The 112,866-nt window shown below is 60.2% G+C and carries 107 protein-coding genes, 1 other RNA gene and 1 other annotated feature (2 of these 109 running past the window's edge); of the genes, 68 read left to right on the top strand and 40 right to left on the bottom strand.

Annotated elements, in window-relative coordinates; all coding sequences use genetic code 11:
* Positions 1–241 carry the 3' portion of an rRNA adenine N-6-methyltransferase family protein gene (locus L085_RS23595; RefSeq protein WP_033642027.1) on the top strand. 317 nt of this gene lie to the left of the window's left edge, so 241 of the gene's 558 nt are visible here — the last part of the coding sequence; its start codon lies off the left edge, out of view; its stop codon occupies positions 239–241.
* Here the strand turns inward: L085_RS23595 and L085_RS23590 are convergent, their stop codons facing one another.
* On the bottom strand, positions 242–703 hold the full coding sequence (locus tag L085_RS23590; protein ID WP_044031856.1) for a GNAT family N-acetyltransferase: 462 nt from the start codon (positions 701–703) through the stop codon (positions 242–244). It lies immediately after the preceding gene.
* Positions 704–922: 219 nt separating this feature from the next.
* Here L085_RS23590 and L085_RS23585 point away from each other — a divergent pair, with 219 nt between their 5' ends.
* The 4 genes from L085_RS23585 to aroL all read left to right on the top strand — a co-directional run bounded on the left by L085_RS23585 (position 923) and on the right by aroL (position 5,360).
* Positions 923–2,038, top strand: a complete 1,116-nt coding sequence (locus L085_RS23585) for an ABC transporter substrate-binding protein (RefSeq protein WP_044031855.1) — start codon at positions 923–925, stop codon at positions 2,036–2,038.
* Positions 2,031–4,154 carry a TonB-dependent siderophore receptor gene (locus L085_RS23580; protein WP_044031854.1) on the top strand — a complete coding sequence of 708 codons (2,124 nt, stop codon included), beginning with the start codon at positions 2,031–2,033 and terminating at the stop codon, positions 4,152–4,154. Before L085_RS23585 ends, L085_RS23580 begins: the two co-directional genes overlap by 8 nt.
* Positions 4,155–4,207: 53 nt before the next feature.
* The gene (locus L085_RS23575; protein ID WP_004940503.1) at positions 4,208–4,726 is read left to right on the top strand and encodes a GNAT family N-acetyltransferase; all 519 of its coding nucleotides are present in this window, start codon (positions 4,208–4,210) and stop codon (positions 4,724–4,726) included.
* Positions 4,727–4,835: 109 nt separating this feature from the next.
* Positions 4,836–5,360: a shikimate kinase AroL gene (aroL, locus tag L085_RS23570; RefSeq protein ID WP_004940499.1), complete on the top strand. Its 525-nt coding sequence runs from the start codon at positions 4,836–4,838 to the stop codon at positions 5,358–5,360.
* A gap of 36 nt (positions 5,361–5,396) precedes the next feature.
* Here the strand turns inward: aroL and L085_RS23565 are convergent, their stop codons facing one another.
* A complete protein-coding gene (locus L085_RS23565; protein WP_044031853.1) occupies positions 5,397–6,140 on the bottom strand; it encodes an AraC family transcriptional regulator in 744 nt (247 codons plus the stop codon).
* Positions 6,141–6,236: 96 nt separating this feature from the next.
* On the opposite strand from L085_RS23565, the gene L085_RS23560 reads away from it, so the two are divergent.
* From L085_RS23560 to ppnP, 14 genes are all read left to right on the top strand, one after another.
* Positions 6,237–6,641: a nuclear transport factor 2 family protein gene (locus L085_RS23560; RefSeq protein WP_044031852.1), complete on the top strand. Its 405-nt coding sequence runs from the start codon at positions 6,237–6,239 to the stop codon at positions 6,639–6,641.
* Between the two features lie 47 nt (positions 6,642–6,688).
* Positions 6,689–6,889 (top strand): YaiA family protein, encoded by a 201-nt coding sequence (locus L085_RS23555; protein ID WP_015376810.1) that lies wholly within the window; start codon positions 6,689–6,691, stop codon positions 6,887–6,889.
* 146 nt (positions 6,890–7,035) lie between these two features.
* Complete coding sequence (locus L085_RS23550; protein ID WP_004940490.1) at positions 7,036–7,536, top strand: RNA polymerase sigma factor; 501 nt, start codon at positions 7,036–7,038, stop codon at positions 7,534–7,536.
* Positions 7,537–7,612: 76 nt separating this feature from the next.
* The gene (locus tag L085_RS23545; RefSeq protein WP_044031851.1) at positions 7,613–8,566 is read left to right on the top strand and encodes a FecR domain-containing protein; all 954 of its coding nucleotides are present in this window, start codon (positions 7,613–7,615) and stop codon (positions 8,564–8,566) included.
* A gap of 156 nt (positions 8,567–8,722) precedes the next feature.
* Positions 8,723–11,410 carry a TonB-dependent receptor gene (locus L085_RS23540; protein ID WP_044031850.1) on the top strand — a complete coding sequence of 896 codons (2,688 nt, stop codon included), beginning with the start codon at positions 8,723–8,725 and terminating at the stop codon, positions 11,408–11,410.
* A 78-nt stretch (positions 11,411–11,488) separates the two neighbouring features.
* Complete coding sequence (locus L085_RS23535) at positions 11,489–12,055, top strand: heme acquisition protein HasA (protein ID WP_044031849.1); 567 nt, start codon at positions 11,489–11,491, stop codon at positions 12,053–12,055.
* Between the two features lie 72 nt (positions 12,056–12,127).
* Positions 12,128–13,912 carry a type I secretion system permease/ATPase gene (locus L085_RS23530; protein ID WP_044032134.1) on the top strand — a complete coding sequence of 595 codons (1,785 nt, stop codon included), beginning with the start codon at positions 12,128–12,130 and terminating at the stop codon, positions 13,910–13,912.
* Positions 13,909–15,240: an HlyD family type I secretion periplasmic adaptor subunit gene (locus tag L085_RS23525; protein ID WP_004940475.1), complete on the top strand. Its 1,332-nt coding sequence runs from the start codon at positions 13,909–13,911 to the stop codon at positions 15,238–15,240. Before L085_RS23530 ends, L085_RS23525 begins: the two co-directional genes overlap by 4 nt.
* A gap of 2 nt (positions 15,241–15,242) precedes the next feature.
* Entirely contained in the window at positions 15,243–16,034 is a 792-nt protein-coding gene (locus L085_RS23520; RefSeq protein WP_044031848.1) for an energy transducer TonB, read from the top strand.
* A gap of 253 nt (positions 16,035–16,287) precedes the next feature.
* On the top strand, positions 16,288–17,061 hold the full coding sequence (locus tag L085_RS23515) for an IclR family transcriptional regulator (RefSeq protein WP_044031847.1): 774 nt from the start codon (positions 16,288–16,290) through the stop codon (positions 17,059–17,061).
* Between the two features lie 218 nt (positions 17,062–17,279).
* Positions 17,280–18,836: an OPT/YSL family transporter gene (locus tag L085_RS23510; RefSeq protein ID WP_044031846.1), complete on the top strand. Its 1,557-nt coding sequence runs from the start codon at positions 17,280–17,282 to the stop codon at positions 18,834–18,836.
* A gap of 34 nt (positions 18,837–18,870) precedes the next feature.
* Positions 18,871–19,800, top strand: a complete 930-nt coding sequence (locus L085_RS23505) for a DUF1177 domain-containing protein (protein ID WP_044031845.1) — start codon at positions 18,871–18,873, stop codon at positions 19,798–19,800.
* A 4-nt stretch (positions 19,801–19,804) separates the two neighbouring features.
* Positions 19,805–20,482: an AroM family protein gene (locus L085_RS23500; RefSeq protein WP_044031844.1), complete on the top strand. Its 678-nt coding sequence runs from the start codon at positions 19,805–19,807 to the stop codon at positions 20,480–20,482.
* A 211-nt stretch (positions 20,483–20,693) separates the two neighbouring features.
* Positions 20,694–20,984, top strand: a complete 291-nt coding sequence (gene ppnP / locus L085_RS23495) for a pyrimidine/purine nucleoside phosphorylase (RefSeq protein ID WP_004940463.1) — start codon at positions 20,694–20,696, stop codon at positions 20,982–20,984.
* Positions 20,985–21,049: 65 nt separating this feature from the next.
* Here ppnP and rdgC read toward each other — a convergent pair whose 3' ends face one another.
* Positions 21,050–21,961: a recombination-associated protein RdgC gene (rdgC, locus tag L085_RS23490; RefSeq protein WP_004940461.1), complete on the bottom strand. Its 912-nt coding sequence runs from the start codon at positions 21,959–21,961 to the stop codon at positions 21,050–21,052.
* A 217-nt stretch (positions 21,962–22,178) separates the two neighbouring features.
* On the opposite strand from rdgC, the gene mak reads away from it, so the two are divergent.
* The 3 genes from mak (at position 22,179) to L085_RS23475 (ending at position 23,812) form a co-directional block, all read left to right on the top strand.
* Positions 22,179–23,093 (top strand): fructokinase, encoded by a 915-nt coding sequence (gene mak / locus L085_RS23485; RefSeq protein ID WP_044032133.1) that lies wholly within the window; start codon positions 22,179–22,181, stop codon positions 23,091–23,093.
* 102 nt (positions 23,094–23,195) lie between these two features.
* Positions 23,196–23,429, top strand: a complete 234-nt coding sequence (locus L085_RS23480; RefSeq protein WP_004940455.1) for a type II toxin-antitoxin system prevent-host-death family antitoxin — start codon at positions 23,196–23,198, stop codon at positions 23,427–23,429.
* Entirely contained in the window at positions 23,426–23,812 is a 387-nt protein-coding gene (locus tag L085_RS23475; protein ID WP_015376820.1) for a type II toxin-antitoxin system VapC family toxin, read from the top strand. Before L085_RS23480 ends, L085_RS23475 begins: the two co-directional genes overlap by 4 nt.
* Here L085_RS23475 and L085_RS23470 read toward each other — a convergent pair.
* The 3 genes from L085_RS23470 to sbcD form a co-directional block, all read right to left on the bottom strand.
* On the bottom strand, positions 23,809–24,657 hold the full coding sequence (locus tag L085_RS23470) for a PRD domain-containing protein (RefSeq protein WP_015376821.1): 849 nt from the start codon (positions 24,655–24,657) through the stop codon (positions 23,809–23,811). The two genes, L085_RS23475 and L085_RS23470, sit on opposite strands and share 4 nt — an antisense overlap.
* A 231-nt stretch (positions 24,658–24,888) precedes the next feature.
* Positions 24,889–28,140: an exonuclease subunit SbcC gene (gene sbcC, locus L085_RS23465; RefSeq protein ID WP_044031843.1), complete on the bottom strand. Its 3,252-nt coding sequence runs from the start codon at positions 28,138–28,140 to the stop codon at positions 24,889–24,891.
* Positions 28,137–29,369, bottom strand: a complete 1,233-nt coding sequence (gene sbcD, locus L085_RS23460) for an exonuclease subunit SbcD (protein WP_044031842.1) — start codon at positions 29,367–29,369, stop codon at positions 28,137–28,139. The genes sbcC and sbcD overlap by 4 nt, the downstream gene beginning before the upstream one ends.
* Before the next feature lie 215 nt (positions 29,370–29,584).
* On the opposite strand from sbcD, the gene phoB reads away from it, so the two are divergent.
* From phoB to proY, 5 genes are all read left to right on the top strand, one after another.
* On the top strand, positions 29,585–30,274 hold the full coding sequence (gene phoB, locus L085_RS23455; protein ID WP_004940438.1) for a phosphate response regulator transcription factor PhoB: 690 nt from the start codon (positions 29,585–29,587) through the stop codon (positions 30,272–30,274).
* 24 nt (positions 30,275–30,298) lie between these two features.
* Positions 30,299–31,615, top strand: a complete 1,317-nt coding sequence (phoR, locus tag L085_RS23450; RefSeq protein ID WP_004940434.1) for a phosphate regulon sensor histidine kinase PhoR — start codon at positions 30,299–30,301, stop codon at positions 31,613–31,615.
* A gap of 14 nt (positions 31,616–31,629) precedes the next feature.
* Positions 31,630–32,592: a phosphate ABC transporter substrate-binding protein PstS family protein gene (locus L085_RS23445; RefSeq protein WP_044031841.1), complete on the top strand. Its 963-nt coding sequence runs from the start codon at positions 31,630–31,632 to the stop codon at positions 32,590–32,592.
* Positions 32,593–33,077: 485 nt separating this feature from the next.
* On the top strand, positions 33,078–34,394 hold the full coding sequence (gene brnQ, locus L085_RS23440; RefSeq protein WP_021504688.1) for a branched-chain amino acid transport system II carrier protein: 1,317 nt from the start codon (positions 33,078–33,080) through the stop codon (positions 34,392–34,394).
* Positions 34,395–34,467: 73 nt separating this feature from the next.
* Positions 34,468–35,874, top strand: coding sequence for a proline-specific permease ProY (gene proY, locus L085_RS23435; RefSeq protein ID WP_004940425.1), 1,407 nt, complete (start codon positions 34,468–34,470; stop codon positions 35,872–35,874).
* Between the two features lie 32 nt (positions 35,875–35,906).
* On the opposite strand, the gene L085_RS23430 is transcribed toward proY, so the two are convergent.
* The gene (locus L085_RS23430) at positions 35,907–36,170 is read right to left on the bottom strand and encodes a hypothetical protein (RefSeq protein WP_015376826.1); all 264 of its coding nucleotides are present in this window, start codon (positions 36,168–36,170) and stop codon (positions 35,907–35,909) included.
* A 132-nt stretch (positions 36,171–36,302) separates the two neighbouring features.
* The gene (locus tag L085_RS23425) at positions 36,303–37,559 is read right to left on the bottom strand and encodes a mechanosensitive ion channel domain-containing protein (RefSeq protein ID WP_016928882.1); all 1,257 of its coding nucleotides are present in this window, start codon (positions 37,557–37,559) and stop codon (positions 36,303–36,305) included.
* Between the two features lie 246 nt (positions 37,560–37,805).
* Between L085_RS23425 and malZ the strand changes: the two genes are divergently transcribed.
* A complete protein-coding gene (gene malZ / locus L085_RS23420) occupies positions 37,806–39,629 on the top strand; it encodes a maltodextrin glucosidase (RefSeq protein ID WP_015376828.1) in 1,824 nt (607 codons plus the stop codon).
* A gap of 53 nt (positions 39,630–39,682) precedes the next feature.
* On the opposite strand, the gene ggt is transcribed toward malZ, so the two are convergent.
* The 3 genes from ggt to L085_RS23405 form a co-directional block, all read right to left on the bottom strand.
* Positions 39,683–41,446 (bottom strand): gamma-glutamyltransferase, encoded by a 1,764-nt coding sequence (gene ggt / locus L085_RS23415; protein WP_015376829.1) that lies wholly within the window; start codon positions 41,444–41,446, stop codon positions 39,683–39,685.
* A gap of 233 nt (positions 41,447–41,679) precedes the next feature.
* Positions 41,680–42,282 (bottom strand): peroxiredoxin C, encoded by a 603-nt coding sequence (locus L085_RS23410; RefSeq protein ID WP_004940403.1) that lies wholly within the window; start codon positions 42,280–42,282, stop codon positions 41,680–41,682.
* Between the two features lie 229 nt (positions 42,283–42,511).
* Positions 42,512–43,093, bottom strand: a complete 582-nt coding sequence (locus L085_RS23405; RefSeq protein ID WP_044031840.1) for an ACP phosphodiesterase — start codon at positions 43,091–43,093, stop codon at positions 42,512–42,514.
* A gap of 120 nt (positions 43,094–43,213) precedes the next feature.
* On the opposite strand from L085_RS23405, the gene queA reads away from it, so the two are divergent.
* The 5 genes from queA to secF all read left to right on the top strand — a co-directional run bounded on the left by queA (position 43,214) and on the right by secF (position 48,698).
* Positions 43,214–44,284, top strand: a complete 1,071-nt coding sequence (gene queA / locus L085_RS23400; protein ID WP_004940394.1) for a tRNA preQ1(34) S-adenosylmethionine ribosyltransferase-isomerase QueA — start codon at positions 43,214–43,216, stop codon at positions 44,282–44,284.
* A 72-nt stretch (positions 44,285–44,356) separates the two neighbouring features.
* A complete protein-coding gene (gene tgt, locus L085_RS23395; RefSeq protein ID WP_004940392.1) occupies positions 44,357–45,481 on the top strand; it encodes a tRNA guanosine(34) transglycosylase Tgt in 1,125 nt (374 codons plus the stop codon).
* A 33-nt stretch (positions 45,482–45,514) separates the two neighbouring features.
* Positions 45,515–45,847 carry a preprotein translocase subunit YajC gene (yajC, locus tag L085_RS23390; RefSeq protein ID WP_004940391.1) on the top strand — a complete coding sequence of 111 codons (333 nt, stop codon included), beginning with the start codon at positions 45,515–45,517 and terminating at the stop codon, positions 45,845–45,847.
* Between the two features lie 24 nt (positions 45,848–45,871).
* Positions 45,872–47,719, top strand: coding sequence for a protein translocase subunit SecD (gene secD, locus L085_RS23385; RefSeq protein WP_004940390.1), 1,848 nt, complete (start codon positions 45,872–45,874; stop codon positions 47,717–47,719).
* Positions 47,720–47,729: 10 nt separating this feature from the next.
* The gene (gene secF / locus L085_RS23380; protein WP_004940389.1) at positions 47,730–48,698 is read left to right on the top strand and encodes a protein translocase subunit SecF; all 969 of its coding nucleotides are present in this window, start codon (positions 47,730–47,732) and stop codon (positions 48,696–48,698) included.
* Between the two features lie 65 nt (positions 48,699–48,763).
* Here the strand turns inward: secF and L085_RS23375 are convergent, their stop codons facing one another.
* Positions 48,764–49,324, bottom strand: coding sequence for a DUF3251 domain-containing protein (locus tag L085_RS23375; protein ID WP_044031839.1), 561 nt, complete (start codon positions 49,322–49,324; stop codon positions 48,764–48,766).
* A gap of 174 nt (positions 49,325–49,498) precedes the next feature.
* Here L085_RS23375 and nrdR point away from each other — a divergent pair, with 174 nt between their 5' ends.
* The 6 genes from nrdR (at position 49,499) to pgpA (ending at position 53,614) form a co-directional block, all read left to right on the top strand.
* Positions 49,499–49,948, top strand: a complete 450-nt coding sequence (nrdR, locus tag L085_RS23370; protein ID WP_004940387.1) for a transcriptional regulator NrdR — start codon at positions 49,499–49,501, stop codon at positions 49,946–49,948.
* Positions 49,949–49,958: 10 nt separating this feature from the next.
* Positions 49,959–51,068 carry a bifunctional diaminohydroxyphosphoribosylaminopyrimidine deaminase/5-amino-6-(5-phosphoribosylamino)uracil reductase RibD gene (gene ribD, locus L085_RS23365; RefSeq protein WP_021504683.1) on the top strand — a complete coding sequence of 370 codons (1,110 nt, stop codon included), beginning with the start codon at positions 49,959–49,961 and terminating at the stop codon, positions 51,066–51,068.
* 107 nt (positions 51,069–51,175) lie between these two features.
* Complete coding sequence (gene ribE / locus L085_RS23360; RefSeq protein ID WP_004940385.1) at positions 51,176–51,646, top strand: 6,7-dimethyl-8-ribityllumazine synthase; 471 nt, start codon at positions 51,176–51,178, stop codon at positions 51,644–51,646.
* 20 nt (positions 51,647–51,666) lie between these two features.
* Entirely contained in the window at positions 51,667–52,083 is a 417-nt protein-coding gene (nusB, locus tag L085_RS23355) for a transcription antitermination factor NusB (protein WP_004940384.1), read from the top strand.
* 51 nt (positions 52,084–52,134) lie between these two features.
* On the top strand, positions 52,135–53,127 hold the full coding sequence (gene thiL, locus L085_RS23350; protein ID WP_044031838.1) for a thiamine-phosphate kinase: 993 nt from the start codon (positions 52,135–52,137) through the stop codon (positions 53,125–53,127).
* Positions 53,120–53,614, top strand: a complete 495-nt coding sequence (pgpA, locus tag L085_RS23345) for a phosphatidylglycerophosphatase A (RefSeq protein ID WP_033634010.1) — start codon at positions 53,120–53,122, stop codon at positions 53,612–53,614. The genes thiL and pgpA overlap by 8 nt, the downstream gene beginning before the upstream one ends.
* A gap of 32 nt (positions 53,615–53,646) precedes the next feature.
* Here pgpA and L085_RS23340 read toward each other — a convergent pair whose 3' ends face one another.
* The 4 genes from L085_RS23340 to xseB form a co-directional block, all read right to left on the bottom strand.
* On the bottom strand, positions 53,647–54,621 hold the full coding sequence (locus tag L085_RS23340; RefSeq protein ID WP_044031837.1) for an aldo/keto reductase: 975 nt from the start codon (positions 54,619–54,621) through the stop codon (positions 53,647–53,649).
* A 107-nt stretch (positions 54,622–54,728) separates the two neighbouring features.
* The gene (gene dxs, locus L085_RS23335; RefSeq protein ID WP_033642060.1) at positions 54,729–56,594 is read right to left on the bottom strand and encodes a 1-deoxy-D-xylulose-5-phosphate synthase; all 1,866 of its coding nucleotides are present in this window, start codon (positions 56,592–56,594) and stop codon (positions 54,729–54,731) included.
* A gap of 34 nt (positions 56,595–56,628) precedes the next feature.
* Entirely contained in the window at positions 56,629–57,549 is a 921-nt protein-coding gene (gene ispA / locus L085_RS23330) for a (2E,6E)-farnesyl diphosphate synthase (protein WP_033651083.1), read from the bottom strand.
* A 5-nt stretch (positions 57,550–57,554) separates the two neighbouring features.
* Complete coding sequence (gene xseB, locus L085_RS23325; RefSeq protein WP_033642062.1) at positions 57,555–57,818, bottom strand: exodeoxyribonuclease VII small subunit; 264 nt, start codon at positions 57,816–57,818, stop codon at positions 57,555–57,557.
* A 160-nt stretch (positions 57,819–57,978) separates the two neighbouring features.
* Between xseB and thiI the strand changes: the two genes are divergently transcribed.
* Positions 57,979–59,427, top strand: a complete 1,449-nt coding sequence (thiI, locus tag L085_RS23320; protein WP_033642063.1) for a tRNA uracil 4-sulfurtransferase ThiI — start codon at positions 57,979–57,981, stop codon at positions 59,425–59,427.
* A gap of 66 nt (positions 59,428–59,493) precedes the next feature.
* On the opposite strand, the gene yajL is transcribed toward thiI, so the two are convergent.
* Both yajL and panE read right to left on the bottom strand, forming a co-directional pair.
* On the bottom strand, positions 59,494–60,084 hold the full coding sequence (gene yajL, locus L085_RS23315) for a protein deglycase YajL (RefSeq protein WP_044031836.1): 591 nt from the start codon (positions 60,082–60,084) through the stop codon (positions 59,494–59,496).
* Positions 60,047–60,958 (bottom strand): 2-dehydropantoate 2-reductase, encoded by a 912-nt coding sequence (panE, locus tag L085_RS23310; RefSeq protein WP_044031835.1) that lies wholly within the window; start codon positions 60,956–60,958, stop codon positions 60,047–60,049. Before panE ends, yajL begins: the two co-directional genes overlap by 38 nt.
* Positions 60,959–61,140: 182 nt before the next feature.
* On the opposite strand from panE, the gene L085_RS23305 reads away from it, so the two are divergent.
* Entirely contained in the window at positions 61,141–61,632 is a 492-nt protein-coding gene (locus L085_RS23305) for a YajQ family cyclic di-GMP-binding protein (protein WP_004940373.1), read from the top strand.
* A gap of 34 nt (positions 61,633–61,666) precedes the next feature.
* On the opposite strand, the gene L085_RS23300 is transcribed toward L085_RS23305, so the two are convergent.
* The 8 genes from L085_RS23300 to L085_RS23265 form a co-directional block, all read right to left on the bottom strand.
* The gene (locus tag L085_RS23300) at positions 61,667–63,031 is read right to left on the bottom strand and encodes an MFS transporter (RefSeq protein WP_028128216.1); all 1,365 of its coding nucleotides are present in this window, start codon (positions 63,029–63,031) and stop codon (positions 61,667–61,669) included.
* Positions 63,032–63,230: 199 nt separating this feature from the next.
* A complete protein-coding gene (gene cyoE / locus L085_RS23295) occupies positions 63,231–64,121 on the bottom strand; it encodes a heme o synthase (protein ID WP_015376842.1) in 891 nt (296 codons plus the stop codon).
* A gap of 17 nt (positions 64,122–64,138) precedes the next feature.
* Positions 64,139–64,477, bottom strand: coding sequence for a cytochrome o ubiquinol oxidase subunit IV (locus tag L085_RS23290; RefSeq protein ID WP_004940369.1), 339 nt, complete (start codon positions 64,475–64,477; stop codon positions 64,139–64,141).
* The gene (locus L085_RS23285) at positions 64,477–65,091 is read right to left on the bottom strand and encodes a cytochrome o ubiquinol oxidase subunit III (protein WP_004940367.1); all 615 of its coding nucleotides are present in this window, start codon (positions 65,089–65,091) and stop codon (positions 64,477–64,479) included. The genes L085_RS23290 and L085_RS23285 overlap by 1 nt, the downstream gene beginning before the upstream one ends.
* Positions 65,081–67,072: a cytochrome o ubiquinol oxidase subunit I gene (gene cyoB / locus L085_RS23280; RefSeq protein WP_004940366.1), complete on the bottom strand. Its 1,992-nt coding sequence runs from the start codon at positions 67,070–67,072 to the stop codon at positions 65,081–65,083. Before cyoB ends, L085_RS23285 begins: the two co-directional genes overlap by 11 nt.
* A 3-nt stretch (positions 67,073–67,075) precedes the next feature.
* Positions 67,076–68,026: a cytochrome o ubiquinol oxidase subunit II gene (gene cyoA, locus L085_RS23275; protein WP_004940365.1), complete on the bottom strand. Its 951-nt coding sequence runs from the start codon at positions 68,024–68,026 to the stop codon at positions 67,076–67,078.
* Positions 68,027–68,466: 440 nt separating this feature from the next.
* Entirely contained in the window at positions 68,467–69,945 is a 1,479-nt protein-coding gene (gene ampG, locus L085_RS23270; RefSeq protein WP_044031834.1) for a muropeptide MFS transporter AmpG, read from the bottom strand.
* Between the two features lie 51 nt (positions 69,946–69,996).
* Positions 69,997–70,575 (bottom strand): lipoprotein, encoded by a 579-nt coding sequence (locus L085_RS23265; RefSeq protein ID WP_004940363.1) that lies wholly within the window; start codon positions 70,573–70,575, stop codon positions 69,997–69,999.
* Between the two features lie 314 nt (positions 70,576–70,889).
* On the opposite strand from L085_RS23265, the gene bolA reads away from it, so the two are divergent.
* The 9 genes from bolA (at position 70,890) to L085_RS23220 (ending at position 81,533) form a co-directional block, all read left to right on the top strand.
* Positions 70,890–71,204, top strand: a complete 315-nt coding sequence (gene bolA, locus L085_RS23260) for a transcriptional regulator BolA (RefSeq protein ID WP_004940361.1) — start codon at positions 70,890–70,892, stop codon at positions 71,202–71,204.
* Positions 71,205–71,571: 367 nt separating this feature from the next.
* Entirely contained in the window at positions 71,572–72,876 is a 1,305-nt protein-coding gene (tig, locus tag L085_RS23255; protein WP_031300019.1) for a trigger factor, read from the top strand.
* Positions 72,877–73,314: 438 nt separating this feature from the next.
* On the top strand, positions 73,315–73,938 hold the full coding sequence (gene clpP, locus L085_RS23250; RefSeq protein WP_016928858.1) for an ATP-dependent Clp endopeptidase proteolytic subunit ClpP: 624 nt from the start codon (positions 73,315–73,317) through the stop codon (positions 73,936–73,938).
* A 143-nt stretch (positions 73,939–74,081) separates the two neighbouring features.
* A complete protein-coding gene (clpX, locus tag L085_RS23245) occupies positions 74,082–75,353 on the top strand; it encodes an ATP-dependent protease ATP-binding subunit ClpX (RefSeq protein WP_004940354.1) in 1,272 nt (423 codons plus the stop codon).
* A gap of 194 nt (positions 75,354–75,547) precedes the next feature.
* Positions 75,548–77,902, top strand: a complete 2,355-nt coding sequence (lon, locus tag L085_RS23240; protein ID WP_004940352.1) for an endopeptidase La — start codon at positions 75,548–75,550, stop codon at positions 77,900–77,902.
* Positions 77,903–78,118: 216 nt separating this feature from the next.
* Positions 78,119–78,391, top strand: a complete 273-nt coding sequence (hupB, locus tag L085_RS23235; protein WP_004940351.1) for a nucleoid-associated protein HU-beta — start codon at positions 78,119–78,121, stop codon at positions 78,389–78,391.
* Between the two features lie 177 nt (positions 78,392–78,568).
* Positions 78,569–80,452, top strand: a complete 1,884-nt coding sequence (gene ppiD, locus L085_RS23230) for a peptidylprolyl isomerase (protein ID WP_044031833.1) — start codon at positions 78,569–78,571, stop codon at positions 80,450–80,452.
* Positions 80,453–80,590: 138 nt separating this feature from the next.
* On the top strand, positions 80,591–80,965 hold the full coding sequence (locus L085_RS23225; RefSeq protein WP_004940345.1) for a ComEA family DNA-binding protein: 375 nt from the start codon (positions 80,591–80,593) through the stop codon (positions 80,963–80,965).
* A 154-nt stretch (positions 80,966–81,119) separates the two neighbouring features.
* Positions 81,120–81,533, top strand: a complete 414-nt coding sequence (locus L085_RS23220) for a thioesterase family protein (protein ID WP_004940344.1) — start codon at positions 81,120–81,122, stop codon at positions 81,531–81,533.
* A gap of 36 nt (positions 81,534–81,569) precedes the next feature.
* Here the strand turns inward: L085_RS23220 and queC are convergent, their stop codons facing one another.
* The gene (gene queC / locus L085_RS23215; RefSeq protein WP_015376848.1) at positions 81,570–82,268 is read right to left on the bottom strand and encodes a 7-cyano-7-deazaguanine synthase QueC; all 699 of its coding nucleotides are present in this window, start codon (positions 82,266–82,268) and stop codon (positions 81,570–81,572) included.
* Between the two features lie 115 nt (positions 82,269–82,383).
* The gene (locus L085_RS23210) at positions 82,384–84,099 is read right to left on the bottom strand and encodes an SgrR family transcriptional regulator (RefSeq protein ID WP_021504671.1); all 1,716 of its coding nucleotides are present in this window, start codon (positions 84,097–84,099) and stop codon (positions 82,384–82,386) included.
* A 104-nt stretch (positions 84,100–84,203) separates the two neighbouring features.
* On the opposite strand from L085_RS23210, the gene cof reads away from it, so the two are divergent.
* Positions 84,204–85,028 (top strand): HMP-PP phosphatase, encoded by an 825-nt coding sequence (gene cof, locus L085_RS23205; RefSeq protein ID WP_044031832.1) that lies wholly within the window; start codon positions 84,204–84,206, stop codon positions 85,026–85,028.
* A 60-nt stretch (positions 85,029–85,088) separates the two neighbouring features.
* Here the strand turns inward: cof and L085_RS23200 are convergent, their stop codons facing one another.
* Positions 85,089–86,129, bottom strand: a complete 1,041-nt coding sequence (locus L085_RS23200) for a PLP-dependent cysteine synthase family protein (protein WP_044031831.1) — start codon at positions 86,127–86,129, stop codon at positions 85,089–85,091.
* Between the two features lie 122 nt (positions 86,130–86,251).
* Here L085_RS23200 and L085_RS23195 point away from each other — a divergent pair, with 122 nt between their 5' ends.
* From L085_RS23195 to amtB, 5 genes are all read left to right on the top strand, one after another.
* Positions 86,252–86,713, top strand: coding sequence for an Lrp/AsnC family transcriptional regulator (locus tag L085_RS23195; protein WP_004940330.1), 462 nt, complete (start codon positions 86,252–86,254; stop codon positions 86,711–86,713).
* A 92-nt stretch (positions 86,714–86,805) separates the two neighbouring features.
* On the top strand, positions 86,806–88,581 hold the full coding sequence (gene smdA / locus L085_RS23190) for a multidrug efflux ABC transporter permease/ATP-binding subunit SmdA (protein ID WP_044031830.1): 1,776 nt from the start codon (positions 86,806–86,808) through the stop codon (positions 88,579–88,581).
* Positions 88,574–90,352 (top strand): multidrug efflux ABC transporter permease/ATP-binding subunit SmdB, encoded by a 1,779-nt coding sequence (gene smdB / locus L085_RS23185; protein ID WP_044031829.1) that lies wholly within the window; start codon positions 88,574–88,576, stop codon positions 90,350–90,352. The genes smdA and smdB overlap by 8 nt, the downstream gene beginning before the upstream one ends.
* A gap of 279 nt (positions 90,353–90,631) precedes the next feature.
* The gene (gene glnK / locus L085_RS23180) at positions 90,632–90,970 is read left to right on the top strand and encodes a P-II family nitrogen regulator (protein WP_004940327.1); all 339 of its coding nucleotides are present in this window, start codon (positions 90,632–90,634) and stop codon (positions 90,968–90,970) included.
* Between the two features lie 36 nt (positions 90,971–91,006).
* A complete protein-coding gene (gene amtB / locus L085_RS23175; protein ID WP_004940322.1) occupies positions 91,007–92,293 on the top strand; it encodes an ammonium transporter AmtB in 1,287 nt (428 codons plus the stop codon).
* 90 nt (positions 92,294–92,383) lie between these two features.
* Here amtB and tesB read toward each other — a convergent pair whose 3' ends face one another.
* A complete protein-coding gene (gene tesB / locus L085_RS23170) occupies positions 92,384–93,247 on the bottom strand; it encodes an acyl-CoA thioesterase II (protein WP_015376854.1) in 864 nt (287 codons plus the stop codon).
* A 231-nt stretch (positions 93,248–93,478) separates the two neighbouring features.
* Here tesB and L085_RS23165 point away from each other — a divergent pair, with 231 nt between their 5' ends.
* Entirely contained in the window at positions 93,479–93,970 is a 492-nt protein-coding gene (locus tag L085_RS23165; RefSeq protein WP_015376855.1) for a YbaY family lipoprotein, read from the top strand.
* Between the two features lie 64 nt (positions 93,971–94,034).
* Here L085_RS23165 and L085_RS23160 read toward each other — a convergent pair whose 3' ends face one another.
* Positions 94,035–94,349 carry an MGMT family protein gene (locus tag L085_RS23160; protein ID WP_015376856.1) on the bottom strand — a complete coding sequence of 105 codons (315 nt, stop codon included), beginning with the start codon at positions 94,347–94,349 and terminating at the stop codon, positions 94,035–94,037.
* Between the two features lie 156 nt (positions 94,350–94,505).
* Between L085_RS23160 and ffs the strand changes: the two genes are divergently transcribed.
* Positions 94,506–94,602, top strand: an RNA gene (gene ffs, locus L085_RS24945) — signal recognition particle sRNA small type.
* Between the two features lie 329 nt (positions 94,603–94,931).
* On the opposite strand, the gene L085_RS23155 is transcribed toward ffs, so the two are convergent.
* From L085_RS23155 to L085_RS23145, 3 genes are all read right to left on the bottom strand, one after another.
* Positions 94,932–95,135: an HHA domain-containing protein gene (locus L085_RS23155; protein WP_004940313.1), complete on the bottom strand. Its 204-nt coding sequence runs from the start codon at positions 95,133–95,135 to the stop codon at positions 94,932–94,934.
* Between the two features lie 49 nt (positions 95,136–95,184).
* Positions 95,185–95,553, bottom strand: a complete 369-nt coding sequence (gene tomB / locus L085_RS23150) for an Hha toxicity modulator TomB (protein ID WP_004940312.1) — start codon at positions 95,551–95,553, stop codon at positions 95,185–95,187.
* Positions 95,554–95,711: 158 nt separating this feature from the next.
* Positions 95,712–96,065, bottom strand: coding sequence for a hypothetical protein (locus tag L085_RS23145; protein ID WP_004940311.1), 354 nt, complete (start codon positions 96,063–96,065; stop codon positions 95,712–95,714).
* Positions 96,066–96,467: 402 nt separating this feature from the next.
* On the opposite strand from L085_RS23145, the gene L085_RS23140 reads away from it, so the two are divergent.
* The 3 genes from L085_RS23140 to L085_RS23130 are packed head-to-tail and all read left to right on the top strand — an operon-like array spanning position 96,468 to position 98,939.
* A complete protein-coding gene (locus L085_RS23140; protein WP_044031828.1) occupies positions 96,468–97,181 on the top strand; it encodes an ABC transporter ATP-binding protein in 714 nt (237 codons plus the stop codon).
* Positions 97,178–98,035: a metal ABC transporter permease gene (locus L085_RS23135; RefSeq protein WP_044031827.1), complete on the top strand. Its 858-nt coding sequence runs from the start codon at positions 97,178–97,180 to the stop codon at positions 98,033–98,035. The genes L085_RS23140 and L085_RS23135 overlap by 4 nt, the downstream gene beginning before the upstream one ends.
* Before the next feature lie 25 nt (positions 98,036–98,060).
* A complete protein-coding gene (locus L085_RS23130) occupies positions 98,061–98,939 on the top strand; it encodes a metal ABC transporter substrate-binding protein (protein ID WP_044031826.1) in 879 nt (292 codons plus the stop codon).
* 107 nt (positions 98,940–99,046) lie between these two features.
* Here L085_RS23130 and ykgO read toward each other — a convergent pair whose 3' ends face one another.
* From ykgO to sdeX, 4 genes are all read right to left on the bottom strand, one after another.
* Positions 99,047–99,187, bottom strand: a complete 141-nt coding sequence (gene ykgO / locus L085_RS23125) for a type B 50S ribosomal protein L36 (RefSeq protein ID WP_004940304.1) — start codon at positions 99,185–99,187, stop codon at positions 99,047–99,049.
* Between the two features lie 12 nt (positions 99,188–99,199).
* A complete protein-coding gene (locus L085_RS23120) occupies positions 99,200–99,454 on the bottom strand; it encodes a type B 50S ribosomal protein L31 (protein ID WP_004940303.1) in 255 nt (84 codons plus the stop codon).
* Positions 99,455–99,640: 186 nt separating this feature from the next.
* Positions 99,641–102,787: a multidrug efflux RND transporter permease subunit SdeY gene (gene sdeY, locus L085_RS23115; RefSeq protein WP_015376860.1), complete on the bottom strand. Its 3,147-nt coding sequence runs from the start codon at positions 102,785–102,787 to the stop codon at positions 99,641–99,643.
* Positions 102,788–102,804: 17 nt separating this feature from the next.
* A complete protein-coding gene (gene sdeX, locus L085_RS23110) occupies positions 102,805–103,992 on the bottom strand; it encodes a multidrug efflux RND transporter periplasmic adaptor subunit SdeX (protein WP_015376861.1) in 1,188 nt (395 codons plus the stop codon).
* Positions 103,993–104,134: 142 nt separating this feature from the next.
* On the opposite strand from sdeX, the gene acrR reads away from it, so the two are divergent.
* The 3 genes from acrR (at position 104,135) to mscK (ending at position 108,677) form a co-directional block, all read left to right on the top strand.
* On the top strand, positions 104,135–104,818 hold the full coding sequence (acrR, locus tag L085_RS23105) for a multidrug efflux transporter transcriptional repressor AcrR (protein WP_044031825.1): 684 nt from the start codon (positions 104,135–104,137) through the stop codon (positions 104,816–104,818).
* A gap of 11 nt (positions 104,819–104,829) precedes the next feature.
* Positions 104,830–105,183: a DsrE/DsrF/TusD sulfur relay family protein gene (locus tag L085_RS23100; RefSeq protein ID WP_004940282.1), complete on the top strand. Its 354-nt coding sequence runs from the start codon at positions 104,830–104,832 to the stop codon at positions 105,181–105,183.
* 101 nt (positions 105,184–105,284) lie between these two features.
* Entirely contained in the window at positions 105,285–108,677 is a 3,393-nt protein-coding gene (mscK, locus tag L085_RS23095) for a mechanosensitive channel MscK (protein WP_044031824.1), read from the top strand.
* Positions 108,678–108,708: 31 nt separating this feature from the next.
* Here mscK and rsmS read toward each other — a convergent pair whose 3' ends face one another.
* Both rsmS and L085_RS23085 read right to left on the bottom strand, forming a co-directional pair.
* The gene (gene rsmS / locus L085_RS23090) at positions 108,709–108,888 is read right to left on the bottom strand and encodes a pleiotropic regulatory protein RsmS (RefSeq protein WP_004940278.1); all 180 of its coding nucleotides are present in this window, start codon (positions 108,886–108,888) and stop codon (positions 108,709–108,711) included.
* 106 nt (positions 108,889–108,994) lie between these two features.
* Entirely contained in the window at positions 108,995–109,531 is a 537-nt protein-coding gene (locus L085_RS23085) for a primosomal replication protein (protein ID WP_004940276.1), read from the bottom strand.
* Positions 109,532–109,665: 134 nt separating this feature from the next.
* Between L085_RS23085 and L085_RS23080 the strand changes: the two genes are divergently transcribed.
* From L085_RS23080 to L085_RS23065, 4 genes are all read left to right on the top strand, one after another.
* Complete coding sequence (locus L085_RS23080; RefSeq protein WP_004940275.1) at positions 109,666–110,046, top strand: DUF454 family protein; 381 nt, start codon at positions 109,666–109,668, stop codon at positions 110,044–110,046.
* Between the two features lie 153 nt (positions 110,047–110,199).
* Complete coding sequence (apt, locus tag L085_RS23075) at positions 110,200–110,751, top strand: adenine phosphoribosyltransferase (RefSeq protein WP_015376864.1); 552 nt, start codon at positions 110,200–110,202, stop codon at positions 110,749–110,751.
* Between the two features lie 92 nt (positions 110,752–110,843).
* Complete coding sequence (dnaX, locus tag L085_RS23070; RefSeq protein ID WP_044031823.1) at positions 110,844–112,802, top strand: DNA polymerase III subunit gamma/tau; 1,959 nt, start codon at positions 110,844–110,846, stop codon at positions 112,800–112,802.
* Positions 112,135–112,199 (top strand) — a sequence feature (DnaX frameshifting element). (Overlaps the previous gene by 65 nt.)
* Positions 112,803–112,843: 41 nt before the next feature.
* A protein-coding gene (locus L085_RS23065; protein WP_004940264.1) for a YbaB/EbfC family nucleoid-associated protein crosses the window boundary here: on the top strand, positions 112,844–112,866 show its start. Its footprint extends 307 nt past the window's final position; 23 of the gene's 330 nt are visible here — the first part of the coding sequence; the start codon lies at positions 112,844–112,846; the stop codon falls past the right edge of the window.

Below are 112,866 nucleotides of genomic sequence, written 5' to 3'. Positions count from 1 at the left end.
GATGGCCACCGATTACGACGTGGTGTTTTCCTGCCTGCCGCTGCTGTCGATCCCGGTCAGGATCAGCGTGCGCATTCTTCAGCAGGCCCGGCAGCGGCTGCTGGCGCGCAACGGCACGCTGGTGTTGTTCCAATACAGCCACCTGTCGGAAAAATTGCTGTCGCGCTATTTTCACTGGAAGCGCCTGCGGGTAGTGCGCAACTTCCCGCCGGCGCTGGTGTATGTCTGTACGCCGCGTTAGCTACAGCGTTTTCGCCATCACCACCACCTCTTCGTCATGCTGCCGCCGGCGCTCCAGAGGTTGCCAACCCCAGCCGGCGTACAGCGCTTCCGACTTGTCGGTAATGAGATGCAGAACCGAGTGATGGCGTTGCCGCGCCGCCTCGACGATGGCCATTTCAAGACGGTGGGCGATGCCCTTGCGGCGGTGATCGGGATGCACGAAGACGCCGGCCAGCCACGGAGTGAGATCCTGGCGCTGGTGATCGTCGCTGGGCCACAGGCTGGCCATGCCGACCGGACGATCGCCGTCGATCATCATCAGCGTCAGGTGATCGTCGCTTGGCCGGCTGCATTGGGCGAAACGCAGCTGGGTGCGCGCCAGCGAACCGCCGCGCTGTGAACCCCATTGCCCGAAAGCCCAGGCGGCGCACACATCGGCAAACTGCGGGCACTCCGACAGCGGAATGATGCGTTGAGTCATGGAGGTCTCCCGGTTTTTTTGCTATTTCCCCCTCCTATTTAACCGATTTTTCCGCCATTTTTTTAACTTTTTAAAGCCGCTATTTTAGCGGTTTCACGGTGTTTCACCGCATGCCCGGCACCGTTTCCCGGATTTCTTTTGGCAATTGCGGCGTGGGATTGCAAGTGCTAATGAGAGTGATTATCATGCGCACACTATTTCCCCCGTTTCGGCTCAATCATGCGCAATTCCCTCATTTTACTGCTGCTTTCCCTGTGGTTCGGCATGTTCTCCGCCCAGGCGAAGACGGTAACCGACATCACCGGCCGCCAGGTTGCGGTGCCGGACAACCCGCAGCGCATCGTGGTGGGGGAGAGCCGCATGCTGTATACGCTGGCGCTGCTGGAGCCGGGCAACCCGGCGCAGCGCATCGTCGGCTGGCCGGCGGATCTGGCGCGCTTTGATGCGCAAAGCTGGCAGCTGTATACGCAGAAGTTTCCACAGATAGCCCAGATCCCCGTCATTAGCGGCAATAACTTTCGCCAGGTCAACATCGAAAGCCTGCTGCAGCTGAAGCCGGATCTGGTGATCCTGGCGCGCTACGCGCGTGAAGACGGCGACAACGATTTGCTGGTTTCCGCACTGAGCAAGGCCGGCGTGGCGGTGATCTACGTCGATCTGCGCATCGATCTGCTGAACAACACCGTGCCGAGCGTGCGGCTGCTGGGCGAAGTGCTCAATCGCCAGCAACGCGCCGAGCAGTTCATCGCGTTTTATCAGCAGCATATGACGGTGATTCAGCAACGCCTGGCGGGCTATCAGGGGCCGAAGCCCAAGGTGATGCTGCACCTGCATCTGGGGCGGCGCGAGACCTGTTGCACCACCGCCGCGCACGGCAATCTCGGCGATCTGCTGACCTTCGCCGGCGGCGACAACATCGCCAACGCCAGCGTCAAAGGGGTGTATGGCGAACTGAACCCGGAAACCATTCTGAGCGCCAATCCTGACGTGTACCTCGCCACCGGCATGGCCGGCCCGCAGGGCAAACGGCTGTCCGATCTGCGTCTCGGGCCGCAGGTCAGCCCACAGGAGGCCGCCGACAGCTTCCGCCAACTGATCGCCAAACAGCCGATGCTGGCCAGCCTGCAGGCGGTGAAAAACCACCGCGCCTGGAGCGTCTGGCACAACTTTTACCTCAGCCCGTACCATGTCGTGCTGGTCGAGATGTTCGCCAAAGCGTTTTACCCGGATCTGTTCGCCGACATCAACCCGCAGCAGACCTTCCAACAGCTGTATCAGCAGTTTTTGCCGTTACCTTTTTCAGGGACCTATTGGAGTCAGTTAGATAATGAATAACAACAAGCGCGGCTGGTGGTGCGCATTGCCTTTGGCAGCCTGCGCGACATCGCCGGCGTGGGCGGCGGAAAAAGCCGCGCCGCAGGAAGAGAGCCTGGTGGTGGTCGGCCGCAAAGACGCCGACGGCGTGCAGAGCTATCAGCCGTTGACCAGCGTCACCGGCACCCGCAGCGAAACCAACCTGCTGAACGTGCCGCAGGCGATCGACGTGGTGCCGCAACAGGTGATTACCGATCAGGCGGTCAGCAGCCTGGACGAAGCGCTGTACAACGTCAGCGGCATAACCCAGGCCAACACGCTGGGGGGCACCCAGGACGCGGTAATGAAACGCGGCTTCGGCGACAACCGCGACGGCTCCATTCTGCGCGACGGCGTGCGCTCGGTGCAGGCGCGCAACTTTACGCCGACCACCGAGCGGGTGGAGGTGCTCAAGGGGCCGGCCTCGATGCTGTACGGCATGGGCGAGCCGGGCGGGATGATCAACATGATCACCAAAAAGCCCCAGCTGCAGCAGCATACCCACGTGGAAGGCTGGGGCAGCAGTTTCAACGGCGGCGGTGGCCAGCTCGACGTTACCGGGCCGCTCGGCACGTCGGGGTTTGCCTATCGGATGATCGTCGATCACGATGAAACCGATTACTGGCGCAACTTTGGCCGCAATCGCCAGACGGTGATCGCGCCCTCGCTGATGTGGTACGGCGAGAACACCACCGTGCGGTTGGCCTATGAACATATGGAATATCTGGTGCCGTTCGATCGCGGCACCATTATCGATTCGCGCACCGGCAAACCGGTGAATACGCCGCGCGATCGCCGTTTCGACGAGGCTTATAACGCCACCCGCGGCGATCAGGACAGCGTCACCCTGCAGATCGATCAAACGCTCAATGAGCGCTGGAAAAGCTCGCTGACCTACGCCTACAGCCGCAACAGCTACAGCGACAACCAGGCGCGCGCCACGGCGCTGGACCCGGAGAGCGGCGCATTGAGCCGCCAGGCCGACTCGACCGCCAACGCCGTCAGCCACGCCAACGCGGTGCAGCTGACGCTCAATGGCGACGTGGACTGGGGCAGCATCAACCACCAGATGCTGTTCGGCTTCGATTTTGAAGATAACCGCACCTACCGCGGCGACATGATCCGCGGTAAAAAGAACAAAGATTTCAATATCTATCATCCGGTATACGGCCTGATGCCGCCGTCGACGGCGGTCAGCGCCAAAGACAGCGACCAGCGGGAAAACCTCACCAGCTACGGTTGGTTTATGCAGGATTCCATCCAGCTAACCGATAAATGGCTGCTGATGGGCGGGCTGCGCTACGACGCTTTCGACGTCTATGCCGGCAAGGGGCGGCCGTTCCAGACCAATACCGACAGCTCGGACGGCAAGCTGGTGCCGCGCGCCGGAGTGGTCTACAAGCTGACGCCTTACGTGTCGCTGTACAGCAGCTATACCGAGTCGTTCAAGCCGAACTCTTCCATCGCCACCCAGATTGATTCGCTGCCGCCGGAGCAGGGCAAGTCGTGGGAAGTCGGCGGCAAGCTGGCGCTGCCGAACGGTGTTACCGGCACGTTGGCGCTGTTCGACATCACCAAGCGCAACGTGATGGTCAGTGAGCTGGTGGCGGGCGAAACCGTGACGCGCACCGCCGGGCGCGTGCGTTCGCAGGGCGTGGAGCTGGACGTGGCCGGTAATCTCACCGACTCGCTGAGCCTGATCGGTTCCTATGCGTATACCGACGCACGGGTGGTGGACGATCCGGACAACAAGGGCAAAGAGATGACCAACGTGGCGCGCCACACCGCCTCGCTGTTCCTGACCCAAAACCTGGGCAGCCCGGGTCTCTACAGCGGCGATGAGGTGCGCATTGGCGCCGGCGCGCGCTACGTAGGGCGCCGCCCGGGTGACGCTGCCAACAGTTTCTACCTGGATAACTACACCGTTGCCGATGCGTTCGCCGCTTACACCATGCCGATCAACGGCTATCGGGTGAAATGGCAACTGAACGTGAAGAACCTGTTCGATAAAACCTACTACCCGTCCAGCGGCGGCAATTTGCGCGTGGCGGTGGGGGAACCGCGTGAGGTGGTGCTGCGCGGCAGTGTCGATTTCTAAGCCACGGGCGGTGAAATTTGCTTAAATAACCGCCTCAACGTTAAGGAGAACCCATGAGCCTGCAGATTCGTTTGGCGCAGCAGCGGGATATCGCACATCTGATGGCGGTTGAACGCTCGGCGGCGCAGTTGTTTCGCCAACAGCCGGAATGGCGCTTTATTGCCGAAGGCGAGGTGATGGCCCCGCAGCAGCATGCCGCGTTTATCGCCGAGCGCCGTGAATGGCTTGCGGAAAGCGACAACGGCGAGTGCGCCGGTTTCATCGCCGTGCTGGCTCAGGGGGAAGATTGGCACATCGCCGAATTGTCGGTCGCCGGCACCTGGCAGCGGCAGGGCGTCGGCCGCCGCCTGATCGGCGCGGTGGCAGAAGAAGCCAAACGGCAGGGGGCCGGCCGCCTGACGCTCACCACCTTCATTGAGGTGCCGTGGAATGCGCCTTACTACCGGCGGCTGGGATTCCGGCCGCTTGAGGGCGCGCAGCTCACGGCCGCCTTGCGGCGGCATCTGGATGAGGATCTGGCGCACGGCTTTGCCGTCGGCAGTCGCTGTGCCATGGAATTTACACTATCGTAAATATTGAAATACAGAGCGGGCAGGGTATGATGCTGCCACCACGCCATCGCACCCGCTCGGCATTTTGGTATGCAAAGCACTCAAGTCACCGCATAAGGGACAACCCGTAATGACACAAACCCTGTTCATGATAGGCGCTCGCGGAGCCGGCAAGACCACGGTAGGCCGCGCATTGGCGCTGGCGTTGGGCTATCAATTCGTCGATACCGATCTGTTTATGCAGCAGGCGGCGCAGATGAGCGTGGCGGAAATGGTCGAGCGCGAGGGTTGGCTGGGGTTCCGCCGCCGTGAGACCGTCGCGTTGCAAACCGTGACTAAGCCGTCAACTATAGTTGCCACCGGCGGCGGCGCGATCCTGGCGGAAGAGAATCGTCAGTTTATGCGCCAGCATGGCACCGTTATCTACCTGCGCGCGCCGGCCAGCGTGTTGGCGCAGCGGTTGGAAGAGTACCCGGAAGATGCGCAGCGCCCGACGCTCACCGGCAGGCCGATCGCCGAAGAGATGCGCGAGGTGCTGGCCGCGCGGGAAGCGCTGTATCAGGATGCCGCACATTACGTGATGGACGGCGCCGCCGATCCGCAGCGGGTGGTGGAACAAATCCTCGCGGTGCTGCCGCGTGAGACGGTGAAATAACCTTTTCTTCTCTTCGGGCGCTGTGCGCCCGTTTTTCTATTCCGTTTGCCGAGCGGCCGCAAAGTAGGCCCCGGGCGTGACGCCGAAGCGGCGACGAAAGGCGGCGATGTAGGCGCTGACGTTATCATAGCCGCAGGCGTCGGCCACCTCGCCAACCGCTTTGCCGCGTGATAACCCCTCCAGTGAACGCAATACCCGCGCCTGCTGGCGCCACAGCGCGAAGCTGATGCCGGTTTCCTGCAGAAAACGGCGGCTCAGGGTGCGCGGGCTGAGCCCGGCCCAGATGGCCCAGTCGCGCTGGCTGCGCGGGCTGGCGGGATCGTTCAGCAGCGCCCGGGCGATGTTCAGCAACCGGGCGTCCTGCGGCAGCGGCAATTGCAACGGCGCGCGGCTTGCCGCGTGCATTTCGTCCAGCAGCACCTGCAGCAGCCGCCGTTGCGGCGCACTCAGCGGGCCGGCGGGGAACTGCGCGATGCGCTTCACCAGGGCCTGCAACAACGCAGAGGCTGTGAACAGCTGCGGCAGCGGCGGCATCTCCGGCATGCTTTCCATCGGCAGATACAGGCTCCAGCCCGCTACGTCGCCACAGGCCAGCGCCTGATGGGCGCATCCCGGCGGCAGCCAGCCCAGCGTGCCGCCGGTGATCGCCCATTGCCGGCCCGGGAGTTCCATTGCCAGCATGCCGCGCGTCAAGAGATAGATCTGGCCGCCTTCGTGCCGGTGCCAGGGCGTCAGGTGCTTTTTTTCATGCTGAAGGCGTTGGCTGCGGATCTGCGTCATGTTGGCCGTTTAACGTTATTGAAAGTCTTGATGTGGTTATTATGCCATCGCCTGGCCGGGATAGGATCGCCGTTCACCCTATTTCGGAGAAATGTGATGACTCAACTTACCCCGCTGAATCTGGTGCTCGATACGCTGCAGCAGGTGGTCGCCAGCCCGGAGCATCGGCCGACGCACCTCGCCGCCCGTTTCAGCGCAGGCTACCGCCAGCAGGTGGATGGCAAAGTGCTGAACTTCGAGCAGTTTGAGCAGCATATGGCGCTGCTGAAGCGGCAAACTCGCCGCATGACGCTGAGCGTGATCGCGGCGGCGGAGCAGGGCGAGGCTGTGCTGACTCACCATCTGGTCGAGGTGGAAAAGCGCGACGGTTCCCGCTGCCGCGTGCGGGTGTTGGCGCACTTCACCGTGCGTGAAGGGCGTATTTGCGCCTGCGACGAATTGACCGAGCTGTTGACGGGCGCTCCCGGCGATCGCGATCTTGGTTCGCGCGTGTCGGAATGAGGGCGGCTGCTATACTTGCTACTGTGTGAAACACACGGGAGAACGGCATGCGCGAAAATGATCAACCTGCTTATCCACGAAGCGCCCGCGTCGTAGAGGTGTTTCGGGGGGACCCGAACCTGCATCTGCGCCGCTTTGAGGTGCGCACCGACGACATTGAGCCGAATACGCTGCTCAGTGAACATGAAACCGAGCAGGAAGCGCTCGACGCCAAGCACCGCTATGAAGACGAGGCGCTAGAGCACTGACCTGCAGCCCAGCGGAAACCGGCGTCAGGCCGGTTTCCTGTTTATCCCCCCGCGTTAGCACATATTTCCCAGAACAATATTGATAATGATAATCATTTATGTGATTTTTATCGCCCCTATTGGGTGTTTCACTTCTGGGAAAAGAGATGTCCAATTCCGAGTTGCAGGCGCTGTTTCTGCGCCATATGCGGCCGCTGCAAGCCTATTTGAACGCCAAACTGCGCGACCCTCAGCTGGCCGCGGATTTGGCGCAGGAAAGTTTTACCCGCCTTACCGAGCAATATCCGCAGGGTAACATTCTCGATATCGAAGCCTACCTGTATAAAACCGCCAAAAACCTGATGTTCGACCATCTGCGCCAGCAGCAGAGGCGGCAGACCGAAGCGGTCGAAGACGACATTCTGGCGCAGTATCCCTCCGGTGAACCGGCGCTTGAACAACTGGCGATCGATAGCCAATTGCTGCAGCTGTTGCAGCAGGCGCTGGCGGACATGCCGCCGCGCACGCAGCAGATTTTCCGCCTTAACCGGCTCGATGGCCTGACCCAGGCGCAGGTGGCGGCGCAGCTGGGCGTGTCGCTCAGCACGGTGGAAAAACACCTGGCCAGCGCGCTCGAGCGGCTGATGGCGCGGATGGAAGAACAATAATGGCAATTTTTTTACGGGTTTATCCGCGCTCAGACGTCTTAACCTATAACCAGAAAAAACAGAGGTCTATGCCATTATGAAACCGCTAACCGCACAGGCGCGACAGCAGGCGGCCGCCTGGGCCGTGAGCCTGGCCGAAGGGGCGCTGCCGGCCGATCGGCGGCGAGCGTTGGACGCCTGGCTGGCCGCCGATCCGCAGCATCCGGCGGCGCTGCGTCAGGCTCGCCTGCTGTGGACGACGCTGGGACAGCTGCCGCCTGAGCAGCGGCAGGCGTTACAACCGCAGGTGGCGACGCTGAAAACGTCATCCCATCGCAGGTGGCCCCGCTGGGCGGTGGCGGCGGCGGTGGCGATCGCCGTTTCCTTCGGCGTTTATCGCGGGCCGGATCTATGGATTGGCATGCAGGCGGATTACCAAACCGTTCGCGGCGAGGTGCGCGAAGTTGCGTTGCCGGACGGCAGCCGGGTGGCGCTGGACAGCGACAGCGCGATCGCACTGGCGTATTCCGCAGGCGAACGCAAGGTGCGGCTGCTTAGCGGCGCCGCCTATTTTGTCGTCGCGCCGTTGGGCGGGCCGGAAAGTCGCCCGTTCAGGGTGGAGGCGGAAAACGGCGTCACCCAGGCACTGGGCACCGAGTTCAGCGTGGCGCGCACCGAGCAGGGCGTCGACGTCAGCGTGCATCAGCACAGCGTGCGGGTAACGCTTGAGCGCGGTGAGCGTTCGCTGGTGGTCGCGCAACGCCAGGCGGCGCATTACCGCAACGGGCAGCTGCAGCTGACGCGGCAAACGGCCGGTGATGACGCCTGGCGGCGCGGCTGGCTGGTGATCGACCGCCAACCGCTGACGCAGGCGCTCGCGCAGCTCAACCGCTATCGCGAGACCCGCATCGTAGCGATCAATCCCGAACTCAGATCGCGTACGGTCAGCGGCGTGTTCGCGCTCAATAAACTCGACGACGGCGTCGGCGCCATTCGTCAGGAACTCTCCGCCCGCCAGCTGAATCTCCCCGGCATCACGCTGCTTTACTGAGCGGTGCAGGCGGGCCGGGATGCCTGTTTCGCCGCTATTTTCACTTTCTGTAAAAAATCTTTACGGGTTTTTGCCTCCCGGAACGTCCTTATGTTTAAACGAGATTGATTTCCATTATCACTTGGTTTGACATTCTTTCGGGTGGAACACACACGCATGCTTATTCACAAGGGAACCACGCCGGCCGGCCGCTTGGCCACGGCGGTACGCGCCGCGCTGGCGGCGATGATGTTGACTCAGCCGGCTGTGGCGCTCGCCGTCCAGGCTGAGGCGAACGGTGCGCAGGCCGCACAGCAAAAGCATTTCAACATTGCGGCGCAGCCGCTGCAGAGCGCCATGTTGCGCTTCGCCGAGCAGGCCGGCATGCAGGTGTTTTTCGACGAGGTGAAGCTCGACGGCATGCAGGCGGCGGTGCTGAACGGCAGCATGAGCGTTGAACAGGGCCTGAGGCGCTTGATCGGCGGCAATCCGGTGGCTTTCCGCCTGCAGCCGCAGGGGCAGATCGTATTGAGCCGGCTGCCGACGGCTAACGTAGAGGGCGGCGCGCTGGCGCTGGACAGCCTGACGGTGCTGGGCGCCGGCGGCATCAACGCCAACGATTGGGTTTACGACGAACCGCGCTCGGTCAGCGTCATTAGCCGCGAACAGATGGACAACCGCCCGGCGCGGCACGCGGCCGATATTCTGGAACAGACCTCGGGGGCCTATTCCAGCGTCAGCCAGCAAGATCCGGCGCTGTCGGTCAACATCCGCGGCATACAAGACTATGGCCGGGTGAACATGAATATCGACGGCATGCGGCAGAATTTTCAAAAGAGCGGCCATGGCCAGCGTAACGGCACCATGTATATCGATTCCGAGCTGCTGTCCGGCGTAACCATCGACAAGGGTACCAGCGGCGGTATGGGCAGCGCCGGCACGCTCGGCGGCATCGCCACCTTCAATACCGTCAGCGCGAGCGATTTCCTGGCGCCGGGCAAAGAGCTGGGCGGCAAGCTGCACGCCAGCACCGGCGATAACGGCACCCACTTCATCGGCAGCGGCATACTGGCATTGGGCAACGAAACCGGCGATATCCTGCTGGCCGCCAGCGAACGCCACCTCGGCGACTATTGGCCCGGCAATAAGGGCGACATCGGCAACATTCGCATCAATAACGACACCGGCAATTACGATCGCTACGCCGAGAGCATCAAGAACAACAAAATCCCCGACACCCATTACCGCATGCACTCGCGGCTGGCCAAGGTGGGCTGGAACCTGCCCGCCAACCAGCGCCTGCAGCTGAGTTATCTGCAGACCCAGACCGCATCGCCGATCGCCGGCACCTTGACTAACCTGGGCACTCGCCCGCCCTACGAACTGGGCTGGAAGCGCACCGGCTACACCGACGTGATGGCGCGCAACGCGGCGTTCGACTACAGCCTGGCGCCGGAAGACGTCGACTGGCTCGATTTTCAGGCCAAGCTGTATTACGTCGATACTCAGGATGACAGCGACACCTACAGCACCAGTTCGCTGCTGGACAACGGCTACGCGACGCGCACCCGTCTGCGTACCTATGGCGCACAGGCGCAAAACACCTCGCGCTTCAGCCTGGCGCCGGGGCATGACTTCCGCGCCAATTACGGGCTGGAGTTCTATTACGACAAAGCCACCAGCGACTCTTCCCGCCAAGGCATGGATGGGGTGACGCCGGCCGGCAACCGTTCGGTAGCCAGCCTGTTCGCCAATCTGACCTATGACTACGACGGCTGGCTGACGTTGGAAGGCGGGCTGCGTTACGACCGCTATCGCCTGCGCGGCCAGACCGGTCTGAGCTACGCCGACTTCCCGTATACGGCGGAGAATCCCTGCAAACAGCTGCGGCTGCGCAACTGCCTGGCGACGACCACGCAGCAGGAGTGGAACGCCGATCGCGATCAGGGCAAGCTGTCGCCGACGCTGGCGCTGGCGGTGCGCCCCGGCGTGGAGTGGCTGGAGCTGTATACCACCTACGGCAAATCCTGGCGGCCGCCGGCGATCACTGAAACGCTGACCAACGGCAGCGCGCACAGCACCTCTACGCAATATCCCAACCCGTTCCTGCAGGCCGAGCGCTCGCGCGCCTGGGAAGTGGGGTTCAACGTACAGCAGCCTGACCTGTGGTTTGAGGGCGATCGGTTGGTGGCCAAGGTGGCCTATTTCGACACCAAAGTGGATAACTACATCAACCTGGCGATTAACCGGGACAAGCCGGGGCTGGTGCAGCCGAGCATCGGCAACGCCGCCTACGTCAACAATCTGTCGAAAACCCGTTTCCGTGGGCTGGAGTACCAGCTCAACTATGACGCCGGGGTGTTCTACGCCGACCTGACCTACACCCACATGATCGGTAAAAACGAGTTTTGCTCCAGGAACGCCTGGCTGGGCAATCGCCTGCGTTACGGCGCCAACTCCCGGCCGGGCAACTTCTACGCGGAGCAGGATCCGACGGCGAATGACGCCGTGTCCTGCGACGGCGGCTCGCAGTTCGGCACCGCCGCTTACCTGCCGGGCGATCGCGGTTCGGTGACGCTGGGCGGCCGCGCTTTCGATCGCAAGCTGGACGCCGGGGTGACCGTGCGCTTCGCGCCGGGCTATCAGGACAGCTCGGTGCCGTCCAACTACCCGTATCTGGCCGACTGGCCGAAATACACCCTGTTCGATCTGTACGCCAGCTACAAACTGACCGACAGCCTGACGCTGCGCGGCTCGGTGGAGAACCTGACCAACCGCGCCTACGTCGTCAGCTACGGCGAGACGCTGGCCAATACCCTGGGGCGCGGCCGCAGCGTGCAGGGCGGGGTGGAGTACCGTTTTTAAGCAGTAAAAGGGCGTTGCTCATCGTTGAGCACAGAGGTCGCCTCGCAAGGGGCGCCGTTCATCAATGGAGATAGAGAAATGGCATTTTCAGTCAATTATGACAGCAGTTTCGGCAGCTACAGCATCCATAACTATCTGAACGAGTGGGCGTCGTCGTTTGGCGATATCAACCACACCAACGGTAATGTCACCGACTCCAACAGCGGCGGTTTCTACGGCGGCAGCCTGTCCGGCAGCCAATATGCCGTGACCAGCACCGCCAACAACATCACCTCGTTCGTGGCGGGCGGCAACCTGACCTACACCCTGTTCAACGCACCGGCGCACACCCTGTACGGTCAACTGGACTCCCTGTCGTTCGGCGACGGTCTGAACGGCGGCGGCTCTACACCGTACAACATCCAGGTTCCTGACGTCAGCTTCGGCGGCCTGAATCTCAGCAGCCTGCAGGCGCAGGGCCACGATGGCGTGGTACACCAGGTGGTGTACGGCCTGATGTCCGGCGATACCGGCGCGCTGGAAACCGCGCTGAACGGCATCCTCGACGACTACGGTCTGAGCGTCAACTCCACCTTCGATGAGGTGGCGGCGGCGACGGCGGTGGGCGTGCAGCACGCCGACAGCCCGGAATTGCTGGCGGCCTGATCGCGGCCGTTTGCCCGCCGGCGCCGCGTGCCCCGGCGGGCGTTTTCTCGTTTTTAGCCGATGGAAAACGCCATGAAAAACGCCGTCAGGCGCGGAGAAGTGATGAGCGTGCTGGCCGCATACCGGCGCGGATTTTGGGGCATTGCGCTGTTTACCGCAGTGATCAACCTGCTGATGCTGGCCCCGGCGCTGTATATGCTGCAGGTCTACGATCGCGTGTTGCCGTCGGGCAACCTCATGACGCTGGCGATGCTGACCCTGATGGTGGTCGGCCTTTACCTGTTTATGGGCCTGCTGGAGTGGGTGCGCAGCCAGGTGGTGATCCGCCTTGGCGCCCAGATGGATATGCGCCTCAATCAGCGAGTCTATGACGCCGCCTTCGAAACCAATTTGAAAACCGGCAACCCGCTGGCGGGGCAGGCATTGAACGATCTGACCAACCTGCGCCAGTTCGCCACCGGCAATGCGCTGTTCGCCTTTTTCGATGCCCCCTGGTTCCCGGTTTATCTGCTGGTGGTTTTTCTGCTCCACCCCTGGCTTGGCGCGTTGGCCAGCGCCGGGGTGATCCTGCTGGTGCTGCTGGCCTGGCTCAACCAGCGGGTGTCGCAGGCGCCGCTGGCGGAGGCCGGCCGCGTCGCGCTGAGCGCCACGCAGCAGGCCAACGGCAACCTGCGCAATGCCGAAGCCATCGCCGCCATGGGCATGTTGACCGACTTGCGCCTGCGCTGGCTGCGGCAGCATCAGCAGTTCCTGCTGCTGCAGAACCGCGCCAGCGAGAAAATCGCCGCGGTCACCGCTTGGTCGAAAACCGTGCGGCTGGCGCTGCAGTCGCTGATGTTGGGCTGCGGCGCGCTGCTGGCGGTCAACGGCGACATTACGCCGGGAATGATGATCGCCGGATCGATCCTGATCGGCAGGGTGCTGGGGCCGATCGATCAGCTGATCGGCGCCTGGAAGCAGTGGTCATCGGCGCGCCAGTCCTTGCAGCGGCTGGAGGTGATGCTGGCCGCTAACCCGCCACGAATACCGAGTCTGCCGCTGCCGGCACCCGGCGGTACATTGGTCGTGAATCAGTTGACCGCTAGTGCGCCAGGCGGCACGGCACCGGTGTTGCACGGCGTCAGTTTTCGCCTGGAGGCCGGCGAGGTGCTGGGCGTGATTGGCGCGTCCGGCTCCGGCAAAACCCTGCTGATGCGCCAACTGGTTGGCGCGCTGACGCCGCTCAGCGGCGACGTGCGGCTGGACGGTGCAGACATTCAGCAGTGGGACAAGCAACAACTCGGGCCGCATATCGGCTACTTGCCGCAGGATATCCAGCTGTTCGCCGGTACCCTGACGGATAACATCGCCCGCTTTGGGCAGGTCGACGCCGAGAAGGTGGTGGCGGCGGCGGCGCTGGCCGGCGTGCATCAGCTGATCCTGCATTTACCGAAAGGCTATGAGACCGAGCTGGGTGAAGGCGGCAGCGGCCTGTCCGGCGGCCAACGTCAGCGGGTGGCGCTGGCGCGCGCGCTGTATGGATCTCCGGCGCTGGTGGTGCTGGACGAACCGAACGCCAACCTCGATCGCGAAGGGGAAGGGGCGCTGCAGCGGGCGATCGAAGCGCTGAAGGCGCGCGGCACCACCATCGTGTTGGTGACCCACAAACCGGCGATCCTGGCGACCACCGACAAATTGCTGGTGCTGAACGCCGGCCAGATACAGCACTTCGGCCCCAGCGACGCCATCCTGAAAAAACTGCCTGGTTTTGCGCCCGCCGCTGCCGCCGCACCGGCCAATGCCGGGCGCAGCAACGGCGGCTTCAACGTCAATTACGCCAACTTCGCCAAAACGGCCAGCGGTGAACGAAAAGTATGAGCAATCAGAGTGTGATCCCCGGCGATATCGACGCCCTTTCCCGGCAGTTCGACGAAGGCCGTTATCTGCGGCTGGGAGGCTGGCTGGTGCTGTTGGGGTTTGGCGGTTTCCTGCTGTGGGGGCTGTTGGCGCCGCTGGACAAAGGCGTGCCGGTTTCCGGCAGCGTGGTGGTGGCCGGCAACCGCAAGGCGGTGCAGCACCCGAGCGGCGGGGTGGTGTCGCAGATTCAGGTGCATGAGGGCGACCGGGTCCGCGCCGGGCAGGTGCTGTTGTTGATGGATACCGTCGACAGCCGCACCCAGCGCGATGCGCTGCGCAGCCAGCAGTTGAGCAACGCCGCGCAGCAGGCGCGGCTGCAAGCCGAGCGCGACGGTCTGCAAGCGATCGCTTTCCCGCCATCGCTGCAAACGCGGCGAGAAGAGCCGGAGGTGATGTCGCTGATGCTGCTGCAGCAACAGCTGTTCACCAGCCGCCGTGCGGCGCTGCAGAGCGAGCTGGCGGCGATCGCGGAAAGCATCGCCGGATCGCAGGCGATGTTGGAAGGGGTTCGGCAGTCTTACGCCAGCAAGCAACGGCAAAAGGCCATGCTGCAGGAGCAACTGGGCGGCATGCGCAAGCTGGCGGCGCAAGGGTATGTGGCGCGCAATCGGCTGCTGGATCTGGAGGGGCAGCATGCGCAGATCGACGGCCAGGCATCCGAGGACAGCGGCAATATCGGCCGTCTGGGGCGCCAGATCCTGGAGCTGAAACTGCGGGCGATCCAGCGGCGGGAGGAGTATCAAAAAGAGGTCAGCAGCCAATTGGCCGAGGTACGGATGAAGCTGGACGAGCTGGATAACCGCCTGGCCAAGGCGGAGGCCGATCTGGGGCATACGCAGGTGAAAGCGCCGGTGGCGGGCACCGTGGTGGGGTTGAGCGTGTTCACCGAAGGCGGCGTGATTGGCGCCGGTCAGCAACTGATGGAGATCGTGCCCAGCGATCGCGGGCTGCAGGTAGAAGCGCGCATCCCGGTCGAGTTGATCGATAAAGTGCAGGTGGGGTTGCCGGTCGAATTGTTGTTCTCGGCGTTCAACCAAAGCACCACGCCGCGCGTCGAGGGCGAAGTGACGCTGGTCGGGGCCGATCGCCTGACCGACGAGAAAAGCGGCGCGCCTTATTACAGCGTGCGCGCCAAGGTCAGCGAAGAAGGATTGCAACGCTTGAGCGGGTTGGAGATCCGCCCAGGGATGCCGGTCGAAGGCTTCATCCGCACCGGTGAGCGTTCGATGATGAACTATCTGTTCAAACCGCTGACCGATCGCCTCCATTTGGCGCTGACGGAAGAGTGAGCATGTCGGTTTCGCCGCTGCCTTTCGCCGCACCCGGCACCGCCATGCCCTGGCGCCGTTGTCTGGTGTTGGTGCTGGCGCTGCATCTGCTGGTTGCCGCGCTGCTTTGGCCCTGGCGAGACAAGGCCGAGCCGCCGTGGGTGCCGCCGCCGGCGGTGATGGTGCTGATGGCCGCCGCGCCGCAGGCCCCGGCCGAGGCGAAACAACCGCCGGGACAAAGGACGCCGCCGCCTCAGGCTGAACCGTCGGCGCCACCGGAGCCGTTGCCGCTAGTGAAAGCGCCTGACGCCGCGCAGCCGAACATCGCCGTGCCGCTGAAACAGAAAAAACCACCTAAGCCGGTGAAGAAAAACAACCTGCCCCGCACGCCGCCGCACGAGAGAATCATCGCGCCGCCGAAGGTTCAGGAACAAAGCGTCGGCGCGCCGCCGCCGGGCCGCGCGGATAAAACGGCCGCGCCGCAAACTCGCCTGACACCCTATGCTCAGGCGGGGGAGGACAACTGGCGCAGCCGTATCAGCGGCCGCCTGAATCGCTTTAAGCGTTATCCTAAAGACGCACTGCGGCTGAAGCGCCAGGGCGTCGGGCAGGTGCGTTTCACGTTGGACAGACAGGGCCACGTGCTGGCGGTGACGCTGGTCAGCAGCGCCGGGCTGCCGTCGCTGGATCGTGAAATCCAGGCGCTGGTCAAACGCGCTTCGCCGCTGCCCACGCCGCCGTCGGACGCCTACGTCAACGGCACGGTGGAATTGACGCTGCCGATCGATTTCAGTTTGCGCGGCGCGGGTCTTTGAGTCGCGACGAGATATCCCCCGAACAAAACCATTTTTCAGCAGCTTGTCCTGCTATTCATTATTTTCAAAGCGTATCGTTATTTTAATCAACGTGACGAAGTTGGCGTTCTGCGCGATATTTTAATTTAAAAAGCACGAATGCCTTTTATTTTTCTGCTGATAAAAAATAAACAGCTTGACGCTGTGGAGTTCGGGTTTTAGTTTTTAATTATAAAACAGGAACTGAGTTCCATATAGTGGAACAAGGTGGATCATGACAACGCTGGAAAATGCCGCTGCGGTATTAAAACTCTTTACTCAACAACGCGTGATGCATGGTCAGCCGGGTATAGCATTCAGCGACGTGGTGGATCAATTGGCGCTGCCAAAAAGCACGGTGTCGCGCCTGCTGCAGACCATGGAAAATCAGGGCATGCTGGAGCGCGATCCCGATAGCCGGCGTTACCGTATCGGTGCGCTGTTGCTGGCGGCTTCCAGCCACTATCTGTCGATGCCGCTGGTGGACAACCTGGCGGCTAGCATGGCGCAGCTGTGCCGCCAGACGGCGTGTACCGGCTACCTTTCGGTATTGGAGGGGCAGGAGATCATGGTGATGCGCATGTTTCCCAGCCGCCACTTTTTGCAGGTGGTCACTCCGGCGGGTTACCGTTCACCGGCGGCGGAAACCTCGGTCGGCCGGGCGATACTGGCGCGTGAAAGCGACGAGCAGGTTCGAGCGCGTTATGCCGGCGGTTACCGGGCGGCTTCGCCCAATGCGCCGCAAACGCTGGATGCGCTGCTGCAGAAGTTGCAGCAGGTGAGGCGCCAGGGATGGTCGTTGGCACGCAATGAAACTTTGAACAGCATCAGTTCGCTGGCGACCGCGCTGGTGAACAAGCACGGTAGCGAGACGGTGGGACTGTGTCTGTCCTTCCCCTCGCAGGGCGAGGAACAGCCGTTCGTACCGGAAGTCCTGGCCGAATTAACCGCAGTCAGCCGCCAACTGGCGGAAAAATATGGCGATGATTATTGGCAGCAGATCAAATAACGCGCCGGAGCTGTAGCATTCCATCATAATTAACGAGTGCCGACACCAGGGAACTCATTAGTTATATTCCACCGTATTTTATTGGTGGGAACAGATAGGCTGAGTAAGAGAATAATAACGTTATGACGCCAGCAGTTCCAAATAATGGAACTGCTGCGGCGAGCTATCGCCTGGCGTTATTTCCGTCATGCGGCAGGGAATATTCAGGGAAACCAAGCATGAAATCAAATAATCCGCTAAAAGCGGCCGGCACGCTGTTGGTCATGGCGCTACTTTCGGTGATGGGGGCGATCATCGGCGTTCAACTGATCACCACGCTGGGCGTGACGCCCAACACTTCGATCATCGGCGCGCTGATCGCCATGCTGTTGGCGCGCATCCCGCTACAGATGTTCCAACGCTATCGTTCGGTGCATACCCAGAACCTGGCGCAAACGGTGATCTCCTCCGCCACCTTCGGTGCAGCCAACTGTCTGCTGATGCCGATTGCGGTGCCTTACGTGATGGGGCAACCACAGCTTATTCTACCGATGTTCTGCGGCGTGGCGGCGGCGATGCTGCTCGACGCCTATCTGCTTTATCGTCTGTTCGATACCAAAGTGTTCCCCGCCGCCAATGCCTGGCCGCCGGGCGTCGCCGCCGCAGAGGCGATTAAAGCCGGCGATCGCGGCGGCAAGCAGGCCTGGCTCCTGGTGGTGGGCGTAGTGGTGGGCATCGCTGGATCAATGCTCAAGATCCCCATGGCGGCTTTCGGCACCGCTTTTATCGGCAATATCTGGGCGCTGAGCATGTTCGGCGTCGGGCTATTGCTGCGGGCCTACGCCGAGCCGGTGGCCGGATTCGATATTAACGCCCATTTTATTCCGCACGGCGTGATGGTCGGCGCTGGCCTGGTGGCGCTGATCCAGGTCGCGCAGGTGATCCGCAGCCGCCGCGCCGATAGCGCCGGTTATACCCAACCCGACAGCGCCGTAAGCAAAGCGCTCGGTCTGGGCGCGGTCGGCTATATCGTCATCGCCGCTTTTTTGGCCTTGGTCGGCGGGCTGTTTAGCGAGATGTCGCTGCCGATGTTGGCGCTGTTCGTGATTTACGCGGCGTTTGCCGCTTTCGTTCATGAGTTGATCGTCGGTATCGCTGCCATGCACTCCGGCTGGTTTCCCGCGTTCGCGGTGGCGTTGATCACCCTGATAGTCGGTATCCTGATCGGTTTCCCACCGCTGGCGCTATGCATCCTGACCGGTTTTACCGCCGCCACTGGGCCGGCCTTCGCCGACATGGGCTTTGATTTGAAAGCCGGCTTCATCCTGCGCGGCTACGGTGAGGATCTGCAGCAAGAGCTGCTGGGGCGTCGCATTCAGCTGTTTGCGGCGTTGATCGCTTTCATCATCGCCATTCCGGTGGTTTACCTCTCTTACCACAGCTATTTCCTGCAGGATCTGATCCCGCCGGTCGCGCGCGTTTACGCCAAAACCATCGAGGCCGGCGCGCAGCCGGGCATCGCCTGGAGTCTGTTGATCTGGGCGATCCCCGGCGCCTTGGTGCAGCTGGTCGGCGGCCCTAAACGCCAGCTCGGCGTGCTGCTGGCAACCGGCCTGCTGATCAACAACGCCTTGGCCGGGTGGGCGGTGCTGGTCGGCATTGCGCTGCGCGTGGCGATCCTGCGACGTTGGGGGGATCGTGGCCGCACGCCGATGGAGATTATGGCGGCCGGATTTATCGCCGGCGATGCGCTCTACAACTTCTTCAGCTCGATTTTTTCCAGCAAGGGCAAATAGCTCCTGCCGATGACATTGGTGAGGTAAAACGACCATGAGTTTGCAACAAACGCTGCAGGTTTTTGAATTGATTGATAGCGCATTCGTCAGCGGCCAAGACGTCGTCGACCTGTTTGCGTCTTACCCGGCGATCCGGGCCAGCACCTTGCGCGCCGAGGGGCCGAAGGGCGGCACCGATTTCGTGCGTATCGAGATCCCCGGCAGTGCAGGAAAATTCGGCGGTGGTGCGGCGCCGACGCTGGGCATTATCGGCCGCCTGGGCGGCATTGGCGCGCGGCCGACGCGAATCGGGCTGGTGTCCGACGGCGACGGCGCGATCGCCGCCATTGCCGCCGCGCTGAAGTTGGCGGAGATGCAGCGCAAGGGCGACATGCTGCCGGGCGATGTGATCGTCACCACCCATATTTGCCCGAACGCGCCGACCCGGCCGCACGATCCGGTTGATTTTATGGATTCACCGATCGATGACGTGACGATGAACGATAACGAAGTGGTGCCGGAGGCTGACGCCATCCTGTCGATCGACACCACCAAAGGCAACCGCATCATCAATCATAAAGGCTATGCGCTGTCGCCGACGGTGAAAGAGGGGTACATCCTGCGGGTGGCGGAAGATCTGCTGCGCATCATGGAGATGACCAGCGGCCGGCCGGCGGTGACTTTCCCTATCACCACGCAGGACATCACCCCTTACGGCAACGGTGTACATCACCTCAACAGCATCTTGCAGCCCTCGACCGCTACCGCAGCGCCGGTGGTCGGCGTGGCGATCTGCAGCGAATCAGTGGTGCCGGGCTGCGGTACCGGCGCCAGCCACGAAACGGACATCGCGTTGGCGGTCAAATTCGCGGTGGAAGTCGCCAAAGAATTCGGCCGCGGTACCTGCCGGTTCTATGATGCCGCCGAATACGACCGGCTGCTGACGCTGTACGGCAGTCTGAGCCACCTGCAAAAAAGGAGATAGACCCATGACGGCTTCATTCGCCACGCTGACCATCGGTCAAGCGCCGCGCAGCGATATCATGCCGCTGCTGTCTGCTTATCTGCCGGCGGAGCGAATGAGGCACGTCGGTTTGCTGGACGGCCTGGATATCGGGCAGATCGCCGAGCGTTATGCACCGCAACAGGGCGACAAGCTGCTGGTGTCGCGTCTTTTGGACGGTACGCAGGTGACGCTCGGCGCCGCTCGAGTCGAAAGCGGGTTGCAGGAGAAGATCCGCGAACTGGAAGCGACGGGATGCGAGGTGATTCTGTTGCTATGCACCGGCGAATTCGGTCGATTGCAGGCGGAACGGGTGCTGTTGCTGGAACCGGATCGCATTATCCCGCCGTTGATCTCTGCGATCGTCGGCACACACCGTGTCGGCATCGTGGTGCCGGTGGCTGAACAGGTTGGGCAGCAGGCGCGCAAATGGCGGCAGCTGGCGGCGCCGCCGATCTATGCCGTCGCCAGCCCCTATCTGGCGGATGACGCTGCGTTGGAGCAGGCGGCTTGCACCCTGCTGCGGCAGGGGGCGGAGGTGGTGGTGCTCGATTGTATCGGTTATCACCAGCGTCACCGCGCTTTTCTGCAGGCGCGTCTGTCGGTACCGGTGCTGCTGTCGAACGTACTGGTCGCCAAGCTGGCCGCAGAGTTAATCGACTGATTCAAATAGCCATAAATCTGCGCTCGACGCGACTACGGGCGTTTTGCGCCCGTGAGGCGCCCCGGGCTTCAGCAGCCCTGACTGTCGGCGAGAGGGCCTGTAGCGTTTTACTCTGCGCCGCGATCGCATTTCGCGCGAAAAACCAGTGACAGATCAACCGCAATCCCCCAATATGGATTTTCCATCAAGATGATTACGCGGGTGCCAGTCTATGCTGAAAGTGAATGAGTATTTTGCCGGAAAAGTGAAGTCTATCGGTTTTGACAGTAGCAGCATCGGTCTTACCAGCGTGGGTGTGATGGAAGAGGGCGAATACACCTTCTCCACCGCACAGCCGGAAGAAATGACGGTGATCACCGGGGCGCTGAAAGTGCTGCTGCCGGGGGCGCCGGACTGGCAGGTGTTTACGCCGGGCGAGAAGTTCTTCGTGCCGGGGCACAGCGAGTTCAACCTGCAGGTGGCCGACGCCACCGCCTATCTGTGCCGCTACCTGAGCAAATAAACGTTGCTCGTTAGGGGAACGCAGGGCTCAGCGAAGGCTGGGCCCTGGTCGTTTCTGAGGCGGGATTAACGCTGGGCTTCGCCGCCGAGCGCTTCGATGGTGTTTTTGATCAACGCCGCCAGCTCGCTGGTCATCAGGATAAAGTCGGCGTCAAAGCGCTGGGCGAAGTCATCGCGATCGATATCGTCGTTCTGCTCGCGCAGCGTGTCGGCGAACTTCAGGCGCTTGAGCGAACCGTCGTCCGACAGCATCAGCTGGATGCGCTCCTGCCAGTCCACCGCCAGCTTGGTCACCAGCTTGCCGGCTTCGATGTGCACCGCGATTTCGTCGCTGATCAGATTCTGTTTCTTGCAGCGGATCACGCCGCCTTCTTCCAGAATCGCTTTCAGTTCCGCTTCATCCTGAATGGCGAAGCCGGCCGGCATCTCACCGGAACGCACCCATTCGGTCAGCGTCAGTTCGATCGGGCTTTCCATGGTCAGCGGCACCACCGGCAGCGAGCCGAGGCTTTTACGCAGCAGCGCCAGCGTGTCTTCGGCGCGTTTAGCGCTGGCGGCGTCGACCATGATCAGGTCGTTGACGGTGTCTATCCACATGAAGGTCTGGTTGAAGCGGCTGAACGCGCGCGGCAGCAGGCTGTGCAGCACTTCATCCTTCAGCGCGTCTTTCTCGGTTTTCTTCAGTTTGCGGTGTTGCTCCGCCTCCAGGCGCTCAATCTTGGCCTGCAGCTCTTGCTTGATCACCGGCGACGGCAGGATTTTCTCTTCCTTGCGCGCGCAGATGACGATCTGGCCGTTGACCGCGTGCGTCAGCGCATCGCTGTGCGAGCCCATCGGGGAAACCCAGCCGGTCTTCGCCATGTCCTGGCTGCCGCACGGCGTGAAGGCGAACGCGCTGAGTTGTTTTTCCATTTCATCCGCGTTTAACGCCACTTCGCGGCTCAAACGGTAAACCATCAAATTCTTAAACCACAGCATAATGTTATCCCTGGCTGGGCGTGCGTTCGGCACGCTGATTCGTCAAAAGCAGGGCGGCATGATAACGAATTGACGCTGAAAAATCGCCCCATTCTCTCCGAATTGCGTCGCTTTGCGCACCGGGGAAGGACGGGACGGAGAATGGGAAACAGGTGATTCATTCGCGCGCTTACATTAGGCTGTGACAACGCTGCGCGGCATCGAGGAGAAAAAATACGTGCGCATTGGCATCGACTTGGGTGGAACGAAAATTGAAGTGATCGCGTTGGCGAATGACGGGCGGGAGCTGTTTCGCCATCGCATCGCCACGCCGCGCCATGACTACCGGCAAACCCTGGCGGCGATCGCCGGGCTGGTGAAACTGGCGGAGGATCATACCGGCGAACGAGGATCGGTCGGGATCGGCATTCCCGGCACGCTGTCGCCGTTTACCGGGCGAGTAAAGAACGCCAACTCGGTGTGGCTCAACGGCCAGCCTCTGGATAAGGATCTGTCGGCGCTGCTGGCGCGCGAGGTGCGCATCGCCAACGACGCCAACTGCCTGGCGGTGTCGGAAGCCACCGATGGCGCCGGCGCCGGCGCGAAAACCGTGTTTGCGGTCATCATCGGCACCGGCTGCGGCGCCGGCGTGGCGCTGAACGGCCAGGCGCATGCCGGCGGCAACGGCATCGCCGGCGAATGGGGCCACAATCCGCTGCCGTGGCAGGATGACGATGAGCTGCGCTACGCCCGCGACGTGCCGTGCTACTGCGGCAAGCCGGGTTGCATCGAAACCTTTGTTTCAGGCACCGGTTTCGCCACCGACTATGCGCGCCTGAGCGGCAATGCGCTGCAAGGGCATGAGATCATGGCGCTGAGCGAGCGGGGCGATGCGCTGGCGGCACAAGCGATTGAACGTTACGAAATGCGATTGGCGAAATCGCTGGCGCACGTGATCAACATGCTGGATCCGGACGTGGTAGTGCTCGGCGGCGGCATGAGCAACGTGGATCGTCTGTATCGCACGGTGCCGCAACTGGTGAAAGGCTGGGTGTTCGGCGGCGAGTGTGAAACGCCGATCCGCAAGGCGGTTCACGGCGATTCCAGCGGCGTGCGCGGTGCGGCCTGGCTGTGGCCGCAACAGCAGCGCTAAGCGTTGCAACAAAGCGCGAGGCTGCTCGCGCTTTAAACCCTTCACTGTACAAAAACTGGACGGCGCTTTATGATTTAGCTAACTTAGCTAAGGAGGACGCGTATGCCGATTCAGGCCAATATGCACGAAGCCAAATCCAATCTGAGCCAACTGGCGGACAGAGCCGCGGAGGGAGAAACCGTGATTATTGCAAAAGCAGGGAAGCCGTACGTACAGCTGGTCGCCATCAAGGGGGAAGCGCGCCGCCCCGGCGCCGCCAAGGGCAGGTTCACCGTGCCGGCGGATTTCAACGCCGGGGATGCGGCCATTGCGGCGCTGTTTGAGGGCGATGAATGAAGCGCCTGCTGCTGGATACCCACGCGTTGCTGTGGTGGCTGATCGATGACGCCTGCCTGGGCGCGAACGCCAAAAGGCAGATCGCCGATCCGGGCAATGCGGTGTACGTTAGCGCGGCCAGCATTTGGGAGATCTCGATTAAGCAGGCGCTGGGCAAGCTGGCGCTGCCGGAAGACATCTTTGCGATCATCGAGGCCGAAGATTTTCTGTCGCTGCCGATGGATGCCTTTCATTGCCAACAGGCCGGGCAGCTGCCGCCACACCATCAGGATCCTTTCGATCGCATGCTGATCGCGCAGGCGCAGGCGGAGGGGCTGACGCTGATTTCCGCCGACGCGGTGTTTCCGCAGTACGGCGTGCGGGTGGCGGACGCCCGCCGTTAAACCGGCTTTTCCTCGCTTTCGCTGCGCACCCGTTCGATATGAATGGTCAGGAACATCATCTCTTCCGTGGTGAGCTGGTGTTGATAGTGCTTTTCGATGTGGCGGTTGATCTTGCCGGCGCAGGCGAATGACTCGCGGTACTTCTCTTTCACCACCTGATACAGCGAGTCGTCGTCGCTGTCGACGTAGTTTTTCCCCAGCAGGCGCTGGGCGAAAAATTTCAAGTGGGTGACGAACCGGTGGTAGCTCAGGGATTCCTCGTTGTAATCAAAGCGGAAATGGTATTTGACCAGGTTGAGGATCTCTTGCATCACGCGGGTAATGTGCAGCGTGTTGTGCATCTCGTCGTTAAGCTGGGCGTTGACCAGGTGCAGGGCAATAAATCCGGCTTCGTCTTCCGGCAGCGCGGTATCCAGCCGCTGGGCGATCAGAGCCAGCGCCTCCAGCCCGACGGCGAATTCGGCCGGGTAGAGTTTTTTAATCTCCCACAGCAGCGCATTTTTGATATCCAGCCCTTGCGCATGGCGCTGCAGGGCGAAGTGGATGTGATCGGTCAGCGTGATGTAGACGATGTTATGCAGCTTGCCCGGCAGGCGTTCGCGGGCGAGAGTAATAATCCTGTCGGCAGTGGTGACGCAGGCCAATGGGATCTCGGCGAGCAGCTCTTTATAGCGCTCGGCGATTTCACCGCCGTTATGGGTGAATACCTTTTCGATCAGGCTTTCGTCCAGCGTATCGCCGGGCTTCTTTTTAAAGCCGATTCCTTTTCCCATCACCACCGTCTCTGCCTGACGGTCGTCCAGCGTAATCACCACGTTATTATTGAGTATTTTAGCGATTTTCATGGTTTTTCCCGGTGTTTCAGCATCCTGAAAACGAAAAAACCTGACGCCCGGAAGCGATCCCGGGCGTCAGGTTTTGCCTGTATTTTATCTTTCTGCCCTGCGGCCTGAGCGGCGGAGGGGATACAGTAACAATCCTGTTATGCCTGCATAATAACCCGTGCCCGCCGCAGCTCAACGCTTTTCACCGCGGAGTGCCGCCGCGGTCACACTTCTGCGCCGCGCGCGGCGGGATCATTCCAGCCTGAAGTGCGCCTCCAGCCGGCTGACGCCAAGCCCGTTGACCTTTTTCACCTTGATCTGCACCGGAATGCGTTCTTTCATCGCCTCGACGTGGCTGATCACGCCAATGGTTTTGCCGGAGGCGTTCAGACTGTCCAGCGCGTCCAGCGCGGTATCGAGGGTTTCGGCATCCAGCGTGCCGAAACCTTCGTCGAGGAACAGCGAGTCGATGCTGGTTTTATGGCTGACCAGATCGGACAACGCCAGCGCCAGCGCCAGGCTGACCAGGAAGCTCTCGCCGCCGGACAGGGTGCGGGTATCGCGCAGCGCGTCCGCCTGCCAGGTGTCGACCACCTGCAGTTCCAGAGCGTCGCTGGTCTTGCGCTGCAGTAGGTAGCGCCCGTGCAGCCGGCCGAGCTGAAGGTTGGCCAGATACACCAGATGATCGAGCGTCAGCCCCTGAGCGAAGCGGCGGAACTTGTCGCCTTCTTTCGAGCCGATCAGCTGGTTGAGGTAGCTCCAGTCATCGTAGTCTTGTTGGCTGCGGGCGATCTGCTCGAACAGCGCCTGCTGATTGAGACGGCGTTCGGCGTCGCTTGCCAGCTGGTTGCGCAGTTCGCCCTGGCGCAGCTGCAGCGCCTTCAACTGCTGCGCCAGCTCGGCCAGCGATTGGGTGAGCGCATCGAGATCCGCGTTGGCTTCATCCAGCCCTTCAGGGCGGTTCTGCCGGTGCTGCTCCAGCGTTTGCGTCGCCTGTGTCAGCAGGGCGGCGGCCTCCACCTGCCTCTGTTGCAGCTGTTCTTTGCGCTGCTGCAATTCGCGGCGCAGGACATCGTCCAGCAGCGCGGCGGCGAAGGCGGTTTCATCGGCGAATTCGCTGTCGGCCAGCGCCTGCTGCCACTGCTGCTGCGCCTGCTGCAGCCGCTCCTGCATCTGGGTGTGTTGTTGTTGCAGCCCGGACTGCTGGCCGGCCAGGCGCTCGCGCAGTTCCTGCGCCTTTTGCCACTGCTCGGCGGCCTGCAAACTGGCCTGTTCACAGGCGGTTTGTTTGGCGCGCAGCTGTTCGCGCACCTCGGCGACCTGCTGTTCGCCGAACAGCGTCAGCCGCTGCGCGCGTCGTTCGGCAAGGGTCTTCTCGCCTTCTTGCCAGCGTTGTTGCAGCTCTTGCTGCTGTTGCAGGCTGTCGGCGTGGGCTTTCTGCAGCAGCGTAAAGCGTTCTTCGAGCAACGCCAGCTGTTGCTGCGTCTGCTGCTGCTGCGTTTGCAGAGCGATGAGCGCGTCTTTCGCCTGCTGTACCGCCTGCGCCGCCTGTTCATGCTGCTGCAGCGCCTGTTGCCCGCGCCGTTCTTCGTCGTCGCAGCCACTCAGCCAGGCGCTGAGTTGCTCGCCATCCGCCAGCGTAAAGTCGAACGCCAGCGGCGCGCTGAGCTGCCGCCACTGCTGCTGTTGGCCGGCCAGCTGTTGTTCATCCTGCGCGATGGTTTGCTGCTGACGCTGCAATTGCTGTTGCAGGTTGTCGTAACGGGCTCGCAGCTCGACGCCTTGTTTTTGCAATGCTTCGGTCTGGACTTTCATTTGCTCCAGACGTTGCGCGGTTTCTGACAGTTTTACCTCTTGGTATTGTTCTACCGCCGGGTGCTCGCATGAGCCGCACAGCGGGCAGGGGGCGCCGGGTTGCAAACGGGCGCGCTCGGCCTCCAGACCCACGATCCGTTGTTCCAGCGCATAGGTTTTTTCAACATCGGCCTGGTGGGCTTTCTGCTGCTTAAATTGCTGACGGATGAGTTCTAGCTGTGGTTCCAACTGGGTAAGTTCATGTTGACCGCTGTTTAGCTCTTGCCGCTGTTGTTCCAGCCGTTTAACGATTTGCTGCGATAAAGAGGATAGAGTAAACAGCTGCTGGCGCGTCGGGCGCAGATCCGCCAGGACGCTCAGGCGCTGGCGCAGCGGGGCCAGCGGCTTTTGCGCCTCCAGCGCCTGCTGCTGTTGCTGTTGAACGGCCAGCGCTTCACTCAGCGCATTCAACTGCTGCTGATGCTGTGCGGCCTGCCTCGTCAGTTGGCTGCGCTGAGCAGTGAGCTGCTCCAGCGCGGTCTGCTGCTGGGCGCACTGCTGTGCGGCGGCATCGCCGGCCTGTCGCCGCTCGGCCTGTGTCGACTGCAGTTGGGCTATTTGATGGTCGAGCGGGGCGACCTGCTCGTCGATCTGTTGTTGCTGTTGCCGCATGTGTTCGGCATGCGCTTGCTGCGCCTGGCGGGTTTTTTCCACCGCCTGCTGCAGCGGGGTCAACTGCGCCGACTGCTGTTCCTGCTGTTGCGTCAGCTGGGCTGCCTGCTGTTGTATCGTCTGCAGCTCGGCGCGGCAGCGATCGCGTTCACCGCGCAGCGGCCGCAATTTCTCGGCCGGCTCGCTGAGCGCCAGCCGCTGCAGCTGCGGGGCGGCCTCCTCCTGCTCGCGCTGGGCGGTGTCCAGCCGCAATTGCCCCTCGCTTTGCTGTTGCCGGAGGCGTTGCCATTGCTGCAGCCAGCTCAGCGCCTGTTGCTGTCGCTGGGTTTGTTCGCCGAGAGCGATTTCCTGCGCGCTCAGCGCCGCCAGCTGTTCGGTCAGAGACTGGCGCTGCTCGTCGTTCAGCAGTTCGATGCCGCTGGCGCGTTGGTGCAACGCATCCAGGTCGGTTTTGGCCTGCTTGTGCGACTCGAACACCTGTTCGGACAACCGCCCGTAGATTTCGGTGCCGGTCAGCTCTTCCAGCAGCTCGGCGCGATCGTTGGCGTCGGCGTTGAGGAAGGCGGCGAACTGCCCCTGAGACAGCATCATCGATTTGGTGAAGCGGCCAAAGTCCAGCCCGGTGATGGCGGCGGTAAGCTCCAGCTTGTCGCGCACCTTGTCCGCCAGGATCTTGCCGTCTTCGCGGCGTGCCAGTTCGACCTTCGGCGCCTGCAGATTGCCGTCCGGCGCGTTTTTGGCGCGGCGCTGGCTCCAGAAGGCGCGATAGCCGACGCCCTTGACCTCGAATTCGACCTCCGCCAGCGATTCGGCGGTGTGGCGGGTCATCAGTTCATTCTGGCTTGGCGTGACGTTGAGACGCGGCGTCTGGTGGTACAGCGCCAGGCAGATGGCGTCCAGCAGGGTAGTTTTGCCCGCGCCGGTCGGGCCGGTAATGGCGAACAGGCCGTTGCTGGCGAACGGCTCGGCGGTGAAGTCAATTTTCCATTCGCCCTGCAGCGAGTTGAGGTTTTTTAACCGCAGGCTGAGGATTTTCATGGGTTGCTCTCTTCAGGGTTGTGCTGCACCGCCTCGACCACCTGGCGGAACAGTTGGTGCATCCGCCGTTGGCGCGCTTCGGGCATGTCGGCCTCCTGCGCCAGGCGCCGTTCGAACACCTCGTTGACGCTCAGCTCGTTGAGCGTTTCCTTATCCTGCTGCGCGATCGCCTGGCGGCGCTGCTCTTTACTGCGCCGCAGCAGCACCACTTCCACCGGCAGCGCATCCGCCAGCAGCTGGATGCGGCGTTGGATATCGCTGAGGTAGTCCTGCGTCGCCACTTCGATATCCAGCCACACCGGCAGCTCGCCGGCATAATCGGCAAATTGCCGCAGCTGCCGTTCGATCTCGGCCAGATCGCCTTTGATCAGTTGCATGGGCTGAAACTGCGGGATCGTTAACGTTTCTACCCGCTGCAAAGCGCCGTCGGCGAAATCCACCAGGAAGACGCTTTTGGCTTTGCCCAGCTCATCGAAGCTGAGCGGGATCGGCGAGCCGCTATAGCGAATATGCTCCGATTTGGCGACGTTCTGCGCGCGGTGAATGTGGCCCAGCGCGATATAGTCGGCGGGGGGGAAGGCCTGCGCCGGGAAGGCGTCGAGGGTGCCGATATAGATGTCGCGCACCGAGTCGGAGGTGGTAACGCCGACGGTGGTCAGGTGGCCGGTGGCGACGATCGGCAGTGGCAGGCCCAACTGGTCGCGGCGCTCGCAGGCCGCCTGATACAGCGCTTGATAATGTTCGGCGATGGCTTCCTGCAACGCCTGTTGTTTCTGCGCGCCGGATTCGCCGGCGCGGCTGGTGAGCAGATCGCGCGGCCGCAGGAACGGGATGGCGCACAGCACCGCGCCCGGCTGGCCGTCGCGTTGGTTAAGCACCACGATCTGCTGTTCCGGGGCGCCCTGCGCGCTGGCGATCACCGTGGTGTTCAGGCAGGAAAGCAGTTCACGCGATTCGTTCAGCGTCGCGACCGAATCGTGGTTGCCGCCCAGCACCACCAGCTGGCAGCCGGTGCGCTGCAGTTCCACCACGAAGCGGTTGTACAGCTCGCGGGCATAGCTGGGCGGCGAGCCGGTATCGAACAGATCTCCGGCGACGATCAGCGCATCCACCTGCTGCTGATCTACCTGTTCGATCAGCCAGTTCAGAAAAGCCTGGTGCTCGGCGGCGCGGCTTTTGGTGAAAAAGTACTGGCCAAGGTGCCAGTCAGAGGTGTGGATCAGGCGCATGATACTCCCGGATGTAAAGATAATGGCGATGATTATAAAGGCCGCGGCGGCGGCTGTCCCGGCGCAATGATGATGACAACCGGATGATTTTTCGTTACTGCGGGAAATAATCGCTATGCTTACTGCCTATAACAGCCGGTTTTTTTCATAAAAGTGTCACAAAACTGACGCATAATGGCGCCCGAAAAGTCGCTAACACATTGGCAGGATTGACGATGGCAAGACGCATACTGGTGGTGGAAGACGAAGCGCCGATCCGTGAGATGGTGTGCTTTGTGTTGGAACAGAATGGTTACCAACCGTTGGAAGCCGAAGATTATGACAGCGCCGTGACGCGTCTGTCTGAGCCGTTCCCTGATTTGGTGTTGCTTGACTGGATGTTGCCCGGTGGTTCCGGCATTCAGTTTATCAAACATATGAAGCGCGAAGCGCTGACCCGCGATATCCCGGTGATGATGCTGACCGCGCGCGGCGAAGAAGAAGACCGGGTGCGCGGCCTGGAAGTGGGGGCGGATGATTACATCACCAAGCCGTTCTCGCCCAAGGAGCTGGTGGCGCGCATCAAAGCGGTCATGCGCCGCATTTCGCCGATGGCGGTGGAAGAAGTGATTGAAATGCAAGGGTTGAGCCTGGATCCGTCCTCCCACCGCGTAATGGCGAACGATCAGGCGCTGGACATGGGGCCGACCGAGTTCAAGCTGCTGCACTTCTTTATGACCCACCCGGAGCGGGTTTATAGCCGCGAGCAGTTGCTTAATCACGTCTGGGGCACTAACGTTTATGTGGAAGACCGTACCGTTGACGTGCATATCCGTCGGCTCCGCAAGGCGTTAGAAACCAGTGGGCATGATAAAATGGTTCAAACCGTTCGGGGCACCGGCTACCGGTTCTCAACGCGCTACTGATCGCGCCGCGCTGGAGAATATGCCGTGTTAGAACGTCTGTCGTGGAAGAGGCTGGCTTTGGAGCTGGCTCTTTTCTGTCTGCCCGCCTTACTGCTGGGGCTGATTTTCGGTTATCTGCCCTGGTTCCTGCTGGCCTCTGCGCTGGCTGCGCTGGTGTGGAATTTCTACAACCAGCTCAAACTCTCCCATTGGCTGTGGATCGACCGCAGCATGACGCCGCCGCCCGGCCGCTGGAGCTGGGAACCGCTGTTTTATGGCCTGTATCAGATGCAGCAGCGTAACCGCCGCCGTCGGCGCGAGCTGGCGCTGCTGATCAAGCGCTTTCGCAGCGGGGCCGAATCGCTGCCTGACGCGGTGGTGATGACCACCGTCGAAGGCAATATCTTCTGGTGCAACGGGCTGGCGCAGCATCTGCTCGGCTTTCGCTGGCCGGAAGACAACGGCCAGCACATCCTTAACCTGCTGCGTTATCCGGAATTCAGCCACTATCTGCAACAGCAGGAGTTTTCGCGCCCGCTGACGCTGCAGCTGAACAACGAACACTACGTCGAATTCCGCGTGATGCCGTATTCCGAAGGGCAATTGCTGATGGTGGCGCGCGACGTCACCCAGATGCGTCAGTTGGAGGGCGCGCGGCGCAACTTCTTCGCCAACGTCAGCCATGAGCTGCGTACGCCGCTGACGGTGCTGCAGGGCTATCTGGAGATGATGGGCGACGAAGAGCAGGATGGCTCGCTGCGCAGCAAGGCGCTGAGCACCATGCAAGAGCAGACCCGCCGGATGGACGGGCTGGTCAAGCAGCTGCTGACACTGTCGCGCATCGAGGCGGCGCCCAATGTCGACATGAACGAGCGGGTGGATATTCCGCTGATGCTGCGGGTGTTGCAGCGTGAGGCGCAATCGCTGAGCGGTGGCAATCACGAGATCACCTTCCGGGTGAACGAACAGCTCAACGTGTTCGGCAATGAAGACCAGTTGCGCAGCGCGGTGTCTAACCTGGTGTACAATGCGGTCAACCACACGCCGAAGGGCACCCATATCGAAGTCAGCTGGCAGCAGACGGCGCATGGCGCGCAGTTCCAGGTCAGCGACAACGGGCCTGGCATCGCCGCCGAGCACCTGCCGCGCCTGACCGAGCGTTTCTACCGCGTCGACAAGGCTCGCTCGCGCCAGACCGGCGGCAGCGGGCTGGGGCTGGCGATCGTCAAGCACGCGCTCAGCCATCACGACGCGCGGCTGGAGATCCTCAGCGAACCGGGGATCGGCACCCGCTTTATCTTTACCTTGCCCAATCGGTTGATTGTTCCCGCCGCTTTATCAGAGAATGCGGTGAAAAATTAACGCGAGACACCGGTATGACCCGAATCACCCGAGGGCTGTTGCTTTGCCTGGCGCTGCTGGCCGGACGCGGCGCGCTGGCGCAGCCTGACGCCATGTTGGCGGGCAACCTGTCCAGCGTCGGCTCCGACACGCTGGCGAATCTGATGGCTCTGTGGGCGCAGGATTTCAGCCAGCATTATCCCAACGTCAACCTGCAGATCCAGGCCGCCGGTTCGTCGACCGCGCCGACCGCGTTGGCGGCGGGCGCCGCGCAGCTCGGCCCGATGAGCCGGCCGATGAAGGCGGCCGAGATCTCGGCATTCGAACACCGTTACGGCTATGCGCCGCTGGCGGTGCCGGTAGCGGTGGATGCGCTGGTGGTATTGGTGCATCAGGATAATCCGCTGCGCGGCCTCAACCTGCAGCAGCTCGACCGCATTTTCTCCGCCACCCGGCGCTGCGGCGAAAGCCAGCCGCTGACGCGCTGGGGCGAGCTGGGGCTGCGCGGCGACTGGGCGACGCGCTCGCTGCAACGCTTCGGCCGCAACTCGGCGTCCGGCACCTACGGCTATTTCAAACTGCGCGCGCTGTGCGGCGGCGATTTCATGCCGCGCGTCAATGAGCTGCCCGGTTCGGCCTCGGTAGTGCAGGCGGTGGCCGGTTCGCTCAACGGCATCGGCTACGCCAGCATCGGTTTTCGCGCCAGCGGCGTGCGGCTGCTGCCGCTGGCGGAGACGGGAGAAGACTATGTCGCGCCTACCGCCGCCAACGTGCGCAACGATCGCTACCCGCTGTCGCGCTATCTGTATATCTACATCAATAAAGCCCCCCATCAACCGCTGGAGCCGCTGACCGCCGCGTTTCTCGATCGCGTGCTGTCGACACCAGGGCAAAGCCTGGTCAATCACGACGGCTATCTGCCACTGCCGCCGGCCGCGCTGCAGAAGACCCGCCAGGCGCTCGGGTTGCCACCGCTCGCGCCGGCCACGGTGCAATAAGCGACAAAAAGCGGCGTAATTTTCGCCTTTTTTCACGGCAAAACGGAGCTTATACCACGCGAAAACCGGGCATTTATTGGCGTTTTCGCGCGGTAAAGTGATATATGCTTCACGTTTCGTGAATTCATTGTTCAAAAATGATACAAATCATGTAGTGTATATTTATTGATAGCCAATATGATCGACTGGTGGCTAAAGTTTATATGGTCGATAGCTCTGCTTTTCGCCGTGCGTCTTGCCTTGAAGCGCTATAAACGTTTACCTTAGCCTTCGTTGTCGGATTAAACCTCCATTTTTATAACTCCTAAAATTTTGCCCATCTTCATGAGCGGCCACTTTCGAATAGGGACATAAACGCCGGATCGACTGCGTTTAGGGTGCTTATTTGGCGCGGCGACGATCGGGCATGCCGGCAACCGGGTGGGGCGTTTCGCCACCACGCTATCGGACAATTTTTTTCATTTGAACAGGCAACACGACATCGTATGAGTCATCGTTTAACGTCAAAAGATATCCTGGCACTGGGCTTTATGACCTTTGCCTTATTCGTTGGGGCCGGGAACATCATTTTCCCGCCGATGGTCGGCTTGCAGTCCGGTGAACATGTCTGGACTGCGGCGCTGGGCTTCCTGATCACCGCCGTGGGCCTGCCGGTCATCACCGTCATCGCGCTGGCGCGCGTCGGCGGCGGCATCGACGCCCTCAGTTCGCCGATCGGCCGCGGCGCCGGCCTGCTGCTGGCGACCGTCTGCTACCTGGCCGTCGGCCCGCTGTTCGCCACGCCGCGTACCGCCACCGTGTCCTTTGAGGTGGGCATCGCCCCGCTGACCGGCGACGGCGCCATGCCGCTGTTCATCTACAGCCTGGTGTATTTCGCGCTGGTGATCGGCATCTCTCTGTATCCGGGCCGCCTGCTCGATACCGTTGGCCATGTGTTGGCGCCGCTGAAGATCGTCGCGCTGGCCGTACTGGGCATCGCCGCGCTGCTGTGGCCTGCCGGCGCGCCGATTCCGGCGACGACGGCTTATCAGAGCGTGCCTTTCTCCTCCGGCTTCGTTAACGGCTATCTGACCATGGATACGCTGGGCGCGCTGGTGTTCGGCATCGTTATCGTCAACGCGGCGCGCTCGCGCGGCGTGAAAGACGCCGGCCTGTTGACCCGTTACACCATTCTGGCCGGTTTGATCGCCGGCGTGGGCCTGACGCTGGTGTACCTGAGCCTGTTCAAGCTGGGTTCCGGCAGCGGCGCGCTGGTGCCTGACGCCACCAACGGCGCGGTGATCCTGCATGCTTACGTTCAGAACACCTTCGGCGGCCTCGGCAGCTTCTTCCTGGCGGCGCTGATCTTCATCGCCTGCATGGTGACCGCGGTAGGCCTGACCTGCGCCTGCGCCGAGTTCTTCGCGCAATACCTGCCGTTCTCTTACAAGACGCTGGTGTTTATCCTGGGCCTGTTCTCGATGGTGGTGTCCAACCTCGGCCTGAGCCACCTGATCCAGATCTCCATTCCGGTGTTGACCGCGATTTACCCGCCGTGCATCGTGCTGGTGGTGCTGAGCTTCACCCTGCGTTGGTGGCACAGCGCGCCGCGTATCATCGCGCCGGTGATGCTTGTCAGCCTGTTGTTTGGTATCCTTGACGCGGTGAAAGCGTCCAGTTTCCAGCAGCTGCTGCCGGCCTGGACCACTCATCTGCCGCTGGCGGAGCAGGGGTTGGCATGGTTGCCGCCTTCGCTGCTGATGCTGGCGCTGGTCGCGATTTATGATCGGGTGTGCACGCGTTCCCAAGTGACCGCGCACTGATAATCCCCCGGCTTAATCCAGGGCCACGGACATGTCCGTGGCTTTTTTACGTTTAAAACTATGGGTCATCTTCATGCAACAACAGTCACCCACCACCGCCTCCGACAATAAGCTGAAACGCGGCCTTAGCACGCGCCATATCCGCTTTATGGCGCTGGGGTCGGCCATCGGCACCGGGTTGTTCTACGGCTCGGCGGACGCCATCAAAATGGCCGGCCCGAGCGTGCTGCTGGCTTACCTGATCGGCGGCATCGTGGCCTTCATCATCATGCGCGCACTGGGGGAGATGTCGGTCAATAACCCGCAGGCCAGCTCATTTTCCCGCTACGCGCAGGACTACCTCGGCCCGATGGCGGGTTACATCACCGGCTGGACTTACTGCTTTGAAATCCTGATTGTCGCCATCGCCGACGTGACCGCTTTCGGCATCTATATGGGCGTCTGGTTCCCGGAAGTGCCGCATTGGATCTGGGTGCTGAGCGTGGTGCTGATCATCGGCGCCATCAACCTGATGAGCGTCAAGGTATTCGGCGAGCTGGAGTTCTGGTTCTCGTTCTTCAAGGTCGCCACCATCATCATCATGATCGCGGCCGGCATCGGCATCATCATCTGGGGTATCGGCAACGGCGGGCAACCGACCGGCATTCATAACCTGTGGTCGAACGGCGGCTTCTTCAGCAACGGCGTTATCGGCATGATCCTGTCGCTGCAGCTGGTGATGTTCGCTTACGGCGGCATTGAAATCATCGGCATCACCGCCGGCGAAGCCAAGGATCCGAAAAAATCGATCCCTAAAGCCATCAACTCGGTGCCGTGGCGCATTCTGGTGTTCTACGTCGGTACGCTGTTTGTCATCATGTCGATCTACCCGTGGAACCAGGTGGGCACCAACGGCAGCCCGTTCGTGCTGACCTTCCAGCATATGGGCATCACCGTGGCGGCAGGCATCCTCAACTTCGTGGTGATCACCGCTTCGCTGTCGGCGATCAACAGCGACGTGTTCGGCGTCGGTCGCATGCTGCACGGCATGGCCGAACAGGGGCACGCGCCGAAGATGTTCAGCAAGGTGTCGAAACGCGGCATTCCCTGGGTGACGGTAGTGGTGATGATGCTGGCGCTGTTGCTGGCGGTGTACCTCAACTACATCATGCCAGAGAGCGTGTTCCTGGTGATCGCCTCCCTGGCGACCTTCGCCACCGTGTGGGTGTGGATCATGATCCTGTTCTCCCAAATCGCCTTCCGCCGCAGCCTGAGCAAAGAGCAGGTGAAGCAGCTGGCGTTCCCGCTGCGCGGCGGGGTGTTCACCTCGGTGGTGGCGATCGTGTTCCTGGTATTCATCATCGGCCTGATCGGCTATTTCCCGACCACGCGCGTCTCGCTGTACGCCGGCCTGGTCTGGGTGGTGTTGCTGCTGGCGGGGTACTGGTTCAAGGTCAACCGCCAGAAAAAACGCGCGCTGCTGGCGACGCAGCAAGACTAAATGGAAAAACACCGGCTGAGGCCGGTGTTTTTTTAGGGTTTATCTTCCACTTCCTCATCCCCGGCGGCGCGCGCTTCGATGCGCATACCGCCGTCGTTCAGGCGTTCCTCCTCTTCCTCGCCGGCGCAGCGTGCCAGCACTTCGCGAATGTCCTGCAGATTGCTGCTAAGGGCGCTCAGCGAAGGTTGCAGATTGCGGGGCATGCGGCTTTCATCCAGCGATGCGCTGTGCAGGCAGCCGATAAACAGCAGCGTGGCCATCAGGGTGAACAGCCGATGACGTAACCGTTTCAGCAAGAGCTTTCCCTCTCGGTGGTGAAGGTGATGGCGCATTAACGCCGTTTTCACCGGGGAAAAGAAGGGGATGGAGATATCTGCTGGCAATTGAAAGCGAATAATTACCAGCAGACACAGTTACGTCAGCCGACGTCAGGAAGCGTTCGCGCTTTGTCGCAGCATGCCGCGCAGGTCGTTGCCGGTCGGCGTCTGATGCACGCGCAGGCCGAACTCGTCGATCACCGCCAGGATATGGTCGAAAATATCCGCCTGAATGCTTTCGTACTCCGCCCAGACCGTGGTGTTGGTGAAGGCGTAGATTTCCAGCGGCAGGCCTTCCGGCGTCGGCGCCAGCTGGCGCACCATCAGCGTCATGTTTTGGTGAATGCGCGGGTGAGCGCGCAGGTAGGCTTCCAGATAGGCGCGCAGCGTGCCGAGGTTGGTCAGGCGGCGGCCGTTGAGCGGCGAGGCCAGATCGACGGCGATCTCCTGGTTGTGCTGGCTCAGCTCCTGGGTCTTAACGTTCAGGTAGCTGTGCAGCAGCGGGTTGCGCTGCAGGCGGCGCTGTTCCTCTTCCGACAGGAAGTGCACGCTGCCGGTGTCGATATTCAAACTGCGCTTAATGCGGCGCCCGCCGGATTCCGACATCGAACGCCAGTTTTTGAACGAGTCGGAGATCAGCGCGTAGGTCGGTATGGTGGTGACGGTGTTGTCCCAGTTACGCACTTTGACCGTGGTCAGGCCGATGTCGGTGACCGCGCCGTCGGCGCCGTATTTCGGCATTTCCAGCCAGTCGCCGATCTTCAGCATGTCGTTGGCGGAGAGCTGAATGCCGGCCACCAGCCCGAGGATCGGATCCTTGAACACCAACATCAAGACCGCGGTCATGGCGCCCAGGCCGCTGAGCAGCAGCAGCGGCGATTTGCCCATCAGCAATGAGACGATCATGATGCCGATCAGGATCGCCGCCACCAGTTTCAGGCCCTGGAAAATGCCGCGCAGCGGCAGCTGATTGGAAATCGGGCTTTGGCGCAGCAGCGCCAGCAGCGTATCCAGCAGCGAGAACAGCGACAGCAGGGTAAAGGCGAGGATCCATACCTGCGCGGCGGTGACGATCACCGCCTGGGTCTGGCTGCCGCTCTGCAGCCACAGCGTCGCCTGGATGCTGATGATCACCCCTTGCAGCAGCAGCGCCACGCGCTGGAACAGTTTGTATTGGGTGATGGCCTGTTGCCAGACGCGCTGCGATTGCTGGCCACGGCGCTGAAGAGCAGCCAACACCACCCGGTGCAGCACCAGGTGGATCGCTACCGAGATCAGAACAATCAACCCCAATACCATCAACAGCGACATCACTCCGCCGAATTCCAAACCAAACTGTTCCAGCCAGCGCGTTATCTGTTGTTGCATTACCGCTCCTTAAAAAATGCGCAAAAAATATCCTGTAAACTTAAAACGCGTTAGCCTAAGGGGTAACGTGCAGGATTTGTGCCTGTTTACCTTTTTTTACATCAAGTTAGCGCTATTTTTCGGTCTCCGCCCCCCGGCTCATCCCCGGGTTTTGCGGCCAGAGAGGAGGGGGAGTTGCACTTAACGTGGCATTGTTCGTTTCTTGAAGAACGCCGTCGATTTCGTTTGGTACAGCAGGAGAACAGTATGCTTAACGCCTGGCATCAACCGGTCCCGCCTTTTGTTGTGAAGCAAGGGCAACGTTTGGATATCACGCTGTGGTTACAAGGGGATGAACTGCCTGAACGGGTATTTTTGCGCGCCGAACCGGACAATGAAGAGTGGCTGCTGGTGATGAAAGCGCAGCGCCACGAGGGGATGCGGCGCTACCAGGCCAGCCTGACGCTGAATGAGGGCGAGCCGACGCGGCGATACTGCTTCAAGCTGCTGTGGGCCGATCGCCAACAGTGGTTCGGCCCGCAGGGCTGGTCGTCAACGCCGCCGGGCCAGCTGGCGCAGTTCGCCGTCGACGATCCTGACAATGGCCCCGAGTGGGTGGCGGATCAGCTGTTCTACCAGATTTTCCCCGATCGCTTCGCCAGCAGCGGCGGCGAGCACGGCATCCAGAGCGGCAGCTATCGCCATCATGCGGCCGGCGCCGAGGTAATTCGGCGCGACTGGCAGCACCCGTTGGAGGATCGCCACGCCGCCTCGACCTTTTACGGCGGCGATCTGGACGGCATCAGCGGCAAACTGCCGTACCTGCAGCAACTGGGCGTGACGGCGTTGTACCTGAACCCGATTTTTACCGCGCCGAGCGTGCATAAGTACGATACCGAGGACTATTACCAGGTCGATCCGCACTTCGGCGGCAACGCGGCGCTGCAGCGTTTGCGAGTAAGCACTCACAAGGTGGGCATGAAACTGGTGCTGGACGGGGTATTCAACCACACCGGCGATTCGCACCCGTGGTTTGACCGCCATCGTCAGGGCGAAAACGGCGCCTGTCACCACCCCGATTCGCCGTATCGCGGCTGGTTCAACTTCTACCCGGACGGCCGCGCGCTCGACTGGAAGGGCAACGCCAGCCTGCCGAAGCTCAACTTCGCCGAGCCGCAGGTGGCGGAAGCGATTTATCAGGGCGAAGGCAGCGTGGTGCGTCACTGGCTGCGCCCGCCGTACAGCATCGACGGCTGGCGGCTGGACGTGGTGCATATGCTGGGGGAGAACGGCGGCGCCACCGGTAATCTGCGCCACCTGGCGGGCATCTATCAGGCGGTGAAGCAGGAGAATCCGCAGGCCTATGTCTTGGGCGAGCACTTCGGCGACGCGCGCCGCTGGCTGCACGCCGGCGTGGAGGATGCGGCGATGAACTACATGGGATTCGCGCTGCCGGTGCGGGCGTTTTTAGCGGGGCTGGACGTGGCCTACCACCCGGTGCGGCTGGACGCCGCCGGGTGCGCGCAGTGGATGGACGGTTACCGCGCCGGGCTGCCGCACAGCCGCCAGCTGATCCAGTTCAATCAGCTGGACAGCCACGATACCGCGCGTTTCCTCACGCTGTTGCAGGGGAACGCGGCGCGCATGCAGATGGCGGCGGTGTGGCTGCTGAGCTGGATCGGTGTGCCTTGCCTCTATTATGGCGATGAGATTGGGTTGGACGGCGGCAACGATCCGTTCTGCCGCAAGCCGTTCCCGTGGGACGTCGGCGACTGGGACCGGCCGCTGCTGGCGCTGTTCCAGCGCATGGCGGCGCTGCGTAAACAGAGCCTGGCCTTGCGCCGCGGCGGCTGTCAGGTGCTGTACGCCAGCGGCGAAACGCTGGTGTTCGTGCGTCTGTATCAGCAGGAGCAGGTGTTGGTGGCGCTGCAGCGCGACGGCAGCGGCCAGGCGCAGCTGCCGCATAACCCGCTGTTGGCGCGTGGCCCGTGGCGGCGTGTGGAAGGGCGGGGAGAGTTGAGCGAAACGGCGGGCGGGTTGCGCCTGCAGTTGGCGGAAGAGTCGGCCACCGTATGGCGCTGCGAGGGCTAAAGGGAGTGCGGGGGCAGAAACGCCCCCGCGATTAAGGTGAGTGGGTATTTACATCAGTAACCGACCGCGGAGCCTGCCGGACGGCGCACGTCGTTGGCGCCGTACAGGTAGCCTTCACGCACTTTACCGGAAACTGCCGAATCGTTGCCGGAGTTGGCCGGGCTGACGCCCGCCGCGCCCGGTAAACCGACCAGAATCAGTTCGGCGGCGCCCCACGGCGTTTGCTCGACCATCTTATAACCCATGCCGCTCAGCAGCTTCAGCGTATCGGCGGAAACGCCGCGCTGTTCGTAGTACACCTCATCCGGCAACCATTGGTGATGGATGCGCGGCGCGTCTACCGCTTCCTGCGGCGCCATGCCGTGGTCGATCACGTTCAACGCGGTCTGCAGGGTGATGGTGATAATGCGCGAACCGCCCGGCGAGCCCAGCACCATAAAGATCTTGTTGTCCTTGGTCACCAGCGTCGGGCTCATCGACGATAGTGGGCGCTTACCGGGGGCAATGCTGTTGGCGGTGCCCTGCACCAGCCCGTACAGGTTTTTCTCGCCCACTTTGACCGTAAAGTCGTCCATCTCGTCGTTGAGGAAGAAGCCGGTGCCCGGTGCGATCACCACGGCGCCGAAGCGGCCGTTGACGGTATAGGTGGTGGAGACCGCGTTGCCGTCGTGATCGACGATCGAATAGTGGGTGGTTTCCGGTTTTTCATGCGGTTCCATGCCGGGCTGCACGTTTTCCGACGGCGTGGCCTTGTCCGCGACGATTTTCTTGCGGATCTGCTCGGCGTAGCTCTTGCTCACCAGCCGGTCGATCGGGTTCTTGATGAATTCCGGGTCGCCGAGGTAGGTGTTGCGGTCCATGTAGGCATGGCGCATCGCCTCGGTCATGGTATGAATGGCCGCCGCCGAGTTGAAGCCCATGCTTTTCAGGTCATAGCCTTCCACCACGTTGAGGATTTCGCACAGCGTCACGCCGCCGGAGCTGGGAGGCGGCGCCGACACGAACTTGTAGCCGCGATAGCTGCAGGTGATCGGTGGGGTTTCGGTGACTTTATAGTTGGCGAAGTCGGCCGCCGTCAAAATGCCGCCGCCCTGTTTGGCCGCCGCCTCTACCGCCTGCGGGATCTTGCCTTTGTAGAAGGCGTCGGTTCCCCCTTTGGCGATGGCTTCCAGCGTATTGGCCAGATCGGTTTGCACCAGTTTGTCCCCCGGCTGCAGCGGGCTGCCGTCCGGGCGCAGGAAGATTTTGGCCGACTCGGGATCCTGTTTGAAACGTGCAACGGTGGTGTCGAGAATATCGGTATCGGCGCGGGTCAGCACAAAGCCTTCGCGCGCCAGCTTGATCGCCGGCGCCAGCACCTGTTCACGGCTCAGTTTGCCGTACTTCTCACGCGCGGTTTCCATTCCCAGCACGGTGCCCGGCACGCCCGCCGCCAGATAGCCGTACAGGCTGGCATCTTTCTTCACCTTGCCGTCGGCATCCAGATACATGTTGGCGCTGGCCGCCGCCGGCGCGGTTTCGCGGAAGTTGATGAAGGTGTCGGTGCCGTCCGCCAGGTGGACGGTCATAAAGCCGCCGCCGCCGATGTTGCCGCAGCAGGGGTTAACCACCGCCTGCGCATAGCCGACCGCCACGGCGGCGTCGATGGCGTTGCCGCCCATTTTCAGGATATCCACGCCGACCTGCGAGGCCAGATGCTGCGAGGTGACCACCATGCCGTTTTGGGCTTCCACCGCCGGGTTGGATGCCGCATACAGGCTGCCGCTGACCAGCAGCGCCGCCATGGTCAGGGGTTTGCTCCATTTCTGTAAAAACATAGTTATTCCTACCCTGTCAGTTTTTTATTGTGTTGTGTTTGCTTGCCGTTGTTCGCTTGCAAAGCGCGAGCCAGCGTTATTGATAGTAGCCGCAGATGGGCGTACGCGCGGTGAACAGGGTAGGAAATGTGAGCGGAAACAGGGAAATAAAGCACTGAAGGCGGGCATATTGCCCTAAAAAGGGGCACAAAAAAACCGGCCCGTGGGCCGGTTGATTCACTATCAGGCTGAAATTACAGCTTGGCAGCGTTTTCAGACAGGTATTTTGCTACGCCGTCTGGGGAAGCGCCCATACCTGCTTTGCCTTTTTCCCACTGAGCCGGGCACACTTCACCGTGCTCTTCGTGGAATTGCAGCGCGTCAACGGTACGGATCATTTCGTCGATGTTACGGCCGATTGGCAGGTCGTTAACCACCTGTGCACGCACGATGCCGTCTTTGTCGATCAGGAAGGAGCCGCGCAGCGCAACGCCGGCTTCCGGGTGTTCGATGCCGTAAGCTTTCTGGATTTCACGCTTAACGTCAGCAACCATTGCGTATTTCACTTCACCGATGCCGCCTTTGTCGACAGGGGTTTTACGCCATGCGTTGTGAACGAATTCTGAGTCGAAGGAAACGCCAACCACTTCAACGCCACGCTTCTGGAACTCTTCATAGCGGTGATCGAAAGCGATCAGCTCGGAAGGGCATACGAAGGTGAAGTCCATTGGCCAGAAGAACAGCACGGCTGGTTTGCCGTTCAGGTGCTTCTTCAGGTTGAAGTTTTCAACGATTTCGCCGCTACCCAGTACGGCAGCTGCAGTGAAGTCAGGGGCTTGACGAGTTACCAGGACCATAATTACTCCTGTAATAGGTGTTAAAGGGTGGATGTAAAAACAAGGGCCAGTATAGGGGCCGTGACTTGGTGAATAAAGGGTAAAAGACCAATCGATGAGATAGCTTTCACCTATCAAAGTCGTTGATATAATTTATCGAGCTTTAAAAATAACCTTTTCCCACAAAAGGGCAAGCGGCAAAACGTAAATTCTTGCAAGGCGCTGCAATTTCAAACGCTTGGGCTTGACCTCAGAGCGTTTTTTCCTTCGCCTGCCGCATCATTTGCGGATAAAACTGCCAGAATTGTGTTTCAAGCTGATGATAATGTTGTTCGACATCGGCGAACGAGCCGGCCAGCGCTTCGAGGCGCGGGCGGCGGCTGGCCATGCCCTGCAGCACCCGGGCGATGAACGGCAATTCGGCGTAGCGTTCCAGCCAGCGCTCCGGCCACAGATAGCCGTTCAGGTTCTGAAAACGCGGCGGCGTGAGCGGCAGGTAAGGTTCGATCTGGCTGCGGGCTTCCTGGGTGAACTGGTGCAGATCGCGCGAGGGCTCCAGCTGCTGCCAGTGGCGCGCCAAAAAATGGTCCCACACCACGTCGAGGGTGATCGGCGCCACGCGGCGGTAGGGGGCGCTGAAATAGTCGCGGCAGGCTTTCACCTGCGGCAGGCTGTCGGTCAGCACGTCGACGCGGCGGTGCATCATGATGCCGGCCACCACCTCGGGCTGATAGTCGGCGGCGGGGTTGCCGCGCACGAAATCGGCCAGCAGGTTGCCCAGCAGCGAGCTGTCCGCCAGCATGGCCAGGTGAAGATGAGCGAGAAAATTCATCCCTCAACTATACCCGAAGTCAGGCAAATCCTCCTTATTTCTTGCCGCTGACCGCCCCCGGCTTTAGACTAGGCCGCCTGTTTTTTACCAACCAGTCTTAAATTGAAGAAGTGAATACCCATGCGCGTCGCTGATTTTTCGTTTGAACTTCCCGAATCCCTGATTGCCCACTATCCCCAGGCCGAGCGCAGCGCATGCCGCCTGCTGCAGCTGGACGGGCCGAGCGGGGCGCTGACGCACGGCGTATTCACCGATCTGCTGGACAAGCTGGAAGCCGGCGATCTGCTGGTGTTCAACAATACCCGCGTGATCCCGGCGCGCATGTTCGGCCGCAAGGTCAGCGGCGGCAAGATTGAAGTGCTGGTGGAGCGCGTGCTGGACGACCATCGCGTGCTGGCGCACGTGCGCGCGTCGAAAGCGCCGAAGCCGGGTGCCGAGCTGCTGCTGGGGGATGACGAGAGCATCGCCGCCACCATGGTGGCGCGCCACGAGACGCTGTTCGAGCTGCGCTTCAACGACGAGCGCGACGTGTTCACTATCCTCAACGCCGCCGGCCATATGCCGCTGCCGCCGTATATCGCTCGCCCGGATGAAGACGCGGACCGCGAGCTGTATCAGACGGTCTACAGCGAGAAGCCGGGCGCGGTCGCCGCGCCGACCGCCGGCCTGCACTTCGACGAACCGCTGTTGGCGGCGCTGCGCGCCAAGGGCGTGGAAATGGCGTTCGTGACGCTGCACGTCGGCGCCGGCACCTTCCAGCCGGTGCGCGTGGAAACCATCGAAGATCACGTGATGCACGCCGAATACGCCGAGGTGCCGCAGGAGGTCGTGGATGCGGTGCTGGCCTGCAAAGCGCGCGGCAAGCGCGTGGTGGCTGTGGGTACCACCTCGGTGCGTTCGCTGGAAAGCGCCGCGGCGGCCAGCAAAGAGGCGCTGATTGCGCCGTTCTTCGGCGACACCAGCATCTTTATCTATCCGGGCTATCACTACCAGGTGATCGACGCGCTGGTGACCAACTTCCACCTGCCGGAATCCACCCTGATCATGCTGGTGTCGGCCTTCGCCGGCTATAAAAATACCATGAACGCCTATCAGCAGGCGGTGGCCGAGCAGTATCGCTTTTTCAGCTACGGCGATGCGATGTTCATCAGCCGTAATCCGCAGGCGGAAAACGAGTCCGTCGGCGGCTAAATTCCCGGGCTGCGCGCACGGCGCGGCCCCGTTTCAACGACATCAGACTGTTTCTCTGATGCTGGAGGCTTTGTGAAGTACGAACTACAAACTACCGATGGCCGCGCTCGCCGCGGCCGCCTGATTTTCGACCGCGGCGTGGTGGAAACCCCGGCCTTTATGCCGGTCGGCACCTACGGCACGGTCAAGGGCATGACGCCGGAAGAAGTGAAAGAAACCGGCGCGCAGATCCTGCTGGGCAACACCTTCCACCTGTGGCTGCGCCCTGGCCAGGAGATCATGAAGCTGCACGGCGATCTGCACGATTTCATGCAGTGGCCGGGCCCGATCCTCACCGACTCCGGCGGTTTCCAGGTGTTCAGCCTGGGGGCGATGCGCAAGATCAAAGAGGAAGGCGTGTACTTCCGCAACCCGATCAACGGCGACAAGGTGTTCCTGAGCCCGGAAAAATCGATGGAAATCCAGTATGACCTGGGCTCCGACATCGTGATGATCTTCGACGAATGCACGCCATACCCGGCCGACTGGGACTACGCCAAGCGTTCGATGGAAATGTCGCTGCGCTGGGCGGAGCGCAGCCGCAAGCGTTTCGACGAGCTGGAAAATAAAAATGCGCTGTTCGGTATCATTCAGGGCGGCGTTTACGAAGATTTACGTGATGTTTCCGTCAAAGGGCTGGTGGATATCGGCTTTGACGGGTACGCTGTGGGCGGCTTGGCTGTAGGCGAGCCGAAAGAGGATATGCATCGCATTCTTGAACACGTTTGCCCGCAAATTCCGGAAGATAAGCCACGCTATTTGATGGGCGTCGGCAAGCCGGAAGATTTGGTGGAAGGCGTGCGCCGCGGCATCGACATGTTCGATTGCGTCATGCCGACCCGCAACGCCCGCAACGGCCATTTGTTCGTGACTGACGGTGTGGTAAAAATCCGTAATGCCAAGCACAAGGATGATACTTCTCCGCTGGATAAGGACTGTGATTGCTACACGTGTCGCCATTACAGCCGCGCCTACTTGCACCATCTCGACCGTTGCAACGAAATATTGGGTGCTCGACTGAACACGATTCATAACCTGCGTCACTACCAGCGCCTGATGGCGGGTTTACGCCAGGCTATCGAAGAGGGTAAATTAGAGCAGTTTGTTGCGGATTTCTATGGTCGGATCGGCAAGCCGATTCCGCCTTTAAACGCTTGATCTAATAATTGATAACTTAATGAGGGAATTTCAATGAGCTTTTTCATTTCTGACGCCGTCGCATCCGCAGGGGCTCCGGCTCAGGGAAGCCCGTACTCTCTGATCATTATGCTGGTGGTGTTCGGCCTGATCTTCTACTTCATGATCCTGCGCCCACAGCAGAAACGCGCGAAAGATCACAAGAAGCTGATGGACTCCATCGGTAAAGGCGACGAAGTGCTGACCACCGGCGGCCTGATCGGTCGCGTGACCAAAGTGGCCGACACCGGCATCATCGCCATCGCGCTGAACGACACCACGGAAGTGATGATCAAGCGTGACTTCGTGGCGGCCGTTCTGCCGAAAGGTACCATGAAGGCCCTGTAATCTTTTTTCCCGAAGGGAATTGCCGTGCTAAACCGTTATCCTTTGTGGAAGTATCTGATGTTGATCGTCGTGATCCTCGTCGGTCTGCTTTATGCGCTTCCCAACATCTACGGTGAGGATCCGGCCGTACAAATCACTGGCGCGCGCGGCGTCGCCGCCAGTGAAACTACGCTGGACCAGGTCCGTACCGTATTAGAAAAAGACAACATCGCGAGCAAGTCGATTGCGCTGGAAAATGGCGCCATCCTGGCTCGCTTTAAAGATCCTGACGTTCAGCTGCGCGCCCGCGAAGCGCTGGTGACCGAGCTGGGTGACAAATTCGTCGTGGCGCTGAACCTGGCGCCGGCCACGCCGACCTGGCTGGCCATGCTGGGCGCAGAGCCGATGAAACTCGGCCTGGACCTGCGCGGCGGCGTGCACTTCCTGATGGAAGTGGACATGGACACCGCGTTGAGCAAGCTGCAGGAACAGACCATGGATACCCTGCGCAGCGAGTTGCGTGAGAAGGGCATTCCTTACGCGTCTATCCGCAAGCTGGACAACAACGGCGTGGAAGTTCGCTTCCGCGACGATGCGGCCCGTGACCAGGCCATCAGCTACATCGGCCCGCGTCAGCGCGATCTGGTGCTGTCCGCCAACGGCGCCAACACCATGAAAGCCAACCTGACGGACGCCCGTCTGAGCGAAGCGCGCGAATACGCCGTACAGCAGAACATCACTATCCTGCGTAACCGCGTCAACCAGCTCGGCGTCGCCGAACCGCTGGTGCAGCGCCAGGGCGCCGACCGCATCGTGGTTGAGCTGCCGGGCATTCAGGACACCGCGCGCGCCAAAGAAATTCTGGGCGCCACCGCGACCCTGGAGTTCCGTCTGGTGAACACCAATGCGGACGCCACTGCGGCGGCCAACGGCCGCGTGCCGGGCGACTCCGAGGTGAAATACACCCGTGACGGCCAGCCGATCGTGCTGTACAAGCGCGTGATCCTGACCGGTGACCACATCACCGACTCCACTTCGAGCACCGACGAATACAACCAGCCGCAGGTTAACATCTCGCTGGACAGCGCCGGCGGCACGTCGATGTCCAACTTCACCAAGGACAACATCGGCAAGCCGATGGCGACCCTGTTCGTGGAGTATAAGGACAGCGGCAAGAAAGACGCCAACGGCCGTGCGGTGCTGGTGAAACAGGAAGAAGTGATCAACGTGGCGAACATTCAGTCGCGTCTGGGCAACAGCTTCCGCATCACCGGCATCGGCAACCCGAACGAAGCGCGTCAGCTTTCGCTGCTGCTGCGTGCGGGTGCGCTGATCGCGCCGATTCAGATCGTCGAAGAGCGCACCATCGGTCCAACCCTGGGTCAGCAGAACATCACCCAAGGTCTGGAAGCCTGTCTGTGGGGCCTGGTGGCGTCCATCGTCTTCATGGTGGTCTGGTACCGTAAGTTCGGCGTGATCGCCACCACGGCGCTGGTCGCCAACCTGGTGCTGATCGTCGGCGTGATGTCCCTGTTGCCGGGGGCGACGCTGACCATGCCGGGCATTGCCGGGATCGTGTTGACGCTGGCGGTGGCGGTCGACGCCAACGTACTGATTAACGAACGTATCAAGGAGGAGCTGAAGAACGGCCGGTCCGTTCAGCAGGCGATCCATGAGGGCTATAAAGGCGCGTTCTCCAGTATCGTCGACGCCAACATCACCACCCTGATCACCGCGGTCATCCTGTACGCAGTGGGCACCGGTTCGATCAAAGGCTTTGCGATCACCACCGCTATCGGTGTGGCGACGTCCATGTTCACCGCGATTGTCGGTACCCGTGCCATCGTCAACCTGCTTTACGGCGGCAAACGCATTAACAAGCTGTCTATCTGAGGAGTGCGTTGTGGCACAGGATTATACTGTTGAGCAACTCAACTACGGCCGTAAAGTCTACGACTTTATGCGCTGGGACTATTTGGCCTTCGGCATCTCGTTGCTGCTGTTGGTCGCGTCGATCGTCACCATGTCGGTGCGTGGCTTTAACTGGGGTCTGGATTTCACCGGCGGTACGGTGATTGAAATCAACCTGGAGAAGCCGGCTAACCTCGACCTGATGCGCGATACGCTGGAGAAGGCCGGGTTCCAGGATCCGATCATCCAGAACTTCGGCAGCAGCCGCGACGTGATGGTGCGCATGCCACCGGCGACCGGCACCGCAGGCCAGGAACTGGGCAACAAGGTGATCGGCGTGATCAACGACTCGGTGGATAAAAACGCCACCGTGAAGCGTATCGAGTTCGTCGGCCCGAGCGTGGGCAGCGAACTGGCGCAAACCGGCGGCATGGCGCTGCTGGTGGCGTTGATCTGTATCCTGATCTACGTCGGTTTCCGCTTCGAATGGCGCCTGGCGCTGGGGGCGGTTATCGCGCTGGCGCACGACGTGATCATTACACTCGGCGTGCTGTCGCTGTTCCATATCGAGATTGACCTGACCATCGTCGCGTCCCTGATGTCGGTTATCGGTTACTCGCTGAACGACAGTATCGTGGTATCCGACCGTATTCGTGAGAACTTCCGCAAGATCCGCCGCGGCACGCCTTACGAGATCATGAACGTGTCGTTGACCCAGACGCTGAGCCGTACGCTGATGACTTCCGGTACTACCCTGATGGTGGTGCTGATGCTGTACATCTTCGGTGGCGCGATGCTGCAAGGCTTCTCGCTGGCGATGTTGATCGGCGTGTCGATCGGTACCGTCTCCTCCATCTACGTCGCGTCCGCGCTGGCGTTGAAACTGGGGATGAAACGCGAGCACATGCTGCAGCAAAAAGTGGAAAAAGAGGGCGCGGATCAGCCTTCGATTCTGCCTTAACCGCCGCAGTATTCAGCGAAATGAGAAGGAGCGCCGCCGGCGCTCCTTTTTTTTGCCTCGAGTTTTCAGTGTTGCTGCACCACCGCCGGTTGGGCGGTCGAAACCAGACTGTGCAGACGGATATAGCCCAGCTGTTCCGGCGTCAGGCCGCTGAAGCGCAGCTCAAAGTCCTGGCCGGGTTTCGGCAGCAGGGAGTCGGCGCTGACGATCGGTTGCGACAGCGCCTCGGCGGTCAACGGCCGCCCGGTGGCGTCGTCCAGTTGGCCCCACTCCACCACCGCGTTGAACGGCGGCAGCGTGGCCTGTGAGAGGGTGCGCACATGCAGCTGCGCCTGCGTGCCGTTGGCTTCGCTCTTGATGTGGCTCAGCGAAACGCTCAGCTCGCCGATGCCGCTCTGCAAACGGGCGGCGCTTCGGGCCGCCGGCAGCAGGTAGACGCCGTTGTCGGAGTGCTGATTGAGCAGATTTTGCCGCTCCAGCGCGGTGGTTTGATCGGTCAGCACGCTCACTTTCTGGTTCAGCGCGGCGACCTGATGGCGCAGTTGAGGGACGGCGGGGTTGTGCGCGCAGCCTGCCAGCAACACGGCGGCGGCGAGCAGGGCGATTTTGGGGTAACAGGTTGTCATGACGGCGATTTCCTATGCTGAATCTCCTGTTATCAGCTTAGTCCGCCCGGAGGGGAAAGTCATATCGGCGCCGCTTCCCGGCTGCGTGTCGCAACAAATGGCCGCCGCCCTTTGTTGTGGCTGCACTTCGGGGTAAACTGCATTTATCTATAAAAACGTTTATCAGGACGTGTTATGCATTGCCCTTTCTGCGCCGCCGTTGATACCAAAGTCATTGATTCCCGCCTGGTGGGGGACGGTTCGCAAGTGCGCCGCCGCCGCCAGTGTCTGGTGTGCAATGAACGCTTCACCACCTTCGAGGTGGCCGAGTTGGTGATGCCGCGAGTGATTAAAAGCGATGAGGTGCGCGAGCCGTTCAACGAAGACAAGCTGCGTCGCGGCATGCTGAAAGCGCTGGAGAAGCGCCCGGTCAGCTCGGACGACGTGGAAAACGCCCTTAACCATATCAAATCCCAACTGCGCGCCACCGGCGAACGCGAAGTGCCGACCAAACTGGTGGGTAACCTGGTGATGGACGCGTTGAAAAAGCTGGATAAGGTGGCCTACATTCGCTTTGCGTCGGTGTACCGCAGCTTCGAGGACGTGCGCGAGTTCGGCGAAGAGATTGCCCGCCTGCAAGACTAAAGGATCTTTCATGCATCACGACGAATTTTACATGGCGCGCGCCTTCGAACTGGCGCGCCTGGGGCGTTTCACCACCGCGCCCAATCCGAACGTCGGCTGCGTTATCGTGCGCGACGGCGAAATTGTCGGTGAAGGCTATCACTTGCGCGCCGGCGAGCCGCACGCGGAAGTGCACGCGCTGCGTATGGCGGGCGACAAGGCGCGTGGCGCCACCGCCTATGTCACGCTCGAGCCGTGCAGCCATCACGGCCGCACGCCGCCCTGCGCCGATGCGCTGGTGGCCGCCGGCGTAACGCGAGTGGTCGCGGCGATGCAAGATCCCAATCCGCAGGTGGCGGGGCGCGGGCTGTACAAGCTGCAGCAGGCCGGCGTCGAGGTGCGTCATGGCCTGATGCTGGCCGAAGCCGAAGCGGTCAACCTGGGCTTCCTCAAACGCATGCGCACCGGTTTCCCCTACGTGCAACTGAAGCTGGGCGCGTCGCTGGACGGGCGCACGGCGATGGCCTCCGGCGAGAGCCAGTGGATCACCTCACCCGAAGCGCGTCAGGACGTGCAGCGCCTGCGCGCGCAGAGCGCCGCGATTCTCAGCACCAGCGCCACCGTGCTGGCGGACGATCCGTCGCTGACGGTGCGTTGGGATGAGTTGGATGCCGAGACCCAGCGCCTCTATCCGCGCGAAAATCTGCGTCAGCCGCTGCGCATCCTGCTCGACAGCCAAAACCGCATTACCCCGCAGCACCGCGTGGTGCAGCAGCCGGGCGCCACCTGGCTGGCGCGCCTGCAGGCGGATGAACAGGCCTGGCCGCAAGACGTTGAGCAGTTTATCTGCCCGGCGCACGGCGGCGGCGTCGATCTGGTGGTGATGATGATGCTGTTGGCCAAGCGCCAGGTGAATTCAATCTGGGTGGAGGCGGGCGCATCGCTGGCCGGCGCGCTGCTGCAGGCCGGCCTGGTGGATGAGCTCATTTTGTACATCGCGCCGAAACTGTTGGGCGATAATGGCCGTGGCCTGTGCCACCTGCCGGGCCTGGAGCGGTTGGCCGACGCGCCGGAATTCGTCTTTAGCGACGTGCGCCAGGTCGGCCCCGATTTGCGTTTGCGCCTGCGGGCGAAACACTGAATCTCGCGCCTGCGCGCCGGTTTTACAAAAGCGCCGCGCAGGCGATGAAAGAATATGATAGAATCCGCCCCCCTGCGGGGTATTGAACCCATTTTTAAGGAAAGCCCATGAAAGTTATCGAAGGTGTTGTTGCTACTCCAAATGCCCGTGTGGCGATCGCAATTGCACGTTTTAACAATTTCATCAACGACAGCCTGCTGGAAGGCGCCATCGACGCGCTGAAACGCATTGGTCAGGTTGCTGACGACAACATCACCGTTGTCTGGGTCCCGGGCGCTTACGAGCTGCCGTTGACGGCGAGCGTATTGGCCAAAACCGGCAAATACGACGCGGTTATCGCGCTGGGCACCGTTATCCGTGGGGGCACCGCGCACTTCGAATATGTGGCGGGCGAAGCCAGCTCCGGCATCGGCAACGTTGCGATGAATGCCGAAATCCCGGTTGCCTTTGGCGTGCTGACCACCGAAAGCATCGAACAGGCGATCGAACGCGCCGGCACCAAAGCGGGCAACAAAGGCGCTGAAGCTGCGCTGACCGCACTTGAAATGATTAATGTTATCAAAGCTATTAAAGCCTGAATTTAGTTAAGGGGAATTCCGTGAAACCTGCTGCTCGTCGCCGTGCTCGTGAGTGCGCTGTTCAAGCGCTTTACTCTTGGCAGTTGTCTAAAAACGACCTTGCCGATGTTGAACACCAGTTCCTGACGGAGCAGGATGTCAAAGATGTTGACGTCGCCTATTTTCGCGAGTTGCTGTCCGGCGCGGCAGTGAATGCAGGTATGCTGGACGAACTGATGGCGCCATACCTGTCGCGTCAGCTCGAAGAGCTGGGCCAGGTGGAGCGCGCAGTGCTGCGCGTCGCGCTGTTTGAACTGAAAATGCGCGAGGATGTCCCTTACAAGGTGGCGATCAACGAAGCGATCGAACTGGCGAAAACCTTCGGCGCGGAAGACAGCCACAAGTTTGTGAACGGGGTGCTGGATAAAGTGGCGCCAACCCTTCGCAAGAAAAAGTAAAACATTAAGGCCGGTATCCCCGGCCTTAATTTCTTCTCGTGGAATATCGATATGGCATGCGGCGAATTTGACCTCATTGCCCGCTATTTTGACCGGTTTAAGCGCGTGCGCCGGGATGTACAGTTGGGCATTGGAGATGACTGCGCACTGCTGGCAGTGCCGGAAAAACAGCTGGTGGCCGTCAGTACCGATACGTTGGTGGCGGGCGTGCACTTCTTGCCGGACATCGATCCGGCCGATCTCGGTTACAAGGCGCTGGCGGTCAATCTGAGCGATCTGGCGGCGATGGGCGCCGATCCGGCGTGGCTCTCGCTGGCCCTGACCCTGCCGGAGGTGAACGAGCCCTGGCTGAAGGCCTTCAGCGACAGCCTGTTTGATCAGCTCAACTATTACGGCATGCAGCTGATCGGCGGTGATACCACGCGCGGCCCGCTGAGCATGACCTTGACCATTCAGGGGCTGATCCCGGCCGGCCGGGCGCTGACCCGCAGCGGTGCGCGCATCGGCGACTGGATCTACGTGACCGGCACGCTGGGCGACAGCGCCGCCGGTCTGGCGATCCTGCAGGAGCGTCTGGCGGTGACGGATACGGCGGCGCGCGATTACCTGATCGCTCGCCATCTGCGCCCGCAGCCGCGGGTGTTGCAGGGGCAGGCGCTGCGTGACCTGGCCAGCTCGGCGATCGACATCTCCGACGGCCTGATCTCCGATCTGAAACACATCCTGAAGGCCAGCGACTGCGGGGCACGCATCGTGCTGGACGAGCTGCCGATGTCGCAGGAGCTGAGCAGCCACGCGGATGCCGAGCAGGCGCTGCGTTGGGCGCTGGCGGGCGGCGAAGATTACGAGCTGTGCTTCACCGTGCCGGAAATCAACCGCGGCGCGTTGGAAGTGGCGCTGAGCCACCTCGGCGCCGACTACACCTGCATCGGCCAAATTGGTCCGCTGTCTGAAGGCATTCGCTATTACCGCAACGACGAGGCGGTGGTGCTGGACTGGGCCGGGTTCGATCATTTCAACGCGGAGCCGGGCACCCATGGATGAAGCCAAGCGTCGGCTGCGGATGAGCAATCCGTGGCACCTGCTGGCCACCGGTTTCGGCAGCGGTTTGTCGCCGGTGATGCCGGGCACCATGGGATCGCTGGCGGCGATCCCGTTCTGGCTGCTGCTGATCCAACTGCCGTGGCAGCTCTACTCGCTGACGGTGATGTTCAGCATTTGCATCGGCGTCTATATTTGCCACCGCACGGCAAAAGACATGAAGGTGCACGATCACGGCAGCATCGTCTGGGATGAGTTTGTCGGCATGTGGATCACGCTAATGGCGCTGCCGGTCAACGATTGGCGCTGGGTCGCCGCCGGTTTCGTCATCTTCCGCATTCTGGATATGTGGAAGCCGTGGCCGATCCGCTGGTTTGACCGCAACGTGCATGGCGGCATGGGCATCATGGTCGACGATATCATCGCCGGCGTGCTGTCTGCGGGCATCATCTACCTGATTGGGCACCACTGGCCGATCGGGCTGTTCTGACAGCCGGGCGCGGTTCTTCGCGCCCGCTTCTCTTATTCAAACCCCGTTGCCCGATGCGGCACGTAAGCCGTTTCCAACTCCGCCACCTCTTGCGGCGACAAACTCAAATCGACCGCGGCAATGGCGTCGTCCAACTGCTCGCTGCGTGACGCGCCAACGATCGGCGCGCTGACCGCCGGCTTGTTCAGCAGCCAGGCCAGCGCGATCTGCGCGCGTGGCACGCCGCGTTCCTCCGCGAGGCTGGCGACGCGCTCGGCGATAATGGCGTCGATGCCTTCGGTTTCATCGTACAGGCTCTTGCCGAACTGGTCCGAGACCAGGCGGGCGGTGGTTTCGCCCCAGGGGCGGGTCAGGCGGCCGCGCGCCAGCGGGCTCCACGGCAGCACGGCGATGCCTTCGGCGGCGCACAGCGGGTGCATCTCGCGCTCTTCTTCGCGCTGGATCAGGTTGTATTGATCCTGCATGCTGACGAAGCGCGTCCAGCCGTGCAGATCGGCGGTATACAGCGCCTTGGCGAACTGCCAGGCGTACATGGAAGAGGCGCCGATGTAACGCGCCTTACCGGCTTTCACCACGTCGTGCAGCGCTTCCAGCGTCTCTTCCAGCGGCGTTTCGTAATCCCAGCGATGGATTTGCAGCAAATCGACATAGTCGGTGCCGAGACGGCGCAGGCTGTCGTCGATGGACTGCATGATCTTGGCGCGCGACAAACCGCGCTCCAGGTTGCTCAGCGGGAAATAGACCTTGGTGGCGATCACCACCTCCTCGCGGCGTGCATAGTCGCGCAGCGCCCGGCCGAGGATCTCCTCGCTGCTGCCGTCGGAATAGCTGTTGGCGGTGTCGAAAAAGTTGATGCCGGCTTCCAGCGCCTGTTTCAACAGTGGGCGGCTACTTTCTTCCGGCAGCGTCCAGGCGTGATTGCCGCGGCTCGGTTCGCCGTAGGTCATGCAACCCAGGCAGATGCGCGAGACGTTCAGATCGGTGTTACCCAGTTTGAGATACTTCATGCTTGCCTCCCATTCACAGCTCAGACAGTAACTGTAGCGCGGATCCCGGAGGGCGGAAATGAAAACGCCCCCGAAGGCGGAGGCGTTTTATCAGGCGCGAGTGGCGATTACTGCGCCAGCCAGGTTTCGATTTGGCGCTGAATGCCGGCGGCGTCCAGCCCCAGATCGGCACGCAGTTCTTCCTGGGTGCCCTGCGAGACGAAGCTGTCCGGCAGGCCGAGGTTCAGCACCGGCACCGGACGGCGTTTGGCCATCAGCAGTTCGTTGACGCCGCTGCCGGCGCCGCCCATGATGGCGTTCTCTTCCAGCGTGACCAGCGTTTCATGGCTGGCGGCCAGTTCGAGCACCAGCTGCTCGTCCAGCGGTTTGACGAAGCGCATGTCGACCAGCGTGGCGTTGAGCGCTTCCGCCGCCGCTGCGGCCTCCGGCAGCAGGGTGCCGAAGTTGAGAATGGCGATCTTTTCCCCCTGGCGGCGCACCACGCCTTTGCCGATCGGCAGCAGGCTGAGCGGCTCCAGCGCAGCGCCGGTGCCGGTGCCGCGCGGATAGCGCACGGCGCTCGGGCCGTCGTTATAGTGATAGCCGGTATACAGCATCTGGCGGCATTCGTTTTCGTCGCTCGGCGTCATGATCACCATGGTCGGGATGCAGCGCATGAACGACAGATCGAACGCCCCCTGATGGGTTTGGCCGTCGGCGCCGACGATGCCGCCGCGATCGATGGCGAACATCACCGGCAGGTTTTGGATCGCCACGTCATGGATCAGCTGATCGTAGGCGCGTTGCAGGAAGGTGGAATAGATCGCCACCACCGGCTTGTAGCCGCCGATCGCCAGCCCGGCGGCGAAGGTGACCGCGTGCTGCTCGGCGATCGCCACATCGAAATATTGCTGCGGATAGTCGCGAGAGAATTGCACCATGCCGGAGCCTTCGCGCATCGCCGGCGTGATCGCCATCAGTGAGCTGTCTTTGGCGGCGGTTTCACACAGCCAGTCGCCGAAGATTTTCGAATAGGTCGGCAGACCGCCGGCGCTTTTCGGCAGCGTGCCGCTGGCGGGATCGAACTTCGGCACCGCGTGGAAGCTGATCGGATCCTTCTCCGCTGGCGCGTAACCGCGGCCTTTCTTGGTCATGATGTGCAACAGCTGCGGGCCTTTCAGATCGCGCATGTTTTTCAACGTGGCGACCAGGCCCTGTACGTCGTGCCCGTCTACCGGGCCGATGTAGTTGAAGCCCAGCTCTTCGAACAGCGTACCCGGCACCACCATGCCTTTCAGGTGCTCTTCGGTGCGTTTCACCAGCTCCTTGATCGGCGGCACGCCGGCCAGCACTTTCTTGCCGCCTTCGCGCAGGGTGGAGTAAAGCTTGCCGGACAGCAGCTGCGCCAGATGGTTGTTCAGCGCGCCGACGTTTTCCGAGATCGACATCTCGTTGTCGTTCAGCACCACCAGCATGTCCGGGTTGATGTCGCCGGCGTGGTTCATCGCTTCGAACGCCATGCCGGCGGTGATGGCGCCGTCGCCGATCACGCACACCGTGCGGCGGCCTTTGCCTTCACGCTCTGCCGCCACCGCCATGCCGAGGCCGGCGCTGATAGAGGTTGACGAATGGCCGACCGACAGCACGTCGTATTCGCTTTCGGCGCGCCACGGGAAGGGGTGCAAGCCGTTCTTTTGCCGGATAGTGGCGATCCGGTCGCGGCGGCCGGTCAGGATTTTGTGCGGGTAGGCCTGGTGGCCGACGTCCCACACCAGATGATCGAACGGCGTGTTGTAGACGAAATGCAACGCCACCGTCAGTTCGACGGTACCCAGCCCGGAGGCAAAGTGGCCGCTGGAGCGACTGACGCTGTTCAGCAGATATTGCCGCAGCTCATCGCACAGCTTCGGCAAGCTCTCTTTGGGCAGTGAGCGGAGTTCCTCGGGGTTTTCCGCTAGCGCCAGGGTTGGGTATTTGGCTATATCAAGACTCATTCGATACTCATATCAGAGGAGTTAACGTCACACGTTAATTGTCGCGTTCAATAATGAAGCTGGCTAACGCTCGCAATGGCGCTGTGTTGTAAGATTGCGCTGCCAAAGTATCTAATGCAGCTAATGCTTCCTGATAGAGATCCCACGCTTTTGCTTTCGCGCTGTCAAGCCCGAGTAACGCCGGGTAGGTACTCTTTCCGTGTTGTTGGTCCGCTCCCTGGCGCTTGCCGATCTTTTCAGTCTCGCCGACAACGTCCAAAATGTCATCCTGCACCTGGAACGCCAGGCCGACCGCGGCGGCGTAACGATCCAGCTGCGGCAGCGCTGCTCGTCCTGCTTCGCCGGCGCTCAGCGCGCCCAGACGCACCGCGGCGCGGATCAGCGCACCGGTTTTGTGGCGGTGGATCTGCTCCAGCGCCTGCAGATCGACGCGCTTGCCTTCGGCTTCCAGATCCAGCGATTGGCCGCCGCACATGCCGGCGACGCCGCTGGCTGCCGCCAGTTCCGAGACCATCGCCAGCCGATCGCGCAGCGCCACGTCGGGCATCTCGGCATCGGCCAGGATCGAAAACGCCAGCGTTTGCAGCGCATCGCCGGCCAGGATCGCGTTGGCTTCGCCGAATTTAATGTGGCAGGTCGGCTGGCCGCGGCGCAGATCGTCGTCGTCCATCGCCGGCAGATCGTCGTGGATCAGCGAGTAGGCGTGAATGCATTCCACCGCCGCCGCCGGCGCGTCCAGGTTGGTCAGCGATACGCCGAACATCTGGCCGGTGGTGTACACCAGGAACGGGCGCAGGCGCTTGCCGCCCAGTAAGGCGCCATGACGCATCGCCGCCACCATGTTGCCGTCGTTGAACGGCAGCGGGGCGATGAAATCCAGCAGCGCGCGATCGGCGCGCCGGCGGAAAATCTGCAGTTGATCGGCAAAAGCGGCCGATGGGACGATCTCAGACATGTCGGTTACTCGGTATCCGGTGTGAAAGGCGCCAACGCCGCGTCGTCGGCGCTGTCGTTAAGGAGGATCTGCACACGCTGTTCCGCCTGTTGCAGTTTCTGCTGGCCTTGACGCGCCAGCTGCACGCCGCGTTCGAATTCGTTCAGCGCGTCTTCCAGCGGCAGTTCGCCTGATTCCAGACGCGTCACGATGCTTTCGAGCTCGCCGAGGGCGCTTTCAAAGCTGGCTGTTTGCTCTGTACTGGCTGATTGTGCTGGTTTTTTCGGCATAATTTTCTTTTTACGTCATCATGTGAACCGTGGCGCCAGAGCCTATCCTAGCGGATCTTGATTAGCAAATCATGGCGCTCATGTGTGGTTTTGTGCGCAGAGCACGGCGATATGGTGATATACTCCGCGCCGTAATTCTTATCTGACAACAAAGACCGCCATGAAGTTTATCATTAAATTGTTCCCGGAAATCACCATCAAGAGCCAATCTGTGCGCTTGCGCTTTATCAAGATTCTCTCGACCAATATTCGCAACGTCCTGAAGCAGTATGATGAAACGCTGGCGGTCGTCCGTCACTGGGATCATATCGAAGTTCGCGCCAAAGATGAAAACCAGCGGCCGGTTATCGCCGACGCGCTGACGCGGATTCCCGGCATCCACCATATTCTGGAAGTGGAAGATCGCGCTTATACCGATATCCACCACATCTTCGAGCAGACGCTGGAAGCCTACCGCGCCCAGCTGGAAGGCAAAACCTTCTGCGTGCGCGTCAAGCGCCGCGGCAAGCAGGCGTTCAACTCGCAGGACGTGGAGCGCTACGTCGGCGGCGGTCTGAACCAGCATATCGACAGCGCGCGCGTTAACCTGACCCGCCCGCAGGTCACGGTAAACCTCGAGATCGAAGACGACAAGCTGATGCTGGTTAAACGCCGCCTCGAAGGCATTGGCGGTTACCCGGTCGGCACTCAGGAAGACGTGATGTCGCTGATTTCCGGCGGTTTCGACTCGGGCGTGTCCAGCTATATGCTGATGCGCCGCGGCTGCCGCGTGCACTTCTGCTTCTTCAACCTGGGCGGCGCCGCGCATGAGATTGGCGTGAAGCAGGTGGCGCACTACCTGTGGAACCGCTTCGCCAGCTCGCACAAGGTGCGCTTCGTCGCCATCGACTTCGAACCGGTGGTGGGCGAGATCCTGGAGAAAGTCGACGACGGCCAGATGGGCGTGGTGCTCAAGCGCATGATGGTGCGCGCCGCTTCGCAAGTGGCCGAACGCTACGGCGTGCAGGCGCTGGTAACCGGTGAAGCGCTGGGGCAGGTGTCCAGCCAGACGCTGACCAACCTGCGCTTGATCGACAATGCGTCCGATACGCTGATCCTGCGTCCGCTGATCTCGCACGATAAAGAGCACATCATCAAACTGGCGCGTGAAATCGGCACCGAGGACTTCGCCAAAACCATGCCGGAATACTGCGGCGTGATTTCGAAGAGCCCGACGGTAAAAGCCGTCAAGGCCAAGATTGAAGAGGAAGAAAGCCACTTCGATTTCAGCATCCTCGATCGGGTGGTGAGCGAGGCGAAGAACGTCGATATTCGCTCCATCGCCGAGCAGGCGCAGGAGCAGGTGACAGAAGTGGAAACCGTCGCGGCCTTCGGCGCCGACGAGGTGATCCTGGATATCCGTTCCAACGACGAGCAGGAAGAGAAGCCGTTGCAGCTGGAACAGGTTGAAGTGAAAGCGCTGCCGTTCTACAAGCTGAGCACCCAGTTCGGCGATCTGGATCAGAGCAAAACCTATCTGCTGTACTGCGAGCGCGGCGTAATGAGCCGCCTGCAGGCGCTGTACCTGCTGGAGCAGGGCTTCAGCAACGTGAAGGTTTATCGCCCGTAACGCGGGCAGCGGCGTAAACGAGAGGGGCTGAACCGGTGTTCAGCCCTTTTTTTATCGGCAAGCCGCTCAGTCGCGGAAATCGTACATCCCGGGGATCAGCACCAGCTGCGCGGCGATCTCCGCCGCTTTGGCCTTGCCGAGCAGCAGATCGATCAGCTTCAGCGCGAACTCCATCGCGGTGCCCGGCCCCTGGCTGGTGAGCAGCTTGACGCGCGCGTCGTACACCACGCGGCGTTCCATCCATTTATCCGCCGGTATCTGGTCTTTCAGGCCCGGGAAGCCGGTCATGTTGCCGACCGGGAACAGATCGTGGTGCTGCAGCACCAGCGCCGGCGCCGCACAGATGGCGGCGACGATGTGGCCCTGCAGATGCATCTGCCGCACTTTTTCCACCAGCAGCGGACTGTCGCGGAAGCATTCCGCCCCCTGCAGGCCGCCGGGCAGCACGATGGCGTCGAAAGGCTCATCGACGATCGCCACCAGCGGCGCGTCGGCCAGCAGCTTGACGCCGCGCGAACAAACGATAGTCAGCTCGCCGTCACCGGCGACGCTGGCGGTAGTGACTTTAACGCCCGCCCGCACCAGCAGATCGATGGTGGTGACGGCTTCGGTTTCTTCGCTACCAGGTGCCAGGCAAACCAGCGCCGATACGCTCATATTCATTTTCCTTTCGTTTAATCAATTCAAACAGCCGCGCATTCTCCGGCAGCGTGAGGCCGTGACTGCGCGCACGGCGCAGCAGGTAGCCGGTGATGTAGTCGATCTCGGTATGCCGCTGGCTGCGGATATCCTGCAGCATCGACGAAACGTTGTCGGCGGTGCTGTGGATCACGTCCATCACGTATTGCATCAGACCTTCGCAGGAGGTGTGGTAACCCTCCATGGCCATCACGCTGGCGACTTCACGACACAGCGCTTCGATCTGCTCCGGGTAGCGCTGCAGATCGCCGTTGCGGCAGCCGTACAGCGCCGTCAGCGGGTTGATCACGCAGTTGACCGCCAGCTTGCGCCAGTTGGCCGAGGCGATGTTGTTGTGCCAGGCGACGTCGGGCAGCGCCTGATGCAGCACTTCCGCCAGGTGGCTGAGATGCTGGGCGGCCGGTGAGGTGGGACCGATGTGGGTGATGCCGGTGGCGACGTGAATAATGGTGCTGCCTTCGTGGCGCGCGGCGTGGGTGGTGGTGCCCTGCAGGATGGGCTGGCCGTTTTGCGGCAGCTCCTCCTGGGTACCCATGCCGTTATGCAACAGCAAAATGGCGCACTGAGGGTTCAGCTTCGGCAGCAGCGCACTGACCGCGCTGGAGACCTGCCAGGCTTTCAGCGTCACCAGCAGCAGCTCGCTCTGCGCGAGGTGCTCAGGATCGTTGGTGGGCAAATTGCGATTAAACGAGACGCCTTCCGGCTCTATCACGTTCACGGCGCAAAAAGGCTGCGGCACTCTTAGCCATCCCTGTACATCGTGGCCCTGCTGATACAGCCGGGAGAGCCACAGTTGTCCGAGCGCGCCGCAACCAAGAATGGTTATTTTCATTCAGTCTCCTTGGAAACACGGGAATACCGCTCAATTACCGTGATCTAACTATAGGCTTTATGGCAGCCTGAAGCGCTATCCCTGCGTGCGTTCAGCAGATTTTGTCTGAGGCGGCAAAGCGGTTATCATGCTCGGCATCAAAATCGCCTAAGCTATTAGGCACTCATTCAGGAGGAAGAAGTATGCCATCTTTCGACATCGTTTCCGAAATTGATATGCAGGAAGTGCGTAACGCCGTTGAGAACGCCACCCGCGATCTCGGCACCCGCTGGGATTTTCGCAACGTGCCGGCCAGCTTTGAGCTAAACGAGAAAAACCAAAGCATCAAGGTTGCCACCGAGTCTGATTTCCAGGTGCAGCAGCTGCTCGACATTCTGCGCGAAAAGCTGAGCAAGCGCAGCATCGACGGCGCCGCGCTGGAGATCCCGGAAGAGTTTACCCACAGCGGTAAAACCTACAGCGTGGAAGCCAAGCTGAAGCAGGGGATTGAAACCTCTGTAGCGAAGAAAATCGTCAAGCTGATCAAAGACAGCAAGCTGAAGGTGCAGGCGCAGATCCAGGGCGAAGAAGTGCGGGTGACCGGCAAGTCACGCGACGATTTGCAGAGCGTGATGGCGCTGGTGCGCGGCGGCGATCTGGGCCAGCCGTTCCAGTTCAAGAACTTCCGCGATTAATCTCGACGGGGCCGGTATTGCCGGCCCCGATTCTTTACAGCGAATTGACCAGCGCTTCCAACTGACCGCGATTGGTCTGCTTGGTATCCACCTTGACGTAGGCGCTGCGCTCTTCCGGTACCACGATCGCCTCGGCCACGCCGGGCTGCGCCTTCAGGCGGCTTTCCAGCGCCGAATCCTTCACCGCCAGTTCCGACAGCGTAATGCGCAGGCTGCTGACATACGGCGGCTCTTTCATGGTGCTGCTGACCAGGAACCAAACGGCGGCCAATACCGCGCCGGCGATAAACACCAGGCCTGCCCCCTGCAAACCGTACAGCCAGCCGCCGAGGCTGCCGCCGATCGCTACGCCGATAAACTGGCTGGTGGAGTAGACCCCCATCGCGGTGCCCTTATAGCCGGCCGGTGATTCTTTGCTGATCAGCGAAGGCAGAATGGCTTCCATCACGTTGAAGGCCATGAAGAACAGCTGCACGCCGGCGATGATGCCCCACAGGTGTGCGCCGGAGAGCCACAGCAGCACTTCGGCGCAAAACAGCACCGCCACGCAGCCCATAAACACCTGCTTCATGCGGCGATATTTTTCGGCATAGATGATGAAAGGCACCACGGCGGCGAACGACACCAGCATGGTCACCAGGTAGACGATCCAGTGTTCGCTGGCCGCCAGCCCGGCTTTCTCCATCGCCAGCGGCAGCGCCACGAAGCTCGACATCAGCAGGATATGCAGACACATGATGCCGAAGTTGAGCTTCAGCAGGCGCGAGTTGCTCAGCACTTTGCGGAAACTGCCGCGCACGATGCTGGACTCGCGGTTCAGCAGATGGGTATCGGCGGAAGGCACTACCGCCAGGGTGATGACGATGCCGGCCAGCGCCAGCACGGCGATCATCCAGAACAGCGCGTGCAGGCCGAAGGCGTGAGTGATTATGGGGCCCAGAACCATGGCGATGGCGAAGGTGATGCCGAAGCTGACGCCGATGAACGCCATCGCTTTGGTGCGGTTCTGCTCGCGGGTCAGATCGGAGAGCAGCGCCATTACTGCGGCGGCGATCGCGCCGGAGCCCTGCAACGCGCGGCCGAGGATCACGCCCCAGATAGAGTCAGTGACGGCGGCGATCACGCTGCCGAGGGCAAAGATCAGCAGGCCGCCGACGATCAGCGGCTTACGGCCGATGCGATCGGACACCAGGCCGAACGGGATCTGAAACACCGCCTGCGCCAGGCCGTAGATGCCGATGGCGATGCCGATCAGCGCTTCGCTGGCGCCGTTGAGCGCCATGCCGTAGGTGGTCAGCACCGGCAATACCATAAACATGCCGAGCATGCGCAGGGAAAATACGGTGCCCAATCCCCAGGTGGCGCGACGCTCCTGCGGGGTCATTGAATTATCGTTCACATCAAACCTCGGTAAAAACCATGCCATCAGACGTTGAGACAGCGCCTGATGGCATGATTTCTGTAAAGCTGCGTCATTTTAGTGTGCGGGGCAGGGGGGGGTAAATCGAATGTTGTTTAACAGATATTACAGTTTGGCCGCTTTTCGGCGTGACAAATAAAATGGGCCGCAAAAGCGGCCCATTCACAGATGATTTGGCTTACCAAACGTAGGTCACCAGCGCTTCAGGCGCCGCCGTGGCGCTGAAGTCGATCGACATCATCACGCTCAGCGAGGTGATGGCGACGATGGAGAACACGAACAGTTTGCGCGCCCAGACGCTGTCGTTTTCGGTTTTATAACCGCGCAGCGCCATGCCCAGCCACCATACGCTCACCGCCGCAGCGACGATCAGGTATTTGTAGCCGGCGTAGCCCACCAGGGTCAGCATCAGCGTGGCGATCATAAATGCCAGGATGTAGACCGTGATGTGGTTCTTGGCGACGGAAATGCCTTTCACCACCGGCAGCACCGGAATGTTGGCCGCCTGGTAATCTTTAAAGCGGAAGATAGCGATCGCATAAGAATGCGGCATCTGCCACAGGCTAAAGATAGCCAGCAGGATCAACGCGCCGGCGTCGAACTCGTTGGTCACCGCGCAGTAGCCGATAACCGGCGGCGCGGCGCCCGACAAGCTGCCGATCAGCGTGCCGTAGACCGAATGGCGTTTCATGTACAGGCTGTAAACGCCGACATAAACCACGAAGCCCATCACCGCCAGCCACATGGCCAGCGGGTTGGCCGCGATATACAGCAACGCGAAGCCCGCAATACCCAACACGGTCGCATAAACCAGGGTGACACTCGGCGCGATCAGGCCTTTTACCAGCACCCGATTCTTCGTTCTCTCCATTTTCTTGTCGATATCGCGGTCGATGTAGTTGTTAAACACACAGCCCGACGCGACCACCAACGAGACACCCACCAGGGTGGCGAGAAACAGGGGATAGTCGATGCTCCCTTTGGAAGCGAGCAGGAATCCCCCAACGACAGAAATTAAATTGCCGAAAATAATTCCTGGTTTAGTGACTTGCAGGTATTGCTTAATCATCACGTGCAGCTCAGCTCTTAATCGACCATCATATTGATGTTGAGGTTGTACATAATCCAGAGTGAACCTACAACAACGATACCGATGATCATAGCGGTGAACAGCAATGCCACCAGGTTCCAGCGCTCTTCCGATGAGGTGTTCATGTGCAGGAAGTAAACCAGGTGAACAATCACCTGGATAACCGCCATACCGACAACAACCGCCAGGATGGTGGAATGAGAGGCAGTGCCGTTCATTACCATCGCAAATGGAATTACCGTCAGGATGATCGACAGGATAAAGCCGATCAGGTATGACTTCACGCTGCCGTGGCTTGCGCCGCCGTGAGAGGTTTCATGGGATGAATGGCTCATTACATAACCCCCAGCAGGTAGACAACGGTAAATACGCAGATCCAGACCACGTCCAGGAAGTGCCAGAACAGGCTCAGGCACATCAGGCGGGTTTTGTTGGTCGCGGTCAGGCCGAACTTGCTCACCTGAATCATCAGCACGATGATCCAAATCAGGCCGGAAGTCACGTGCAGACCGTGGGTGCCGACCAGCGCGAAGAAGCTGGACAGGAACGCGCTGCGATCCGGCCCGAAGCCTTCGGCGATCAGGTGATGGAATTCATAGATTTCCATCGCCACGAAGCCCAGACCAAACAGGAAGGTCAGGAACAACCAGGTGTTTACACCGCCAACTTTACCCTTGTTCATGGCGATCATCGCCATGCCGTAGGTGATGGAGCTGAACAACAGCAGGAAAGTTTCGACCAGGACAAACTTCAGGTCGAAGATGTCTTTGCCTGAGGGACCGCCAGCGGTCCCGTTCACCAGGACTGCATAAGTCGCGAACAAGCTCGCAAACAAAATACAGTCGCTCATCAGGTAGATCCAGAATCCGAAGACTTTGGTCTCTCCCGCGTCGTGGTGCCCATGCTCTGCATGGGCTGCGTTATGATTGGTCAGAGTTTCAGTTGACATGGTTCACGCCTGCTTTACGGATTTGTTCGTAGTGTTGGTTCTCAATGCGCTCGATTTCATCAACCTGCACATAGTAGTCAACATCGTGATCGAAGCTCTTGCCGATCCAGACAACGATCATACCGATGAAGCCGGCCAGAGCCATCCACCAGATTTCCCAAATCATTGCGAAACCGAATACCAGGCTGAAGAAGGCGATGATAACGCCGGCACCGGTGTTCTTAGGCATATGAATCGGTTCGTATTTAGCCGGTTTCTTATAGGCTTCACCTTTTTCTTTCATGTCCCAGAATTCATCACGGTCATGAATCTGCGGCACTACGGCAAAGTTATAGAACGGCGGTGGAGACGAGGTTGACCACTCCAGAGTACGAGCACCCCATGGGTCACCGGTCAGATCGCGGTTCTGTTCGCGGTCACGGATACTGACGAAGATCTGGGTCAGCTGGCACAGGATGCCGCAGGCGATCAGCGCCGCACCGCCGGCTGCAACCAGCAGCAGAGGGTGGAACTCAGGGTTGATGTTCTGGCTGATACGACGGGTCATGCCCATAAAGCCCAATGCGTACAGCGGCATAAAGGCGGTGAAGAAGCCGATGATCCAGAACCAGAACGCGCGGATGCCCCATTTTTCGTTCAGCGTGAAGCCGAAGGATTTCGGGAACCAGTAGGTCAGGCCCGCGAAGCAACCGAACACCACGCCGCCGATGATGACGTTGTGGAAGTGCGCGATCAGGAACAGGCTGTTGTGCAGCACGAAGTTCGCGCCCGGAACCGCCAGCAGAACGCCGGTCATACCACCCACGGAGAAGGTGATGATGAAGCCAACGGTCCACAGCATTGCGGAGTTGAGCTTGATGCGGCCCTGATACATGGTGAACAGCCAGTTGAAGATTTTCACCCCGGTCGGGATGGAAATGATCATGGTGGCGATACCGAAGAAGGCGTTAACGTTCGCGCCGGACCCCATGGTGAAGAAGTGGTGCAGCCAGACGATGAACGACAGAACGGTGATCGCGATGGTTGCCCATACCAGTGAGGTATAGCCGAACAGGCGTTTTCTGGAGAAGGTCGCGGTGACTTCGGAGAACACGCCGAACACCGGCAGAACCAGGATATACACCTCTGGGTGACCCCAGGCCCAAATCAGGTTGATGTACATCATCATGTTGCCGCCCATATCATTGGTGAAGAAATGGGTGCCCAGATAGCGATCCAGGGTCAGCAGCGCGATGGTGACGGTCAGAATTGGGAAAGAAACGATGATCAGGACGTTGGTACACAGCGCCGCCCAGGTGAACACCGGCATCTTCATCATAGGCATGCCAGGGGCACGCATCTTCAGAATGGTGGCGAAGAAGTTCACGCCGGTCAGCAGGGTACCCAGACCGGAAATCTGCAGACTCCAGATCCAGTAATCGACCCCGACGCCAGGACTGTACTCTTTACCCGACAGCGGCGGATACGCCAGCCAACCGGTCTGAGCGAACTCACCGACCCCCAGGGAGATGTTGATCAGCACCACGCCCACCACGAAGAACCAGAAGCTCAGGGAGTTCAGGAACGGGAAGGCGACGTCGCGCGCACCGATTTGCAGCGGCACCACAACGTTCATCAGGCCAACCACGAAAGGCATCGCCATGAAGAAGATCATGATGACGCCGTGCGCGGTGAAGATCTGGTCGTAGTGGTGCGGCGGCAGGAACCCGGCTTCGCCGGCGGACGCCAACGCCTGCTGGCTACGCATCATGATGGCGTCGGCAAAGCCGCGCAGCAGCATGACCATCGCCACGATGATGTACATGATACCAATTTTTTTATGGTCGACCGAAGTCAGCCATTCGCTCCACAGCCACTTCCATTTACCGAAATACGTCAGCAGCGCCAGCACTGCCAGGCCCCCGACAATAATTGCGGCTACGGTGACCATGATGATCGGTTCGTGGTACGGAACCGCATCAAGTGTTAATTTTCCCAACATCAGTTATTCCTCGGCTCCGGCGTGAGCAGCATGTTCACCCATGTCCATACCTTGGCTCATGTCCATGCCTTCGTGCGCGCCAGCGCCCTTGTGCATATCCATGTCGCCCATGAATTTGGCAATTGTTTCTTTGAACAAATTCGGTTTGACAGCGGCAAAGTACTCAACCGGGTTGTTTTCACTCGGCTCTGCCAGTTTGTTAAAGTCGTCGGTGGTGTTCAGGTTTTTAGACGATGCCTTCACCTTGGCCACCCACTGATCGAAGTCGCCTTCGGTCGGGGTAACGATCGCGGTGAATTTCATACCGGAGAAGCCTGCGCCGCTGTAGCTGCTGGAGATGCCTTTGTAGGCACCGGCTTCGTTGCCGATCAGGTGCAGTTTGGTCTGCATCCCGGCCATCGCATAAATCTGTCCACCCAACTGCGGGATAAAGAACGAGTTCATTACCGAGTTAGAGGTGATCTTGAATTCGACTGGAACATCTTTCGGGAAAGCCAGCTCATTAACGGTCGCAATGCCTTGTTCCGGGTAGATGAACAGCCATTTCCAGTCGAGCGACACCACTTCGATCGTCATCGGCTTCTTGTCGGTGACAATCGGCTTGAACGGATCGAGTTCGTGGGTGGTCTTCCAGGTAATGGTGCCAAGGATGGCGATGATAATGATAGGAATGGTCCAGACGACCGCTTCGATCTTGTTGGAGTGGGCCCAGTTCGGACTGTACTTGGCGTCTTTGTTGGAAGCGCGATACTTCCAGGCAAAGGCGAACGCCATGAAGATAACTGGCACCACCACGATCAACATCAATGCGATTGCAGTGATAATCAGTGTCCGTTGCTCAACACCAATTGCTCCTTTGGGATTCATCAAAACCATATCGCAGCCACTGAGCAATACAGTGCCTGCGATTAATGACAGCATCCCAATACTTTTATTGTATTTCTTAAGTCTCATCTAACGACCTCAATAACAAAGGCTCAATTGTCGTTTCATGTGTGCGGGCATTTTACGGGAAGGTTGCAGTACTGTAAACATGCTTAAGGGAGTGTCAGCGGCTTGTTGACACTTTCTGTTAAGGGGGTCACAGATGTAACCCTGCGTGACAATTTACCAATGACAACAACGCGTTGGCACGCTGAATCGTGACGAGCAGCCCGTATGTTAAGGAAAACTAAAGGTATGATGAATTTGGTGAAGAAATGCGCGACGGGGAAATACGCAGAAAAGGTTTATTTAATGTAAAATAATTGTGTCTTAAAGGTGAATTTAATTTTATTTCCGAGTGCGGCAGTCGGATAAAAAAATAATTTCCGCGCCGATTATCTTTTTTTACCGAAATAAATATTCCCCCGGATCGCTTTTTTTTCGGCCGGCGAAATCACCGGCCGTTCAGATTATGCCAAACGGGTGCGGCGCAGGGCGAGGTAATCCAAAGTACTGCCCATGGCGACGCCGAGCAAGCTCAGCGCGGCGCCGACCTGCAGCAGCCGATCGGCCAACTGCGGGGCCTGCGTCCAATCCAGCGCATTGGCGATAAGCAACAGCAACCACAGGCCCAACAGCGAACAGCCTAGCGTCAGCAAGCGCAGCGCCCAACGGTAAGATTCTGAAAACTCGGTGCGCGGCATAAAATTGCCATGCTGCTGGGTGTGCTCCAGCGTCTGACGACAGATAGCGAGCAGCAGCAAGCCGGGCAGGGCAGCGGCGATAGAGAACAGGTAGAACAACGGCCAACCGTGGGCTTCAACGAACCAGCCGGCGATCGGGCCGACATAGACGCGCCCTACGGCGGACAGCGCCGACAGCAGCGCGAACTGGGTGGCGGAGAACGACCGGTTGCACAGCGTCATCAGCAGCGCCACGAAGGCCGCGGTGCCCATGCCGCCACACAGATTTTCGAGGAAGATGGCGCTGCCCATGGTGAGCAGGCTCTTGTCGGTCACCGCCAGGATCCAATACCCGAGATTGGAGACCGCCTGCAGGACGCCGAACAGCATCAGCGCGCGGAACAGGCTGAGACGCTGCATCAGCACGCCGCCGAACAGGGCGCCGACGATGGTCGCGAACAGGCCGAGGGTTTTGTTCACCAGCCCGACTTCACCGGCGTCGAACCCCACGCCGCGGATCAGGAAGGTGGTACTCAGGCTGCCGGCGAAGGCGTCGCCCATTTTATACATCACGATCAGCAGCAGGATCAGCCAGGCGTTGTTGCGGCCGAAGAAATCGCGCAGCGGCGCGACGACCGCCTGTTCCATGGTGCGCGGCGCCGGGATGCTTTCATCCGGCTCCGGCGCCAGCAGCGTGGCGGCCACGCCGATCAGCATCAATCCGGCCATCAGCCAGTAGGTGGCTTGCCAGCCGAAATAGCGATCCGCCAGCCACAGCGCCAGGCCGCCGGAAACCAGCATCGCCAGCCGATAACCCAGCACCGAGATCGCCGCGCCCGTGCCGCGTTCTTCGGCTTTCAGCAGATCGGTTTTATAGGCGTCGAACACGATATCTTGCGAGGCGGAGCAGAACGCCACCAGCACCGCTAACGCCGCCAGCCACCACAGGTGCTGCGCGGGCTGCATAAAGCCCATCGCCACAATCGCCGCCACCAGCAACAGCTGGCTGATCAGCAGCCAACCGCGCCGCCGCCCGAGAAACGGCGGGGTATAGCGGTCCATGAACGGTGACCAGAGGAATTTGAAGACATAGGCCTGGCCCACCAGCGAGAAGATGCCGATGGTTTTCAGATCGATATTTTCGACGGTCATCCAGGCTTGCAGCGTGCCGGAGGTCAATGCCAGCGGCAGACCCGACGCGAAGCCCAGCAGCAGCAGAATGGCGGAGTTACGCTGGGTGAAGATGTTCAGATAGTGTTTCGACATGAGTTCCCTGTCTGCGCCGCCCGATCCGCCGGGCGGCGCCAGGCGCGCCGATTAGCGCGCGTTTTGCTTGATGAAATCGTTGACGCTGGTGTCCTGAGCCATGTCGGCGATCACGTCGCCCAGCACGGAGTTGACGGCGTCGGTGATCTTCTCGTTGGTCGCCGTGAAGGCGCCCTGTACGTTATAGGTCGAGCGGTAATTCTTCACCTGCTTGTTGCCGTTCTTCGCCTGGGCGATGATCGAAATGTCGGCTTTGGTGGTGATGTTGTAGCGCAGGTTACCTTCGGCGACGTCCGCGTACAGGTTATTGACGACGATTTGCAGCGCCACCGGGCCGTCGGCACCGATCATGTAGCCGCGTGCGCCCATCTGTTTCTCCAGCACTTCCTGCAGCAGGAAACGCAGATCGCGCGATGGCGTCAGCGTGACCAACTGGCCGTCGCGGTTCACCTTGGCCAGCGCCTGGTCGGTGCGCTGATCCGCGCCGTTGATGCTGACAGTGATGCCCTGCAGGGTAGGATCCTGCTGCGGCAGAACGATTTTCGGCGTGACGTTCAGGGTGTTGCTGCTGGTCGCGCAGCCGGCCAGCAGCAGGGCGGCCAGCAAAGGAAGACAAAGTTTCTTTAACATGTTTTCTGTCTCATTCTCGATGGATTTAGCAATAATCAGAGCGGGATAGCCGACAACAAATTGCCGACATCATAGCATCGCCGCCGTGCGGTGGAAGCGCGGAAGGCGCCTGAGTGACAAATTTTTACCTGCCGTTGATAAAAACACGCTTTTTTGGCCCGCTCAATCGGATAATCCCCCAAGCGGCGGGGATGGCGCTCATCATTTGACCGCAGAAAAGAGAAATTTGTCCCGGCGATGGTCTAAACGGGGGAAAACCGGCTAATATTGAACTAGATGGGCACGGTCCTCTGCCGGTGTTGTAAGGAGATCCTATGATTCGCGAGCAAATAGAAGCAAAGTTAAGGGCGGCGTTTGAGCCCGCGTATCTGGAAGTCGTTGATGAAAGCTATCGTCATAACGTTCCGGCGGGTTCAGAAAGCCATTTCAAAGTGGTATTGGTCAGCGATCGCTTCGTCGGCGAACGTTTTTTGACGCGCCACCGCTCCATCTACGGCGTATTGTCGGAGGAGCTGGCGGACGGCGTACACGCGCTGGCGCTGCACACCTATACGCTCAAAGAGTGGGAAGGTCTGCAGGATACCGTGCCGGCCTCGCCGCCGTGCCGCGGCGCCGGCACGCTGGCCTGAGGGGGAAATTTTCAGGTATCAGTGGAACTTTGCCCTTGAATTAGGGTATTACTACTGACGAATTTTGAAACGGCCTGCGGGCCGTTTCTGTTTTTGACGACGACACGGCCGACGCGCAATGTGGCCAACGTTCGGTCTGTTTTGGCGGCCTTTGGGCGATCGAATCGGCAAAAGTGTGAGTTTTAGCGCGCCTGCGCCGCCTAGCTTTCCTCGACTCGCCACGCATGCGCCGCTATAATGTCGCGTCTTATTTTTCCGGAATGGTTTCGGGACGCTTCTGTCATCAGGGAACTCGGTTCTTATCTGTAGCCGTCCTGGTTCTTGGAACGGAGTTGACCGAGCACTGTGATTTTTTTGAGGTAACAAGATGCAAGTTTCAGTAGAAACCACTCAAGGCCTTGGGCGCCGTCTCTCTATTACTGTACCGGCTGATACTATCAAGCAGGCGGTGAAGAAAGAGCTGATCAACGCAGCGAAAAGCGTGCGTATCGACGGCTTCCGCAAAGGCAAAGTGCCGATGAACATCGTGGAACAGCGTTACGGCGCCTCTGTTCGTCAGGACGTGCTGGGCGAAGCAATGCAGCGCAGCTTCGTTGACGCGATCATCAAAGAAAAGATTAATCCGGCCGGCGCACCAAACTACGTGCCGGGCGAGTACAAAGAAGGTGAAGACTTCACTTTCGCCGTTGAATTCGAAGTGTATCCAGAAGTTGAGCTGAAAGGCCTGGAAAACATCGAAGTCGAAAAACCTGTAGTTGAAGTGAACGACGAAGACGTCGACGCGATGCTGGATACCCTGCGCAAGCAGCAGGCCACCTGGAAAGAAACCGATCGCGCGGCGGAAGCTGAAGATCGCGTGACCGTTGACTTCACCGGTTCTATCGACGGTGAAGAGTTCGAAGGCGGCAAAGCGTCCGACTTCGTGCTGGCAATGGGCCAGGGCCGCATGATCCCAGGCTTCGAAGAAGGCCTGGTCGGTCACAAAGCGGGCGAAGAGTTCTCCATCGACGTGAACTTCCCGGAAGACTACCATGCGGAAAACCTGAAGGGCAAAGCGGCCAAATTCGCTATCGTGCTGAAGAAAGTTGAAGAGCGCGAGCTGCCGGAACTGACCGAAGAGTTCATCAAGCGTTTCGGCGTGGCGGACGGTTCCGTTGCCGGCCTGCGCACCGAGGTTCGCAAGAACATGGAGCGCGAGCTGAAAGGCGCCGTGCGTAACCGCATCAAGTCTCAGGCGATCGAAGGCCTGGTGAGCGCGAACGAAATCGACGTGCCTGCTGCCCTGATCGACGGCGAAATCGACGTGCTGCGTCGTCAGGCTGCACAGCGTTTCGGCGGCAACGAGAAGCAAGCGCTGGAACTGCCACGTGAACTGTTCGAAGAGCAGGCGAAACGCCGCGTAGTGGTTGGCCTGCTGTTGGGCGAAGTGATCAGCACCAACGACCTGAAAGCTGACGAAGACCGCGTGAAGACGCTGATCGAAGAAATGGCCTCCGCCTACGAAGATCCGAGCGAAGTCATCGAGTTCTACAGCAAAAACAAAGAGCTGATGAACAACATGCGCAACGTGGCTCTGGAAGAGCAAGCGGTTGAAGCCCTGCTGGCAAAAGCGAAAGTGACTGAAAAAGCCACTACCTTCAGCGAGCTGATGAACCAGACTCAACAGGCGTAATGCCTGCGTGCCGGGCGCGATGAACGGCGCCCCCGGTTTCGCCTGGCGAACCGGCGCACGATGAAAAAGCCCGCAACCTCAGGTTGCGGGCTTTTCTTTTTGCCACGTTGCTGATTAATCTCAGGTTAAGCGGGGCAATATGCACTATATTTACCCTGTTGCCTGGGGAACTGGCTGGCATGATAACGGTCAGAATAACGGCATCGTTTCCGGCGCGCGGAGAAAATCGGCCTCTGGGCTTGAAATCGCGCCGGGCTCCCCCAATCTGTAAAGAATAATTCTGGGGCTGTTTGCCAAAGTGCGCGGGATGAAATAACCGTCGGGTACGTGTGGCGCGGGTCGAATGCTTGAGCATAGTCATCATGGCCGTTCTCAAGTAGAATCGGCGTATTAGGGTGACACCCTGGCCGCCAAGGCAATTTCTATTAGGAGACGGTAATGTCATACAGTGGCGAACGAGATCAATTTGCACCGAACATGGCGCTGGTGCCGATGGTGGTAGAGCAGACTTCACGCGGGGAGCGTTCTTACGACATCTATTCCCGCCTGCTGAAAGAGCGCATCATTTTCCTGACCGGCCAGGTGGAAGATCACATGGCCAACCTGATCGTGGCGCAAATGCTGTTCCTCGAAGCGGAAAGCCCGGAAAAAGACATTTTCCTCTACATCAACTCGCCGGGCGGGGTGATCACCGCGGGCATGTCGATTTACGACACCATGAAGTTCATCAAGCCGGACGTCAGCACCATCTGTATGGGGCAGGCGTGCTCGATGGGCTCCTTCCTGCTGACCGCGGGCGCCAAAGGCAAACGTTTCTGCCTGCCGAACTCGCGCGTGATGATTCACCAGCCGTTGGGCGGCTACCAGGGCCAGGCGACGGACATCGAAATCCACGCGCGTGAAATCCTCAAGGTGAAAGCGCGCATGAATGAACTGATGGCCGAGCATACCGGCCAGCCGCTGGAGCAGATCGAGCGCGATACCGAGCGCGATCGCTTTATGACCGCGGAAGAAGCCGTGGAATACGGCCTGGTTGACGGCATTCTGACACACCGCAGCTAGAACCACGCGGCGCCGATGGACTATAGTAATCAGAGTGGGCAGGGGCTCGCTCTGTTGTAGCCCCTCGGCGTTCCCGATATGAGTTTGGGCGCACTGCCGCCGTGATTTTCCTGCGGGACAAGACTAAAGAAGAGGTTTGACTGATGACAGATAAGCGCAAAGACGGTTCAGGAAAGCTGCTGTACTGCTCTTTTTGCGGCAAAAGCCAGCATGAAGTGCGTAAGCTGATTGCCGGGCCGTCAGTGTATATCTGCGATGAATGTGTCGATCTGTGTAACGACATTATTCGCGAAGAGATTAAAGAAGTTGCCCCGCATCGTGAGCGCAGTGCGCTGCCGACGCCACACGAAATTCGCCACCACCTGGATGACTACGTCATCGGCCAGGAGCAGGCGAAGAAAGTGCTGGCGGTTGCGGTGTACAACCACTACAAACGCCTGCGCAACGGCGATACCAGCAACGGTATCGAGTTGGGCAAGAGCAACATCTTGCTGATCGGCCCGACCGGCAGCGGCAAGACGCTGCTGGCGGAAACGCTGGCGCGCTTCCTGGACGTGCCGTTCACCATGGCCGACGCCACCACGCTGACCGAAGCCGGTTACGTGGGCGAGGACGTGGAAAATATTATCCAGAAGCTGTTGCAAAAATGTGACTATGACGTGCAGAAAGCGCAGCGCGGCATCGTTTATATCGATGAAATCGATAAGATTTCCCGTAAGTCCGACAACCCGTCGATCACGCGTGACGTCTCGGGTGAAGGCGTGCAGCAGGCGCTGCTGAAGCTGATTGAAGGCACCATCGCCGCGGTTCCGCCGCAGGGCGGGCGCAAGCATCCGCAACAGGAATTCCTGCAGGTCGATACTTCCAAGATCCTGTTTATCTGCGGCGGCGCATTTGCCGGCCTGGATAAGGTGATCGGTCAACGCGTCAACACCGGCTCCGGCATCGGCTTCGGCGCGACCGTCAAGGGCGAGTCCGAGAAGGCCACCGAAGGTGAACTGCTGCTGCAGGCCGAACCGGAAGATTTGATCAAGTTTGGTCTGATCCCTGAGTTCATCGGCCGTCTGCCGGTGGTGGCGACCCTGAGCGAGCTGAGCGAGGACGCGCTGATTCAGATCCTGAAAGAGCCGAAGAACGCCCTGACCAAGCAGTATCAGGCGCTGTTCAATCTGGAAGGCGTAGAGCTGGAGTTCCGCGACGAAGCGCTGAACGCCATCGCCAAGAAAGCCATGGCGCGCAAAACCGGCGCCCGCGGCCTGCGTTCCATCGTGGAAGGCGCGCTGCTCGACACCATGTACGATCTGCCGTCGATGGACAGCGTAGACAAAGTGGTGATCGACGAGTCGGTGATCGCCGGCCAATCCAAACCGCTGCTGATTTACGGCAAGCCTGAAGCCCAGGCGTCTGGCGAATAATTAGCCAGTTAAACCAGCGCGTTATCAGCAAAATGGGGGATTTCATCCCCCATTTCTTTTTCCTGCATTCTTGCCGTTGAATGTAAGAGATTCATCCCCATATACTCATTAACCAGATTTTATGAAACGTTAGATGCTTGCGTCTCATGAGATTCCCCCTCAACCTGGCGGAAATTAAACTAAGAGAGAGCTCTATGAACCCTGAGCGTTCCGAACGCATTGAAATCCCCGTTTTGCCATTGCGCGACGTGGTGGTTTATCCGCACATGGTGATCCCGTTATTTGTTGGCCGGGAAAAATCGATTCGGTGCCTCGAAGCCGCAATGGATCACGATAAGAAGATCATGCTGGTGGCACAGAAAGAGGCCTCAACGGATGAACCTGGCATTAACGACTTGTTCTCGGTCGGCACCGTAGCGTCGATCCTGCAGATGCTGAAGCTGCCGGACGGCACGGTAAAAGTGCTGGTCGAGGGGCTGCAGCGCGCACGCATCACTACGCTGTCCGACAGCGGTGAGCATTTCGCCGCGCAGGCGGAATACCTAGAGTCGCCGGCTATCGACGAGCGCGAGCAGGAAGTGCTGGTGCGCACCGCGATCAATCAGTTTGAAGGCTATATCAAACTGAACAAAAAAATCCCGCCGGAGGTGCTGACTTCACTCAACAGCATCGACGACGCCGCGCGCCTGGCGGACACCATCGCCGCCCATATGCCGCTGAAACTCAGCGATAAGCAGTCGGTGCTCGAGATGTCCGACATCACCGAGCGTCTGGAATACCTGATGGCGATGATGGAGTCGGAGATCGACCTGCTGCAGGTTGAGAAACGCATCCGCAACCGCGTCAAGAAGCAGATGGAGAAGAGCCAGCGCGAGTACTATCTGAATGAGCAGATGAAGGCGATTCAGAAAGAACTGGGCGAGATGGACGACGCGCCGGACGAGCACGAAGCGCTGAAGCGCAAGATCGATGCGGCGAAAATGCCGAAAGAGGCGCGCGAAAAAACCGAAGCGGAACTGCAAAAGCTGAAGATGATGTCGCCGATGTCAGCGGAAGCGACCGTGGTGCGCGGCTACATCGACTGGATGCTGCAGGTGCCGTGGAATGCGCGCAGCAAGGTGAAAAAAGACCTGAACAAGGCGCAGGAAGTGCTCGATACCGATCACTACGGCCTGGAGCGCGTGAAAGATCGCATCCTCGAGTACCTCGCGGTACAGAGCCGCGTCAGCAAAATTAAGGGGCCGATCCTGTGTCTGGTGGGGCCGCCGGGCGTGGGTAAAACCTCGCTGGGGCAGTCGATCGCCAAGGCGACCGGTCGCCAGTACGTGCGCATGGCGCTGGGCGGCGTGCGTGACGAAGCGGAAATCCGCGGTCACCGTCGTACCTACATCGGATCGATGCCGGGCAAACTGATCCAGAAGATGGCCAAGGTTGGGGTGAAGAACCCGCTGTTCCTGCTGGATGAGATCGACAAGATGTCTTCCGACATGCGCGGCGATCCGGCCTCCGCTCTGCTGGAGGTGCTGGATCCGGAACAGAACGTGGCGTTCAACGACCACTACCTGGAAGTGGATTACGATCTGTCCGACGTGATGTTCGTCGCCACCTCGAACTCGATGAACATTCCTGCGCCGCTGCTGGACCGTATGGAAGTGATCCGCCTGTCGGGTTATACCGAGGACGAGAAGCTCAACATCGCCAAACAGCACCTGCTGCCGAAGCAGCTCGAGCGCAATGCGCTGAAAAAAGGCGAGTTGACGGTCGACGACAGCGCCATCATCGGCATTATTCGCTTCTATACCCGCGAAGCCGGGGTGCGCAGCCTGGAGCGTGAAATCTCCAAACTGTGCCGTAAAGCGGTGAAAACGCTGCTGATGGACAAAAAGCGCAAGCATATCGAGATCAACGGCGACAACCTGAAGGATTACCTGGGCGTGCAGCGCGTCGATTACGGCCGTGCGGATACCGAAAACCGCGTGGGCGAAGTCACCGGGCTGGCGTGGACGGAAGTGGGCGGCGATTTGCTGACCATCGAAACCGCCTGCGTGCCGGGCAAAGGCAAGCTGACCTACACCGGTTCTCTGGGTGAAGTGATGCAGGAATCGATTCAGGCGGCGCTGACCGTGGTGCGCGCGCGCGCGGAGAAATTGGGCATCAACGCCGATTTCTACGAGAAACGCGACATCCACGTGCACGTGCCGGAAGGGGCGACGCCGAAAGATGGCCCGAGCGCCGGTATCGCGATGTGCACCGCGCTGGTCTCCTGCCTGACCGGCAATCCGGTACGCGCCGATGTGGCGATGACCGGCGAGATCACGCTGCGCGGTCAGGTGTTGCCGATCGGCGGCCTGAAAGAGAAGCTGCTGGCGGCGCATCGCGGCGGCATCAAAACCGTGCTGATCCCTTACGAGAACAAGCGCGATCTGGAAGAGATTCCGGACAATGTTATCGCCGATCTGGAGATTCATCCGGTGCAGCGAATCGATGAAGTTTTGAACATTGCGTTGCAAAACCCGGCCTTCGGCGCACTGCCGGTAGCGGCAAAATAGTGACGAATCGCAAAAACCATTGATAAAACTTATACTGGCAAGCCATTTCGGACTTGCCAGTATTTTTTTGTACCGCTAAGTTAGATCTCTGTCGGCCCGCGTTTTGTCACCCAGTCGGTGGCTTGCCAAGGTTCGATGGGATTGATATAACAGCTGCGCTGTCGCAACCGTAGGGATTTTTCGGTGCGACGATAGAATTCTAGAGGGGATGATAGAGTGAATAAGTCACAACTGATCGACAAGATTGCCGCAGGTGCTGATATTTCCAAAGCGGCAGCGGGACGTGCTTTAGACGCAGTAATCGCTTCCGTTACCGACTCCCTGAAAGCAGGGGATGACGTGGCTCTGGTAGGTTTCGGTTCCTTTACCGTGCGTGAACGTTCGGCCCGTACCGGCCGCAACCCGCAAACCGGTAAAGAGATCAAGATCGCGGCAGCCAAAGTACCTGCCTTCCGTGCAGGGAAAGCGCTGAAAGACGCTGTAAACTGATTTAGCGTCTAACCGTTTAGCGTAACAGGGTTTTGTAATAAACAATCACCTGACGCAGCGGTGCTGGTAAGGTAAGATACAAGGCGCATCGGACTGATGCGCTTTTTTATTTTTGTCGCAGGGAACGCGCCTGCGCAAGGGTTGTTAATCCACATCACAGCGGAGTGTTGTCACACTATGATGGACAATTTACGCGCGGCTGCCAATCACGTCGTGCTCAAAATCATCCTGGCCCTGATCATCCTGTCATTCGTTCTGACCGGGGTGGGTAACTACCTGATCGGCGGCTCCGGCGATTATGCTGCGAAAGTAAATGGTCAGACGATCGAACGCGCTCAGCTGGAACAGGCTTTCCAAAGTGAGCGCAGCCGCATGCAGCAGCAGCTGGGTGACCAGTTCTCTGCGCTGGCCGGCAACGAAGGCTACATGCAGCAGATGCGCCGTCAGGTGTTGTCCCAGTTGATCGACAACATGCTGCTTGACCAGTATGCCAAGAAGCTGGGCCTGGCGGTCAGCGACGATCAGATCAAGGACGCCATCCGCAAGGCGCCTTACTTCCAGACCAACGGCCAGTTCGATAACGCCAAATATCTCGATCTGATTGGCCGCATGGGCTACACCGCCGACAATTTCGCGCAGTCGATGCGCCAGCAGTTGGTCAATCAGCAGGTGATCCAGGCCTTCGGCGAGTCCGGTTTCGTGCTGCCGTCTGAATCGCAAGCCATGGCGGGGCTGGTGCTGCAGGAGCGCGACGTGCGCCTGGCGACCATCGATTTGAAAGCGCTGCAGGCGAAACAGAGCGCCGGCGACGACGAACTGAAGGCGTATTACGATCAGAACAAGAACAGCTTCATCGCCCCGGAGCAGGTGAAGGTGAGCTATATCCCGCTGGACGCCGCGTCCATGCAGGACAAGGTGAAAGTGAGCGAAGAGGACATCAACGCTTACTACGACCAGCACAAGAGCAGCTACGGCCAGCCGGAGCGTAAAAACTACAGCGTGATCCAGCTGAAAACCGAGGCGGAAGCCAACGCGGCGCTGGATGAGCTGAAGAAGGGCGCCGATTTCGCCACCCTGGCGAAAGAAAAATCCACCGACATCATCTCACGCCGCACCGGCGGCGAGCTGGGTTGGCTGGAGCCGGAAACCACCGCCGACGAACTGAAGCAGGCTAACCTGACCGAGAAAGGGCAGCTGTCTGGCGTAGTGAAATCCTCCGTCGGCTACCTGATCGTGCGTTTGAACGACATCGAACCTGAGAAACTGAAACCGCTGAGCGAAGTGCATGACGCTATCGCCAAGCAGGTGCAGCAGGAGAAAGCGGTAGACGCCTATTACGCGCTGCAGCAGAAGGTGAGCGAAGCGGCGACCAGCGACAACGAATCTTTGGCCTCGGCTGAGGAAGCGGCCGGCGTGAAAGCGGCGCAAAGCGACTGGTTCACCCGCGACAACATCCCTGCCGCGCTGAACTTCAAACCGGTGGTGCAGGCGATCTTCGACGGCTCGCTGATCGGCGAGAACGGCGCGCCGGGCAGCAACTCCGACGTGATCACCGTAGACGGCGACCGCGCTTTAGTGGTGCGCGTGAGCGGCCATAAGCCGGAAGGCATCGAACCGTTCGACCAGGTAAAAGACCGCGTGGCGGAACTGGTGAAACGCAACAAGGCGCTGCAGGCAGCGAAGCTGCAGGGCGAGAAGCTGCTGGTTGAGCTGAAGCAGGGCAAGGGCGACGAAGCGATGAAAGCCGCCGGCCTGAGCTTTGGCGCCGTGCAGAAGATGGCGCGCGCGCCGGAAGACAGCCAGCTGGTGGAGAGCGTGTTCGCGCTGCCACACCCGCAGGACGGCAAACCGGTTTACGGCATGTCGCAGGATCGCCAGGACAACGTGGTGCTGATCGCACTCGATGCGGTGAAGCCAGGCACGCTGCCGGAAAACGAAATGAAAACCTTCGTCGGCAAGATGGAAGAGGGCGCGACCGGCGTTTCCTTCGATTCGCTGCTGGCGAGCCTGCGTAAAGAAGCCAAGATCAAAATGGGCGCCGCTGAGCAACAGCCTCAGTAATCGCCGCATTTTTCTGCAACGCAGTGCAACAAACAAAGGCCGCTTTCGCGGCCTTTTCCATATCTGACATCTGTCGATTGCTGAATATCCGCCGCCGCGGCAAGGTAGCCGTGCTGTCACACACAAGGAGGATACAGCATGCAATATTCAGAGAAAAAAGCGTTTTTCGGTTACCGTCGTCACGTTAACGCCGCGCTGACCGCGCTGTTGTTATGCCTGGCCGGCCCGGCCGCCGCGGTGGAAAAAAACGAGGCGCCGATGCTCTCAACACCGGCGAGCCATGGCGGACAATCGGTGATGACCAAGGCAACCGAAGAGGCGGCGGTCAGCATCAATCAGGCCACTGCCGAACAACTGGCCGCCGCCTTGAGCGGCGTCGGCCTGAAGAAGGCGGAAGGCATCGTGCGCTATCGCGAACAGAACGGGCCGTTCACCCAGGTTGAGCAGTTACAGGAGGTACCGGGCATCGGGCCGGCGCTGTTTGAGAAGAACCGCACCCGGCTGAAAATGTGATCCCGGTCGCGGCTGCGTGGCAAAATGGCGCTGAGGCCGTGACTCCTCTGCTACATTTTACAGGTCTTACCAGTTTGGCGCATTGACCAAACGGGCGAGGGAGCCAGCGCGGCTCCCTCTTTCTGTAATCACCAGGCAGGAGCGATCGTTCCCTATGCAAACCTTTATCAAAGTTCGCGGTTATCACCTTGATGTTTACCAGCACGTTAACAACGCCCGCTATCTGGAGTTTCTGGAAGAGGCGCGTTGGGAGTGGTTGGAGAACGAAGCCGGGTTCCGCTGGATGACGGAAAACAACATCGCTTTCATCGTGGTGAACATCAATATCAATTACCGCAGCCCGGCGGTATTGGGGGATAAACTGCGTATCGACAGCCAGATGGTGCAGCTCAACGGCAAGAGCGGGGTGCTGAGCCAAAAGGTGACGCAGGATCCGGCGGGGACGCCGGTGGCAGACGCGCTGCTGACTTTCGTGTGCGTCGATCTGAAAACGCAGCGTGCGCTGCCGATCGAAGGAGAATTGCGCGAGCACCTGGAGGCGCTCACGCTGAAGGATAATCCGCAGTAAGCTCACGGGCGGCATAGGCTGCCGCCGTCACTGCCCTCAGGCCAGGCCGGCTTTCTGCTTCAACGCCGCCATCACTTCTGCCTGGTTGGCCCGGTACTGCGTCAGGCCATTGGCGCGCAGGTTGCAGGCGGCGCACTCGCCGCAGCCGTCACCCTTGATGCCGTTGTAGCAGGTCAGCGTATCCTGGCGTACGCGATCCAGCTGGTGGTAATAATCCGCCAGCGCCCAGGTCTCGGCCTTGTTCAGCCACATCAGCGGCGTTTCGAAGCGGATATCGCGGGCGATGCCCAGCGTCACCGCCTTGTTCAGCGCTTTAACGAACTCGTCGCGGCAATCCGGGTAGCCGGAGAAATCGGTTTCACACACGCCGGTGATCACCGCTTCCGCTTCGACCTGGTAGGCGTAGATCGCCGCCAGCGTCAGGAACAGGATGTTGCGGCCCGGTACGAAGGTGCTCGGCAGCGCATTTTTCTGGTTGGGATCGTAGGTGGGAACCGGAATATTGTCGCGCGTCAGGCTGCTGACGGCCAGCTCATTGAGCAGCGTTACGTCCAGCACCTTGTGCGCCTTGGCACCGAGGGCTACCGACAGCTCTTGAGCCACTTCAATCTCGGCGCGATGGCGCTGGCCGTAATCGAACGTGACGCAGTGAACTTCGTCATACTGTTGCAATGCCTGGATTAAGCAGGTCGTGGAGTCTTGTCCACCGCTGAAAACGACAACCGCGCGCTTCATAAAATCACCTTTTTGGGCTTTGGCCTCTCCCGATACACATTCGGGCGGCAGGATAAAAATTGCGTTGCGGCGACAATAGTAGCAGAAAGGGCCGCCAGGCGCAGGGCGGTTCGGCTCAGGCCGGTGCGTCGTCCACCGGCGGCGGCAGCCACGCCTGGCAAAAATCGAACCAGCCGTGGGCGGTCAGCGTGACGCCATGCATGCGCGGCGGCGCGCTGATCTGATACTGGTAGTGGAACAGCGGCGTGATGATGGCGGCGGCCATCAGCCGTTGATAATAGGCCTGCAGCCGTGCGAAACGCGGTTGCTGTGCCTGCAGCTGCTGGATCTGCCGCAGCGTATCCTGTTGCTGCTGCCAGCGGCTTTCCGTCAGGATGCCGCGCCACAGCGTATCCTGCCGCAGCCAGCTCTCCAGCGTCGCCTCCGGCGCTTCGCCGATCAGGTTGTCCGCCAGCAGCAGATCGGCCTGGGCGATCTGTTCCTCGCTTTGCCAGCGCTTGCCGGCATAGTAACGCACTTCCAGCTCGCAGCCGTGCTGCGCGAGCAAACGCTGTAGCGCGGCCGTCACCGTTTCCAGCTCGACCGGCGGCCGATACAGCAGCGTCAGCCGGGCGGGCAGGGCGACATCCTCTTCGACCTGTTGGTGGGGGATGCGCCAGCCGGGCAGCATTTCATGGCTGGGGGTGATCACGCTGTTGGGGATCGGCAGATGGCTCAGCAGGCCGGACTGCTGGATCAGCATCAGCAGCTTTTGCCCCTGGGCTTCGTTCAGCACGCCGTGGCGCAGGTTCAGCGCCAGATAACACCAGCCCAGGCTCATGCTGCGCTGCACCGGCCGGGCCTGCGCCAAATCGTCTTGCTGGCCTATGGTGATGCGCACCGGATGCTGGCAACTGGTGTAGGTGCCGGCGGTAGGTAAATCGGGGGTGATCCAGTATTCGATGGTATCCAGATACGGATGCTGCAGATGATAACCGGCGTGCTGTTCCAGCCGCACCAGCTGCGGCTCATTCAGTGTCAGCTTGAACGGGCCGGCGCCGATGGCCGGCAGCTCCGGGTGAGTCATCAGGCAAGGCAGCTCCGCCAGCCGGTGGGCCAGCCAGTAGTCCGGCAGGTGCAGATCGAACTGAATGCACAACGGATGCGGCAGGCTGATGCGCGCGACGTTGGCCAGGCTCGGTTGGCTGCGCGGATGGCGCTGCAGTTTTTCCAGCGTTTGCAGCAGTTGGTGGCCGGTCAACGGTTCGCCGTTGTGCCAGCGCAGCTGGCTGCGCAGAAAGAAGCGCCAGCGCAGGCCGCGATCGCTAATCTGCCAATGGTGCGCCAGATCGGGCTGCGGTTCCGGGTTACCGGTCATCAGGCGCGTCAGTCCCGCGTGCAGGGTCGACACCAGATGTTGTTCGGCGCGGCCGGTCAACGTGAGCGGGTCGAGCGCTTCCAGCGTGCGGTAATAGGGAATACGCAGCGTCGGGCTGCCGGCCTGCCATTGCCCGCCGAGGTGCGGGCTGAGCAGATCCTGCAGGTGCTGCGGATCGAGCTGCGCCATCTCCAGCGCTCCCTGATGATTGCCCTGTTGCAGCAGCTGTTGAAGCAGCTGCGCGCGCAGTTCATCCGGGGTTTTCAGGCAGTGCAGGCGAGCGCGCTTACCGCGGCCGGGCTGCGAATACCAGCTCAGCCAGCCCTGATCCTGCAGCTGCTGCACCAGCGTGCGGGCGTGCCGCTCGCTGCAGTAGAACATCGCCGCCAGCTCGCCGATGGTCACGGCGACCGGCGCGCTGCCGAGCTGTTGATACAGGCGTTGATATTGGCTGAGACGGTGAACCAGGCGCATGGGCAGAAATCCGGAACAGTTTTCTCAAATTGTTCACTATTACTTCCGCAAATACCATCCCATACTGCAGTGATTGTAATCGCGTTCACATTCATGAGGTCTTTATGTATCGCCTGGCAGCTTTCGATATGGACGGCACGCTGTTGATGCCGGATCACCGGGTTGGCCCGGAAACGCTGGCGGTGCTGAACCAGCTGGTGGAGCGGGAGATGGTGGTGACGTTCGCCACCGGGCGCCACTACCTCGATGCGCAACCGATCATGGCGCAACTGGGGCTGCAGGGTTACCTGATCACCGGCAACGGCACGCGGGTATATGACAACCGTGGCCAACAGCTGCACGCCACCGACCTGCCGGCGGCGGTGGCCGAAGAGGTGCTGCATCATCATTGGCGCACCCGCGCCAGCATGCATGTATTCCGCGACGAAGGTTGGCTGACCGAGTTTCCCGTGCCGGAAGAGATGCTGCGGGCGCATCACCTGAGCGGTTTTCGTTTTCAACTGGCCGATGTGCGCCGTCTGCCGGCGTTCGGCAACAGCAAGGTGTGCTTTGTCGCGCCACATGAGGAGTTGCTGGCGTTGCAGGTGCAGCTGCGGGTGCAATTGGGCGATGAGGCAGACCTGTGCTTTTCCGCCTACGACTGTTTGGAGGTGCTGCCGCTCGGTTGCAACAAAGGCACGGCGCTGGAGCGGCTGAGCCGTCATCTGGGGCTGACGATGGCCGACTGCATGGCGTTCGGCGACGCGATGAACGACAAAGAGATGCTGGGAGCGGTGGGGCACGGCGTGGTGATGGGAAACGCCCTGCCGCAGCTGAAATCCCTGCTGCCGCAGCTACCGGTTATCGGCCATTGCCAACAACAGGCGGTGGCTCACTATTTACAACATTGGCTGCGTTCACCTTGCCTCACCTATTCCCCCGAAGAATGAGGTTCTCCTTACAGCCGGCCGGGTATGACTACCCGGCTTTTTTTTACCCGAAGCCTGGCGTTACAAATCCGCCAGCTGCACGAGATACGGCTGCAGATCGCCGATGTTGTTGCTGACCCATTCCGGGTTGTAATAAGTATCCAGATAACGCTCGCCGCTGTCGCACAGCAGGGTGACGATCGCCCCTTGCTCGCCGTTTTCCCGCATCTGCTTCGCCAACTGCAGCGCACCCCAAACGTTGGTGCCGGTAGAGGCGCCAACCTTGCGGCCCAGCACGCCTTCCAGCCAGTGAATGGTGGCGACGCTGGCGGCATCCGGCACGCGCAGCATGTTGTCGACCACCGACGGGATGAACGACGGCTCGGCGCGCGGGCGGCCGATGCCTTCGATACGGCTGCCGCAGCTGCCGATCAGGGTGCGATCGCCGTGGTGGAAGCAGTCATAGAACACCGAGTTTTCCGGATCGACCACCGTCAATTGGGTGTCGTGCCCCTGATAGCGGATGTAGCGCCCCAGCGTGGCAGAGGTGCCGCCGGTGCCGGCGCTCATCACGATGTGTTTCGGCACCGGGAAAGGTTCGCGCGCCATCTGGCGGAAGATGCTGTCGGCGATGTTGTTGTTGCCGCGCCAGTCGGTGGCGCGCTCGGCGTAGGTGAACTGATCCATATAGTGGCCGTTCAGCTCTTTCGCCAGCTGTTCGGAGGCAGCGTAGATTTGGGCGGCATGATCGACGAAGTGACAGCGGCCGCCGTAAAAGGCGATCTGTTCCACCTTGCGGCGCGCGGTGCAGGACGGCATTACCGCGATGAACGGCAGGCCGATCAGACGGGCGAAGTAGGCTTCGGACACCGCGGTGCTGCCGGACGAGGCCTCGATGATGGTGGTGTTCTCGGTGATCCAGCCATTGCACAGGCCATAAAGGAACAGCGAGCGCGCCAGGCGGTGTTTCAGGCTGCCGGTCGGGTGGGTGCTCTCGTCTTTCAGGTACAGGCAGATGCCGGGAAACGCCGGCAGGTTCAGGCGAATCAGGTGCGTATCGGCGGAGCGCTGAAAATCCGCTTCTATTTCACCGATAGCATATTTTACCCAAGAGTTTGTCATGATATGGCCTCAGAATAGGGGGCTGGTTTATGGCGTAGCATAGCCTGTCGGCGGGAAAAAAGGATTGCCATTTTCCCTGTTTAATCGCCTAATGGGAGAAAATTTTTCTCCGGGTGGCCGCTATGCTAGATAAAACAGACCGTAAGCTGCTGTGCATGCTGCAGCAAGATTGCACCCAGTCGCTGCAGGCGCTGGCCGATGCGGTCAATTTGACTTCGACGCCGTGCTGGAAACGGCTGAAGCGCCTGGAGGACGAGGGCTATATCCGCGGCCGGGTGGCCTTGCTGGATAACGAAAAGCTCGGGCTGGGGCTGACGGCGTTCGTGCTGATCAAGACCCAGCAGCACAGCAGCGAGTGGTATCAGGCGTTTGTGCAGCTGACCAGCCAGATGCCCGAGGTGCTGGCGTTCTACCGGATGGCGGGGGAGTACGACTACCTGATGCAGGTCGAAGTGGCGGACATGAAAAGCTACGACGGCTTTTATAAGCGCCTGGTGAACGGCGTACCGGGCCTTATTGACGTCACCTCGAGCTTTGCCATGGAAAAAATCAAATACACCACTGCGCTGCCGGTGCCGGAGTGAAAAGTTCACCGGACGGGCGGCTCAACGGTGGTATCCTGCTCTGCTGAAGCAGAAAAAGAGACAAATCCCATAAAATCCTGGAATCAAACTGCGTGAGATTATTTGCACAAATCGGCTGGTACTTCCGCCGGGAGTGGCGCCGCTACCTCGGGGCGGTGGTGCTGCTGATCGTCATCGCCATCCTGCAACTGTTGCCGCCTAAGCTGGTCGGCATCATCGTGGATGGCGTCACCGAAAAACAGATGTCCACCGGCGTGCTGTTGGCCTGGCTCGGGCTGATGATCGGCACCGCGATAGTCGTTTACCTGCTGCGCTATGTGTGGCGGGTGCTGCTGTTCGGCGCTTCCTACCAGCTGGCGGTCGAACTGCGCGAAAACTTTTACCGCCAGCTCAGCCGACAAAACCCGGCGTTCTACCTGCGCCATCGCACCGGCGACCTGATGGCGCGCGCCACCAACGATGTGGATCGCGTGGTGTTCGCCGCCGGTGAAGGCGTGCTGACGTTGGTGGATTCGCTGGTGATGGGGGTGGTGGTGCTGGTGGTGATGAGCACCCAAATCAGCTGGCAGCTGACGGTGTTGGCGTTAATCCCGATGCCGCTGATGGCGATCGCCATCAAATATTACGGCGACCAGCTGCACCAGCGCTTTAAATCGGCGCAGGCGGCGTTTTCCAGCCTGAACGATCAGGCGCAGGAAAGCATGACCAGCATCCGCATGATCAAGGCCTTCGGGCTGGAAGATCACCAATCCAACCGTTTCGCCGACGTCGCGGCGCAGACCGGGGCCAAGAACATGCACGTGGCGCGGGTGGATGCGCGCTTCGATCCGACCATTTATATCGCCATCGGCGCCTCTAACCTGTTGGCTATCGGCGGCGGCAGCTGGATGGTAGTGAACGGTTCGCTGACGCTCGGGCAACTGACCAGCTTTGTGATGTACCTCGGCCTGATGATCTGGCCAATGCTGGCGCTGGCCTGGATGTTCAATATCGTCGAGCGCGGCAGCGCGGCCTACAGCCGCATCCGCAGCCTGCTCGACGAGGCGCCGGCGGTGCAGGACGGCCCGCAGGCGTTGCCGGCCGGGCGCGGCGTGCTGGAGGTGGATATCCGCGCGTTCCACTACCCGGAAAACCCGCATCCGGCGCTGCACGATGTGGCGCTGACGCTGAAACCAGGGCAAATGCTGGGGCTGTGCGGGCCGACCGGGGCCGGCAAATCGACGCTGCTGTCGCTGATCCAGCGCCAGTTCGACGTCGATCAAGGGCAGATCCGCTATCACGGCCTGCCGTTGCCGCAGGTCAAACTCGACGACTGGCGTTCGCGGCTGTCGGTGGTGAGCCAAACGCCGTTCCTGTTCTCCGATACCGTGGCGAACAACATCGCACTGGGCCATCCGGGGGCGACGCAGGCGCAGATCGAACAGGCGGCGCGGTTGGCCAGCGTCCATGAGGACATTCTGCGGCTGCCGCAGGGCTATGACACCGAGGTGGGCGAACGCGGCGTGATGCTGTCGGGCGGGCAGAAACAGCGCATCTCCATCGCGCGCGCGCTGCTGCTGGATGCGGAGATCCTGATCCTCGACGATGCGCTATCGGCGGTGGATGGCCGTACCGAACACCAGATCCTGCACAACCTGCGTAGCTGGGGGCAAGATCGCACGGTGATCATCAGCGCACACCGGCTGTCGGCATTAACCGAGGCCAGCGAAATCCTGGTGATGCAGCACGGCGGCGTGGCGCAGCGCGGCGATCCGGCGGCGCTGGCGGCGCAGCCGGGCTGGTATCGCGATATGTACCGCTATCAGCAGCTGGAAGCGGCGCTGGACGAAGCGCCGGAAAACGGCGAGGAGGCGTTGGCCGATGAATAAAGTGCAAAAGCTGTGGCCGACGCTGAAGCGCCTGCTGGCCTACGGTTCGCCGTACCGCAAACCGTTGGGGGTGGCGGTGCTGATGCTGTGGGTGGCGGCGGCGGCGGAAGTCGCCGGGCCGATCCTGGTGAGCTATTTTATCGATAATTACGTCGCCAAAGGGCAACTGCCGCTGATGATCGTCGGCGGGCTGGCGGTGGCCTACATTCTGCTGGAGCTGCTGGCGGCGGCGCTGCATTACTTCCAGGCGCTGCTGTTCAACCAGGCGGCGGTAGGCGTGGTGCAGCGGCTGCGCACCGACGTGATGGACGCCGCGCTGCGCCAGCCGCTCAGCGCCTTCGACACGCAACCGGTCGGGCAATTGATCTCGCGCGTCACCAACGACACCGAAGTGATCAAGGACCTGTACGTGATGGTGGTCTCCACGGTGCTGAAAAGCGCCGCGCTGATCGGCGCCATGCTGGTGGCGATGTTCAGCCTCGACTGGCGCATGGCGCTGGTGGCTATCTGCATCTTCCCGGCGGTGTTCGTGGTGATGGGCATCTATCAATATTACAGCACGCCGATTGTGCGCCGGGTGCGCAGTTATCTGGCGGACATCAACGACGGCTTCAACGAAGTGATCAACGGCATGGGCGTGATCCAGCAATTCCGCCAGCAGGTGCGGTTCGGCGAGCGCATGAGCGCCGCCAGCCAGTCGCACTATCTCGCGCGCATGCAGACGTTGCGGCTCGACGGTTTCCTGCTGCGGCCGCTGCTCAGCCTGTTTTCGGCGCTGGTGCTGTGCGGTTTGCTGATGTTGTTCGGCTTCAGCGGTGAAGGCGTGATTGGCGTCGGCGTACTCTATGCCTTCATCAACTACCTAGGGCGTTTGAACGAACCGTTGATCGAGCTGACGTCACAACAGTCGATCCTGCAGCAGGCAGTGGTGGCCGGCGAACGCATTTTCGAACTGATGGATCGCAGCCAGCAGAGTTACGGTACCGACGATAGTCCGTTGGCCGGCGGCCGCATCGACATCACCGATCTGAGCTTCGCTTACCGCGCGGACAAAAAGGTGCTGCAGCATATTTCGCTGTCGGTGCCGTCGCGCGGCTTCGTGGCGCTGGTCGGGCACACCGGCAGCGGCAAGAGCACCTTGGCCAACCTGCTGATGGGTTATTACCCGGTCAGCGAGGGAGAAGTGCGTCTCGATGGCCGCCCGATCTCCAGCTTGTCGCACCGCACGCTGCGCCAGGGCGTGGCGATGGTGCAGCAGGATCCGGTGGTGATCGCCGATTCGGTGCTGGCCAACGTCACGTTGGGGCGCAATATCGAGGAAGACGCCGTTTGGCGAGCGCTGGAAACGGTGCAGCTGGCGGATCTGGTGCGTGGCTTCCCGCAGGGTATTCACACCCGACTGGGGGAGCAGGGCAATAACCTGTCGGTTGGGCAGAAACAGCTGCTGGCGATGGCGCGGGTCTTGGTGCAGGCGCCGCAGATCCTGATCCTCGACGAGGCGACCGCCAATATCGACTCGGGCACCGAACAGGCTATCCAGCGCGCGCTGCGTGCGATCCGCGAGCACACCACGCTGGTGGTGATCGCTCACCGCCTCTCGACGATTGTCGATGCCGATTCCATTCTGGTGCTGCATCGCGGCCAGGCGGTGGAGCAGGGCAACCATCAACAGCTGCTGGCGCAGCAGGGGCGCTACTACCAGATGTATCAGCTGCAGCTGGCGGGCGAGCAGTTGGCGGAAGCGGTGCGCGAGGAGAGCCAACCCGCCTGATCCCACGGGCCGCGATCGCGGCCCTTATTTTTCCCAACGCACCACAAGCAGGCAACTCCGCCAGGCTACGCCCCCTTTCTGCACTTTTTCGACGCGACACGCACCAAATCAGTGCGCATTATTTAACCCATTCAAGGTATCGGTACTGCGCCGCGCCGCGGCGGCGCCCGCGTGTCTGCTAATCCGCTGAATCGCCATGCAAAATAAAATTTGGCACAGCCCTTGCTACATATGACGCGTACCAGGGGTGAGTTTGGGCTTAATTCGTGGAGGGGCAATATGAAGCTGGTGACCGTGGTAATCAAACCGTTCAAGCTGGAGGACGTGCGCGAGGCCTTGTCCTCCGTGGGTATTCAGGGGTTGACCGTAACCGAAGTGAAGGGCTTTGGCCGCCAGAAGGGGCACGCCGAGCTGTATCGCGGCGCCGAATATAACGTCAATTTCCTGCCCAAGGTCAAAATCGATATCGCCATCGCCGACGATCAGTTGGATGAAGTGGTTGATGTGATTAGCAAAGCCGCCTACACAGGCAAAATCGGCGACGGCAAAATTTTCGTTGCCGAGTTGCAACGTGTGATCCGCATTCGCACCGGCGAAACCGACGAATCGGCACTGTAACCGCGAACTCAGTTAAGTGATGGGGATGGATTGATAATGAAAAGACTGTTATCCATGTTGGGCCTGAGTTCGGTAACCCTGGTTCCTTCTTTGGCCCTGGCCGCCCCGGCGGTCGCTGATAAGGCCGACAACGCCTTTATGATGATCTGCACCGCGTTGGTGCTGTTCATGACGCTGCCGGGCATCGCGCTGTTTTACGGTGGCTTGCTGCGCGGCAAAAACGTGCTGTCGATGCTGACGCAGGTCACCGTCACCTTCGCGCTGGTCTGCGTGCTGTGGGTGTTGTATGGCTATAGCCTGGCGTTCAGCGAGGGCAATGCGGTGTTCGGCGGGTTCGAAACGGCGATGCTGAAAGGCATCGGCATCGACAGCGTCACCGGCAGCATCAGCCAAATGATCCACGTCGCCTTCCAGGCCTCCTTCGCCTGTATCACCGTGGCGCTGGTGGTGGGTGGCTTCGCCGAACGCATTCGCTTCTCGGCGGTGCTGATCTTCGCGATCCTCTGGTTCACGCTGTCTTATCTGCCGATCGCGCACATGGTGTGGGGCGGCGGTTACCTGGCCGCCGACGGCGCCTTGGACTTCGCCGGCGGCACCGTAGTGCACATCAACGCCGCCAGCGCCGGGTTGATCGGCGCCTACCTGATTGGCAAGCGCGCCGGCTTCGGTAAAGAGGCCTTCAAACCGCACAACCTGCCGATGGTGTTTACCGGGGCGTCCATCCTGTATATCGGCTGGTTCGGCTTCAATGCCGGTTCCGCCAGCGCGGCCAACGGCATTGCGGCTCTGGCATTCCTCAACACCGTGGTTGCCACTGCGGGCGCCATTCTCTCCTGGACCTTCGCCGAGTGGGTGCTGCGCGGCAAGCCTTCATTGCTGGGCGCCTGCTCCGGCATGATCGCCGGGCTGGTAGCAGTGACGCCGGCGGCGGGCACCGTGGGCGTGGGCGGGGCGTTGATCATCGGTCTGGTGGGCGGCGTCGCCGGCCTGTGGGGCGTCGTGACGCTGAAAAAATGGCTGAAAGTGGACGACACCTGCGACGTGTTCGGTGTGCACGGGGTGTGCGGCATCGTCGGCTGCCTGTTGACCGGGGTGTTCACCGCCTCTTCACTGGGCGGCACCGGTTACGCCGAAGGGGTGACGATGGGCCATCAGGTCTGGATCCAACTGGTGAGCGTGCTGATCACGCTGGTGTGGTCGAGCGTCGCCGCCTTTATCGCCTTCAAGATCGCGGGCGCCATGGTTGGATTGAGAGTGCCGGAGGAGCAGGAACGCGAGGGGCTGGACGTCAACAGCCACGGCGAGAGCGCCTACAACCAGTAAGGCTCAAAGCAGGGCAGTGCGCTAAAGACTAAAATAATGATGAAGCCAAAAGGGGCGATGGAAACATCGCCCCTTTCTTTATGCTGCGGATCAGGCGTCGCGTTGGCGAATCACCCCTTCCTGTACGGTGGTGGCGACCAGTACGCCGTCGCGGGTATAAATCTGGCCGCGTACAAAGCCACGTGCGCCGGAGGCAGAGGAGCTCTCCACCGCGTACAGCAGCCAGTCATCCATGCGGAACGGACGGTGGAACCACATTGAGTGGTCAATGGTAGCCACCTGCATGCCCGGCTCGAGGAAGCCGACGCCGTGCGGCTGCAGCGCCGTCGGCAGGAAGTTAAAGTCCGACGCGTAGCCCAGCAGATATTGGTGGATGCGCTGATCGTCCGGCATGCTGCCGTTGGCGCGGAACCACACGTAGCGATGCGGTTCTTCCACGCTGCCTTTCAGCGGGTTATGGAATTTCACCGGGCGCATTTCGATCGGCTTCTGGCCGATAAATTTTTCGCGCACTTTTTCCGGCAGCATATGCGCCAGCTTCTGGGCGATCTCTGACTCAGACAGCAGCCCTTCCGGCGGCGGCACGTCCGGCATCTGGTTCTGGTGCTCGAAACCTTCTTCCGGGCTCTGGAAGGAGGCGGTCATATAGAAGATAGGTTTGCCGTGCTGGATGGCGCTGACGCGGCGCGCGCTGAAGCTGTTGCCGTCGCGCAGGGTTTCCACGTCGTAAACGATAGGCTTGCTGCTGTCGCCCGGGCGCAGGAAGTAGCTGTGGAACGAATGCACGCTGCGTTCGTCCGGTACCGTCTGTTTGGCGGCGTACAACGCCTGGCCGACCACCTGCCCGCCGAACACCTGGCGCAGCCCCAGATCTTCACTCTGACCGCGGAACAACCCTTCTTCGATTTTCTCCAGATCCAGCAGATCGAGGAGGTTTTGCAATGCCTGGCTCATAAAGTTGTTACCTTTCTAATAATCATTTTGCGCAGTGTGCGGAATATCACGGCGCGGCGTCAACATTTTGCGTTAAGGGACCGATGAGAATGCTCTTAATCATGGACGCCTTGGGCTGTTTAAGTGATTAATAGGCGGGGTAAAGTGGATTTATCAGTGTTTTGTGCTAGGTTTAATAGGTGGGGTGGTGAAAGCCACCAACATGTTGATAATAAAAAAGGAGACCGATCCATGAAACTCTGGCAAATCGTAGGCGGTGCCGCGGCACTGACGATCACGCTGGCAGGATGCGCGCAAAAGAGTGCCGATGTGCCTACACAGACGGCCGGTAACCCGGCGGCTGCGCAAACGCAGATTCAGGGCCCGGCGGTGACAGGTTCGGTTAATATACGTCAGCGCATTGCGCTGCCGCCGGACGCCGTACTGACGGTCACCCTCTCTGACGCTTCGCTGGCAGATGCGCCGTCCAAAGTGATTGCACAGCGCGCGGTGCGTACTGAAGGACAGCAGGCGCCATTCAGCTTTACGCTGCCGTACAACCCGTCCGACATCCAACCGAATGCGCGCATCATTCTGAGCGCGGCGGTGACGGTCAACGGGCGCCTGATGTTCATTACCGACACGATCCAGGAAGTGGTTAACCGCAACGGCACCCGCGCCGATCTGCTGCTGGTTCCGGTGCAGGGCGTGCCGATGCAGGCTGCGCCAACCGCCATGCAGTAAACTTACTGCGGTACAGCAAGATGAAATCAACAGCCTTTGCGCTTCGGCCAAAGGCTGTTTTGTTTTACCAGCGCCAGCCGTAGCGTTCGAAATCGACCGTGCTGTGCGGGCCGAAAATTATCCCCTCCGCCAGCAGTGCCTGCCGTTGCCGTTGAAAATCCTCCCCCTGCTGCGAGATCTGTCCGTGGCGGTTGATCACCCGGTGCCAGGGCAGCGTGCTGCCTTCCGGCAAACGCCGCAGCACGCCGCCAACCTGACGCGCGGCGCGCGGCGAGCCGGCCAGCCGGGCGACTTCACCGTAAGTGGTGACTTTGCCGTAAGGAATGGCGGCCACGATATGGAAAACCCGCTGGCTGAAAGAGGCGTCTTCTGGTTGCATATTGCTGTTCCTGCGCGAATCAAAATCCAGGCGAAGAGTGTGCCACAATGCAGGTGGGCAAGAAAACAGCGGTTGGCCCCGGTTGGCTTGCTATTTGGTGGGGCATCGCCGATAATGCCCACCGCTTCGGAGTACAGAAGCCGTCAATGGGGGCCCTGTTGGTTCTCCCGCAACACTAACTTGTGAACTCGGTCAGGTCCGGAAGGAAGCAGCCGCAGCAGGTGACGTGTGTGCCGGGATGTAGCTGGCAGGGTCCCCACCCATTTGGGCTTCGCCAATCCGCGCTTTTGCCACCTCTCCTCCACGTATCTATTATCCATTTCTGTCATCAGGCAGAGCGACACGCATTTCTTTTCTTCCCGCCTTCAATTCTTTTGGATAATGAATTAGCGGTTCTGGGGAGTGGGCACAGTGAGGCGGGCGATGAGATAACCTGTCTCGATTAAAAAAGAAAATTGTTTCCGCGCAATATTATTATCGGAAGAGGGAACGCAAGTGAAGTTTTACTGTCAATAGGAAAAGTACGTATTCAACTTGAACATTGAAGCCGATAAAAGCATCGGCTCAACGCGTTGGGGCTGATTATCTGACATATTTCCAAACGGAGGTGGGGATTTTGTCATACAGTTTGTTCATGGTGAGCTCTGCCAGACGATGATCTGCCGCTGAGTAAAACAGCTCCAGTTCATCATCGGAAAGCTCGTACTTATTTTTCTCAATAACACGTTCGAGAGTATCAATCGTGGTGCATTTACGTAAACGCATCAGATAGTCGGTTTTAGTCATGGTGGCCTTTAGTTTAATAACCGTAAAATAGCTTGGGAATAATTATCCCCTAAGTTTTCATTGTCGTACAGATGTCCTCTCCTGAGAACATTCTGAATAATCTCGCCTTGGTTTTTTGCCAGCGGCGCAGGTCGGAATCATTGATACCATAGCTGCTGAACAGCGTATAGGTATCGTCGAGATATTCTTCGACTAACTCCGACAGGTCAGATTCGTCCATGTATTTAATTTTATAACTCATCACAAACGAAGCGATATGTTCGATCAACTCATTAAGCTGCAGGTTGACGGAGGACGTCGGATCGTTGACCCACCCATGATGACTGTCTCCCAGGGTAGCGATACCTTCATCATACAAATTTTCGCACAAGAATTTGAGCTGAGCAATGTCGTGTCGCTTAGGCGAATACTCATCCATATCATCCCCTCCGTAAGTCTTAATTGCGGTGTGATAACACTATGTGAGTAAGCTGATTTACATCATGAACGGAGGCAGCTTAACGGTGGTTAAATAAACTTCCCGTAAAATGAATATAAATCATTTTTTCGCGTTTGGCCTGTAGTTATTACTTAAACTTACAATTCATCCGCAGTTGATGGGCGTGAGTTATCAATGATGTCGAAGATTAAACCCCGCGCCGTCACTCGAAACCGGACGCTGTCGTTGATGATATCTTCGCTGTTGATATCCAGGCAGGCATTAAAAATGCCCCACTTATAACGATAACTCATTGAATAATCGCTGTCACCTTGCTGCACTATATCAAGTATTTCTAATGAATCTTCGGCATAGCGTGCGCTTTCAGAATAAAAGCTGAGTCCGCTGGTCAGCGCCGGCACTAACTCCGCAATATTGTCATGAACCACTTTCTTTAATTTTTTAACAGAAAGTGCGTTGACGTCCAGGTTACAGGCAAGGGTAACAAGCATTAATCTCGGCCAACAACAATGTTATCTGCTTATCTTACTCCTTTTCCGCCCTCGTCGGTAAATTTTTCGATTTACCGCTGTTCTTTACCTTACGCCAACATTCCAACCGAATGGAAATATCCCTGGGTTTTGTAAGGGGGCGGGGGGAGATCCGCTGTGCGAGGGATTGTTACGTTCCGTTGCATTATTGTCGCGCCATAGCTTGAGCTACGGCAGTTGTTGTGATGTTATATTATAACTTCTACCCATCATTTTGGTCATCACATTGATTCCCACTTCACGACATGGCGCCGCGTCGTCACTGAATTCGTTGTTCACCACCTCCGCCGCCGCGCGTTGTGCGGGGGCCGTTGTGCTGCTGGCTCTGCTGTGGCTCGGCATCTTTTGGGCGGTATCGCTGCCATGATCATCCTGCGTCAGCTGATGCTAGGCTATGGCGCCACGCCGCTTTTCCCGCCGCTTAGCGGGCAGTTTACCGCCGGCTCGTTAACCGCGGTGGTGGGCGTCAATGGGGCCGGAAAATCGACATTGCTGAAAACGCTCGCCGGTTTGTTGCCGCCGATGGGCGGCAGCCTGAATTTCAGTGGCGGAAAGCCGCCGCGCAGAGCTTACTTACCGCAGCAGGCGGAGCTGGATCGGCAGTTCCCGATCGCGGTAAGCGATCTGGTGGCGATGGGATGTTGGCCGCAAAGCGGCATGTTCGGCGGTATGAACCAGCATGCGGCGAGCCAGGTTAATGAGGCGCTGGCGAGCGTCGGCATGAGTGTGCTGGCGCACAGCCCGGTGGGCGAGCTCTCCGGCGGCCAACTGCAGCGGGTATTGTTTGCGCGCCTGCTGGTCCAACAGGCGCCGCTGATCCTGCTGGATGAACCTTTTACCGGCATCGACAGCGCCACCACGCAAATTTTGCTGCAGGTGATTGCGCAGCTGCACCGGCAGGGGAGAACGGTGATCGCCGTGCTGCACGATATGTCGATGGTTGCCGAGCATTTTCCGCAGGCGCTGTTGCTGACGCCGCAGGCTTGCCACTGGGGCGCGGCCGAGCGGGTGCTGGAGCAGGTGCCGAGGTATCACGCCGCCGAACGGCAGCCGGATCTGAGGGCGGTGGCGCCATGATGCTGTGGCATGCGCTTATCGATCCTTTCCTCTCTTTCGGTTTTATGCGCCGCGCGCTGATGGCGTGTCTGGCGTTGTCGCTCAGCGCCGCCCCGCTGGGCGTGTTTCTGTTGCTGCGCCGCATGAGCCTGGTAGGGGATGCGTTGTCCCACGCGGTGTTGCCCGGCGCGGCGATCGGTTATCTGATTTCCGGCATGTCGCTGGTGGCGATGGGCGTAGGCGGCTTTATCGCCGGGCTGGCGGTGGCGATGCTGTCCGGCCTGGTGAGCCGCCGCACGCCGCTGAAAGAGGACGCCAGCTTCGCCGGATTCTATCTGGGCTCACTGGCGCTGGGGGTCACGCTGGTCTCGTTGCGTGGTTCCAGCGTGGATCTGCTGCACGTGTTGTTCGGTTCGATCCTGGCGGTGGATGCGCAGGCGATGCTGATGGTCGGTGCTATCGCCTCGGTTTCGCTGCTGGCGCTGGCGGCGCTGTACCGCGCGCTGGTTATCGAATCCTTCGACGTCACTTTCCTGCGGGTTAACGCGCCGCGCCGGTTGGCGCTGATCCACGGCCTGTTTTTGGCGCTGGTGGTGGTCAATCTGGTGGCGGGATTCCAGATCCTCGGCACCCTGATGTCGGTTGGGTTAATGATGTTGCCCGCCGCCAGCGCGCGCTTCTGGGCGCGCAATCTGCCGCAGACGCTGGCGACGGCGATGGGCATCGGCGCGCTTTCCAGTCTGATTGGGCTGGTGTGGTCCTATCACGCTTCGCTTCCCGCCGGCCCGGCGATCGTGCTCAGCGCCAGCATCCTCTTTTTTGTCTCGATCCTGTTTGGAACGCGCGGAGGCATTTACGCCTTTGCGCGCCGTTGAGAAGTGCCATTTGCAAGGAGAAAATATGAAACGTTTACCTATATCGCTGGCGGTAGCTGCTCTGCTGGCCAGCCCATTGGCGATGGCGAAGACCGTCGACGCCGTCGCCAGCTTTTCCATTCTCGGAGATATCGTCAAGCAGGTGGGCGGCGATCACGTCAAGGTCAGCACGCTGGTGGGGCCGGATGGCGATCCGCACAGTTTCGAGCCTTCACCGCAGGACGGCAAGAAGCTGGCTCAGGCTGATGTGGTATTCGTCAGCGGCCTGGGGCTGGAAGGGTGGATCGATCGCCTGGTCAATGCTTCGGGTTATAAAGGGCAGGTGATCACCGCTTCACAGGGCATCAACACCCGCCAGATGGAAGAGGATGGCGAACCGATTACCGATCCTCACGCCTGGAACAGCATGAAAAACGGCGTGCAGTACGCCACCAACGTGATGAACGCCCTGATCGCCGCCGATCCTGAGGATGCCAACTATTTTCGCCAGCGCGGCGCCGACTACATTCAGCAGCTGCAAAAGCTGGATCTGTGGGCCAAAACCCAGTTCGCCGCAGTGCCACCGCAGAAACGTAAGGTGCTGACCAGCCATGATGCTTTTGGCTACTTTGGACAAGAGTATGGCGTCACCTTCCTTGCCCCGGTCGGATTTTCCACCGAAGCGGAAGCCAGCGCCAGCGACGTGGCGAGCCTGATTAAGCAGATTAAACAGGAGAAGGTTAACGCTTACTTTATCGAAAACCAGACCGATCCGCGGCTGGTGAAGCAGATTGCCGCCGCCACCGGCGCCAAGGCGGGCGGCGAGCTGTACCCTGAAGCGCTCTCCCGCGCCGGCGGTCCGGCGGCCACCTATGAGCAGGCGTTCAAACACAATGTCGACACGTTGCTGAGCAGCATGAAGTAATCTCTGCCCCCCGCCCGCGGGTGGGGGACAGCTTGCAGGCACTTTCTCGCCATAAAAAAAGCCCCGTTGAGCAGCAACGGGGCTTTGCGACAGATGACACTTGGGAGTTAACGCTTTTTCTTACGTCCCTGTACCGCTTTGAATCGCGGATTGCTTTTACAGATCACATAGATGCGGCCACGACGACGCACGACTTTGCAATCCGGATGGCGATTTTTCGCCGAACGCAATGAACTCAATACCTGCATGGGGTTTCCTTGTTACTTATTGCCGATAAAGCGGCCAAAGCGCTGCTGGAAGCGCGCCGTGCTGCCTTCTTTGGAATAGTCTTTCTGCTTACCGGTGTAATACGGATGCGAAGCGGAAGAGACGTCGAGGGTGACATACGGCCAGCTTTCGCCGTCCAGTTCGATAGTGCGATCGGTTTTGATGGTCGATCCCACTTTGAAGTAGGCATTGGCGCTGACGTCGTGGAACACCACGGTGCGATAATCGGGATGGATGCCGGGTTTCATAATGGCTCTCTCGTGTAATGTTATACTATAACAATAATTATGCGCCGACCTGGCATCATGATCAAGCGTAAATTGCACTCACGAGCGAATTAATGAGAACGGTTTGCATTAAGCAACTGAAGCAAAAGAAAAAGGCCGCATGCGCGGCCTTTTCGATTATCGGGTGGAGCTCACATCACTGAGCGATCAGTGGTGCTCTACCGGGTGGCTGTGTTCCAGGTCTTCGTTCTTCTTGCTGAAGCGGCGGCGAACCACCACGAAGAACACCGGTACGAAGAAGATCGCCAATACGGTCGCGGTGATCATCCCGCCCATTACGCCGGTACCAACCGCGTTCTGTGCGCCGGAGCCTGCGCCGCTGCTGATAACCAGCGGCAGAACCCCGAGGATGAAGGCCAGGGACGTCATCAGGATTGGACGCAGACGCATACGCACTGCTTCCAATGTCGCCTCGATCAGGCCTTTGCCTTCTTTTTCCATCAGGTCTTTGGCGAATTCCACGATCAGGATGGCGTTCTTCGCCGATAGACCAATGGTGGTCAGCAACCCTACCTGGAAGTATACGTCGTTGTTCATGCCGCGCATCGTCGCGGCCAACAACGCACCGATAACCCCCAGCGGCAATACCAGCATGACCGAGAACGGCACGGACCAGCTTTCATACAGCGCCGCCAGACACAAGAACACCACCAGAATCGAGATGGCGTACAGCGCCGGCGCCTGGTTGCCCGACAGACGTTCCTGATAGGACATGCCGGTCCAGTCGTAACCGATGCCGCTTGGCAGTTTGGACGCCAGTTGCTCCATCAGGTTCATCGCTTCACCGGTACTCTTGCCCGGTGCGGCCTGGCCCAGAATTTCCATCGACGGCAAGCCGTTATAGCGTTCCAGACGCGGTGAGCCGTATTCCCATTTCGCCGAAGAGAAGGCGGAGAATGGCACCATCTGGCCGCTGGTACCGCGCACATACCACTTGTTGATGTCTTCCGGCAGCATGCGGAACGGCGCTTCGGCCTGTACGTACACCTTCTTCACACGACCGCGGTCGATGAAGTCGTTGACGTACGAGCCACCCAGCGCGGTGCTCAGCGTGCTGTTAATGGTGGTGATGCTCACGCCCAACGCCTTGGCTTTCTCCTGATCGACGATCAGTTTGAACTGCGGCGTATCTTCCAGGCCGTTCGGGCGCACGCCCACCAGCACATCCGGATGCTGAGCAACCATGCCCAACAGCTGGTTACGCGCTTCGGTCAGTTTTTCGTGCCCCAGGCCGCCCTGGTCAATCAGCTCGAAGTCGAAGCCGGTTGCGGTACCGAGTTCGATAATCGCCGGCAGGTTGAACGGGAACACCAGGCCTTCTTTAATCTGCGAGAAGGCGCCCATGGCGCGACCGGCGATCGCTTCTACCTTGTTCCCGGCCCCCGGCCGCTCGCCCCAGTCTTTCAGGCTGACGAATGCCAGGCCGTTGTTCTGGCCGTTACCGTTGAAGCCGAAGCCCGCGACGGTAAACACCGAAACCACGTTGTCCTTTTCCTTGTTCAGGAAGTAGTCAGAGACTTCTTCCAGCACTTTGTTGGTGCGGGACTCGGTGGCGCCGGCAGGCAACTGCACCATGGTCAACAGGATGCCCTGATCTTCGTCCGGCAGGAACGAGGAAGGCAGGCGCAGGAACAGCAGGCCCATGCCAACCACGATCAGCAGGTAGATGATCAGATAGCGGCCGGTGCTGCGCAGGATGTTGCCCACGCTGTCGGTATAGTGATGCGTGCTTTTCTCGAACATGCGGTTAAACCAGCCGAAGAAGCCTGTTTTAACCCCGTGATCGCCTTTCGGGATCGGTTTGAGCATGGTGGCGCACAGCGCCGGCGTCAGGATCAAGGCCACCAGCACCGACAGCGCCATCGCGGACACGATGGTGATCGAGAACTGGCGATAGATGGCGCCGGTTGAGCCGCCAAAGAACGCCATCGGCACGAATACCGCTGACAGCACCATGGCGATGCCCACCAGCGCGCCCTGGATCTGGCCCATCGATTTACGGGTGGCTTCTTTCGGCGGCAGCCCCTCTTCGGACATGACGCGCTCGACGTTTTCCACCACCACGATGGCGTCATCCACCAGCAGGCCGATCGCCAACACCATGCCGAACATCGTCAGGGTGTTTATCGAGAAGCCGAACGCCGCGAGTATCGCAAAGGTCCCCAACAGTACTACCGGCACCGCGATGGTTGGGATCAGCGTCGCGCGGAAGTTCTGCAGGAACAGATACATCACCAGGAACACCAGGATGATGGCTTCGATCAGCGTTTTCACCACTTCGTTGATGGAGATTTTAACGAACGGGGTGGTGTCGTACGGATAAACCACTTTCATCCCTTGCGGGAAGAATGGCGCCATCTTGGCCAGCTCGTCTTTCACACCTTTGGCGGTGTTCAAGGCGTTGGCGCCGGTTGCCAGCTTGATACCCAGGCCGGCGGCAGGCTTGCCGTTATAACGTGCGGTAACGGCATAGCTTTCCGCGCCGCGCTCGATGTGAGCGACGTCGCGCAGGCGCACCTGGGAACCGTCGGTATTCACCTTCAGCAGGATCTTGCCGAACTCTTCCGGCGAAGTCAGACGGGTCTGCGCGATGATCGAGGCGTTCAACTGCTGCCCCGGCACCGGCGGCAGGCCGCCCAGCTGGCCTGCGGCGATCTGGTTGTTCTGCTCGGTGATGGCGGAGGTCACGTCCGTGGTCGTCAGCTGGTAGTTGTTCAGCTTGTTCGGATCCAGCCAGATACGCATCGCGTACTGGGCACCGAACAGCTGCACTTCACCCACGCCGGACGAACGGCTGATCGGATCCTTGATGTTGGACGCCACGTAGTCCGCAATATCGTCCTGCGTCATGTTCGGATCGTCGGAAACGAAGCCGGCCACCATCAGGAAGCTGCTGCTGGATTTTTCTACTTTCAGGCCCTGTTGCTGAACTTCTTGCGGCAGCAACGGGGTGGCCAACGACAGTTTGTTCTGAACCTGAACCTGCGCGATGTCAGGATCGGTGCCGGATTCAAACGTCAGGGTAATGGTGACGCTACCAGAGGAATCACTGGTGGAGGACATGTACATCAGGTTATCGATACCGTTCATGTTCTGTTCGATAATCTGTGTGACGGTATCCTGCACCGTTTTGGCATCTGCGCCCGGGTAGTTGGCGGAAATACTCACCGCCGGCGGTGCAATAGTGGGATACTGCGCGATTGGCAGTTTCATTATTGCAAGCACCCCCGCCAACATGACGATGATGGCGATTACCCAGGCGAAAATTGGGCGGTCTATAAAGAACTTAGCCATGTATTACAGGCTCCTTTTTATGACTTCTGCGCTTCAGACTGCGGCTGTTTTTGCGCCTGAGTGTCAACTTCCTGCACTTTTACCTGCGCGCCCGGATGCACTTTCATCAGGCCGGAGACGATCACGCGATCGCCGGCTTTCAGGCCATCGGTAACCAGCCATTTGTCGCCAATCGCCTGGTCCGCCTTCAGCGTGCGCAGCTCAACTTTGTTGTCTGCCCCTACCACCAACGCCGTCGCGTCGCCGCGCGGGTTGCGGGTGACGCCCTGTTGAGGCACCAGCAACGCATCGCTGCGTACGCCTTCGTCCAGACGGGCGCGCACGAACATGCCAGGCAACAGCGTATCGTTCGGGTTAGGGAACAGGGCGCGAATGGTGATGGAGCCTGTGGTCTCATCGACGGTGACGTCAGAGAACTCCAGCGTGCCTTCCTGCGCGTATTCGGTGCCGTTTTCCAGCATCAGTTTCACCTTGGCCTTACCGTTTTCCTGCTTCAGCGCGCCGCTGGCCAGTTCTTGCTTCAGGCGCAGGAAGTCGGTGCTCGACTGGGTGACGTCGACATACATCGGATCCAGCTGCTGCACGGTGGACAGGGCGGTTGCCTGGCCGTTGCTGACCAGCGCGCCTTCGGTCACGGCGGATTTGCCGATGCGGCCGGAGATCGGAGAGGTCACCTTGGTGTACGCCAGGTTGATGCGCGCGGTTTCCACGGCGGCCTTGGCGGCCACCACGGCGGCATCCGCTTGCTGCAGCGTGGAGACGGCGTTGTCGTAGTCCTGCTTACTGATATAGCTGGTGCCCAGCAATGGCTTGTAGCGGTTTACCGTCACGCGCGCGATGGAAGCGCTGGCCTGCGCTTTGGCCAAATCGCCTTTCGCGCTGTCGTAGCTGGCCTGATAGGTCGCGGGATCGATTTGGTACAGAGACGTCCCGGCCTTGATATCGCTGCCTTCAACGAAATTACGCTTCAGGATGATGCCGCTGACCTGAGGGCGAACTTCGGCGATGCGATACGCAGCGGTGCGGCCAGGAAGATCGGTAGTGATATTGAGAGGCTCGGCCTTCAAAGTGACTACGCCCACTTCAGGAGCCTGCTGTTGGGCGCCTTGCTGTTGGGTTTCTTTATCGTTACATCCTGTTAGCACTAAGCTGCCTGAAAGCATCAGAACGGCCGCCAGAGGCGTTAACCCTCTGTTTTTGTTCATAGAAAAACCTCAAGTGTCCGATTTCAAAATGATCAATGGATCACAAGCTTTAAAACCCATTGCTGCGTTAATTATATGTGCGTGCTATGGTACATACATTCGCGAATGTATGTAAATCACACTCCCCCTAAATAACAATGCCATGGCACGAAAAACCAAACAGCAGGCGCAAGAAACCCGACAGCAAATCCTCGATGCTGCGGTGAGAGAGTTCTCTGAACGTGGCGTTGCTGCAACGTCACTGACAGATATTGCCACCGCTGCCGGGGTTACGCGTGGAGCCATTTACTGGCACTTCAAGAATAAGGTAGACCTGTTTAATGAAGTTTGGGAATCTACCGAGCCGAAAATTGACCAGCTCGAAACAGAGTATCAGGCAAAGTTTCCCGATAATCCACTGCGGGTTATCCGGGAAATTCTGATTTACATTCTGACGTCTACGGTTGAAGACGGCCGCAGGCGGGCGTTGATGGAGATTATATTCCACAAATGCGAGTTTGTCGGTGAAATGATGCCGTTGCTGGATTCGCGCAAGGTGTTGTACCTCGCCGGTTACGAACGCATCGAAGCGGTGCTGTATAACTGCATTCACCACGAGCAATTGCCCGCCGATTTGCATACCCGCCGTGCGGCGATCATCCTGCGCGGTTATATCACCGGCCTGATGGAAAACTGGCTGTTTATGCCGGAAAGTTTCGATCTGCGGGCCGAAGCCGAAGCGCTGGTGGATGCGTTTTTGGAGATGCTGCAGTTTTGCCCCACCTTGCGCCTCAGATCCGATATGCCGACGGCAGCACCGTCCAACGCCGGCTCCCTGCCTTTATAAGGAGAGATTTCATGTCATCAGTCGTTCTCATCGCCAATGGCGCCGCCTATGGCCACGAATCCTTGTTCAATGCGCTGCGGTTGGCCATCGCCATGAAAGAGCAGCAGAGCAGTCTCGATCTGCGGCTGTTTCTGATGTCCGATGCGGTGGTGGCCGGGTTGGCCGGGCAGCAGCCGCACGAGGGGTACCACCTGCAGCAGATGCTGGAAATCCTCACCGCGCAGCAGGTGCCGGTCAAGCTGTGCAAGACCTGCGCCGACGCGCGCGGCGTCAGCCGCTTGCCGCTGGCGGACGGCGTGGCGATCGGCACGCTGGTCGAGCTGGCGCAGTGGACGCTGGCGGCGGAGAAAGTGCTGACTTTCTGATTTCGCGACAATGGGACATCACCGGCAACGCTTTTGTTGTTCGTTGCCTGCCGGCTGTCGTGATAATCTTCAGGCTTCTTAACCGATTCCGAAGCTAAATCATGCATCGCTGGTTGACTCTGCCCTCTCTGGCGCCGCGCTCGTTTGTCGGCGCATGCCGGCGGCGCATCGCCGCCGCGACACTTCTTTTCCTGATTTGCGCGCTGAGCTTGCCGACACAGGCGGCGCTGAACGGCGATCTGCCGCAGCGCAGCGAAGTGCAAAGCCAGCTGGAAACGCTGAGCAAGCAAAAAGCCCTGACGCCGGTCGAAAAGCTGTCCCAACAGGATTTAACCCGCACGCTGGAGCTGCTGGACGCCCTCGAGCGCAATCGGCAGGACGCCGCGCAGCTTAAACAGCAGGTGCAGCAGGCGCCGGCGAAGCTCAATCAGGTCACTGCCGAACTGGATGCGCTGAAGCAGCCGGTGGACAATGCGGCGGCGCGCGCTGCGCTGTTGCCGCTGTCGCTGCGCCAGTTGGAAAGCCGGCTGTATCAAACGCTCGACGAGCTGCAAAGCGCGCAGGAGAGCCTCTCCACCTACAACAGCCAACTGGTGTCGCTGCAAACCCAGCCCGAGCGGGTACAAAGCACCATGTACGCCGCCTCGCAGCGCCTGCAGGAGATCCGCAGCCAGCTCAGCGGCCAGACGCCGGGGCAAGATTCGCTGCGCAACAGTCAACAGGTGATGCTGAGCACCGAGCAGGCGCTGCTCAATGCGCAGCTGGAGCTGCAGCGCAAGAGCCTGGAAGCCAATACCACGCTGCAGGATCTGCTGCAAAAGCAGCGCGACTACACCACGGCGCATATCGACGCGCTGGATAAGTCAGTGCAGTTGCTGCAGGAGATCGTCAACAGCAAGCGGTTGACGCTGTCTGAAAAGACCGCCAAAGAGGCGCAGAACCCGGAAGACGCCACCGATATCCAGCACGATCAGCTGGTCAGCAAGCAGCTGGACGTCAACCGCCAACTGAGCCAGCGGCTGATTGCCGCCACCGAAGAGAGCAACACCCTGTTCCAGCAGAATATTCGGGTCAAAAACTGGCTCGATCGCGGGCTGCAGGCGGAGCGTAACCTGAAAGAGCAGATCCAGGTGCTGAAGGGCAGCCTGGTGCTGTCGCGCATCCTGTATCAGCAGCAGCAGAGCCTGCCGCAGGGCACGCTGTTGGCGGATATGGACACGCGCATCGCCGATTTGCGGCTGGAGCAGTTCGATATCAATCAGCAACGCGACGATCTGTTCAAGGGGGAGGATTACATCAACCAGCTGGTGGCCGAAAGCAAGGAAAAGGCCGGCCCGGAAGTGATCGACGCGTTGAACGAGATCGTCGACATGCGCCGCGAGCTGTTGGATCAGCTGAACAAACAGCTCAGCAACCAGCTGTCGTTGTCGATCAACCTGCAGATCAATCAGCAGCAGCTCACCAGCGTCTACGGTTCGTTGCAGGATACGCTGACCCAGCAGATCTTCTGGGTCAACAGCAACAAGCCGGTCGATCTGGCGTGGCTGAAGGCGATGCCGGAGGCGGTGCGCGATCAGCTTGCCGGGCTAGATATCAAATTCGACGGCGGCAAGCTGGTACAGGGCGGGTTGAATGCGCTGGTGTTCCTGATCCCGATGCTGTTGGCGATCGGGGTATTGCGCTGGCGCTACCGGCTGATCGACGGCCATTTGCAAAAGCTGGCCAACGACGTGGGGCAACTTAAGCGCGACGGCCAACTGCACACGCCGAAGGCCATCGCGCTGACCTTGCTGAAGGTATTGCCCGGCGCCGCGCTGCTGCTCGGCGTCGGTTTCTGGATGTATCGCGCCGATTTCGGCATCAGCGACTTTATCTGGGCATTGTCGCAGCAGCTGGCGCTGTCGTGGCTGGTGTTCGGCTTCAGCTATCGCATGCTGAAACCGGGCGGCATTGCCGAGCGGCATTTCAACTTCGGCGCCAATCTGTGCGCGCATTACCGCCGGCAGACGCTGCGGCTGGGATTGGCGCTGCAGCCGCTGATCTTCTGGTCGGTATTGGGCGAAAAAGCGCCGCTGCGCCTAGTGGAAGACGTTATCGGCCAGATCGTGGTGATGCTGACGCTGGCGCTGCTCGCGGTGCTGGTATTCCCGCTGTGTCGCGACAGCTGGCGCGAAAAGGGCTCGCACGCCGTGCGGCTGATGGTGGTTACTGCCATAGCCGCCACGCCGCTGATCCTGCTGGGGCTGATGTTCGCCGGTTACTTCTATACCACGCTGCGACTGGCCAGCCGCTGGATAGACAGCCTGTATCTGTTTTTCCTGTGGAATATCGTATACCTGACCGCGCTGCGCGGTCTGAGCGTGGCGGCGCGGCGTCTGGCTTACCGGCGCGCGTTGGCGCGGCGGCAAAACGTGGCGAAAGAAGGAGCCGAAGGCGGTGAACCGGTGGTGGAAGAGCCGCCGCTGGCGCTCGATCAGATCAACCAGCAGTCGCTGCGCCTGACCACCCTGGTGCTGTTCGCCATCTTCGCCAGCGCCTTCTATGCCATTTGGTCGGATCTGGTGACGGTCATCGCCTATCTGGACAGCATCACGCTGTGGCATTACACCAGCACCGTGGCGGGCAGCAGCGTGGCGCAGGCGGTGACGCTGGGCAACATGATGGTGGCGATCGCCGCAGTGATCGTCGCCTACGTGCTCACCCGCAACTTGCCTGGTCTGCTGGAGGTGGTGGTGCTGTCGCGGCTGCAGTTGCGGCAGGGGGCGTCTTACGCCATCACCACCGTGCTCACTTACCTGATTACCGCCGTGGGCGCCGTGGTGGCGCTGGGATCGCTCGGCGTCTCCTGGGACAAACTGCAATGGCTGGCCGCCGGTCTGACGGTCGGGCTGGGCTTCGGGTTGCAGGAGATCTTCGCCAACTTCGTCTCCGGCCTGATCATTCTGTTCGAACGCCCGATCCGCATCGGCGATACCATCACCATCGGCACCTTCTCCGGTTCGGTCAGCAAGATCCGCATTCGCGCCACCACCATTACCGACTTCGATCGCAAAGAGGTGATCATTCCGAACAAGGCGTTCGTCACCGAACGGTTGATTAACTGGTCGCTGTCCGACACCATCACTCGCGTGCTGATCAAGGTCGGCGTGGCCTACGGCTCCGATCTCGACAAGGTGAAAAAGGTGCTGCTGCAGGCGGCGCACGACAATCCGCGGGTCATGACCGATCCCGAACCGCAGGTGTTCTTCCTCAACTTCGGTGCCAGCACGCTGGATCACGAACTGCGGCTCTATGTGCGCGAACTGCGCGATCGCAGCTACACTGTGGACGAACTGAATCGCTCAATCGACCGCCTGTGCCGGGAAAACGGCATCGACATTGCCTTCAATCAGCTGGAGGTGTATCTGCATAACCAGCAGGGCAATGAAGTGCAGGAAGTGAAAAGAACGCTGTCGCCGGACGACGGCGACCAGACGGCGGCGGATAAGCAATGAAAGGCGGAAGGGACAGCGGCGCTGTCCCTGGTTACTGTCCGGCGGGCAGATAGGGCGAGGTGACGCCGGCGCGCTGCAGCTTTTCCTGATAATCCCGTTTGACGATATCCAGCGCCGCCAGTGCGGTGACCGGATCGATCTCGTTGCATTCCAGCAGGTAAATCAAGTCTACCGCCAGCTGCAGTTCGGGTGAGGCGTTTTCCAGAGACATAGCACCTGCGCTTATTAATTAATGGGATGAATAACTCGCGTACCGGCAGAGTATAGTGAACCCGGCGCGCAACCGGGAATAATCATTAAAATATTGTGATAAATCTTCAAAAACCGTTTTCTTTGCGCTCGATATTGCGCTCGATGCGCGCCAACGCCTGACGACAGCGCATCAGCCGCCCCTCCAGCGCCGCCAGCTCGTGCTGCAGTTTTTGCTGCGCCGCCAGCGTGGTTTGGCGGCCGAGCAGGCTTTCCCGATCCTGAATCATGGCGATCAGCCGGCGTTCGTAGTCCTGATGTTCGGCCAGCTTGTGGTACAGATCGGCCTCGGGGGCTTCTTTCGGCTGGTTCTTTCGCCGCAGCGCCTGGGTCGCCAGCTCGCGCTGCAGGGCGGCGATCTGAGCCACCAGTTTTTCGGCCAGAAAGGCCACCTGGCTGGTGCGGTTGTCGTTGGCGGCGCTTTGCAGCTGGGCGAAATTCTTCTCCACCTCGGCCAGGTAGTCGCGCAGCCGCGTGCCGCGATTGGCGAACAGGGCGGCGTCGAAGCGCGCCTGCGGGATCGGAACGTCGCCGCGCGGGGTCACTTCGGCCGCCAGCGCCGCGATCTGCTGTGCCAACACCTGTAATAGACGCTGAGTGCTCACATAAGCTCCCTCTTGATTTCAACAGGCGTAAGCTTGCCCGCGATGCTGCTGTGAAACAAGCGCCGCATGCATATTCCGCCGGCGCGGCGCCGATGCTACAGTAAGCCGCAACCGATTGAGGAGCGAAGAGCCGCATGACGCGTGGGTTATTGATCATTTTGGGCTGGCTGGCGGTGGTGCTGGCGACGTTGGGCGTGGTGCTGCCGCTGCTGCCGACCACGCCGTTCCTGCTGTTGGCCGCCTGGTGTTTCGCCCGCTCTTCGCCGCGCTTTCATCACTGGCTGCTGCACCGTTCCTGGTTCGGCCCTTACCTGCGCCACTGGCAGCAGCATCGCGCGCTGCCGCCGGGGGCGAAGTGGAAGGCGGTGCTGGTGATCGTGCTGACCTTCGCCTGTTCGCTGTGGCTGGTGAAAATCTGGTGGGTGCGCGGGCTGTTGCTGCTGATGCTGGCCATTTTGCTGACCTTTATGCTGCGTCTGCCGGTTATTGACCTGCCGCAACAAAAACAGCGCTGATTGTGCGCCGCTGGTTGCATTTGTCCGCCAGTTTGCATAGATTTGGGCGTTTTCGTGCGCGGATCGCCTGCCATTTCTTCTCCGGTGTGTTTCTCCCGGGGGCGGCGGGTGAGCGGCGCGCCGGTTTTCAGGCAGTTTTATCAGGCAACAATTATGACCGCTACTGCGCAGCAGCTTCAGTTTATTAAAGACAGTATCAAAACCATCCCGGATTATCCGAAGCCGGGCATCCTGTTCCGCGACGTGACCAGCCTGCTGGAAAACCCGTTGGCCTATGCCGCCAGCATCGAGCTGCTGGTTGAGCGCTATCGCGAAGCGGGCGTGACCAAGGTGGTGGGTACCGAAGCGCGTGGTTTCCTGTTCGGCGCGCCCGTCGCGCTGGCGCTGGGCGTCGGTTTCGTGCCGGTGCGCAAACCGGGCAAACTGCCGCGCGCCACGCTCAGCGAAAGCTATGAGCTGGAGTACGGCACCGACAAGCTGGAGATCCACACCGATGCCATCACCGCGGGTGACAAAGTGCTGGTGGTGGACGATCTGCTGGCGACCGGCGGCACCATCGAAGCGACCACCAAACTGATCCGCCGTCTGGGCGGTGAAGTGAACGACGCCGCGTTCATCATCAACCTGCCGGATCTGGGCGGGGAAGCGCGTCTGAACAAGCTGGGCATCGATTGCTACTGCCTGGTGGACTTCGCCGGCCATTGATGCGGCATTGCCCCTTGGGCACAACGGCCTCGCGGATCGCCGCGGGGCTGTGTTAGCATGACCCTCCAGATTCCTCGACTTCTCCGGTATTAATGAGCTATCAGGTTCTCGCCCGTAAGTGGCGCCCTCAAACGTTCGCAGACGTGGTCGGCCAGGAACATGTCCTGACCGCGCTGGCCAACGGCCTCTCACTGGGGCGGATCCATCACGCCTATCTGTTCTCGGGCACGCGCGGCGTGGGAAAAACCACCATCGCCCGCTTGCTGGCCAAAGGCCTGAACTGTGAAACCGGCATCACCGCCACGCCATGTGGCCAATGCGACAACTGCCGCGAGATCGAGCAGGGGCGCTTTGTCGATCTGATCGAGATCGACGCCGCTTCCCGAACCAAGGTGGAAGATACCCGCGATCTGCTGGACAACGTCCAGTACGCGCCGGCGCGCGGCCGCTTCAAGGTCTACCTGATCGACGAAGTGCACATGCTCTCGCGCCACAGCTTCAACGCGTTGCTGAAGACGCTGGAAGAGCCGCCGCCGCACGTCAAATTCCTGTTGGCCACCACCGATCCGCAAAAGCTGCCGGTGACCATTCTCTCGCGCTGTCTGCAGTTCCACCTCAAAGCGCTGGACGTCGATCAGATCCGTCAGCAGTTGGAAACGGTGCTGACGGCGGAGCAGATCACCAGCGACGCCCGCGCGCTGCAGCTGCTGGCGCGCGCCGCCGATGGCAGCATGCGCGACGCGCTGAGCCTGACTGATCAGGCGATCGCTATGGGGCAGGGGCAGGTGACCGCCGCTACCGTCAGCCAGATGCTCGGCACGCTCGATGACGAGCAGCCGCTGGCGATCCTCGAAGCGCTGGTCAGCGCCGACGGTGAAAAGGTGATGGCGCAGGTCGCGCAGGCCGCTTCGCGCGGTGTGGACTGGGAAAACTTGCTGGTGGAGACGCTGGCGCTGCTGCATCGCATTGCGATGGTGCAGCTGTTGCCTTCGATGCTCGACAACCAATACGCCGCCGTGGAGCAACGGCTGCGCGAGCTGGCGCGCACCCTGCCGCCGGCCGATGTGCAACTTTACTACCAGACGCTGTTGGTGGGCCGCAAAGAGCTGGCCTATGCGCCGGATCGCCGCATGGGGGTTGAGATGACCCTACTGCGCGCGCTGGCGTTTCACCCGAAAGCGGTGATCCCGGAGCCGGTGGCGTTGGTGCAGACCGCGCCGGCGCCGATGGCGCAGCCGCAGGCCGCCGCATCGCCACAGCCGCCGCAGTTTCAGGACGCGCCGCCGCCGCTAGGGCAGCCGGCCGCTCCGCAGCGACAATCATCGACTCCTTTACCGGATGCCACCGCCCAGCTGTTGAAAGCGCGGTCCCAGCTGCAACGGCAGCAGGGAGCATCCACACCAAAAAAGAATGAGCCGGCGGCGCCAGGAATAGCGCGGCCGGCAAACTCGGCGCTGGGGCGTTTGGCTTCGGTGACCGAGCGCAGCCAGCAGCGCCTGGCGGAGAAGAAGGTGCCGGAAAAACCGGCGAAACCGGAAGCTTATCGCTGGCGCGCGCAAACCGAGCCGGAAGCGGCGCCGGAACCGCTGGCGACGCCGAAAGCGCTGCGCACGGCGTTGGAACATGAGAAAACGCCGGAGCTGGCCGCCAGGCTGGTGGTGGAGTCGCTGGAGCGCGACGCCTGGGCGGCAGAAATCGATAAGCTGAAGATCCCGAAATTGGTGCAGCAGCTGGCGTTGAACGCCTTCAAGCAGCAGCCGGAGCCGGGCAAAATTAACCTCCATCTGCGGTCTTCGCAGCGCCATCTGAATTCGCCTTCGGCGCAGAAGACGCTGGCCGACGCGCTCGGTGAGCTGTACGGCGGCCCGATCGCGCTGACCGTGGTGGAGGACGATAATCCGGCGGAGCGCACCCCGCTGGAATGGCGACAAGCCATCTATGAGGAAAAGCTGGCGCAGGCGCGCCAGTCCATCGAAGCGGATACCAACATTCAGACGCTGCGCCGATTCTTCGACGCGGATCTGGATGAAGAGAGTATTCGCCCCCTTTAAACGCCGCGCGAGGTGCGCGGCCCTAGCGACGAGAGACGACTATGTTTGGTAAAGGCGGTCTGGG

Source organism: Serratia sp. FS14 (assembly GCF_000695995.1).
GTDB lineage: Bacteria > Pseudomonadota > Gammaproteobacteria > Enterobacterales > Enterobacteriaceae > Serratia > Serratia nematodiphila.
This window is presented reverse-complemented; position numbering and strand designations above follow the sequence as displayed.

What these genes read in the sequence shown, in the direction of transcription:
- L085_RS23580 (WP_044031854.1), top strand. Translation starts at nt 2,031, where the DNA reads ATGAATAACAACAAGCGCGGCTGGTGGTGCGCATTGCCTTTGGCAGCC.
- proY (WP_004940425.1), top strand. Translation starts at nt 34,468, where the DNA reads ATGCAACAACAGTCACCCACCACCGCCTCCGACAATAAGCTGAAACGC.
- L085_RS23535 (WP_044031849.1), top strand. Translation starts at nt 11,489, where the DNA reads ATGGCATTTTCAGTCAATTATGACAGCAGTTTCGGCAGCTACAGCATC.
- L085_RS23130 (WP_044031826.1), top strand. Translation starts at nt 98,061, where the DNA reads ATGAAACGTTTACCTATATCGCTGGCGGTAGCTGCTCTGCTGGCCAGC.
- acrR (WP_044031825.1), top strand. Translation starts at nt 104,135, where the DNA reads ATGGCACGAAAAACCAAACAGCAGGCGCAAGAAACCCGACAGCAAATC.
- ppiD (WP_044031833.1), top strand. Translation starts at nt 78,569, where the DNA reads ATGATGGACAATTTACGCGCGGCTGCCAATCACGTCGTGCTCAAAATC.
- thiL (WP_044031838.1), top strand. Translation starts at nt 52,135, where the DNA reads ATGGCATGCGGCGAATTTGACCTCATTGCCCGCTATTTTGACCGGTTT.
- L085_RS23210 (WP_021504671.1), bottom strand. Translation starts at nt 84,099, where the DNA reads ATGCGCCTGGTTCACCGTCTCAGCCAATATCAACGCCTGTATCAACAG.
- L085_RS23155 (WP_004940313.1), bottom strand. Translation starts at nt 95,135, where the DNA reads ATGACTAAAACCGACTATCTGATGCGTTTACGTAAATGCACCACGATT.
- lon (WP_004940352.1), top strand. Translation starts at nt 75,548, where the DNA reads ATGAACCCTGAGCGTTCCGAACGCATTGAAATCCCCGTTTTGCCATTG.
- L085_RS23470 (WP_015376821.1), bottom strand. Translation starts at nt 24,657, where the DNA reads ATGAAAATCGCTAAAATACTCAATAATAACGTGGTGATTACGCTGGAC.
- L085_RS23555 (WP_015376810.1), top strand. Translation starts at nt 6,689, where the DNA reads ATGCGCGAAAATGATCAACCTGCTTATCCACGAAGCGCCCGCGTCGTA.
- clpX (WP_004940354.1), top strand. Translation starts at nt 74,082, where the DNA reads ATGACAGATAAGCGCAAAGACGGTTCAGGAAAGCTGCTGTACTGCTCT.
- panE (WP_044031835.1), bottom strand. Translation starts at nt 60,958, where the DNA reads ATGAAAATAACCATTCTTGGTTGCGGCGCGCTCGGACAACTGTGGCTC.
- L085_RS23200 (WP_044031831.1), bottom strand. Translation starts at nt 86,129, where the DNA reads ATGACAAACTCTTGGGTAAAATATGCTATCGGTGAAATAGAAGCGGAT.
- L085_RS23265 (WP_004940363.1), bottom strand. Translation starts at nt 70,575, where the DNA reads ATGTTAAAGAAACTTTGTCTTCCTTTGCTGGCCGCCCTGCTGCTGGCC.
- L085_RS23195 (WP_004940330.1), top strand. Translation starts at nt 86,252, where the DNA reads ATGCTAGATAAAACAGACCGTAAGCTGCTGTGCATGCTGCAGCAAGAT.
- L085_RS23225 (WP_004940345.1), top strand. Translation starts at nt 80,591, where the DNA reads ATGCAATATTCAGAGAAAAAAGCGTTTTTCGGTTACCGTCGTCACGTT.
- L085_RS23530 (WP_044032134.1), top strand. Translation starts at nt 12,128, where the DNA reads ATGAAAAACGCCGTCAGGCGCGGAGAAGTGATGAGCGTGCTGGCCGCA.
- L085_RS23145 (WP_004940311.1), bottom strand. Translation starts at nt 96,065, where the DNA reads ATGCTTGTTACCCTTGCCTGTAACCTGGACGTCAACGCACTTTCTGTT.
- xseB (WP_033642062.1), bottom strand. Translation starts at nt 57,818, where the DNA reads ATGCCGAAAAAACCAGCACAATCAGCCAGTACAGAGCAAACAGCCAGC.
- L085_RS23165 (WP_015376855.1), top strand. Translation starts at nt 93,479, where the DNA reads ATGAAACTCTGGCAAATCGTAGGCGGTGCCGCGGCACTGACGATCACG.
- L085_RS23590 (WP_044031856.1), bottom strand. Translation starts at nt 703, where the DNA reads ATGACTCAACGCATCATTCCGCTGTCGGAGTGCCCGCAGTTTGCCGAT.
- L085_RS23575 (WP_004940503.1), top strand. Translation starts at nt 4,208, where the DNA reads ATGAGCCTGCAGATTCGTTTGGCGCAGCAGCGGGATATCGCACATCTG.
- L085_RS23220 (WP_004940344.1), top strand. Translation starts at nt 81,120, where the DNA reads ATGCAAACCTTTATCAAAGTTCGCGGTTATCACCTTGATGTTTACCAG.
- L085_RS23540 (WP_044031850.1), top strand. Translation starts at nt 8,723, where the DNA reads ATGCTTATTCACAAGGGAACCACGCCGGCCGGCCGCTTGGCCACGGCG.
- sdeY (WP_015376860.1), bottom strand. Translation starts at nt 102,787, where the DNA reads ATGGCTAAGTTCTTTATAGACCGCCCAATTTTCGCCTGGGTAATCGCC.
- ggt (WP_015376829.1), bottom strand. Translation starts at nt 41,446, where the DNA reads ATGTTTTTACAGAAATGGAGCAAACCCCTGACCATGGCGGCGCTGCTG.
- bolA (WP_004940361.1), top strand. Translation starts at nt 70,890, where the DNA reads ATGATTCGCGAGCAAATAGAAGCAAAGTTAAGGGCGGCGTTTGAGCCC.
- dxs (WP_033642060.1), bottom strand. Translation starts at nt 56,594, where the DNA reads ATGAGTCTTGATATAGCCAAATACCCAACCCTGGCGCTAGCGGAAAAC.
- L085_RS23100 (WP_004940282.1), top strand. Translation starts at nt 104,830, where the DNA reads ATGTCATCAGTCGTTCTCATCGCCAATGGCGCCGCCTATGGCCACGAA.
- yajC (WP_004940391.1), top strand. Translation starts at nt 45,515, where the DNA reads ATGAGCTTTTTCATTTCTGACGCCGTCGCATCCGCAGGGGCTCCGGCT.
- ribE (WP_004940385.1), top strand. Translation starts at nt 51,176, where the DNA reads ATGAAAGTTATCGAAGGTGTTGTTGCTACTCCAAATGCCCGTGTGGCG.
- yajL (WP_044031836.1), bottom strand. Translation starts at nt 60,084, where the DNA reads ATGAGCGTATCGGCGCTGGTTTGCCTGGCACCTGGTAGCGAAGAAACC.
- L085_RS23545 (WP_044031851.1), top strand. Translation starts at nt 7,613, where the DNA reads ATGAAACCGCTAACCGCACAGGCGCGACAGCAGGCGGCCGCCTGGGCC.
- amtB (WP_004940322.1), top strand. Translation starts at nt 91,007, where the DNA reads ATGAAAAGACTGTTATCCATGTTGGGCCTGAGTTCGGTAACCCTGGTT.
- L085_RS23340 (WP_044031837.1), bottom strand. Translation starts at nt 54,621, where the DNA reads ATGAAGTATCTCAAACTGGGTAACACCGATCTGAACGTCTCGCGCATC.
- L085_RS23480 (WP_004940455.1), top strand. Translation starts at nt 23,196, where the DNA reads ATGCCGATTCAGGCCAATATGCACGAAGCCAAATCCAATCTGAGCCAA.
- dnaX (WP_044031823.1), top strand. Translation starts at nt 110,844, where the DNA reads ATGAGCTATCAGGTTCTCGCCCGTAAGTGGCGCCCTCAAACGTTCGCA.
- L085_RS23525 (WP_004940475.1), top strand. Translation starts at nt 13,909, where the DNA reads ATGAGCAATCAGAGTGTGATCCCCGGCGATATCGACGCCCTTTCCCGG.
- pgpA (WP_033634010.1), top strand. Translation starts at nt 53,120, where the DNA reads ATGGATGAAGCCAAGCGTCGGCTGCGGATGAGCAATCCGTGGCACCTG.
- L085_RS23515 (WP_044031847.1), top strand. Translation starts at nt 16,288, where the DNA reads ATGACAACGCTGGAAAATGCCGCTGCGGTATTAAAACTCTTTACTCAA.
- ispA (WP_033651083.1), bottom strand. Translation starts at nt 57,549, where the DNA reads ATGTCTGAGATCGTCCCATCGGCCGCTTTTGCCGATCAACTGCAGATT.
- L085_RS23585 (WP_044031855.1), top strand. Translation starts at nt 923, where the DNA reads ATGCGCAATTCCCTCATTTTACTGCTGCTTTCCCTGTGGTTCGGCATG.
- L085_RS23475 (WP_015376820.1), top strand. Translation starts at nt 23,426, where the DNA reads ATGAAGCGCCTGCTGCTGGATACCCACGCGTTGCTGTGGTGGCTGATC.
- cyoE (WP_015376842.1), bottom strand. Translation starts at nt 64,121, where the DNA reads ATGATTAAGCAATACCTGCAAGTCACTAAACCAGGAATTATTTTCGGC.
- clpP (WP_016928858.1), top strand. Translation starts at nt 73,315, where the DNA reads ATGTCATACAGTGGCGAACGAGATCAATTTGCACCGAACATGGCGCTG.
- cof (WP_044031832.1), top strand. Translation starts at nt 84,204, where the DNA reads ATGTATCGCCTGGCAGCTTTCGATATGGACGGCACGCTGTTGATGCCG.
- L085_RS23520 (WP_044031848.1), top strand. Translation starts at nt 15,243, where the DNA reads ATGTCGGTTTCGCCGCTGCCTTTCGCCGCACCCGGCACCGCCATGCCC.
- aroL (WP_004940499.1), top strand. Translation starts at nt 4,836, where the DNA reads ATGACACAAACCCTGTTCATGATAGGCGCTCGCGGAGCCGGCAAGACC.
- ykgO (WP_004940304.1), bottom strand. Translation starts at nt 99,187, where the DNA reads ATGCAGGTATTGAGTTCATTGCGTTCGGCGAAAAATCGCCATCCGGAT.
- ppnP (WP_004940463.1), top strand. Translation starts at nt 20,694, where the DNA reads ATGCTGAAAGTGAATGAGTATTTTGCCGGAAAAGTGAAGTCTATCGGT.
- mscK (WP_044031824.1), top strand. Translation starts at nt 105,285, where the DNA reads ATGCATCGCTGGTTGACTCTGCCCTCTCTGGCGCCGCGCTCGTTTGTC.
- L085_RS23560 (WP_044031852.1), top strand. Translation starts at nt 6,237, where the DNA reads ATGACTCAACTTACCCCGCTGAATCTGGTGCTCGATACGCTGCAGCAG.
- nrdR (WP_004940387.1), top strand. Translation starts at nt 49,499, where the DNA reads ATGCATTGCCCTTTCTGCGCCGCCGTTGATACCAAAGTCATTGATTCC.
- tig (WP_031300019.1), top strand. Translation starts at nt 71,572, where the DNA reads ATGCAAGTTTCAGTAGAAACCACTCAAGGCCTTGGGCGCCGTCTCTCT.
- L085_RS23135 (WP_044031827.1), top strand. Translation starts at nt 97,178, where the DNA reads ATGATGCTGTGGCATGCGCTTATCGATCCTTTCCTCTCTTTCGGTTTT.
- L085_RS23140 (WP_044031828.1), top strand. Translation starts at nt 96,468, where the DNA reads ATGATCATCCTGCGTCAGCTGATGCTAGGCTATGGCGCCACGCCGCTT.
- rsmS (WP_004940278.1), bottom strand. Translation starts at nt 108,888, where the DNA reads ATGTCTCTGGAAAACGCCTCACCCGAACTGCAGCTGGCGGTAGACTTG.
- cyoB (WP_004940366.1), bottom strand. Translation starts at nt 67,072, where the DNA reads ATGTTGGGAAAATTAACACTTGATGCGGTTCCGTACCACGAACCGATC.
- L085_RS23290 (WP_004940369.1), bottom strand. Translation starts at nt 64,477, where the DNA reads ATGAGCCATTCATCCCATGAAACCTCTCACGGCGGCGCAAGCCACGGC.
- cyoA (WP_004940365.1), bottom strand. Translation starts at nt 68,026, where the DNA reads ATGAGACTTAAGAAATACAATAAAAGTATTGGGATGCTGTCATTAATC.
- tomB (WP_004940312.1), bottom strand. Translation starts at nt 95,553, where the DNA reads ATGGATGAGTATTCGCCTAAGCGACACGACATTGCTCAGCTCAAATTC.
- L085_RS23500 (WP_044031844.1), top strand. Translation starts at nt 19,805, where the DNA reads ATGACGGCTTCATTCGCCACGCTGACCATCGGTCAAGCGCCGCGCAGC.
- L085_RS23425 (WP_016928882.1), bottom strand. Translation starts at nt 37,559, where the DNA reads ATGCAACAACAGATAACGCGCTGGCTGGAACAGTTTGGTTTGGAATTC.
- queC (WP_015376848.1), bottom strand. Translation starts at nt 82,268, where the DNA reads ATGAAGCGCGCGGTTGTCGTTTTCAGCGGTGGACAAGACTCCACGACC.
- apt (WP_015376864.1), top strand. Translation starts at nt 110,200, where the DNA reads ATGACCGCTACTGCGCAGCAGCTTCAGTTTATTAAAGACAGTATCAAA.
- ribD (WP_021504683.1), top strand. Translation starts at nt 49,959, where the DNA reads ATGCATCACGACGAATTTTACATGGCGCGCGCCTTCGAACTGGCGCGC.
- smdB (WP_044031829.1), top strand. Translation starts at nt 88,574, where the DNA reads ATGAATAAAGTGCAAAAGCTGTGGCCGACGCTGAAGCGCCTGCTGGCC.
- sdeX (WP_015376861.1), bottom strand. Translation starts at nt 103,992, where the DNA reads ATGAACAAAAACAGAGGGTTAACGCCTCTGGCGGCCGTTCTGATGCTT.
- L085_RS23565 (WP_044031853.1), bottom strand. Translation starts at nt 6,140, where the DNA reads ATGACGCAGATCCGCAGCCAACGCCTTCAGCATGAAAAAAAGCACCTG.
- L085_RS23445 (WP_044031841.1), top strand. Translation starts at nt 31,630, where the DNA reads ATGACCCGAATCACCCGAGGGCTGTTGCTTTGCCTGGCGCTGCTGGCC.
- brnQ (WP_021504688.1), top strand. Translation starts at nt 33,078, where the DNA reads ATGAGTCATCGTTTAACGTCAAAAGATATCCTGGCACTGGGCTTTATG.
- L085_RS23285 (WP_004940367.1), bottom strand. Translation starts at nt 65,091, where the DNA reads ATGTCAACTGAAACTCTGACCAATCATAACGCAGCCCATGCAGAGCAT.
- L085_RS23550 (WP_004940490.1), top strand. Translation starts at nt 7,036, where the DNA reads ATGTCCAATTCCGAGTTGCAGGCGCTGTTTCTGCGCCATATGCGGCCG.
- L085_RS23410 (WP_004940403.1), bottom strand. Translation starts at nt 42,282, where the DNA reads ATGGTCCTGGTAACTCGTCAAGCCCCTGACTTCACTGCAGCTGCCGTA.
- sbcC (WP_044031843.1), bottom strand. Translation starts at nt 28,140, where the DNA reads ATGAAAATCCTCAGCCTGCGGTTAAAAAACCTCAACTCGCTGCAGGGC.
- L085_RS23375 (WP_044031839.1), bottom strand. Translation starts at nt 49,324, where the DNA reads ATGACAACCTGTTACCCCAAAATCGCCCTGCTCGCCGCCGCCGTGTTG.
- sbcD (WP_044031842.1), bottom strand. Translation starts at nt 29,369, where the DNA reads ATGCGCCTGATCCACACCTCTGACTGGCACCTTGGCCAGTACTTTTTC.
- rdgC (WP_004940461.1), bottom strand. Translation starts at nt 21,961, where the DNA reads ATGCTGTGGTTTAAGAATTTGATGGTTTACCGTTTGAGCCGCGAAGTG.
- L085_RS23080 (WP_004940275.1), top strand. Translation starts at nt 109,666, where the DNA reads ATGACGCGTGGGTTATTGATCATTTTGGGCTGGCTGGCGGTGGTGCTG.
- phoB (WP_004940438.1), top strand. Translation starts at nt 29,585, where the DNA reads ATGGCAAGACGCATACTGGTGGTGGAAGACGAAGCGCCGATCCGTGAG.
- L085_RS23120 (WP_004940303.1), bottom strand. Translation starts at nt 99,454, where the DNA reads ATGAAACCCGGCATCCATCCCGATTATCGCACCGTGGTGTTCCACGAC.
- malZ (WP_015376828.1), top strand. Translation starts at nt 37,806, where the DNA reads ATGCTTAACGCCTGGCATCAACCGGTCCCGCCTTTTGTTGTGAAGCAA.
- queA (WP_004940394.1), top strand. Translation starts at nt 43,214, where the DNA reads ATGCGCGTCGCTGATTTTTCGTTTGAACTTCCCGAATCCCTGATTGCC.
- tesB (WP_015376854.1), bottom strand. Translation starts at nt 93,247, where the DNA reads ATGAGCCAGGCATTGCAAAACCTCCTCGATCTGCTGGATCTGGAGAAA.
- L085_RS23160 (WP_015376856.1), bottom strand. Translation starts at nt 94,349, where the DNA reads ATGCAACCAGAAGACGCCTCTTTCAGCCAGCGGGTTTTCCATATCGTG.
- L085_RS23405 (WP_044031840.1), bottom strand. Translation starts at nt 43,093, where the DNA reads ATGAATTTTCTCGCTCATCTTCACCTGGCCATGCTGGCGGACAGCTCG.
- L085_RS23510 (WP_044031846.1), top strand. Translation starts at nt 17,280, where the DNA reads ATGAAATCAAATAATCCGCTAAAAGCGGCCGGCACGCTGTTGGTCATG.
- thiI (WP_033642063.1), top strand. Translation starts at nt 57,979, where the DNA reads ATGAAGTTTATCATTAAATTGTTCCCGGAAATCACCATCAAGAGCCAA.
- ampG (WP_044031834.1), bottom strand. Translation starts at nt 69,945, where the DNA reads ATGTCGAAACACTATCTGAACATCTTCACCCAGCGTAACTCCGCCATT.
- L085_RS23505 (WP_044031845.1), top strand. Translation starts at nt 18,871, where the DNA reads ATGAGTTTGCAACAAACGCTGCAGGTTTTTGAATTGATTGATAGCGCA.
- L085_RS23305 (WP_004940373.1), top strand. Translation starts at nt 61,141, where the DNA reads ATGCCATCTTTCGACATCGTTTCCGAAATTGATATGCAGGAAGTGCGT.
- glnK (WP_004940327.1), top strand. Translation starts at nt 90,632, where the DNA reads ATGAAGCTGGTGACCGTGGTAATCAAACCGTTCAAGCTGGAGGACGTG.